The organism is Chryseobacterium cucumeris (assembly GCF_001593385.1).
GTDB lineage: Bacteria > Bacteroidota > Bacteroidia > Flavobacteriales > Weeksellaceae > Chryseobacterium > Chryseobacterium cucumeris.
In genome coordinates this window covers 692,059-807,401 of the sequence record NZ_LUVZ01000001.1, presented here as the reverse complement: position 1 = coordinate 807,401, position 115,343 = coordinate 692,059, and the positions used below count along the sequence as shown (strand labels likewise).

Below are 115,343 nucleotides of genomic sequence, written 5' to 3'. Positions count from 1 at the left end.
AAGAACATCACTCTTAAACTGGTGATTATCGCCTTCTTTTTTTCAGGATGCATTATTGGCGGTTTTGGGTATAGCATGATCGGTCTCAAAACATTGATGGTTACAGCAGGATTTCTGTTTTGTGTGATCCGGTATGATAAGCTTCTGTATAGATATTATGCTTTAAAAAGGAGATTAAGATAGAACAGAGAATAAAAAAGGATATTCCCATCATTGGAATATCCTTTTTTAAATTTATGGAGTGGTCATCTGCTCGATAACAAAAGTTTGTGTATCTGTAGTATGGGCTGAAAAATATCCCAATGCTCCATTACTGATATTACTTGGAGGATTGGTTGGAGTTGCAGTTCCGCCATTGCCGCCTGAAATCTGAAGTAAAGCACTGTAATACGTAAATACGTTGTTATCTATAGATTGCATCTCTACATGAATTTTATCTCCTACTACCACTTCATGATCTCTGCCTTTATTATCGTCATTAGGAAGAATCAGAGGCTGTTGATTGGGTAATCCGTTATTCACATTATCTGAAAAAGTATTCATGTACTTTTTAGTAAGATCATTGATGGTGAAGCTAAAAAGGTAGCGGTTTCCTAATGGTAATGGATCTGTAAATAATGGTAAGAGGGTATACGTGGTTTTATCTCCAAATTTGAAAGAACTCTGCTGTAATCCATCGAAATTGACCACTTCAGGCATTTTGCTCTGAGCGCTATACTGCTTTCCTTCGGACTCTACTTTCAAAGTATAGGTTCTACCAGGTTCTCCGGCAAAAGTAGTCGTTTGATAGACTCCGTTTCCTACATAATGAAGGGTTTCTGTTTGACCTGTATTATCACTTAAAATAACCTGAGCGCCAGTAACAGCCGGATATTGATTAGGTGATGAAAAGCTTACTGACTTGGTGATTTTTACTGTGTAAGGTCCTGATTGATTGGTTACATTTCCTTCAATGACAATGTTTCCGCTTTGATCATTCAGGTCCAGGTCGATCTCTTTTTCACAAGAAGTTAATGCAAGAAGAGATACTATGATATATAATGTGTTTTTCATGATTTAGAATTTGAAATTATAAGTGATGTTGGGTACCCAACGGAATAAAGAAGTCTGCATCGCACGGGTTGTTCCGGGACGGTCAGGATTGTCTTCAAAGTTGATGGTGTAGGCATTTTCTCTACCATATAGGTTGTAAATACCGAATGTCCATGAACCACGGAATCGTTTATTGGAACTTGGTTCATAAGTCGCACTCAGATCCATTCTGTGATAGGCCGGCATTCTGTCTGCATTTCTGTTACTATACTGGAATATGGTTTGTCCGTTGAGTTCATATTTTCCGGTAGGGAAGGTAACCGCATTTCCTGTGCTATATACGAAAAGTCCCGAAAAACTCCACTTTGGATTAAGCTGATAGGTCGCAACGATAGAAAGGTCATGGGTTTTATCCATTCTGGCATTGTACCATTCGTTATTATTGATTCCGTTAATCTTTCTTTCTGTTTTGGAAAGGGTATAGGAAATCCATCCTGTCAGTTTTCCGCTTTTCTTTTTGGCAATAAGTTCGAGACCGTAAGCTCTTCCTTTTCCGAATAGCAGTTCACTTTCTACATCCGCTCCAGTGTCAAAACCAATTTGAGCTCCATTTTTGAAGTCGATTTGGTTTTTCATGTCTTTATAGTAGATTTCAGCGTTCAGTTCATAATTATTGTTGTTGAAATTTCTGCTGTAACCAAGGCTGATCTGATCTGCAATTTCCGGTTTTACCGTGTAACTGCTTCCTATCCACTGGTCGGTAGGGTTTCCACTGTTGCTGTTGCTTAAGAGGTGAAGATTCTGGGTATTTCTGGAATAACCTCCTTTTACACTACTAAATTCATTGATGCGGTAGTTGGCGCTAATACGTGGCTCAATATTCACATAGGTTTTTCCGAATTTTCCTTTTTCTAAGAATTTACTGTCGGTGAGCACACCATTCTCATAAGTATTGAATGTATCACCTCCCAATATGCTGAACATGGAGAGCCTTGCTCCATAATTAATCGTTAGCTTTTCCGTTGCTTTATAATCATCATTAATATAAACGGCATTTTCCCATGAATATCTCGGATTTCTTGCAAAGCTGCTCACTGTAGTGCCGGAAGCACTGCTCGGAGTAAGGGTATGATAAATAGACTGCAGACCAAAACGTACAGAATGTTTGTTTCCTGCAAACCAGGTAAAGTCCTGCTTAAGATTCCAGTCACGGATTTTTGAATTTAAATCAAATACAGTATCATCATTTTTCAGACTGATTTTATAATCATAATTACTGTAGATGAATGACGTATTGGAGAATAGTTTACTGCTGATAATGCTGTTCCATCTCAAAGTTGCCGTAGTATTTCCCCAGTCGGTATTGAAAGTATCTCCCAATCCCAGAACATCTCTTCCAAAATATCCGGACAGGTAAATACGGTTGTTTTCATTGATCTGATAATTCGCTTTAAGATTCAGATCATAAAAATATAATTTGTTGTCTTTATAATCTTTATTGGTTTTAAGAAACAAATCCGCATACGTTCTTCTCCCTGAAACAATGAATGAAGACTTTTCTTTTTGAATGGGACCTTCCACACTCAATCTGCTGCTGATAAGTCCGATTCCTCCATTGATGTTATAATCTTTGTTGTTTCCGTCTTTCATTTTAACATCTAATACAGAAGAAAGGCGGCCTCCGTATTGTGCGGGGCTGTTCCCTTTAATGATGCTGGCATCTTTCAGAGCATCACTGTTGAATGTACTAAAAAATCCAAGAAGGTGAGAGGCATTATAAACCGGAGCTTCATCCAGTAAAATCAGGTTCTGGTCGGTAGCACCACCACGTACACTGAATCCACTGCTTCCTTCACCGTTGCTTTTAATGCCGGGTAAAAGCTGTATGGTTTTCATTACATCCTTTTCTCCAAACAGAACAGGAAGTTTTTCTATATTTTTAATGCTTAATGTTTCTGCTCCCATTTGAGCCGAAGTCAAGTTTTTATCCTTTTTAATGCCGGTTATCACCACCTCATCAATTGCTTTTGCTGCAGTTTCTGCAGGAAGGAGGGGAAGATCAACTTTTATATTCTGATCTACTTTGATCTGCTGTTCAAAATCCTGATATCCAGGGTAGGAAATAATCAGGGTATAATTTCCTTCAGGTAAGGAAAGTGAGTAAAATCCATACTCATTGGCTACAACATTGATGGTAGGATCTTCACTTACTTTTACAGAAACTCCGATGAGCAATTCACCGTTTTTTTTGTCTTTCACGGTTCCACTTACGGAATACGTTTGCTGGGCTATTGCCAGGGTACTGAAACAGAGCGCAGCGGTGGCTGCAGTGATTTTTAAAAAGGATGTTTGCATTAGTTTATTTTAAAGTAGTAGATCTCTTGTCTATGAGTTAATGTTTTGATGATGTTCAATGAGTTGGATAAATAGGGGATTTGTTACAGGTAACAAATTAATTATGAAATAAATCCATGGGAAAAGCAGACTTCCGGAAATGATAATGGCAAGGATAAAAGAGGACTGTCAGATAAAAAGCAGTATTATGCATTGTATATTAATTTATTATTGTTTTTTTTGTAGAATTTATTGAAAAACAAATTATTAACGACCGTTATTTAATTTTTATTATTACCCGGAATTTAAAAAATACAAATAAGCTTTTATAAGACTGCACGATGCTATCTGCTTCTGATCTGGCTTGGTAGGATATTGAATTTTCGTTTAAATGCTGATGAAAAATGTCTCGGATTTTTATAGCCGATACGATCAGAAATTTCACTGATATTCAGATCGCTGTCGAGAAGCATTTTTTTAGCCTGCTCCATTTTGAGATCATTCCAGAATCCGAAAACGGTAGTCCCGAAGAGCTCTTTGAATCCTTTCTTTAAAGTAAATTCGTTGGTTCCTACCAGATGGGCAAGATCATTCAGGGAACTATCTGTATTCAGGTTCTTTACAATATAATCCCTCACAGCGTACATTTTCTCTATATCTTTTTTCTGAAGGGAAGAAGATGAGGATTTACTGTCAACAAACTGTTCAAGCTGCAACAGAAGAAGTTCATTTACTTTAGCTTCAAGATAAATTCGTTTGAAAGTCCCTTTTCTGTTGCAAAGAATAATATCGTTCAGAATCTGATACATTTCATGGGTAATGCGGCTATGCTCAGTCTGAATGAGAGATGAATTCTGCTTGTCAATCGAATTTTTGAATATTTCAAACAGTACTGAATGTTCAGGCAGAAATTTTTTAAAGAATTCAGGAGCAAGGTTGATTTCGAATACATACATTTCCGGACCTTCGAATTCCATCCTGCCTTCCATATGATGGGCATAAATAATATTGTGCTGGTAGTTATCAAACACTATTGTTTTTTGGAAGTTACCCGAAATGGCTTTGCTTTTTCCTTTCAGGGTAAAATGCATTTCTACCGAATCAAAATCACTCTCAAGGTACAATTGAAGCGGTTTATTCAATACAATATTCCCAAAACTGATATGGACATGGGTAAAGCTTATTTCGTGATAAAAACCATTTCCATAAGGAGGAGTAAGCTGGGTAATGCATTCCTGGATGCCTCCATCATCTAAGAAATAAGAGGAAGGATAGTCCCGCTCCATAAGCATGTTTCCAAAGTTTTCATCATATAGCCGTACTGTCATTTCCTTTTGTTGTTTGAATTTCCTTTTTACGGACTTTTTATTCCGTTTTACAGACCCTTTCTGTTGAATGTTTAGAGTAAGTTTGCACAAAGGTAATAATTATTTAGAATCATTCTTAATAATTAAATTACTTTTAAATAAAAGAAAGAAATAATGAAACGATGTACATCTTATATAAAATTAATTATTAAAAATTATGAAATATTCAGGTAAAATAAACTGGTCTTTTGCTGCAGCAATAGCAGTGTCAATATGTTGGATTATTGGTGACATTTACGTTGCCGGATTTGATCCGGATCCATCAGACTATCTTTTGTTTTCAAAGACCTATGCAGATCAGGTAAATGTAGAATTTGCAACTTTAATGCTGGAAGGTTCCACTCCGAGATTGATGTTTGGTGCTTTGATTGGTGCTCTTACGGGGCCTTTACTGCTTCCTGCCACTTGGCTGGTATATCAGTTTTTCAAAGACACTCAAAAATGGTATGCAGTCTTTGTGTATTGGATCCTACTGGCAGGGGCAGTTTTATCACCTTTAGGACATGCCGGATTTTTCTATGTGGGGGAGATTTATAAAGCAGTTTATCAAACAGACTCTGTCTCTCACCCTTATCTTCTGGAGACGGGAAGAGGTTTTATGAAAATGCTGAACATTGCCTGGGGAACAGCCATTGGTGTACTGGCAGTGGGATGGATTTCCTTTGCTGTTTGTATTCTTTTCAATAAAACCCTGTTGCCGGGGTGGATGGCTCTGCTGACACCATTTGCCCTTACTTTGTTTATCATTCCTATAAAAAATCTTTTACCGCTTCCTTTTTCAGGATGGGTAGGAGGTGCCATATTCAATATTGCCTATCTGACATTTTTCAGTTCACTGCTTTTCTTTTTCAGAAAGAAATTGCTGAACAGGATTTAGCTATAAAAAATATGACCATGATCTTAACTTGAAATAAATGGAGAGGAAAGCCTTTAAATCTTAGAATTTAAAGGCTTTTTTACATTAAAAACTATCTTTTTAGGAATGTTGATCAAAATATTAATCCTATATTGGCTGGGAATTAAGCGGGAGAATATGGAAAATCTGAAGATCTGGTTAAGAAAAAATGGCTCTACAGCAGTACTTACAGTATTGTTTATTATCATTTTGGTGAATAAAGATGCAAAGGCATGGCTGATGAGACAGGTGGCTTCCACAGGAATTCTCAATTCCAGGATATCAGAACCAAAAGAAACCCTGAATAATGCAGCCAAAGTTTCCTATGCCGGGCTGATGCTGAAAAATGAAGATGGAAAGGTTATCGATCCTTCTGCGTTACAGAATAAAGTAGTCTTCATTAATTTCTGGGCCTCCTGGTGTCCTCCGTGCCGTGCTGAGTTTCCGTCTGTTCAGAAACTGTATGATCAGTACAAAAACAATCCGGATATGGTATTTCTTACAGTAAATCTGGATGATACTCCTGCTCCTGGAAAATCTTATTTAAAAGAAAAAGGCTTTACGGTTCCTTTTCTTACGCCGGCCGGAAATATCCCTGATGTATTGTATAGCGGATCTTTACCAACCACTGTTATACTGGATAAAAAAGGAGAAATCCGCCTGCATCATAAAGGATTGGCAGACTACAGTAAAGATTCATTTTATAAACAGATTGATGAGCTTTTGAAAGAAAATCCATAATTTTTAATAATGATGATTCCTTTTATCCTGCCAACTCTTACAGCAATAGAAAATGAAATCCTTAAAGAAAAAAGCGCCGTGCAGAACTTTCCAAAGGTTATAGATTTTCCTTTCTCTGAAAACTATAAAACGCTGGTTACTCAAATAAAAACAACAGAAATATCTTCTGAAACCATTCTGTACAATTCAGTGGATGCAGTCAATGAAAATAAAGAATTTAACTTGCCGGAGTACTGGTGTTTTGCTGGCAACGGACAAGGTGACCGATGGTTTCTGGACAGGGATCAGAAGGTTTTTTTCTATGATCATGATGATGAAGGGAAGCTGAAGCCGATGCATATTAATTTTGAAGAATGGCTGCAAATGGCATTCATTATCCGTCAGCTGGATGACTGTTTTGATCAATATGACCATATCACTGAGCCGGTTCGGCAAGAGTTTTATAAAGCCCTGAATACTATTCATCCCACATTAAGTGATATGTATCCGTTTACATTGTAACGCTGATTTTATCAGCAATGAATGTAAATGTCTAAGTGAAAAAAGAATACTTTTACCATAAGAAATAGAATATGCTGCATCAGCTAAGAACCCATATTGAAAAAATAATTCCTCTTAATGATGATGAATTTGAATTCATATCATCCTGCTTTACTTATAAAAAATATAAGAAACATCAGTTTCTGGTACAGGAAGGGGAAACGGTTCCCTATAATTATTTTGTCCTGAAAGGCTTGCTGAAGCTGGTTTATTCTGACGAAACCGGAAAAGAACATATTGTTGGATTTGCCATGGAAGACTGGTGGGAAACAGATTTTCCCGCTTATTATCAGCAAACGGCAGCAACAATGTCTCTGGAATGTATTGAAGATACGGAAGTACTGTGTATTAAGCTGGACGATTACAGAAAACTTTGCGCTCAACTTCCAAAGCTGGAGCATTTCTTCCTTGAAAAAGCATATATGGGATTTATTACGGCCCAACAGCGTACCATTTCCATGATGACAACAGGAATAAAAGAACGCTATGAGCAGCTTTTGAAAAAATATCCTTCTCTTGTTCAGCGTGTTCCCAAATCTCTTTTGGCTGCTTATTTAGGAGTGTCCAGAGAAACTTTAAGCCGTCTGCCTCTGTAACGCTGTGATCAAACTCACACTATAATCGTGATCCGTATCACAGGAATTTGCTGTATTTGTTCTGCAATTTTGTACAGTAACAAATAACAAATTCAAGACAATGGAAAAAAGAACGGTTAATCCTTGGAAATGGCAGCATGAAAGAAGCTATTCACAGGCGGTAGAGGTAAAAAATGTGCAAAGTACTTTATATTGCTCGGGACAGGCAGCTATTGCCCCCGATGGAACATCCAGTAATAAGGATATGAAATCGCAGCTGGAACGGGCTATTGCCAACCTGGAAGAAGTGATTACTACAGCAGGGTATAAATGCAGCGGTATTGTAAGATTAAATATTTATACTACTTCTACGGAAGAACTCTGGCCTCATTTTCCTATTCTTCAGGAATGGATTGGCAGACATAAAATTCAGCAGGCCGTAACAATGCTTGAAGTGAAAGGTTTGTTTGAAACTTTAAAAGTGGAACTGGAAGCAACCGTGGTCAAATAGATTATCGTTTAAAATTAAAAAGAAACCTTCTTATATATTAAGAAGGTTTTTTGTATTGTTTAAAAATATTATCTGAAAGATTGATAAATCTGATTGGAATGCTGATAATTGAAATTGAGTTTATTGAAAAATTAACAATTATTTTTATAAGCCTAGTTCTCTTTTGTGTGAAATTTATTATATTTGTTTTAATATAAGTGATTATTTAGGTTGAATCTTTAATTTTATCACAATAATTTTAGCTTTTTGTTTTTAAAATCATTTTAATGTTGATCAAAAATTATTTATTATGAAACGTAAACTTATCTATTCTTTATTTCTTCTAACAGGAAATTATATTTTTATAAGTGCGCAGGTAGGTATTCAGACTTCCAATCCACAGGGTGTTTTCAATATTGATGCAGCCAAAGATAATCCCGCTACAGGAACACCTTCGGCGGCACAACAGGCCAATGATGTAGCTGTTACTGCCGCTGGAAACATGGGAATCGGGACTACGGTTCCAACGAATAAGCTTCATATCAATGGAACCGATCCGTTGCGAGTACAGGGGCTTTCTGCAGGAAATACCACTACAGATCCTCTGTTGGTAGTGGATGCGACTGGTGTTGTTAAAAGTATCGGTACATTAGGCGCTTTATCTATTCCAAATCCTGCAGTTTTCAGGCTGGAAACTGCACAGACCAATTTCTTGCAGGCACAAGGTGCAGGCGGATCACAGGTGGTCCCTATGTCTGTGGTTAAAAATACCATTCCCGGTATGAGCTATAACGCAGGAACAAGTACTATTACATTTCCTGCAGGAACTTATCAGATGACTTTTGTGTATGAAGCAACTCATAATGCAACAGGATGTACTATCAGCTCATATTTTATAGATTTCCCTCTTAACACAGGTTCTACTCGAATTCACAGTACGGCTTCACACTCAGAAGGAGCCCTTTCTAATCACGGCGGTACCATAACCTATGCTACCACTGTTCCAGCCAACAGAACATGGACGATAACTCTTGGAAGAGGCCAATCCGGTAACTGTGGAGGAGCAGGAATGAGTCTGGCTGCAACCTCTACCCAATTACTTGTTTTCCGTATCGGAGATTAATTTCTTTAAAGTTCCCATATCAGGCATTATTCTTTTAGCAAAAATTCTAATAACACAAATACTGAAACACCAGCTTACCCTGGTGTTTACTGTTGTATAAAATAGCGCCTGCTGTGCATTAAATGATCATTAAAAATAAAGATTGCTTATATTTATACAGATAATCAATACTCATTGCAAAGATGAATATTCAACTTTTTTCAAAAAACGCTTTAGTGGGAGGAGCAACCCAGGGAATAGGAGCAGGAATTGCTGTAGAACTGGCAAAATGTGGAGCCAATGTTACTGTTATGGCCCGCAATGAAACTAAACTTAAAGATTTCGTTGCTGCACTGCCAGTCATCAATCCTGATCAGAAACATGGATACCTGGTAGCAGATTTTTCAGATTTTGAAAGTTATAAGAAAATTATAGAAGGATTTTTTAATGATCATTCGATAGATATTCTGGTGAATAATACCAATGGTCCGGAACCGGGGTTGGCAGTGGATAAAAATACAGAGGATTATCAGAAAGCATTTGATCTTCTTTTTAAAACTGTTTGTGAAACAACATTGCTGGCTTTACCTCATATGATCCAACAGAAGAAAGGGCGTATCATTAATGTTTCATCTCTTTCAGTAAAAGAACCGATTGGAAATCTGGCCTTGTCCAATTCTATCCGTTCTGCAGTGATTGCGTGGGCCAAAACGCTTTCCAACGAAATTGCACAGCATAATATCACGGTAAATAATGTCTTAACAGGATACTTCGATACTGAAAGAATTCAGAAACTCGTTGCTCATGAAGCGCAGCAAAGCGGCAATTCTGAAGAAGAAATAAAAAAGGCGAGGGAAAATAAGATTCCGATGAAAAGATTCGGACAACCTGAGGAATATGGACATCTCGTGGCTTTTCTGGCTTCGGAATATTCAAATTATCTTACCGGAACAAGTATTCCTTTGGATGGAGGATTGAATAATACCTATTAAACTTTTACCATTTAAGAAATTAATAAATTATTCCAAATAAATAAGGTAAATGTAATAAACCTTTTTCTTGAGTTGTCATATCAATATTGGAAAATATGATATGAAAAACTGGTCTTTTAAAAAATGGAACACCGTACTGGGATGGTTTCTTTTCGCTATTGCGCTTATTACTTATCTTTCAACGATAGAACATTCCCTTAGTTTTTGGGATTGCGGAGAATATATCTCTTCAGCTGTGAAACTGGAGGTAACCCATGCGCCGGGAGCGGCTTTATTCCAGATTATGGGAGCGGTAGCCAGTATTTTTGCATTAGGGAATGCAGAACATTATTCTATTGTAATCAATGCTATGTCGGCTTTATTCAGTGCATTTACGATCCTCTTTCTGTTCTGGACAATTACCCATTTTTTAAGACGGCTTTTACATAAAGATGTTGAAGAAATGACAAAACATGAGGAAATATCAATTCTGTTTGCAGGAGTGATTGGTGCTTTATGCTTTACGTTTTCAGATACATTCTGGTTTTCAGCAGTGGAAGGAGAAGTGTATGCAATGGCTTCCATGTTTATTGCTTTGATGGTCTGGCTCATTACCAAATGGGAAAATGAATATAAAGCCGTAGACAGCGAGAGATGGATCATTCTTATTTTCTTCATTATAGGGCTTTCTGTAGGAGTGCATATGATGTGTATGCTGGCCATTCCCGCCATATGCCTGGTGTATTATGCCAGAAATTATACTTTTTCGTGGAAGAGTTTTATAGTGGCCAATTTGGTTACACTTGGAATTCTTGCCTTCGTATTCAAGATGATTTTTCCTTTGATCATGACGATGTTTGGAAATCTTGAAATCTTCTTCGTGAACGGGCTGGGACTTCCTTTCCATTCGGGGACCATGGTGGCGTTTGTTCTCATGATCATCATCAGTTATCTTCTGATTAAATATGTGAAGAAAACAAAAAGAAAGCTCTATCAGACTGTTGTTTTATCTCTGGTCTATATGATCATCGGATTTTCATGCTGGCTGATAATTCCGATAAGAGCCAATGCTAATCCTCCTATGAATCTTAATGATCCGGATACGGCCATCGGAATGCGAGATTATTATAACAGAGTGCAATACGGTGACTGGCCTACCATTTACGGACAGAATTACACCGCCTTTCTTGATAAAAACGGAATGGAAAAAGATGAAGACGGAAGCTACAAAAGAGACATTACCGGAGATATTTACGAAAAAGATGAAAAAACCGGGACCTACAGAAAAACGGGGGAGAGTTTCAACTATGTGTTTAACAAATCCCATATAAGCTTCATGCCAAGAATGTTCAATCAGGATAATGAAGTGATGGCAAACTATATTTCTTTATATGGAGCTCCTGATTTTACTTTTAATTATGAGAATGAAGACGTTGCAGATAATCCGGAAGCGAAAAGGATTTTTGAAGAATTAAGAGCAAAATATGAAGGAGATTCTATTACGGTCGAAGATTATCTGAAAGTGAAGCCTTATGATGTTATCAAGGTGCAACGTCCGTCTTTCACTCAGAATATGGATTATTTTATATCATTTCAGAACGGATATTACTTTGTAAGATATCTGATGTGGAACTTTGCAGGAAGACAAAATGATCTTCAGGGGCACATGGAAAATACCAATGGAAATTGGATATCAGGATTTTCTTTTATTGATAATGCTTTATGGGGAGATCAGGATCGTATGCCTGCCAAATTTAAAAATGAAAGTACTGTAAAGTTTTTCTTTTTGCCGCTAGTTTTAGGATTGATTGGCTTCTTTTTCCAGCTGAACAGAGATTTTGGAAGATTTTATGCGATGCTTTCACTGTTTATTCTGACCAGTGTGGGAATTGTTTTCTATACCGGAGTAAAACCGTTTGAAGTGCGGGAAAGAGACTATGCCATGGTAGGTTCATTCTATGTCTTTGCCGTCTGGATTGGTCTGGGAGCAGGAGCAATACTTTGGCTGATTCAGTCTAAGATTAAATCCAATGCTGCCAATATTATTCTGGGAACTTTTTTATTAGGGGTTCCTTTGATGATGGGATTCCAGAATTATACTTCCCATGACAGAAGCAAAAAAACGGCAGCCCGCGATTATGCCTATTCATTTTTACGGTCATTGCCTAAAGATGATATCATTTTTATTTATGGTGATAATGATACCTTTCCGGTGTGGGCTATTCAGGAAACAGAAAGATTCAGGGATGATGTGAAAACAGTCAACTTTACCCTTTTGGCCACTCCATGGAATATTGATCAGGTGAAGAGAAGAACCTACAATGCCATGGGAATTCCGGGTGAATTAACGCATGAAGAATATAGAGACGGTGTCAATGATCAGGTGTATCTGATGAAAAAAGAAGATTGGGAAGGACTTTTCCAGATGCTGAAAGAACAGGGAGCGCCGGAAACGGCTTTCCAGGAATTCAGAAAATATCTGACTCAGGATTCAATGACCCTTAAGGATGCTATGAAATTCCTGAAATTACAATCGTCTGAAAAAGATGAACTGCTGAAAATGTACTTCGGCGAAAAACAATATGAAAAATACAATATTATTCCTGTCAGTAAATTTATTCTTCCTGTCAACAAAGAAAATGCTGTAAAAGCAGGAATTATTAATCAGTCCGATCTTCCGGATGCTGTAGATCAGATCATGATCAATTATGAAGCGAATACCCTTTATAAAAGCAATCTGATGATGCTGGATATGCTGGCCAATTTCGACTGGAAGCGCCCGATCAGTTTCTCTTCAGGCGGGATGTACGACAGTGAAAATATTTTTTATCTGGACGAATATCTGCAGTTTGACGGTTTCAGCTACAGATTGGTTCCCATTCATACGCCTCAGGGGCCTGATGGAGACAAAGGAAGAGTAGATGCCCAATCTCTTTATCAGGTGGTGAAAAATTTCAGATGGGGAAATTTTAAAGATCTGAGTATTTATTATGATGAAACAGCTACGTCAAATATTTTGGGCTACAGAATGTCGGTGAGCAGAGCTGTATCTGCACTTGTGGCAGGCGGGCAGAAAGCGAAAGCATTCGAGTTACTGGAACTTGCTGCAAAAGAAATTCCTGCTGAAAAATACAACGATCCACGTTCACTGAGCGCCATGGTTACCGGATATATTGTTGCAGGGCAGGAGCAGAAGGGGCTTCAGCTGGTAGAAAATCTCAAAAAAGGAATATTTGAAGAATACGATTATTATCAAAGTCTTACTCCTTCATTTAAAGCAGCAGCCAAAAGACAGATGAGGTCCAAGCCGATGGAATATGCATTGGTGGTTTCTGCTGTTACTGAAGGCTACAAAAAGCTTGGGCAAAATGAAAAAGCACATGCGTATCTTTTAAAAGCAATGGAGCCTATCGACAAAAAATTCAATATCTTCATAAAAGGGCTTCAGCAGATGGACAAAGAAAGAGCAGGGAAAGAAGCTGAAAATATACGCCAGATCGTTCCCTTTTATCAGTATTTATTCAATGTTATGGAGCCCTTTGATTCCACCTATTCCAGGAAAAAAGAAATTGAGGTAACCAATGCGATGATGAAAGTGACACAGTAATAATCAGTGATAAAGCCTTTAAGCATAATGTTTAAAGGCTTTTATTTAATTCAGGGTCCAATTTAATCTGTAAAATTCTGAATAGCTTTATTGCTCTTCCTTAAATCAGAAGGTCTGGATTGGGTAAACTCATGAAAAGTATCACTAAAGGCACTGATAGAGCTGTATCCAACGTCATCCGCTATTTCATTGATGGGTTTGTCTGTATTTAAAAGGAGTTCAATGGCTTTGATGATTCTTAATGTTTTTAAATACTGGAGGAAAGAAATATCCATATCTGCTTTGAAAAGCCGCGACAGAGAACGCTCACTCAAACCAAATCTGCTGCTGACATTGGACAGAGTCAATTTTTCCCCGATATTCCATTCCAGATAAGATACAATCCGCATCATTTGTTTATTATGGGTGGCGGGAAGAATAATAGGCAAGGGTTGTTGATGGGTTTTAGGAAGGATCTTTTTTAATGCTACCAGAAATTCAAAGTTTTCATCTTTTGCAGTTACATGCTTTTCATCCCATATTTCAGAATATTTGATCATCTGAATCAGGAGTTCTGATGCCGGATAAATGCCTAGTCTGCTGTAGAAAGGATCTGAAATATCATCATGGGCATAGAAGTAAAGAGACCGCAAAACCGTTGCCGTATGTCCGATCTCTAAAATATGCTCCATTCCCTGCGGAATCCAGAAGAAATGCCTTGCCGGAACCACATAGGTCCTGTTGTCAATCGTAATATAGGCGATACCCCCTTCCACATAGCTCAGCTGTCCTTTCGTATGTTTGTGAAAAGGAATCAGTTTTTCTGATTTTTCATGCATGACAAATACACTTTTGTCGTCTTTATCTATGTCCGGAAGTGCAGCAATTAATCCCATTAAAAAGTTTAAAATACCAAAGAAAATACAAATATAATCATTTGGCCGGAATCATGTAAAAGTTGACTATTTTAGATAAATAAAATATCCGGATTGCCAATAAATTTGCAGTGCAATAATTCAAAAATTCAAATGAAAATTTATGTCGCCGGATTGCTGATGTTTGGAGTTTTCTCCATCGTATCAGCGCAGACCGGCAGTCCAGCAAAGGATACCATACGACTCTCCCTAAAAGACGCATGGCAGAAAGCGGAGGAAAACAGCCGCCATATCAGAATCAATACCATTAATGTAGACATTGCCGAAGCCGAAGTAAAAGACGCTAAAAGAGAGCGCCTTCCGGAAATAGAAGTCAAAGGCTCTGCTGAAAAAGCGTCCAACATTCCTATCTATGAGAACGGAATCTTTTCAAAACCTACCCAGCATGAAGTTATCCATACGCTTTACAGAGCCGGAGCAGATTTTTATCTGAATATTTATAACGGAAACAAACTGAATCTTAAGATTAAGGAAAATCAAACGCTTCAGAAAATTAAGGATATCCGGAAAGAACAGTCCGTTTCAGATATTCACTACAAAACAGCATCGCTTTATCTGGAATTACAGAAAACCTTAATCTTCAGAGATCTTATCAAGCAGGATATTGATGATCAGAAAACACAACTGAAGGAAATACAGACTCTTTATAAAAACGGAGTGGTTTTAAAAAGTGATGTTTTAAGAATTGAACTTGAACTTTCAAAACGAAAAATGGCACTGGTGACCATAGAAAATGATATCCTCATCGCCATGCAGAAACTGAATATTATTCTTGGAATTCCGGATGAACAGGTTGTTATTCCTGAAGCGCCGTTTAATCAATGGAATGAGAATACAACGTATGATGAATATCTGAAACAGGCATTGGATCATTCTTTTGATTACCATGTTTCTGAACAGCAGACAGCACTGAGTATCATCAAACTGAAACAGGTAAAAGCGAATGTAAGGCCTAAAATAGGGATGTATGGCGAATTTTATTATGCCAATCCACAGATTTTTCTCTATCCGTACAATCCGTATTGGTATTCATTGGGGATTGTGGGAATTAAAGCTTCATTTTCCATCTCTTCCCTTTACCACAATACCCACAAAGTAAAGGCAGCCCAGCTTGAATTTGAAAAAGAAGAGGAAGTGCACAGGGATACGGAGGATAAAGTAAGACAGCAGGTGAAAGAAGCTTATTTAAGGTACCAGGAAGCTTTGGAACAAATAAAAGTGGCAGAAGCCAATGTCGCTCAGGCAAAGGAAAATGCACGTATTATCAAAAATACTTACTTCAGCCAGACTTCTCTTATCACAGAACTGCTGGATGCAGATATACAGCTGCTTCAGACAAAATTTGAACTGGAAGCGGCTAAAATTATGGCACAGAACAATTATTATTTATTACAAAATATTACAGGCGTTTTATAAAACAATGAAAAAAAAATACACTCCCACCGATAGAATGATCACGAAGATCACAGGATGGATTTCAGTTGTTATCGTTGCCGCACTTGCTGTTTGGGGCGGTTTTACCTTAAAAAATTATTATGCCTATGAGCAGACCAATGATGCACAGGTTCAGGAATATGTCAACCCGATTATTTCAAGAGCCGGTGGATTCATTGTTGCCGTAAAATTTGAGGAAAATCAGGAAGTTAAAAAAGGAGATACTCTTTTAATCATTGATAACCGTGAATATATTCTACAGGAAAAACAGACTCAGGCAGCCATTCAGAAAGCGCGTGCCCAACTGAGAGTATTGGAAAGTACAACAGGAACTACAGAAAAGGAAGCTGCAGCAGCGATGGCTCAGGTAGATGCCAGTAAAGCAAAGGTCTGGAAGCAGCAGCTTGATTATAACAGATATAAAAAACTGTATGATGAAGAATCTGCTACCAAACAGCGCCTTGAAGATGTGAAAGCAACCCTGGATGTCAATGAAAGTGATTATAAATCTTCGCAGGATAATTATGCAGCTTCTGTATCCAAGATTAATGATATAAGGGCAGAAAAAGCCGTTGTTCTGGCAGAAATTGCAAGACTGGAAGCATTGCTGGACCGTCACAAACTAGACGTAAGCTATACGGCTGTTACTGCTGCTTATGACGGAAGGATGGGGCGTAGAACCGTTGAGGTGGGGCAGATGATTGATGCCGGAGAAACGCTGGCTTTTATTGTCAATAATGAAACTGATAAATGGGTGGTAGCCAATTATAAAGAAACGCAGATCAAAGACATGCATATCGGCGATCATGTGAAAATTGTGGCGGATTCTTATCCGGACAAAGAATTCCAGGGAACGATTATTTCCCTTTCTCCTGCAACAGGTTCGAGTTTTTCATTGCTTCCACCTGATAATTCCACCGGGAATTATGTAAAAATTGTACAGCGTATTCCCGTAAGAATCAGAGTGGATGGACAAAGAAGCCAGATTGATGTTCTGAAAGTGGGAATGAATGTGAATGTTTATGCCAATAAAAAGCATTCCAATGGCTAAAAGACAAATGCCCTATTTCAAAAAATGGGCACCGGAATGGTTGGTGAAGATTATTCTTTTTTCAATGACACTTCCGGGAATCATTATCTTTTTTCTGCCATTGTCTAATGTGAATGCAGCAGCAGGATATTATGGATGTGAACCGGCAGACATCCAGTTTTCAATAGCCTTATTTTATGCAGGGTATGTAGGTTTTTACAGCCTGGAAAGACGATTTTTCAGTTTTCTGGCCGCAAAAGAATATTTTCTTCTGTTTACCACATTGCAGATTCTGGCTTGTCTGATATGCTATTTCACCCGTGAAGTCTACATTTTGTTTCCGGTTCGTTTTATGCAGGGAATGTTGTTTGCAGGGAATGTAAACCTTTCTCTCACCCTTATTTTCACCCGGCTGAGCAGTGAAAGAGGGCGGGAAATCAGCTTTTCAGTGTTTTTCGGGATCTTAATTTGTGCTTTGCCGTTTAACAACCTGATTACCGCCGACCTCATAGATTCGTATAATTTTAATATCGTCTATAAAACTGCCATCTTCTCCTATCTTCCGGGACTTATTTTCCTCACCCTGGCAATGAGCAACTACAGAACCCATGCAAGATTTCATCTCTATAAACTCGACTGGCAGAGTTTTGGACTGTTCAGTACGATGCTGGTGCTCATAGGATATATAACCATTTTCGGGCAGGAATATTATTGGCTGGAGGATAACAGGATTTTGGGAAGCGTCATTGGAATTATTGTCCTAGGTGGAATATCAGTATTTCGCCAGCAGGCTATTAAAAGGCCTTATATTGATCTGCGTGTTTTCAGATACCGGAATTTTAAAGTAGGTCTGCTGATTCTTTTTGTGATGTATATATGCCGTTTTGCTTCAGGAATTGTCAATACCTATTTTGCATCGGAGCTGCATTTAGATCCATTTCATATATCCTATATTAATATTTTCAATCTTGCAGGGTTGATTATTGGGGTCATTATCGCCTGCTGTATGGTTTTGCAGAAAAAAAATATACGGTATATCTGGGGACCAGGTTTTTTAATGCTATTGATCTTTCATGGATTAATGTATTATTCTTTTGATGTTCAGGCTGATGAGTTCAATTATTATGTTCCCTTATTTCTTCAGGGATTAGGTGTGGGGTTGATTATGGTTCCGACGATTATTTATATTATTTCTTCCGTTCCTGCTGTTATTGGACCTTCCGCTGCTGCCATAGCATTAGCCATACGATATCTGGGTTTTTGTATCAGCATTGCCCTGATCAATTTTTTTGAACTCTTTGAAAAAAGTCGCCATTATAATGCTTTTCAGGATCATTTAAGTGCTGTCGATCCGGAAGTTAAAAGCTTTCTCCATCAGCAGACTGCTAAGCTTATTGCTCGCGGAATGCCGGAAGATAAGGCTGTTAAAGCTGCCAATAAGCTGTTGATTGGCAGAATGAATGTTCAGGATCATGTCCGTTTTGCGATGGATTATTATGAAATGATGGTATGGCTTCTTGCCGCCTCACTGTTATTGATTTTCCTTTTCCCATATCTTAACCGCACTGCTCTTTATTTAAAATCACGCAGATTATCTCCTGCGTAAAGAGAATTTTAATGTTAATCATCGAAAAAGTATAGCTTGTCAGCTAATTTTATAGTAGAGTGCTGAGACTGTCTGATAAGGCAGTCTCTTTTATTTTGATAAAGGATAATGATTACTTCTGGCCGGAATTGTATGTTTTTTGTCATTGCAGACAAAATCCTTTCTCTCTACATTTGTACTCATACAGAACGAGATATGAAGAAAGAAGGGCGAAAAACAGCAATGAAAAATATAGTGCTTTTAGCATTGCCAGAGGTACAGCTGCTTGATATTGCCGGACCATGGGATGTTTTTACATCAGCAAACCGTTTTTTAAATGATAAACAGGATTCCGGTTATCATGTGTATCTGGTATCCGGAACTTCAGAAAAAGTAATATATTCAGGTTCAGGAATGCCTTTATCATGCAGCCATACTATTTATGATATTGATTGTTCCGTAGACACTTTACTGGTGGCAGGTACCACATTGAGCGTGCTGGATGAGGTCAATCCGGACATTTATCATTACCTTCAAAATATAGCTCCTCACGTGAGACGAATGGGATCTGTCTGTGTAGGGGCGTTCATCCTTGCCAAAGCTGGTCTGCTGGATGGCAAACAGGTAACTACTCATTGGAAGTTCGCAGATACTTTACAGAAATCTTATCCAAAATTGGATGTCAATATTAATCCTTTTTTTATCCGTGACAGGCCAATTTATACTTCCGGAGGTGTTTCTTCAGGGATGGATCTTGCATTGGCTCTATTGGAAGAAGACTTTGGAAAACCTTTGGCTGCCGAAGTTGCCCGTCATCTCGTCCTGTATTTAAAAAGATCCGGAGCACAGTCTCAGTTCGGAAATGCATTGCCGGAATATGAAATAATGTCTCCTTTTACAAAACAAATCCATGATTTATTGAAAGATAAGCTTGGAGAAGCTATTACGGTGGAGTATATGGCAGAGTTCCTGAACATGAGTGTCCGTAACTTTTCCAGGGTATTTGTAAAAGAGTCAGGAATGACTCCCGGCAGATTTCTCGAAAAAATGAGGCTGGATCAGGCTAAAAATATGCTGGAATATACTGATATGAGCATCGATATGATAGCTGATAAATGCGGATTGAGTAATGCTGTTTCTCTCAGCCGCTTATTTCTTAAAAACATTTCCCTCTCTCCGGCACAGTACAGGAAGGCATTCAATACTACAGAATAATAGCTTTTTCTTGTTGATTTTACATAAAACTGACAATCATCAATTGTCAGCAGGGAAGACCTGTGCTATGATCTGAAAATAATAATCTTAAATAATAAAATTATGAATCACGTACCAAACGGCAAGACAATGAATGTAGCATTTTTAATCTATGATCAGGTGGAAGCACTTGATTTAAATGGCCCTTTAGATGTTTTTGTTAAAGCGAATGTTCTGGAACCCGGCAGCTACAATTGCTTTACCGTCGGGAAAACAAAAGAGTCGGTGTATATGGAAGCTAATACGATGGCTGTTATTCCTACTTATGATATCCATACCTGTCCTAAACCGGATATGATTGTCGTTCCGGGAGCAAATCCTGAATACATTATGAAATATATTCAGGACAGGGATTTTCGGGAAACTGTCCTGAAATGGATTGAAAATCATTATCATGCAGGAACAGTTATATTTACGGTATGTACCGGAAGTATGCTGCTATCAGGGACGGAAATGCTTGCTGATTATCATGTTACTACCCATCATATGCTGTTGGATGCCCTTGAACAGCATAATCCGGATACTAAGGTAATCCGGAATATACGATATATTGATCAGGGCAATCTGATAACTACTGCGGGAATCACAGCCGGAATAGATGCCGCTCTTTATCTGGTTGGAAAACACCTCGGACAGAAAACAATGAACACAATTATAGAAATTTTTGAATATCAGAATGCAAAATCTGGAAATTTAGCTTAAACGAGAATCTGTTGATTTGCAAATTTCGCCGATCTCTGATCGGCGAAATTTATATTTTAGATTGAGGTCCTGTCATTACAGACGAAAACTGAGTACTTTAATACAAAGAGGAATGAAACCAATTGACACCGCGATATAAACAGCTACCCGAATATAATTAAGGGTTTTCCAAAGTGAAATTCTGGTTATGATTTCCTGTGAAACGGAAGTGGCGGATGCTAAGTTCTGAAACTGTATAATGTTCGGAGCAAAAAAAGCTAATGTCCAGACTCTTACTGCTACGTGGATAATGAGTAAAATCAAAAGCCAGTTCCTTACCGGATCTATTTTCCAGCAAAAAGCAATTGCAAGGATAAAGGTTATTTCATGCAAAGAGTGAAGGATGATCCAGAAAAACTTCAGGCTTACTCCATTTTCATCCTGAAGCAGCTTCAATGTATCGGGTGGGGAAGAAGCCCATTTAGGTACAAATAGGAGAGTTTCGAAAATCTGTGCCCCGTTCATAAGAAAATAAAGTAACGTTGTGATGCAAAGCCAGATTTCTGCGCGGGTTATATAAGTTGCTGTTAAACTTTCCATGATTTTGTATTGATTTATGGGTTATTTAAATGGTCTGTTGTTTCTTTCATAAGAACTGTGGCTTCCCTGAAATAACGTTCAATAGTTTCTATTTCCTTTTTAGAAAAAGTGGAAACGAGTTTCATGGTTTTTTGCTGCAGCTCTTCAAAAATAGGACCGAGTAATTTCATGCTGTTTTCTGTATTTGGTATGATTATTACTTTTCTGCGGTCTTCTTTGGTGAACTCTCTTTTAAGAAGATTCTTTTTCTCCAGACGGTCTATCAATCCGGTAACAGCTCCGGTTGTAAGACCTGTCAGCTTAGATATTTCACCTGCTGTTATGGATTCGTACTGCAGAATAAGTCCCAGATATTTATGATCAGTGCTGGAAAGCCCGGCTTTCCTCGCAATGGCTTCATGCATAAAGATTGAGGCGTCAGAGTATGCTCTGCTGGCTTCACGAAAATTTTGTATATTATTTTTAGTCATTAATTAAATTATTTGCTAATTATCTTAGTTACTAAGATAGTGTTGTTTTTTGATTTACCAAAATAAATTTTTTACTCAAAAAACAATATTATCCGCCAGCTCCTATTTTTGCTGAGAATTTGAATTAAAAAAGTAACAGCGTAATTAATTTATAAACAAGTGTTTGACTTTTTTAATGTGAAATTTATGATAAAAAAAGTTTTAAATAATTTGGATTTAAGCAGTGTTTTTCTATCTTTGCAGTCCCTTAAATAAAGGGATTTACTTGAAAAAGTAAGTGGCCGACTCGGTAGCTCAGCTGGTAGAGCAATACACTTTTAATGTATGGGTCCTGGGTTCGAATCCCAGCCGGGTCACAATCTTAAAGATGCAAAAATCAAAGCATCAGAAAAACACAAAAAAACCTGCAAAAAATAATTTGCAGGTTTTTTATTTATAGTGTTCGCTATAATGTTTTAAAATGGCCGGTTATTTAAATTAATGGACCAGTTGATTGTACTCGCACTTTGCAATCGAAGTTCAGTAATAGCTTTACTCTTCATTTTTGGGCTTAAAGTTTCTCCCGACTCCCTGACGGAGAAATGTAATTTTTCCTTGTACTTTTTTTGCTTTTTCAAGGACTTCCAATGCTTTTGTTCGTTCGTTAATTTTGCCAGCGTGTGTTATATTGTCCTGACGTTCATTTTTTTTCATACATCAATATAGTGAATTTATTTGAAAAAAACAAATTATTGATAGTAAGGTTGTTTCAAATTTTAAGAAAATAAAATTGATTTACTGATCGTCCGCGAGTAGCAAAGTGATTCACTGCAGTTTTCAATTTCATCGGAAGCCTTTTGGGTGCATTTTTGAAAATTATATTAAGAACCTCCTAAGACGTGTGAAATTTTTAAGTCTGATATTGTAAAAGTTAGCGGAATCACAGGCATAAAATGTCCGGGAAGTATTGTAAATAAAGAAAAAGTTTCTATCTTTGCAGTCCCTTAAATAAAGGGATTTACTTAAAAAAGTAAGTGGCCGACTCGGTAGCTCAGCTGGTAGAGCAATACACTTTTAATGTATGGGTCCTGGGTTCGAATCCCAGCCGGGTCACTTGATAAAGCTTCAACATACGTTGAAGCTTTTTTTGTTTAAGAAAATCACAAACTGTAAAAGTCTCCGTTTTAGAGTAATTTGCCTACATAACTGAGCAGTTGCTCATCGTAACTTTATTCTATCAAAATAAACAAATGTTAATTTAAGTCTATTTTTCATGCGTTTTACAAGATTTGGAATTTAAAATGTATATCTGTGTCAGAAGCATTAAAATTTTTGTCTCTGATATTGTAAAAGTTAGCGGAATCAAGGGCATAAAATGTCCGGGAAAGTATTGTAAATAAAGAAAAAGTTTCTATCTTTGCAGTCCCTTAAACATAGGGATTTGCTTGAAAAAGTAAATGGCCGACTCGGTAGCTCAGCTGGTAGAGCAATACACTTTTAATGTATGGGTCCTGGGTTCGAATCCCAGCCGGGTCACAATAAACGGACAAACTATTTTATAATGGTTTGTCCGTTTTTCTTTATACTGAGATTTTAATTTTGTGATATTAATATAAGTTAAGATGAATACATTCGGAATTACATGGTTAAATAAAATGATTTAATTTATCTACGACATGTATCCAAAGCCTGTCTTTCATATTTTTTTTGAAAAAACCAAAGTGGTCAATTTTTTTTAATCCTAATTCAGAAGGAACCAGTTCTGTGAAAGTGATATCTTCTTTACTGTCAATGTGCTGCCAATATGTTTCAGTGTTTTTCTGGCTGGATATCGTATCATCAGTGGTCCAGAATAGATGAATGGGGAATGTATAATTCTTGAAATGTCCTATAGGAACAGTAGTACCATAAAATTGAGCATCGAAAAAGTAATCTTTTTTTTCAAGCCAGTTTCGCCACTCATATACAACATTTTTGGGCAGGTTTTCCATTATTCCAAAGGTTTTGGCTTTTACATATCCTGTCATCAGAACACTTATGGGAGTAAAAATATAAAAATAAAAATAAGCCTTCATTCTGTATGAAAACGGCATATTCATATAATAACCTGCAGATACGGCAAAATTGATCATTCCCTTTACATTATCCAGATTTTTCATAAATCCGATTTGTTGGCCTCCGGCACTGTGCCCTACAATCATAAACGGAAGATCGGGAAACTTTTTATTTAAAAAAACTTTGATGGCGGGCATATCTTTTATTCCATAATCTGAAAAGGTAAATTCACAGGTTTTCAGATTTCCGGAATAAGAATCTCCGCTTCCTCTGTAATCCCAAAGACAGCACAGAAAATCATTTTCAGCAAGATAGGTGAGAAAAGACAAATAGAATTCTTTTTTTGTTCCCGTACCACAGTTAAATTGAATTACTGCTTTAGGATGATCCGGAATAAGAAGTATACCTTTAAGCTTTACACCATCATCACATATTGTTTCAAAGTTTTCCGTTTTCATGCTTTAATTTAACTTAAAAAAATAATGATACATTGTATTGCTTAGAGCTGTATCCCTTTTCTTTGTTAAATTTAGTAAATACCCTAATTCCATTACAATATTTAACTATGCAGAACTTGGTTTCTGGATCAGGATTCTGATGTTATTCAATTTTTTTAGGCATATATTTCATCATGATACAATGGCTGCTATCTTGGGCAGAAGTTTTTTCTACCTCCAAAAATCCTGTCTTTCTGTATAAATTATAAGCCTTATCATTTCCAGGGGCAACTTCTAAAAGAATTTCAATGTCATTAAATTGTCTGCCTGCTTCATGAATAACAGCTTCAATCAATCCCTGACCTATATTCTTTCCTTGAAACTCCTTCTTTACATACATTTGGTAAATTGTACCAGAGTTTTTGTCACTTTTAACAAAAGTACATATGCCTATAAGCAGATCATTTGCGTAGGCACCCAAAACAAATCTTCCAAAAGTTTGTTCTTCAATATCACTTTCTATTTGGAACTTTTCAATTTTCAGGGCTTCATGATAGTTGGCTCCAAATGATTCCGAGAACTTTTCCAGACTTTCCAGACGGATTACGCGGTATGTTTTGCTTTCTTCGGGAAGAAGTTTTCGATAGCTAATAATATTCATGCTGATCAGGTTTTTATTTACATCAGTATACAAAGATGGAGATAATTTTTTAGCAACAGAGTTTTAAATAATTTATTAAAATTTTAAAACGATCTCATCTATCTGTAACAATTTTCATTTCAGATAGTCTTATTATAAACAAAACATATACTTTTTGATCAGAAAAGCATATAAATGCAGTCTGTCAATTTTAAAAAGTGCTTGTTTAAGGGGGAATATTACATTACTTTATTTGAATGTTACATTTTTGCGAAATAACTCGTTTATTTCATAAGGAACATGATAAATTATGTATATTTATAACACTAATTGGGGAATAATATTGAAATAACGGTAGGAAATTATCAACTTATTTGTAAATAAGTGAATAGGTAGATATGTAGATATATACGGAAAAGTGGTGTGATGAGAAAAATTGATTTAATCATTTTTAAAAATATAAAGACAAACTCAGAAGGTATAAAGAAAATAATAGCCTTTCCAATCTGCATGGGAATATTTTGGGTTATATTTTCATGTCATAGTGAACCTCAAAATAAAGTGAGAGAAAACTTTGATATATCTCTGTTGACTGAAAGTTCAGAACTTCAGTTGTCCGGTCAATATGAAGCTTTTGTCAGGCTTAATAAAGAATATCTGAGAAAAGCCGCCAAAATGAGGTACACAGGAGGAAAAGGACTCTGCTATCTGAATATGGCAGGGGTAAACGTTTCTGCAGGGAATTATGAAAAAGCCCGGTACTTTTTCAATAAAGCAGAAAAAGGCCTGTTCAATTCTGAAAATACTTACCATAAAGCAGTCTTCTATGATGATTACAGTCTGTATTATTCTCACCTTAAACTCAACGATAGGGCTATAGAATGTAATAACAAAGCATTTTATTACTTAAAACAGGCAAAAAAAACGAAACTTACCCAGAAACTTCTGCCCAGACTTTATGTAAACAAAGGAATTTACTATGCATGGAAAGGATGGTTTGGAACCTCTTTAAAATGTTTTAGAAAAGCAAATATGTTGGAAAATTCAGCCTATACCAATTGTATGGTGGCACAATATTATTTATTTACCCATAAACCTGATTCTGCGGGTATATACATTGCCAGAGCAGATGAAAAAATGATCAGCCAGAAAACAACGGATGTGGAGTCTCTTTGGGTTTATTATACAATGGGATATTATTATAATGAAATTGATAATAGTGAACAAGCTGAAAAAGCCCTTAAAAAAGCCCTGGAGATCAACATTAAGACAAGACGAACCTATTCTTCCCATATCAAAGAAGTCTACAAAGCACTTGCAGAATTATATAAGAAAAAAAATGATGGCGGTAAGGCCTATTTTTATCTGAAGAAATATATGGAAGAGGAAGGAAGGTTTGATGCAGAACGATTTGTCGTTATGAATAAAGCTACCGAAGATTTTATTTCAGAAATGAAACAGGAATCAGACTGGCATAAAAATGATCTTCCGTTATTTATTGCATTGTCTATCACAGTACTTACCGTTTCAGGGGTATATGTCCGGAAAATAATTAACAGGTTACAAAAGAAGAAAAATACTTTAAAAGAGCAAACTAATACGTTGAAAAACCATGTCCAGACCAAGCAGCGACAGGAAGTGATTGAGCTTGCTAAAAGGAATGATTCTTCTTTCTTGTTGAAATTTAAAGAATTCTATCCTGAATTTATTAAGTCACTTCTGGAGATCAATCCCGATCTTGAAAATTCAGAGCTGGCTTTCTGTGCAATGCTGAAATTACGCTTTTCATCCAAAGAGATTGCAGACTATACTTTTGTACAGCATAAATCTGTTCAACAGAAGAAATACAGGATCAGAAAAAGACTGAATATTCCCGGAGAAACAGATATTTATGACTTTTTTGAAAACTTAGCAGAATAAAGAAATATATCACAATAAAAGCCGCAGGATTCTGTTTTATGAAAAGATTTTATTATTGATCTTATCAGAAATAACCATTGAGAATTTTAAAATTAAACAGGATTGTTATTCTAAAAAGATCATTATTTATACAGGAATTTTAGCTTAATTAGAGAAACCTATGATGCGTATTTTTCTTTCTGTTTTACTGTTTGTTTTAGTTTCGTGCCATTCTCATTCAAAGAAAGAGGCTGAAAAGAAATTTGACGTTGCCTTGCTAAAACAGAATGAAAAGTTCAGAATTGCCGGAGCATATGATTCATTGATTAATCTTAATAAAAGATATTACAAAAAGGCCGATGAAATGAATTATGCAGATGGGAAGGCGCTCTGCTATATCAATCTTGCAGAACTCAATATTTCCCTGGAAAATTTTCAGAAATCACAAATTCTCTTTGATAATGCCAAAGAGATTCTGGATGATTCTGAGGATAACTTACACAAAGCCAGGTTTTATAATGTTTATGGCCGTTTCAATGTAGAGCTTCGAAGGCTTGATAAAGCTTTTCAATATAATAATGAAGCAATGAGTTTTATAAAGAAAAGTGAGAATTATGAACTTAAAAATGATATTCTTTTCAGTATTTATTTGAGGCAGGCTATTTATCTCATGCAAAAAAAAGAATACGAAAAAGCACTGGAATACTTCCATAAAGCAAAAAAAATAGATGATACCGGCCTTGCAGATTGTGCGATAAGTGATTATGTGTATATGCATAAAGACAAAGATTCTGCATATAAATATATAACGATGGCTTACAACAAAGCTAATATCAATGGTAAAGAAGACGGAATAGCCCTCTATGCCAATACCATTATGGGAGAGTATTTTCTTAATTATAAACAGTATGATAAAGCGGAAATAGCTCTTAATAAAGCTTTGAAAATCAATGAAAAAACGAAACATATTTATGCTTATTATGCTAAGTATATTTATAATGATCTCAGAGTTTTATATGAACGTACCGGAGATAAAGAAAAGGCTTATCTTTATTTGAAAGCTTATACAGATGCTTTTTACAGAACAAATACATCTTTACTGGCTACTATCAATCAGGATATGGAATCTTTTATTGCAGTAACTCAGCAGGATGCTAATCATCATAAAAGTAAAATTTATTGGATTGTTTCTCTGTCGTTTATTGGTCTTTGTCTGCTGGGATTATATGCCTGGAGAATTATTATTGCGTTGAGGAAACGGAAAAAAGTTCTTGCCATAGAAGCTGAGAATCTGAAAATAAGAATGAATGACAATAAACAGGAAAAAGTTATAGAACTGGGTAAAAAAAATGACCCTGAATTTCTGGATCGTTTTAAAGAAAGTTACCCCGAATTTATAGTTCAGCTTTTAACAATTAACCCCAATCTTGAAAATTCTGAATTGATTTTTTGTGCAATGCTTAAACTTCATTTTACTTCTAAAGAAATAGCAAACTATACCATGGTTCAGCACAGGAGTATTCAGCAGAAAAAATACAGGATCAGAAAAAAATTAAATATTCCGGGAGAAACAGATATTTATCATTTCTTTGATACCTTAAAATAAACCAAAAAAAACTGTCTGATTTATCAGGTCAGACAGTACTCGAAATATTCTCTTTTCACCACCCGGTTTTTTAAGTGGTCTCAATGGTCAAATATGAAAATTTTTAATGGAAACAAGAAAAAAGACTATACTACATGGGTACTACATGGTGTATTCGATTGTTTAAATTGTTGGTATTTAAACGATTGTGATTTGTAGTCGATTTGCTAACTTATTTTTAAAAAAGAGCCGGTGTTCTTCGAATGTGTTCCTTTTTTGCACCGCGTCTTTTGATTATTCTTGTTTTAATTCATCTTTTTTTCATCTGATATTCAGTATTGTTTTTTCATCCGTCCTTAGATGGAAATTTTTAATAATATGTACGTATAAAAACACAACTATTTAAGACAAAATTAGGTGTTAAATCTAAGTGGTTGATAATTAAACATTTGTAATTGCTGTTGTATATGTGTAGTATCATTTATTTTTGTTTTTTATTTGGAATATGCAAGTTTTGTGGAGTGATTTGTTGTGAATTTTGCATCATGGATTTCATTTTGTTGAACTTATGATAATACTTAAGTGGACTGATCAGAATCCAAAATGATCTTTTGATAAAAATGAGCTACCTATAATCATACAACCAAAGTAATTTTAAATAAATCTATGAAAAAAAGAATTTTATTCGTTTGTGCATTAGCATCTTGTTTTACGGTTTTCAATGCTCAGAGATGGGAATCTGTCTCTCAGAAAACTTCACAGATAAGAGAAGGAGTAGAAGTACAACATTCTTATAGAGTGGATCTGAAATCTCTTCGCGAAATGCTAAGAAATGCTGAAGAAACCGGGAAGGGTGCAACGCCGGTTATTATTTCTCTACCAACTGTGGACGGAAAGATTGAAAAGTTTGCTGTCTATAGCAATCCTGTACTTGATAAATCCCTGGCCGATAAATATCAACTGGGATCTTATACGGGAGTAGGTGTGGATGATCCATCTAAGTATTTAAGATTCAGTACATCTCCTAATGATATGCAGTCTATGATCATTAAAAATGGTATATTCCAGTTTATAGAGCCAATAAGTGCTGATAAACAGACGTATGGAGTATTCTATAAAACAAAGAATGAAGGAGAGCATGGCTTTAAATGTGATACCGGAGAACGTGATTTTAAGGATATTAATAAGTTGGTAGAGAATGGTAAAAAAATGCTTTCCGGAGTTGGAATCGCCAGCAGACCTACCAATACAAAATACAGAGATTTTAGAATGGCATTGTCCGTTACAGGAGAATACAGCCAATATCAATTAACTGCAGCAGGAACTCCGGCCAATGCAACCGACGACGTAAAGAAAGGAGTAGTGCTGGCTGCCATGAATAATACGATGACCCGCATAAACGGAGTTTTTGAACGAGATTTCGGAGCTCATCTGACCGTTCAGAATCTTCCGGATATCATCTATCTTGATCCGGCTACAGATCCTTATTCTAATAATTTAAATTTACAGTTGCAACAGACCCTTACTTCTGTAGTAGGAAATGCCAACTATGATATCGGGCATGTTCTTAATCAAAATGCAGAAAGAAGCGGAAATGCAGGGGGAATCGGAATTGTCTGTGTAGATCCGGCCACTAATACTGAAATAAAAAAAGGTTCAGCTTATACCCAGGGACCTGTTCCTGTAGGTGAAGTTTTTGACTTTACTGCAGCTCATGAAATGGGACATCAATTGGGAGCTAATCACACATTTTCAAATACTTCTGTCACAGATGCCAATCAGGGAGCCAATGTAGAGCCTGGAGGAGGTACTACTATTATGGGCTATGCCGGAATTACCTATGATAATGTGCAGGCTAACGCCGATGGATACTTCCATTATAAATCCATCGATCAGGTATTAACTAATTTAGAAAATAAACTTAATTGTGGAGCCTCTCAAAATATAAACAATAATACAGCGCCAGCTATTAATCCTTTGGTGGCTTATAGTATTCCTAAAGGAACCGCTTATTATCTTGAAGCTTTAGCCATTGATGCAGAAAATGATCCTGTAAACTATACCTGGGAACAGAATGACAGTACAGATGAATTTTCTACAATTTCAGGGGATAGCGGATGGGGATACAATCCAAAAGGAGCTTTATCAAGATCAGTTCCTGGTACGGCAAACGGAAGAAGATATTTTCCAAAGTTGGCGAGCGTTATGAATGGAATTCTAACAGACAAGCAAGCATGGGAAACGGTATCTTATATCCCCCGAACATTGAATTATGCTGTAACAGTAAGAGATCAAAACGCTCAGCGTCCTATGGTTTCAAGTTCAACAACTACAGTGACTGTAGGGAATGACGGACCGTTCAAATTCAATGGGCTTACTGCATCTTCAGTATTGTATAATGATGCAGTAAATACAATTTATTGGGATGTTGCCAATACAAATGCTGCACCTTATAATACAGCGAGTGTAAAAATTGATTACACTACAGATAATGGAACAACCTGGACAAATCTGGTTGCTGCAACACCAAACACCGGGAGTTATAGCGCACAAATGCCAGGAAATATAAATGGAGCTATAAAACTAAGAGTTTCAGCTGTAGGAAATATCTTTTATGCCGTGTCTCCTGCTATTACTGTGGGGGCTGCACCTACATCTTCTACGTCCGCACCTACAGGTATTTCCACTATAGATACGGAGATCTTTAAAACAACGGCAAGGGTATCCTGGAATAGCGTTCCGGGAGCTACTTACTCTGTTAATTACAGAAAAGCAGGAACGGCAAACTGGTCTAATGCTGTAAGCCAGGCAAATTCTGTAGTTCTGAATAATTTAGAAGATGAAACCAATTATGAAGTACAGGTAGCGGCTGTAGTTAATTCTGTTTCCGGGGCTTTCTCTAATAATTATACATTCAAAACAAAAGGATTAAAGACTGGAGTTGATTACTGCCTTTTAAATTCAGGTTCACCTTATGTAGGATCCATCTTAAAAGTTACTGTTGCAAATCTTGATTATAGTGATCTTACAGCAAGATCTTATAAAGATTTAAGCGAAGATCTTACTAAGGTAGTTAATTTGACACAAGGTAGTACCTATACGCTTACGCCTAGAATAGGGAATCTGTTGCAAAACGGAATACCGGTAAATCTATCTGCCTGGATTGATTACAACAGAAACGGAGTATTTGAAGCTACAGAAAGGGTAGGACAGACTTCAGCAACAACAAATGCAGGTAATATTGGGCTGCCAAGTTTTAACTTCACGGTTCCTGCTACCTCTTATTCTGGAGATAAGGTGTTAAGAATGAGAGTGGTTGGTGAATTTTCAACGAGTGCTTTGAATAGCGTATGTGGTGAGCTGGCAAGCCAGGCGGGAGGTATTATGGATCTTCCTGTGAAAATTACTGCGAGTACCCTTGCTGTGAGAGAAACGGTAGATACAAAATCATCAGAGGTATCTATTTATCCTAATCCTGCAGATACATTTGTAGAAGTGAAAAATCTTAAAGGTAAAGGTGACTACAAAATTTACAGTGCGGATGGAAGACTTGTTCAGGAAGGTAAGATTGATGGAAAAATCAATGTAGCTTCTCTTGTAAAAGGAATGTATGTGATCACCATAAAAGATGAGAAAAACACTTACAATAACAAATTAATCAAAAAATAAACAACACGAATGAATCTCCGTATCAGGATCTAAAGGCGGAGAGAAAAAGAATTATTTCAAGAGGGAAAAAAGGCTGTCTTCAACTGAAGGCAGCCTTTTGATGATCATTAATCCAAATGGCTATTAAAAAAATCAAGCATAGTGGCTAATGAGGTTTCAGAGTGCATTCGTTCTCCATTTTCAAGGGATTCCTGCGTAGCTGTAGCAGCTCTCTTACGCATATGATGTTCGTAGACGGAAATGGCTTCCTGTAAGGTTTTACAATTCTCATCTGTTAAATATTCACTCAGTTCAAGGGCGTCCAGCATAGCCATATTAGCACCTTCTCCAGCAAATGGAGGCATTACGTGGGCTGCATCCCCAATCAGTGTGAGGTTGGGAAGAGTTTCCCACGTTTGATCTAAAGGCATAGAGTAGATCAAACGTGGAATAAAAGGAGTTTTTGCATTTTCAAAAAGTTCCTCCCAGATTGGGCTCCATTCCGGGTATTCTGTTTTGAACCATTTTAGCATCTGTGCAGTATCAGAAAAATCAAGACCGCAAGTGGCAGGCCAATGCTCATCTGCTTTAAAGCTTGCATAAAATCCGAGATCTCCATTGCCTTTTTGACCCATTAAGATATTTTGAGAATTTCCAAATGCCATAATTTTTCCCCCTTTGATCAAAGCATCAATCTGAGGAGCATTTTCTTTTGAAATATTTCCTTCCAGCATAATGATTCCGGAATAAATAGGTTTACTATCAGTGAGATAAGGGCGGATTTTAGAATTGGCACCATCTGAAGCAACGACAAGATCAGCATACACAGAATTTCCATTTTTAAAATGCAGCAGCCAGCCTTCACCCTTACGCTCCATAGAGAGAAAATGACTGTCCCAGACAACGGTTTCAGGATCTAGAGATTCCAGCAGCATATTTCTTAATGGACCGCGATCTATTTCAGGGCGAAAATTTTCATGGCCGAAATCTTCTTCAGGCTTTGTTTTATGATCGTTAAAAAATATTTCGGCCTTTTCATTCATGATCAGAGTTCTGTCTGCACCCGGACGGAAAGCCTTTTTAAACTCTTCAAGAAGTTCTGCTTTGCGTATGGCAGCCAGCCCAGAATCTTCATGCATATCAAGAGGAGAACCCTGTACACGGGCATTTTTATTAAAATCTCTTTCGTATACTTTTACATTTGCACCTTTCAGTTGTAAAAGTCTTGCCAGTGTAAGTCCTGCAGGACCGCCACCAACGATTGCTATTGATTTATTGTCTATAAGCATTGTTGATTTAAATTTTACAATGCAAATTTATTTTCCTTTCAATACCGATAATAGTACAAATCGGTCGTTTTTATTTTTGGATAATTCTTTAGGAACAACTCCTGAAAATTTCTTCACTTCTTTGATGAAATGATTCTGATCGGTATAATTGAGTTCCGGGAAAAGTCTTCCCTGGGCAATATGTTCCAATGATGTTCTGAAACGTAAAATAGTAGTGTAGGCTTTTAATGACAAGCCAAGCTGTTTGGTAAAATAACGATTGATCTGTCTGCTGCTCCAGCCTGTTTTTTCGGAAAGTTCCTGTACGCTCATTTCCCCTTTTGAAGTATAAACCAATTCAAAAAGTCGGCGTTTTCTCTCATCTATTTTCTGAGGAAGAAGTTCTTTTATTTTTTGAGTGGCTTTTGTACAGCAATGATTAAAATCCTTTATATCGTCAGCTTTAAAATTCCAGAAATCAGGAGAGAGTTCCTTTCCTAGGTTTAATAAATCGGCAATAGAGGTATGTAAAATATATTCAACTGCTATAGGTTTAAAGCTGATAACAAAAGCAAGGGTATGAGGAGCGATATATCTTTGCTCAGGATAAGTTTCCAGCCCGAGAAGGGTAATATGAAAAGGCTCTGAAACGGACTCTGAAAAAAATAAATCAATTCTTCCATCAGGAATGATCACCACCTCTTTTGCTTCATCCGAAAGGTTCTGAAAAGTACCCAGATTTTCAACGAAATCTGCAATCTCCTTATCAGGTTCGATAAAGTTATAAGTGAAATCAATATCCATAATCTTGGTCCGTTTAATACTTATTTTTAATGAAGAAAATTACAAAATTTGCTATAGATCACCAAGTCATGTGAAATTCATCGTGATAATTATTAATGAATCTTTCTCATTAAAAGTCCTAGGGAATCAAATTCGAACATTTAAAATATAAAACCCTTTAAATTATGGTTTTCCGTAAGTTGTAGCCATTCTTTTTATTTAATATTGCCGGAAAAAAGATGTCGACCATGGAAATTTTATTGATCATTATTTTATTTGTACTGATAATATATGCCTTCAGTACTTCAGGAAAATTAAAAAAAGAACTCCTTCAAAAAAATACTCAAATTACAAATCTGAACCAAGAAAATAGTCTATTGAAAGTAGAAATTTCTAAACTTCACCTTGATAAGGTTACTCTGAGCAAAAAGATAGCAGAATTATTACAACATAATGATGCATTACGAAAATATCAAGATATTATTGATGTAAAGGTTGAATGTGATTATCTTCTTAAAAAAGCTGAAAGAGATAGTCTGAGATTGAAAGAAAAAGCTGGGCAGGAGTTTTCAGAAGCACAGAGCCAGGCACGGGAAATTCGTAGAAATGTAAAGGAAATCACTGAAAAGAAAACCAGAGAAATAGAATTACTGTATGAAAATGCTGTGAATGAAGCTAAGCGTATTGTGGAAAATGCAGAATTAAAGGCAGAATCAATAGGTGGAGATGCCTATCGAAGTTTAAAAGAAGCTGATCAGATTGCTGATAGAATAAAAGCAATGAAAAATGTGATTCAAGGTTATGGTAATGAATATCTGATACCAACATATACTTTATTGGATGAATTGGCAGAAGATTTTGGCCACAAAGAAGCGGGTGATAATCTTAAAAAACTCAGACAAAATAATAAACTTATGATTATAAGCAGACAAGCTGGTATCTGTGATTATATGGATGAATCAAGAAGAAATACAGCTATTGATTTTGTTATTGATGCCTATAACGGGAAAGTAGATTCTATTTTGGCGTCTGTAAAGAAAGATAATTTTGGTATTCTGAAACAAAAGATGGATGATGCATTCCAATTAGTTAATTTTAATGGACAGGCTTTTAGAAATGCGAGAATATCCGAAATATACCATAGTGCGAGAGTTGAAGAATTACGTTGGGCTGTAGTTGTCCAGGAGTTAAAATGGCAGGAACAGGAAGAGCAAAGACAAATTCGTGAGCAGATTCGAGAAGAAGAAAGAGCACGTAAAGATTATGAAAAAGCAATCAAAGAGGCAGAAAAAGAAGAACAGACTTTAAAAAGGCTGATTGAGAAAGCTGAATCTCAGGTAGCTAGAGCTAATGAGGAGCAAAAAATACTTTTTCAGCAGCAGCTTGAAGAATTACAGCAAAAGCTTACCCAGGCTGAAGAGAAAAATCAAAGAGCAATCTCAATGGCACAGCAGACCAGAACCGGAAATGTATATATTATTTCAAATATCGGTTCATTTGGAGAAGATGTTTATAAAATTGGTATGACAAGACGTTTGGATCCTTTAGACCGTGTTCGTGAGCTTGGGGATGCAAGTGTCCCTTTTGAGTTCGATGTTCATGCCATGATATATGCTGAAGATGCTCCCGCATTGGAAAAACAGCTTCACAAGAAATTTTTGAAAAGTCAGCTTAATAAAATTAATCCTAGAAAAGAGTTTTTTAAGTTGAATATTCATGATGTTAGAAACTATATTGATTCTATTGGAATTGCTTGCAAATGGACACTTGCAGCAGAAGCAAAACAGTACCGTGAAACTTTGAAGCTTGAAGAAGATATGAAAACGAATAAACAGCTTGAAGCAGAATGGGAACAATATCAGGAAGTTACAGATCCTGTTACTTATGATGAAGTTCTCTCAGAAGAATAACTTTTCTACAAAAATAAAAACCCTTTAAGCCCAATGTTTAAAGGGTTTTGTATTTTATAGATATCATTTCTTATGATGTGAAAAATTCCCCTTCTCCGGAGGGGAGGCGAAAATTCAGAGAATTTTTGACGAGTGGTTTTACAATTTCTGATTAACCAAACTTCCACAAATTATTGCTATTTTTAGACCTTAAAATAGATTTAGGACAATACCTAATGGACAAATCATCACTTAATATCTACTTTCATTCCTTATTCAGTATCCAAGCTGAGGTGGTGGAAAAAATTACAGAAAAATTCAACCATTTTAATTTAAAAGCGAATACTGTTTTACTGGATAAAAATGCAATCAGTACCAAAACCTATTTTCTGGAAAAAGGATATGTCCGTTCATTTATATTGAATGAAGATAATGAGGAAATCACAACAAATATTTATACGGCTCCCTGTTTTGTAAATGATTTTCTGTCCTTTTTCAGACAGCAGCCTGCCAAAGAAATATACCAGACCGTAACCGATTGCGTTTTCTGGGAAACAGGATTGGAAAATGTACAGCATAATTTCCATAATATTCCCGAGTTCAGAGAGTTCAGCAGGCTTCTTTTTGTTCTTAATTATTATAATATTCATGACAGGCTGATCGAAATGGCGAGTCAGAAGGCTTCCACAAGATATTTTAACCTGATGAAGAAAGATCCTGATATTTTTCAACATGTTCCTTTGAAAGTGATTGCTTCTTACCTTGGAATTAAAGACAGCTCACTGAGCAGGATCAGAAGAGATATTCATAAACTGTAATTTCTTTTCATTTGTCAAGTGATATTTTAAATGTCATCGCTGATCTTTGCTTAAAAATAATTTCATGAACAAAAAACATATTGTAGTAGTAGGATTGGGTGGTGTAGGCGGTTATTTTGGTTTTAAAATCAATCAGATTAATGAAACTACAGGAAAATATACCGTTTCGTTTGTTGCCCGCGGAGAAACTTATGATAAAGTAAAAGAAAACGGATTGACATTGCTGTCTCCGGAGCATTCCAATTCACAGACTTATCCTAATGATATCGTGCAGAACATCAGTGAGATCAAAAATCCTGATCTGGTACTGATTTGTGTAAAAGAGTATGATCTTGAAAATGTCTGTAAACAATTACTGCCAGTCATTCATAAAGATACTGTCCTTCTTCCGATGATGAACGGAGCAGATATCTATGACAGAATACGCACCATTATTCCTGATCATACTGTTCTACCAACTTGTGTATATGTAGCTTCTCATATTAAGGAAAGAGGAACTGTAGAACATAAAGGTAATGCAGGTAAAATCATAGTGGGAAGAGATCCTGAGCATTTTTCTGCACCTATAGAATGGATTACAGAGCTATTGAGTGAAAGTAAAATTGACTTTGATTTTAAAGATAATTCATTAAAAGATATCTGGACAAAATTCATATTTATAGCAAGCTTTGGATTGGTAACAGCTAAACATAACTCGTCCATGGGAGCGGTATGTACCGATGAGCAGCAAAAGAATGAAGCCACCGGAATTATGAAAGAAATACAACAGATTGCTGCTAAGAAAGGAATAAATCTTCAGGAAGATATTGTTGAAGCTACTTTTAAGAAAGCTTCTACATTTCCTTTTGAAACTCCAACTTCCTTACAGCTTGATATCAATTCAGGAAAGAAGGATAACGAACTGGAATTGTTTGCAGGTGCTGTATTGAAATATGGTACTGAAACAGAGGTAGAAACTCCTTTTACTCAAAAAATTTATACCGAGATTAAAGCAAAATAACTTTGTGCTAATACCAGATAAAAAATGATAAAGAAGGCGGGTTAAAAACCCGCCTTTATTGAAATTAAATATAAAAGATAGAAGCTGATTAAGCACTGTGCATGAATTTTTGTCTGTCCAATAGTACTTCTTCCGTTTCCCTGTGATCAGGATCATCCACACAGCAGTCTACAGGGCATACAGCCTTACATTGAGGCTCTTCATGAAAGCCTTTACACTCTGTACATTTTCCGGATACGATATAATACACTTCATCTGAGACAGCAGGATGGTAAGCCTCAGCATCACCTTTTGTGCCGTCGGGGAATGTAATATGCCCTGAAAGCTTGGTTTTGTCTTTCCAGCGCCAGTCGATAGCACCTTCGTAAATGGCTGAGTTGGGGCATTCAGGTTCACAGGCTCCACAGTTGATACAGGCATCTGTTATTTTTATAGCCATATTGTTTGAATTTAAAGGGTTTAAAAAAGGGATTCCGTCAACGTTGAACGATTCTGAAATCCCTGCTAAACTTAAATGACAGCAGTTTAACACTGTTCTTTGAAAATAAGCAGCATAAAGTGTGCTATTTTTTATTTAAATCATTAATATGCAGCAATTTCTGCCGGTACTTAGTCAATAATGGCAATTTTTTTAGAAGCTGCAATGCTGATAAGTTTGTCAAACTTATCGGAATACAGATCCGAAATTTGAGTGGATTGCTCATCCGTAAATAATGATGACCTGACAATGGGAACGCTAAATGGCAATGGCCATGCACGCAATGATTTGGCAATAGAATCCATGGCATTGATTCCCTGCATGGCCTGCAGACCATCTGCCCAGCATACCAGCCCCACAGTTTTATCCGTAAGATAAGGTTCGTATCTGTTGGCAGTTACTTCAAGCCAGTCCAGACAGTTTTTCATCACTCCAGGAATACTTCCGTGGTAAAGAGGAGCCAGCCAGATATGCAAATCAGCATCAGTGAACATCTGAGTCATACGTTCTACAGCCAAAGGAGTTTTGTTGAGAGTAACATCGAATAAAGGGATTCCAGAATCAGCAAGGGTAAAAATATTCGTGTGAATTCCCAGCGTTTTCAGACGTTCTGAAAAATAATCTGAAATCAGTCCGGAAGTAGATAAAGTTCTTCTTTCCAGTGATCCGTTGAATATGATAGCTTTCATTTTTTTATTGTTTAAAAATTACTTTAGGTAACCCTATCTCGCCGTACATCAATGTTTTTACCAGAGGTTTTAATAATCCTGCTGCTAATAAATACAAAGCAGGATCATGACTGGTACTTGCACGGACCACCACTTTCTGATTTTTATACCGTTTAAGATCAGCATAAATGAGACGTCGTTTCCAGAGATCGAGCAGTATTGTTTCTGCGTTATTTAAATCTACATAAGAAGCATAAGGAAATAATTTTTCCATAATCAGCATATAAGCCCAGGGAGGAATAATGGCATCCGTAGAACAGATAATTCCTACTGCTTTTTCATTGTATATAGAAAAATCCACCACAGCAATTGATTCCTTAAATTCTTTCTCCTTGACAATCATTCCCATGAAAAGATGATCTTTGATATCCAGTTCTACAATTTCCGTAGTGGGTTTGTATTCTGAAAGGTCAAGGGCAATAATGCCTGAAGCCTTTGCTTTATTGATAAAATTTTCCTCAGTCATAGTTAGTTTACTTTTAGTGTTACTTATCTCACTTTTGATAAAGCTTCTTCATATTTTCTTTCTACAGCAGACCAATCTAGTACAGACCAGAAAGCATCAAGGTAATCTGCACGTTTATTCTGATAATTCAAGTAATAGGCATGCTCCCAGACATCTATTCCCAGAATCGGAAAACCTCTGTTTGTGGGAAGAATATCCATCATCGGATTATCCTGATTAGGAGTAGAGCTGATGGCCAGTGATCCGTTGAATTTTACAAATAACCATACCCATCCCGAACCGAACTGCGACAAACCTGTTTTTTTCATTTCTGCTTTTAGATTGTCAAGACTTCCGAAAGTGGCTGTAATATCATCATGAAGCATCCCTTGAGGAATAAGCTTAGGTTGAGGGGAAAGAATTTCCCAGAATAAAGAATGGTTATAGTGGCCGCCACCATTATTTCTTACAGCAGGACTGTATTCGCTGATTCTTTGCAATAAGGAATCCAGATCAGGATTCGTTTCGTTGGTTTGTGCCAATGCTGCATTCAGATTATCTACATAAGCCTGATGATGTTTCTGATGGTGAATCGTCATTGTCTCTTTATCTATAAAAGGAGCCAGAGCATCATAAGCATAAGGCAATTGTGGTAATGTAAATGGGTTCATCGTATTTATTTTTTTGATTATTGTGCCACAAAGGTAGAAATATATTTTAATAAAACAACTTTTATGTTGTTTTATTGCTTTTGTGATTTGAATCAATAAGATATTGTAAATCTTTATTTTAGCTTTGTTTTTTTGAAATTATAGAAAATGACTATATTTGTTGTTGAAAAATAAAACAACCTAAATATTGTCAAATGAAGAAGCCGGCAGCAGATCGTATTCTGATGTTTTTAAAGATGAGGGGTGAAGCTACCTCCCTTCTTATTGCTGAAGAATTGTCAATAACTAAAGAAGGCGCAAGAAAACACTTGCTCAACCTTGCTCAGGAAGGATTGATCCGGTCTTCGGTGAAGAGTGAAGGAGTTGGCCGTCCTTCTACTTATTATACGCTTACAGAGAAAGGACTGTCTCAATTCCCGGATACGCACGCAGATGTGACCGTTCAGATTTTGAAATCAGTGAAAAATCTTTTAGGGGAAAATGCTTTGGAATTATTGATCAGTGACCGGGAAAAAAACACCCATGAACGGTATGAAAAAGTACTTTCCAAGACAAAATCTCTGGAGCAGCGTCTTGAATCTCTTGCAAAAGTCCGTAGTGATGAAGGCTATATGGCAGAATGGAAAAAAGAAGGCACAGACTATTTTCTGATTGAAAACCATTGTCCGATATGTGCGGCTGCAACCGAATGTCAGGGCTTCTGTCGGGCAGAATTATCCAATTTCCAATCTTTGATAGGGAAGGAGTATAAAGTGGAAAGAGTAGATCACATTATTTCCGGTGGACAGCGCTGCGTGTATAAAATCAGCCAATAACTTATCATTTATCATTAAAAAATGGTTGTAAAAGCAGTAATATTTGACATGGATGGTGTTCTGGTAGACTCAGAAAAATTCTGGACCCAGGCAGAACTGGATGTATTTTCATCTTATGGAGTGCAGGTTACGGATGATCTTGCGGCACAAACAAAGTATATGACCACTCAGGAAGTTACCGAATTCTGGTATAAAAGATTTCCCTGGGAAAATTTTGATGCCTCTGATCTGGAAAATAAAGTGGTTACAAGAGTAATCGAAATGATACAAACCGAAAACTGTACCATGTCTGGTGTAGAGAAGTTTATTAAAAATCTTAAGAACAAGGACTACAAAATAGGGCTGGCTACCAATGCTCCTTTACGTGTAGCACATGCGGTGCTTGAAAAGCTTCAGATTCATGACCTGTTTGATACCATTCACTCATCAGAGTTTGAAAATCAGGGAAAACCTCATCCTGCCGTGTATCTTACTTCTGCAAAAAATTTGGGAGTTTCTCCGGAACACTGTATTGCCATTGAAGACAGTCAGTCAGGGCTTAAAGCAGCAAAAGAAGCAGGAATGCAGACTATCATTTTCACCAATAATGACGAAAATTTAGATTCAAATCTTGCCGATTTTAAAATCATGGATTTTAATACCATTTTTCTGCCGGTATTTGGTGAATAGTGAATAGTCAATCCGCTTCGCTGTGAATTTTAACAGGTGTTATAAAAATTGACTATTGACTGCGCAGCAAATTGACTATTGACATTAAAGTGAAAGGTGAAAGGTGAATCCGCTCCGCTGTGAATTTAACAGGTGTTATAAAAATTGACTATTGACTGCGAAGCAAATTGACTATTGACTTTAAAAGTGAAAGGTGAAAGGTGAATCCGCTTCGCTGTGAATTTTAACAGGTGTTATAAAAATTGACTATTGACTGCGTAGCAAATTGACTATTGACTTTAAAAGTGAAAGGTGAAAGGTGAATCCGCTTCGCTGTGAATTTTAACAGGTGTTATAAAAATTGACTATTGACTGCGTAGCAAATTGACTATTGACATTAAAGTGAAAGGTGAAAGGTGAATCCGCTCCGCTGTGAATGTTAAATGATGTTACAAAATGGACTATTGACTGCACAGCAAATTGACTATTGACATATCCTCGCATCTCGCATCCCGAACCCCAAAATCAATACTTCGTCAACACCTCCATCAATAACAAAATAGAAACCAGCTTTTTAGAAGACTTATACTCCGGATTCAGTTGTTCACGGATTTCTCCCAAAGCTTTGCTTAGCTTATTGCTCACGGTCTTGTTGCTGATTCCCAGTGCTTCTGCTGTTTCATTGACCGACATATTTTTCCTGATTCTCATATCGTAGACCTGTTGCTCTGTTGAGGGAAGCTGAGAAACCACCTCATCAATCATGGATAACAAAGCAGAAATTTCATTTTCCTCAAGAATTTCAAAATAATCTGAATCTGCCATTTCAATTTCATTCGGAATATCAAACTCGTCAATACTCAGAGTAGGAGGAGCTTTTTTGTAGCTGTTATAAAAATCAATAATCCGGTAATGAAGATGACGGAGAAGGTAGCCTTTGGCACTTTCTGTTTCATCGGTTTGTATCACATCTGTATTTTCAAGAATCTTCATCCATAGATTCTGAAGAATTTCTTCAGAGACTTCTTTATCCCGTGTCCGTACAAAAACAAAGCGATATAGACTATCCCAGTATCGGTCATACAGCAGCATAAATGCAGGACGGTCGCCTGATTTTATTTTCTTTAATAATATATAGTCTGTTGGGCTCATATTGTGATACAAAATTACCTAAAGGAAAATTAACTTTTTGTGAACTTTGGGTGTGATAAGATTAAATATTTCTGAAAAACAGGACTCAAATATGACGTTAATGTTGAGTAAATGTGAAAAAGGATGAAAATTATTAACAATTTGGTTGTAATGTGAATATAACGTTAAGAATACCCTGGGGAAGTTTTTCATTTTCTCTGTCTTATAGATAGAAGTATCTGTGAATACATGAAAGACCTTATGAAAAAACTTTTACCATATAAAAATATTGAAGCCTTTGTTTTCAAACTTTGGGAACGGGAAGTTTCGGAAGACTCAATCTCTGAAAAAGAAAATAAACTTTTAAGACTATGGAGAACTCAGACAGAAAAAAATCTGGATGCTATTCATATGAAAGAATCCAAAGAAAGAGTATTATCCGGACTGGAGTATTATTTTCCTCAAACAGATAGTATTTCTATTTCATCTGTAAAAAGCTTTACAACACATCTCTATAAAATGGCTGCAGTTATTATTCTGCTTTTATCATTGGGCGGAATATTTACCTACACCATGTTCATTAAGCCTGACGTATATATTGCAAAATCCGGAAATCGTATTGTTCGTCTTGAAGACGGATCTGTGGTTACTCTTTTACAAGGCGCTGTACTGACTGTAGAGAAATCTTTTCCTGCGTCCACCAGAGTCGTGGATTTAAAAGGAGATGCAATCTTCTCTGTGGCAAAATCTAAAACACATCCATTCATCGTTCGTGCTGATGGTTTCAGTACCAAAGTATTAGGAACGGTATTTAAAATCTCACAGTCCGGGAAGAGAAAAGCGGTTGATCTTTATGAAGGAAAGGTGGCTGTATCCACTCCCGGGGTTCCTGTTTCTTTCCTTAAGCCTAATCAGAAGTGGACCAACTTCGGAATTGCTCATACTACGGCAGTTATTTCACTGAGACCTGTAAAAAATTCAGCAGACAGAATTGCTGCAATATTGTCTCTGAGTTTTAACGATGTTCCTTTAAAAGAAGTAGTAGTAGTCCTGGAAAGCAATTATCATACAAAGGTTCAATATCCTAAGGAAGCTGAAGATAAAAAAATTACTGCGGATTTTACGGGAGGAACGGTCGGAGAAAATATTGAATCACTGGCTTTCATCCTGGGACTGGAAGTACAGAAAAAAGAAAATACCTATATCCTTAAGAAATAAATCATTATAAAAAATAAATAATCATAATCAAGAGAACACTATTAAGTATGAAAAGTTTGAAATGTGGGATTACCATAGCAGCCTTATTTTTTACTGTAGCCGCAGAAGCTCAGGAGCTGGTGCAGAAAGTAACATTTTCTGTACCTGCCAACAGACCGTTGATTGAAGTTTTGGAAGAATTTGCCGGAAAAACGGGAATGAGACTGGCATATTCCAAGGTAGACATTAAAGAGCTGAAGGTAAAAGGAGTGAAATGTGAAAATACTTCTGTCAACAACTGTCTGAAGGATATTACCAACGGACTTCCTATTATTTACCGACTGCATGGTGATCTTATTTCGATAAAATATGAAAGTTCAAATATTTCCGCATTGGGAAACGGACGAATTTCCGGTAAAATAGTGGATGAAGTAGGAAATCCCATTACCGGAGCAGAAGTCACTGTAGCTCAGAAAACAGTGGTCACTGATAATAACGGTGACTTTACCATAGATCTTCCCTCGGGAACTTATAATCTGACGATAAAAGCACCTAAATATAATACGCTGAGAGTTGAAAAACTGTCTGTTACGAACAAAGAAACGAATGCTGTTTCATTTGCTTTAAACAAGGCCTCAGATAAAATTACAGACATCAAAGAAGTTGTGATTACGGCAGCCCGTAAAGCAGATACTCAGGCGGGACTTCTTGCCCAACAGAAGAAAGCAGCGCAGATGAGTGATGGTATTTCAGCGGAACAGATTTCCAAAACGCCGGATAGCGATGTAGGAGGAACTTTGAAAAGGGTAACAGGAATTACCACCATTGATAATAAATATGTAGTGGTAAGATCCATGGGAGAACGTTGGAACACCGCGGCCATGGACGGAATCAACCTGCCAAGCACGGAAGCGTATAATCAGAACTTTTCATTTGACATTATTCCTACGGCAATGGTAGAAAGTGTGGTGGTAAGCAAATCTGCCACTCCTGATATGAATGCCAGCTTTGCAGGAGGTTACGTAGAAGTGAGAACCAAGGATATTCCCAATGAAAACTTTACAACCGTTACGTTAGGAACTTCGTATAATGACCAGTCGGCTTTCAAAGAATTTCTGACCCGCAAGCGAGGAAAGTACGACTATTTCGGGTATGATGACGGTACAAGAGATTTTCCCAAAGGACTGGAGCCGATGAACTGGACAGATCCAAGGTTTTTTGAACAGTCCAGGCAGTTTACCAATGACAATTTCAGCACCTATAAAACCAGAGGTGATATGGGATCTAATATACAGCTGGCATTGGGAAGAACCTACGCGCTAAAAAACAATAATAAATGGGGATTTGCCGGAGCATTTGTCATCAGAAATGAACAGAATAAACTTGATATTGACCATACGGGAAGAGGAAACTGGCTGGATACTACCGGAATGCCTGATGCAAACGGAGAGATTCCATTCTATAATTTCAAAAACAGTGGGGCCTCCTATAATTACAATTCGACACTGGCAGGAATGCTTAATTTTGGATTGCAACTTGGGAAAAACAGAATCTCATTCCGTAATTCATATACCCATATTTTTGATAATACGCTCACAAGAGTAACAGGCTGGAACGAATACTCAACGGGTAGTGGAATGGCATCCAATGCAGAATTAGCTTATAATTATTTTTATAACGGTGTCATCCCCAATAATGATCCGGCTCAGATCAAAAACTTAGACAGGCCTTATACCGATAATACCAATTACCCGATTTTTCAGACCCTTTTACAAAATAAACTGGAAGGAAGCCATAAAATAGGAAATACAGAGATCAGTTGGTTTGCGGCCCGTACAGGAGTAGCTTCTGATACTAAAGACTACACACAGTATATTACCAGGTACGACTTTATCGGAAATGAAATTCTCACATTTCATAAGATCTATAATTCCGGAGCCGATTTTTACAGAGGATATATAGAAAACAAAGAAACAGATTACAATTACGGTGCGTCTGTTAAGTGGGATATGGATGCAGGAAGCTTTAAAAATACCATTAAAACAGGATATGCCGGTGCTATAAAAAACAATACCAACCAGCAACAGAAGTTTTTTCTTCGTGTTGACGAAAACCGTGACGTTCCGAACAGCGAGAAGAACTATTTGACGATGTATGGTTCACTTGCTGACTGGTTTAATGGCTCCCATTATGTTCCGGGTGGTATTGGCTGGGAAACCAAAGCATTGTATAAAAATGACAAGTATGAAGGAGAGGTTAATCAACATGCGGTTTTTGTCATGTTTGATAACCGTTGGAAGAAATTAAGGTTAGTCTGGGGCCTTCGTGCAGAGTACTTTAAATATGATCTTATCTCACAACAATTAGATCCAAATGATACAAAGAATGTGGAAAGAGCAGCCGTTGAAGATAAACCGTGGCAATGGATGCCCTCAGCGAACTTTACCTACAGTCCTACCAATAAAATTAATCTAAGGCTTGCTTACAACAGATCTGTTATCCGCCCTCAGTTCAATGAAAGAACAGGACTTCCTTATTTCGATCCGATAGCTAATGGTTTAATTTATAATACAGAAATGACGTCCTCTGTCATTAATAATTATGATTTCAAATTTGAATGGTTTCCAGGATTAGGAGAAATATTTTCGGCAGGACTGTATTATAAAAATATAGACAGACCTATCGAACGTGAAGGCCATATTTCCAGCGAGGGAAATCTTTTCCTGTATAATGGAAATTCAAAAAATGCAAAACTGATAGGAGTAGAGGCTGAGGTAAGAAAAAGTTTAGGCTTTATTGCTGACGTAACTTTTCTGGAAAAGCTTTTCATAAGCGGAAATTTTACGTATAACCATACCAAAGTAGTGGCTTTTAAAGATCTGTACAAAACAGGTGATAATGATGAAACCTATGAAGTGAAACGCCCGCTTTACGGACAGACTCCTTATGCTTACAATCTTGGACTGATCTATGATGGAAACCGTTTAGGGATGAGTTTTTTGTATAACGCAAAAGGAGACCAGTACATCACAGTAGGATATGCGTACAAAGGAGAAGAAATCCAGCGGCCTTATGCAGTGGCAGACGCTCAGATCTCTTATAAATTACTTCGTAACAGAAATCTGGAAGTAAAATTAAATGTAAGAAACATTTTTAACAGGGTAAAAGAATATTATAACAATTTCAATTCTTATCTGGCTGCAAAAGATGGAGGAGGAAGTAATGTAGGGACAGAAAGAGAAGCCTGGGATCTGCTTCCGGGAGCAACAGACAGATATGATAAAAATATTGACAAGATCATGTTCAGGGCATACAGTGGAAGAATGTTCAGCCTGAGTGTGAATTATACTTTTTAAAGAAGTATACCAGCGATACAGAAAGATATCTTAAATATAGAAGCGTACAGGTTTCGGGAACCTGATCAAAAACTGAAGAATACTGATGATGCGCACAGCAGTACAGTTCTGAAAAAACCGGACGTTAACAGCTTTTCCCAGGCATTAACGATTCTCATGGGAACGCCCTCAATGCAGTTCCTCCTGCAGCGATGGGATGAACACCAAAAAACAAATCGAAGGAATAGAGAGGAAGATATTCCTGAATAAAAAACTGATCTGGTATAAAAATAATACAGCCGGATTTATTAAAAATTATAACAATGAAAAGACTAACTCTAATTGCAGTGGCAGCATTATCTCTTACAGCTTGTCAAAATGATCAACTGGCAGATTCATCTTCTCCATTCGAAATGAAATCTACTTCTGCTGAGTACCTTACAGCTTCTGCGCTTCCGGTAACCAGTGTAAGTGGTGATATTACTTCAAATACTACATGGAGTGGAGTAGTTGAACTAAATGGAATTGTAACGGTAAAAAATGGAGCTACATTAACAATCCAGCCGGGTACATTCATTAAAGCCAAGCCAAGCGCAAACAATACAGCTACCGGAGTTTTGGTAATTGCTAAAACAGGAAAAATCAATGCAGCGGGTACAGAGGCTCAGCCTATTATTTTCACCAGCTACAAATTGTTAGACGGAAACGAAGATACAACTGCTGCTCCTGGTGACTTCGGAGGTGTTGTTATATTAGGTGATGCGCCTACAAACACTCCATTCACAAAAACAATTGAAGGATTATCCGGTCCTGATTTCTATTACGGAGGTACCAATGCTTCCCATAACGGGGGAACATTGAAGTATGTACGTATCGAATTTGCAGGATATGATCTTTTAGCTCCGAATTCAGGTAACGAAATCAACGGTCTTACGTTAGGAGGAGTAGGAAACGGAACTACTTTGGATCATATTCAGGTTTCTTTCGGGAAAGATGACTCTTTTGAATTCTTCGGAGGTACTGTAAACGCTTCAAACCTTGTTTCTTTTGCAGCTGATGATGATAACTTCGACTTCGATAACGGATATACAGGAACAATCACTTGTGCATTAGCTTTGGCAGATTACAACTCTACACACAGTCTTAGCGGATCAAGCCCGGATTCTAACGGTATCGAGCTTGATAACAACGCAGAAGGTTCTTCTACAACATTGTTGACTCATCCGGTGATCAACAACCTTACTATCGTTGGTTCTAAGAACTCTACTAAAGGTGCTTTATATGAAAACGGTATCCACATCAGAAGACACGGAAGATTAACATTAAATAACGCTGTCGTTACAGGTTATCCTGTGGGTATCAAAGTAGAAGGTACAGGTTCTGAACTTTCTTCAGCTTCAGCTTACAGCACCATCCAGGTTCACGGATTTACTACTTCAGTTACAGGTACAGGTACAGCAGGAATCCCTGCAGCTAATCTGTTAACTGGAACTCCTGCATCTCTATGGGGTATGAGCCAGCCTTTCTTCAACGAAGGTGGTTGGAATGTATCTCCAAGAAACTGTGGAAACTTCCAGGGACTTTGGACAAAATACAATTTCTCCATTGTAGAATAATAAAAACTTTAAAAAGCAGGGAACAGCACATGCTGATTCCTTGCTTTTACTTCAAAAATTTTAATCATCAGCATTATGAAAAAAATAATTTTATCATCTGTTCTGTTTTTATCCCACCTGGCTGCAGCACAGTCTCTGGTATGGGGAAATTCGTTTGATACTCCTGCCGATCTTCAGGGCTGGACTTTTCATGACCTTAATAGCAATGGAAACGGATGGGTACAGGGAGAAAACATCTATCACAACGGAACTACCTTGACCTATGGAACTGCAGGTGTTCTACGCCATTCTATCAATTTGGTTCCAACTGGAAATGCTAACGGATTCACCACAGAAAATGACTGGATTATTTCTCCTCAGATTGACCTTACCAATACTGCAGGAACCATTACACTGGCCGCCTATATCGGGAGACAGAGATCTACTCACACGATTGTTGCCAGAGAACTTTTTATCTATGTAAGCACACCGCAGAAAGAAGTTCCAACGTTATCGGACTTTCAGGCAATGACCGTAGATGCAGACGGAAATGATGTTCAGAGTATGTATAAAATACAGGTAGGTGACTCAGCCAATCCTTTTCCGGCAGATCTTACCCAGTTTGTAGAATCTCTTGTAGATCTTTCTGCTTTTGCGGGAAAAAAGATCTATATCGGAATGTGGTCAAACAGAAAAACAAGCGGAAACAATGTCCAGAACATCAATATTGATGAAATAGGAATTTATGCTACTTCATTTTTGGGAACTAAGGATGTAAAAGGAAACAAAATTGTAACACAAATAGCAGAAAATCCGGTAAGAGAATCTTTACAGCTGCATCTTAACCCAGCATTGAAAGAAAATACAACTGTAGTCAATATTTACAATGCAGCAGGACAAAAAGTCTTAACCACTCCATATGCTAAAGCGATCAACACAGCAGGGCTTACATCCGGAGCGTATATCGCAGAAATTACGGATGGAAAGATTACGGAAAGGCTGAAGTTTATTAAAAAATAATCATTCCGCCCCCTTAGAATCTGATTTTTAGAAACACCATGAAATTTTAATATAAAAGAATGGGTAGCCTTCGCAAAAAGGTTATCCAGAACATATCCAACTAGTTTTTTTATAATTATATATTGCCCGGCTCATGGGCCGGGCAATATTTTTAAACTTTTACAAGAAATAATTGAAAAAGATGAATAAAATCTTTGCATTACTACTGTTTTTTGCTGCACTTTTTTCATGTACAGACAGCAATACGATGGAGCTGTATGATAAAGTACAGAAACCCGGAGAGGTTAATATCAAAGGATTTTCCAAACCTGATGTCCTTCAGCTGAGGTTGAACGGACAGCCTGTATCCATTGAAGGAAAAACGTCCTATACCAATAAAATTGAAACCCAGCTTCAGTTTGTTCTGGATCAGGGAGAAACTAATAAATTGTCTGTCTACAATAATGAAACAGGCGCTGAAATTGCAAAATACAATATTACATATGACAATATAAATGATTATAAAAACCTCTACTTTTTTAATCTTCCCGGAATTTATCTGCAGACCTATGCGGTAAAACCTCAGGTGAACCTCGGGAAAGTAGGTTTTGAATTTATTTTTCCTAATCTGGGAGAATTTTCCGGAAGCTCTCTCAAAGAAGTGAAAGGCATTTTGAAAAGAGAAAACGGAGTAGTACTTGCCGAGTTTGATAATATAGGAAAAGACAACTTTACTGCAGTGAAAATCTATAGCTTCTTCAGCTCAACAGCTCCCTTATATCTTGAATTATACAAACCGGGAACTACAGAGCCTTACGCAGGATCTAAAATGATTCAGGTGAAATTAAAACAACACACGGGCGCCAATATGATTGTACTTCAGGAAAAAATGGAAAATGGAGAATGGGTGGTAAAAGGAGATATTGACGTAGCAGAATATCTGTAATTATATATGAAAAACTTTTTAAAACTTCAATATATTGCCATCGCAGTTTTTCTCATTTCGTGTACCAATAATAATGACGAAAGCGCACCCGTTTTTCCGGAGGGAAGTACAGAATTTGTGAATCTATGGGTTCAGGACAGTATGAAACGGTATTATTACTGGGCAGATGAGATGCCTGCAAAACCGGATTATCAGCTTCCTGTAAAAGATTTTTTCAAAAGTCTGCTGTCTCCCAAAGATCGGTTTTCTTTTATGGTGAATACGGAAGATTCCTCTTCGTATCCACGTTCTATAAGGAATATGTACGGTTTTGACTATACCATTGTTCAGCTTGCTAATAATGAAGTGGTTACTGTAGTGAAGCTGGTGCTGCAAAACTCCCCGGCTTTCAATGCAGGACTGGAGAGAGGAATGATCATTACCAAAGTCAATGGAAAAGTAATGACAGCCGCGAATGCCGAAGCAATGGCTTCATCCATTAAAGACCAGACGGTTGTAGAGCTTACCGTTGGAAAGTGGCAAAACGGAAGCGTTACGGATGAAAAAAACATCACCGTTTACTATGGTTTCTCTTTTGAACAGCCTGTTTTATCCAAAGTTTTTGAAAAAAATGGTAAAAAAATAGGTTATATGTACATCTATGATTTCCCTGACGGAATGACTCAAACGCTATATCAAAAGTTTGGGGAATTGAAGGCCGCCGGAGTAAAGGAATTAATTCTGGATCTTCGATACAATTATGGAGGTTCGGTGTCATCTGCTGCAGCTCTTTGCTCCCTGATTCCTTCAGGATTATCATCCGGTTCACCGTTCATCATTTTTAAAGGAAATAAAAACGGAGGGGAAGTAAAAAGAACATTTGCCCAACAGATTGCTTACGATCCCAAAGCTTTGGACTTTACAACTTTGCGTGCGAATGCTTTGGGATTGCAGAAAGTTTTTATCCTCACATCCAACAGTACAGCATCTGCGGCCGAAATTGTGGTGAATAACCTGAAACCTTATATGCAGGTGATTCAAATAGGAGATAATACGCTGGGGAAAGATATGGCAGGATTTGTTGTGGAAGACAAACGTAAACCCAGAAAAATTTCCTGGCAGATTCATCCGGTGATTTATAAAGTCTTTAATGCCAGCGGAGCCGGAGAATACAGTAGTGGAATTTCCCCGCAGAGCAATGTCAATGAATTTACCGGACTGCCATTATTACCTTTGGGAGATCCCAATGAAACCCTTATTTCTTTTGCACTTAACGGAGGTTATTTCAAATCAGCAGACCACGAAAAGAATGGAAATATCAAAATTTTATTTCAGAGTGACGTGCCTCCGGTTATGATGGAGAAATAAGCTGGATTCAAAAAACAAAAAATAATATAAAAAATATCTTTATCCTTTACCCATTCACAAAATAACTAAAATGATAAAATCATGCAGGGAATAGAACCAAAACTTCACATGAACCTGACCAGCCGTATTGAATATTACCGTCTGCTGATAGAAGCGGCAGAAGATCCTGAAAGCCAGCCTTCAGAGGTTATTACTCAGATTTCAGAACTGGGACATCTGTACGAAGAGTATCTGCTTAACAAGAAAAATCTGGAAAACAGCATCAAAAACTACCGTGCCTATCATAACGATTTGAGAAAAAAGCTCACGTCAAGACTTAGGGAGCTCAGAAGAAAGGCTAGACAGAAATAAAGCCCGGAATGTACTTTATCGGTTGATTTTATGGTGAAATTCATACCTTTATGACATCAAGCAGAAGGATGAAAGACTTATGAATTTTACTCAAGCAGAACTTTCCGGTTATTTACAGGTATTCTGGCAGTTTTCCTGGCCGCAATGGTTGATATTCAGTCTGATCGTTAATATTTTCCTATATCTGTTTTCGATAGGGTTGTATATTTTTATCGAGAAGACTTGTCGTAAAAGTCAGCTGCAGGAGAAGAATCATCCTGTTACCCGATCTGACTTTTATCTTAGTCTGCTTACCATAGGATGTAACAGTTTTGTTATGCTTTTGGGGGCTTTTTTATGGAAAAAAGGATGGATTGTGCCGGGGCAGACAGAATCAGTAATTGGAATAATAGCGGAAGTAGCTGTTTTACTCCTCTTAATGGATTTTCTGATGTATTTATTTCATTTTGCAGCACATTTACCTTTGGTCTATAAAGTTCTACACGGAAAACACCATGAACATATCAGTACCAACTTTTTAAGTCTTTTTGTTCTGCATCCTTTGGAAACCATAGGGTTCGGACTGATGATGCTGGTTTTACTTGTAGGCCATGATTTTTCTGTGATTTCGATTTCAATATATCTTTTGCTTAATCTCATCTGGGGAACGATAGGACACTTGAACAGAGAGTTTTTTCCATCCTCTTTTGACCGCTTTTTTGTGGGAACAACCAGGTTTCATAACCAGCACCATTTGGATGAAAGTAAAAACTTTGGATTTTATACTTCAATCTGGGACAGGTTATTCAGGACGTATAAGTAACTATGGGTACTACAGTTTTATATTATTCAAAACTTTACCCAGCAGATAATTAAAATTTTTTAATTCTTCAGAGGTAAGTATGGAAGCCGTCTGATGAGTGATAGCCTTACGGAAAGTTTCAGAATTATCTACAATAAACCTTCCTTTATCCGTTACTGAAAGATTGAATTTCCTGTGGTCTGCTTTCTCTTGTTCCCGGACAATCAAATCTTGACCGATCAGAAATTTCAGCTGTTTTGAAATGGCTGCCTGGCTAATGTTGAAAGCCAGTGATATTTCCCTTCCTGTTGCTGTTCCTTTCCTCATAATAAATTCAATAATATTATAATGAGCAGCAGTTACTCCGTTAATGTCACCCCGGTTCATGTGAGCCAGAATAAGACATTGGAAATCAGTAAATGTGTTAAAAAATTCTTTTTCAATGAGTTTCATTACAAATATGCTTAACTTAGTTAAATATTAACAAAGTTAAACATTTTTATCATGGAAAATATAGAAATTACGAACGCTCGTCAGAATAATCTCAAAAATATTTCCATAAAAATTCCAAAGTACAGGATCGTGGTTTTTACAGGAGTATCGGGATCCGGAAAATCATCTTTGGTTTTTGAAACCATTGGAGCAGAAGCACAAAGACAGATTAATGAAACCCAGAACAGTTTTATTAGAAACCGCCTGCAGCATTATGGCCTTCCGGATGTAGATAAAATTGAAAACCTTAATGTTCCAATCATTATCAATCAAAAACGGTTGGGTGGAAATGCCAGATCTACAGTGGGAACGGCAGCGGACGTGTCTGCTTCTCTGAGACTGTTGTTTTCGAGAATGGGAGAGCCGTTTGTAGGATATTCCAATGTATTTTCATTTAATCACCCTCAGGGAATGTGTCCTGAATGTGAGGGATTAGGATTTGTACAAACTTTGAATGTGAATACCTTGATTGATCGTGAAAAATCCTTACATGAAGGAGCCATTCGTTTCCCTACATTTCAGCCTGGAGGATGGCGTTTAACAAGATATACTTTGTCCGGTTATTTCGATAATGATAAAAAGTTGAAGGATTTCACCGATAAAGAATGGGAAACCCTGTTGTATGCACAGGAACACAAACCGAAACATCCTGATAAAGAATGGGGAAAAACGGTAAAATATGAAGGAATTGTTCCAAGGATTGAAAAAGCATTTCTGAAAAAAGATTCAAAAGAAAACATCACAAGAAAAGACGCTCTGAAGAATATTGTGATTACCAAAACCTGCCCGTCTTGCCAGGGAAAACGTCTGAATGAAAAAATCCTGTCCTGTAAAATTCAGGGAATGAATATCGCAGACTGTATGACTCTTTCTGTAGATGAATTACTGGAATTTATCAGTTCTCTGGACTCCGGTGCCTATGAAGTGATTATCAAAGAGCTTTCTGCAAAACTGCAGAATATCATCACAATCGGATTACAATATCTGACTCTTGACAGAAGTACCAACACGCTTTCCGGAGGAGAATCTCAGCGTATAAAAATGGTTCGGAGTCTGGGAAACAGCCTGGTAGATCTGTTGTATATTTTTGATGAACCCAGTATTGGACTTCATCCGAAAGATCTGCAGAATATCATCACTATCATTCAGCAGATCAGAGACAAAGGAAACTCTGTTTTAATCGTTGAGCATGATCCGGATCTCATCAAAATGGCGGACAGGGTGATTGATATTGGCCCCGGTTCAGGAAGAAACGGAGGAGAAGTGATCTATGACGGGGCGTTTAAAGATTTAAAAAAATCGGTAGGTAAAACAGGTTCTTATTTCGCAACAAAACCTTCCATCAAACAAGAATTCAGAAAACCTGATGGCTATTTGGAAATTAAAAATGCCAACAGATATAATCTTAAAAATGTGACGGTAAATATTCCGACAGGAGTAATTACAGTCGTAACCGGTGTTGCAGGATCCGGCAAAAGTACCCTGATAAATCGTATTCTCCCGGAACTCTATCCGGATGTAACTATTATTGATCAATCTTTGTTTGCTGCAAGTGCCCGCTCCAATTTGCTTACTTATCTCGGAATATCAGATATTGTACGTAAGCTTTTTGCACAATCTAACCATGTTTCAGATAAACTCTTCAGCAGAAACAGTGACGGAGCCTGCAAAAACTGTAAAGGTTTGGGAATAGAAAAGATTGACCTGGCTTTTATGGATGATATTGAGCAGCCATGCGAGGTTTGCGGAGGTTCAGGATTTGATCCTGATATACTGCAATATACCTACAGCGGAAAAACAATTGCTGAAGTGATGAGCATGACGGTTTCTGAGGCCGCTGATTTTTTTAAGGAAGAATTGGTGCTCAGAAATTTTGATCTGCTGATACAATTAGGACTAGATTATCTGACATTGGGACAAAGACTGGACAGCTTTTCCGGAGGCGAGAGACAGCGCCTGAAGCTGACAAGAGAACTGAAAAATACCAATCAGATCATTATTCTTGATGAACCGAGCACAGGGCTGCATCCAAGCGATACCCAAAAACTGCTTACGTTTTTTAATGGACTTGCAGATCAGAATAATACGCTGATTGTTATCGAACACAATCTTGATATTATTTCCCAGGCAGACTGGATTATTGATATGGGACCGGGCGCAGGGAAATTTGGAGGTGAAGTATTGTTTGAAGGAACTCCGGTGGATCTTTTGAAAAATAAAAAATCATTCACTGCAGAGTTTTTGAGAAAACATATCCAATAAAAACAAAAGAAAAGCATTAAGTTGAACTTAACCATGAGATTGCTTCACCTATGGTTCGCAATGACAGTATAGTTCAACTTAATGCTCCTAAAACCTTATCAGCCTTAATGGTTCAAGATTCTTTTATTTTCCAGCCTTTACCGCAGATTTAATGGCTTTTTCAATCACTCTCCAGTCATAATAATGAAATACTCTGCCATTGCTCATCGCAACAAAAACGCCTTTCGGGAATTTTGGACCCAAGTTAACATGGGTCACTTCAGAACCATCACTTTCTAATGTAGAAACCGGAATTTCTGCAATTCTCCCCTTTGATTGGTCTTCTCTTAAGTAGACATTGAAGGTATCATTCTGCTGATTCGAAACCAGAATATAACCTTTCCCTTTATCAGTAGGATAGATGGAAATTCCTTCCACATCAGATTTAAAATCACCTTTTCCGAAAACAGCTAATTCCTCATTACCTTTTTCCGGATCAGCATAGTATTTATGAACTCCAAACTGCTCATCAGAATAGTAGATATAGCCCATTTCGTCATCTACAGCAATGCTTTCAATCTCTTTCAGGCCGCTGTATTTTCCGAATTTACGGACAACTTCTCCGGTGATAGAGCCATTTTTCTCCGTAAGCTTATATTGCCATAGGTAGCCGTCAGCAGGACCAGATTTTCTTCCTACAATGACAAATATTTCTTCTGTCTGCGGATTTTTATACATGGAAACTCCCATCGGACCACGTTCTGTTTCTCCTTCAAATACTGAGATTTCTCCCACTTCTTTCAGTTCAGGAAGCGAATATAATTTTACTTTGTTCGTTTCCCTTTCCGTTACGGCAGCGATGTCTGTTTTCTTTCCATTTAAAATAAAACCATATTCAAGATCAACATTGTTGGGGCGCTTCAATCCTAATACTTTATGGATGATTTTTCCGTTAAGATCAAAGGCGTACAAACCTCCATCCGTATCTTTATCTGTTCCGATGATAATACTTTTTGAAGCATCCTGAGGATTAATCCATATGGCAGGATCATCTGTATCATGAACCACTGTTTCTGTGATAACAGCAGGTTTTAATTTTTCTATGGCTTCTTTCTGCCCTTTGCAGCTGATCACAAAAGGAAGAACTGCAAGAGCCAGTATATAATGTATGTTTTTCATGTTTATTTTAAAAATCAAATTTCACTCCCATCGTAAACCTTGGTCTGTAATATTCAGCCTGTGCGGTTCTGCTTGGGATTCCCTGGTAGTATCTTAACGGCTGGTTCGTCAGATTATTGGCTTCAGCAAAAACTCTTAGCTGGCTCGTAATCTTGTAGGAAGCATTAGCATCAAGGAAAAACTGTTTGTCGTAATAACGGTCATCAAATGCCTTGCCACCGAGCTCATCAATATAATGAGAAGCATAATTCATAGAGATTCTTGCTGAAAAACGTTTGTTTTCCCATGATAAAGATCCGTTGAACATATGAGGGGCAGCTCCCGGAAACCCTACATCTGTTCTTTCAATGCCTTCTTCATTGGTAATTCCTTTTGCTTTGGATTTGGTGTAAGTATAGTTGACATACACTCCAAGTCCTTTCCAGAAAGCTCCGGAAATGAAATCAAGCTGTCTTTGTAGAGCAACTTCAAACCCATAAATATCTACATTGTCACCATTACGCTGCTGGGTAAATTTCCAGTTGCTTTCTCCGGCCGGAATAGGGTTGGTTTGTCCCGCAAAATCATTCGCAAAGTCATTCGCAGTATAATTTCTTTTGGAATATGTATAAATAAAATCATTAAGATTTTTATAGAAAACACCTCCGGAAAGAATCCCTACAGATTTGAAATATTTCTCTGCCATGAAATCAAAATTGTAGGCATAGGTTGCCTTCAGATTCGGATTTCCTGCTGCAACAATTTCATCTTCTGAAATAACATTCAGATAAGGAACTAAAGAATAATAGTTCGGGCGGGCAAGAGCGGTAGTAAATGCTGCACGAAGTACAAGATCCTGCACCGGGACATATTTGAAGGAAATATTCGGAAGGACATTGGTATACGTATTGGTATTATTGATTTGTCCTACCAGATCCTTCTCATTCATCACATAGTTTCCGGTGTAATCAATCTGGGTTGTTTCAATACGGGCTCCAACGATCATCGATAGTTTATCATTAAAATCCTGATCCCAGCGGATATAACCTGCATAAATCTGCTCCTTTGCATTGTAGTTGCTGGAAAGATACTTTTCAGGTTTCAGCTTACCATTAAACAGAGCAGGATTGAATAAATCCAATCCGCCAAGGAAGGAAGGATCAACAAATGTTCCCGGAACATAATTTCCCGGCTGGAAGTTTTCACCATTAAGATGTATGGTTGGTACCGATAAAAGGCTTCCCATATTGTTTACAGGTGTAAAAGCATAGAAATCATTCTCTCTTTCCTTTTTCTTCAAACGCATGCGGAAACCGGTACGGAGACGTCCTTTTTGCCCATCAATTACAGAAAACGGAAAACGTACATTCACTTTTGTTCCCAGCTCTTTTTCCTGGGTAAAGTTATTGGCATCTGAGAGATCACTCAGTTTATAGCTTCCCAGATTGTCTGCTGCGAGAAGGTTGATCACAGGTTTCTCAGGGTTGCTGAGGTCCGGAGAAAAGTTCATCTTGCTGTTTTCAAATTCTATATAACGCTGATGAGGCTTATCTTCACTTGCGATGGCGTAATTGACAGCCCAGTCGAGGTCAACTTTAGATCCTAATAAATGTTCTCCTCGTAAAGCATAGTTCTGAACTTTTTGTTTTTCCAGACGGGTATTGTCATTATCGGCATCACCTCCTTTATTTTGTCTTGTGATACTTCCTTTCCAGTCTGTAATCTCAGTTTCATCAGCATTATAAACAGGTTTTATTTTATATCCTAAAGCAAATCTGGTTTCCTTATCATTCCTGAAGTTGTACATCGCAGAAGCATAGATCTTATTTTTGGAATTGAACTCATAATCCATGTTGAGATCAAAACTATGTCTGATACGGTGTTCATTATAATAGCGAACTCCCATTTTGCTTACATAAACCGTTTGGGCAAGATCATTGGCCTGGCTCCATACGGGTTCTATATTGTCCGAACCAAAATTGTTGTTGTTATAGGAAAAACTGAATACCGCGCCTAATTTTTTATCCAGAAAACGGTTTCCGTACACAAATCCGGCAGTGTAATTTCCTTTTTCACGGATGGGATTGTATCCTCCGGCAACGGTTGCGGAAATCCTCTGTCCGTTCGGGGAAGCCCTGGTAATAAGGTTTACGGAACCTCCGATGGCATCGGCGTCCATATCCGGAGTGAGGGTTTTATTAACTTCTATAGTAGAAATCATATCGGAAGGGATCAGGTCCATCTGTACATTACGGTTATCTCCTTCAGCAGACGGAATCCGGTCGCCATTCAGCGTAACGGAGTTCAGATTGGGAGCAAGCCCTCTGATGATAAGGTTTCTGGCTTCACCTTGGTCATTTTGTATCGTAATTCCCGGAACACGTTTCAAAGCATCTCCGATATTGGCATCCGGAAAACGTCCGATCTGATCAGAAGAAATCACATTGGTAATATTGGCGTTATTTCTTTGTTTATTCAAGGCTCTTGCCTGATTTTTCAGAGTCGCTCCCGAAACTACAATGGCTGCAATGGATGTCTCTTTCTTGTCGAAAATAATATTCTGACGGGTATTTTTTTCAGGTTCTACCGTTACAGTATACTCATGCACACCATAACCGAGGTAGTCAATTTTCATGGTATAGCTTCCCGGAGGAACATTCAGAAATACAAAGTTTCCGTGCTCATCCGAAGTGGTATATATATTTCCCGGGCTTAAAGAGATCTTGGCTCCAGGCAGGGCTATTTTTGAATCATCATTGATATTTCCGGACAAAGAACCGGTTTGTGCATAGAAAAAAATAGAGGCACAAAATAAAACAGACGTAAAAATTTTCTTCACTTTTAATATTTTAGATAAAAATAACAGCAAAATTAAACGTCTGTTTGGCAAATGCGTTGAAGAGAAAATTAAGAATATCTTAAGAATTGTTAATATACAGATCCTGAAATCCGAAATTTTATCTATTAAATTAAAAAAATGCTATCTGAATTGGGTTTGAAATTCTCTAAAAGTTTTGCCAAACTCTTCTGTTAGTTCATAATTGCTTAATTCGTATTCTTCAAGTACACCCGTTTGAGTGGAAAATCGAATGTTTCCATAGCGTACGACAGGAATTTGATAATTACTTTTAAATCTTTTATCACGGCTGCCATTTTTATTAACTTTTGCCCAGGTTTGGCCTATGATTTTAGAGTCTCTGGGAACAGTTGATGTTTCAGTAAATCTCGTATAGGTTTGATGAAAATTAAGCTCGTCAATCCCTATAATTGCAAAATTGTTTTCATTGTTATACATAACAATAAATGTTGGATAGATATAAAAGTCTGATCCATTTGCATTTTTCAGATATAATGCCTGGTAATCTGACTTGATATAAGGAATTGATTTCAATGCAAAGTGTACTTCGCGTCTCTTTACTATTGTACTTGCTGAGGAGCGCATTGCCACCCTGTCTTGGTAATGAGAACTTGTAATATCCCATATCTTGTGAGAGGTTGTAAGTTTCTTGAAAGCTTCATGCACCAGTTCAAATTTTTTTTTAATTTCATTATCAAAATCAATTTCAAGGTTAACATAACATTTTTCAATCATCATTTTTATCTGTTCAATAGCTTGCTTTTGAGCTTTTATATCTCTATCAGAATTTTGCGGAATATTCTTATTAATAAAACCATAAAGAAATACAAAGCTCAAAATTTTTTTTGTCTTTGTTAAAAAGAGCGTTCTTGAAGTTTTTTTAAGATCAGTAATTAATTCCTTTTTTTGTTGATGAGCTAAAATGATAGATTCTTTAATTCCCTGCATATTCTGACTTGTGATTTCATGAATATCAGCACTGAAAATATTTTCGTCATAATAAAAATTGTTGATAGGATTTTCCGGATACTGTGAAATTGGTTGATATTGGGATTTTGAACTGCTTTTGGATGCTGACTTAGGAGTAGATAATTTTTGTCGACTAGAAAAGCCAAGGATAGAAGTACTTAATGTTGTACCGGATTTGTTGTATACCTCTTTTACTAAAATTAAGATGTACTCCGGGAATTACCTTGATCCTTTTTCTATAGCTCCAAGCCATGATTATTGTTTTATTGGTTACATGTCAAAATTAAATAGTAAAACGATAGTCTTTTTACGGTTTTCCATAATGGCATATAATCAATTAAAAACTCTACCTTTCAGATCCTAAATTCTTTTCAACAGCATTTCCCTCTACGAGCAAAGTCAATTCATTACATCGTATAATCTGATGATTCTGGATGGTAAATTCTGCCAATACTTTATGTACCACCTTACTTCCATCTTTTAGGGTGGATTTTACTATGTGGTGGGTAAATATGATATTACCATTTTCAGCGTAACTGATGATGTCAAGCTTTTGTTCAGCCACTTTTTCTTTCAGTTTTCTGATGTGAAGAACAAATTCATCATAAGTAAGCTGAGAATGATCTACAATCTGAATGTATTCTTTTGAAAAATATTTCTCAATTAATAATTCGTCAAATGCCGTATTTTCTAGTATATCGTTGAATACCTGCCGGATAAAATGCTTCATAACTTTATTATTTTGAAGCAAAATTACTCGCCAGCTTATTGACCGGACGATAACAATTGTAAAGAAATTACCTTCGGCTGCGTATTCTGCTTAACGAAACACTGGTAATCCCAAGATAAGAGGCAATATAATGCTGCGGAAAGCGCAGAAGAAGCTCCGGTCTGTTTTTGAGAAGCTGCTGATACCTTTCCTGAGGTGAATCTCTGATAAAAGAAATCAGCCGTTTATTAATTTCACTGAAACGTTTGTAAAAAAGTGGCAGGAAAATATGCTGGAACTCCTCATTTTCCATGAGCCTGTGAAAAGTTTCAGCCTGTAATTCATAAACGGTAGTTGATTCCAGAGTTTCAATAACAAAATCGCTGGGATTGCCATTCAGGAAGCTGTCAAAAGATGAAACTGCCTGATTTTCTGTTATAAACTCCAGGGTAAGTTCTTTTCCGTCCTGATAGAAGAATACTCTTAAGGCTCCGTTTTTTACCAGGAACATCTTATCAGAAATTTTTCCCTCTTCAAGCAGGATCGTTTTAGCAGGATAAGTAACTTCAGTGGATAAATGAAGGTCAGCTTTCAAAAAAGAATGAAGATCAGGAATGTGCATATCTGAAGGATTAATGGGAGGCGTTCAGTATATCCTGTACGATCACTTTAGATTTTTCAATCAGTTCATTGGATCTGTAAAGCTGGCTGGTCAGTATTGAACTTTCAAAAAGAAGATAGATATGGGCTGAAATCATATCGTTTTGAATATCTTCATTGAAGGATTCTCTCAACTTTATTTTATGATCACGGATTACTTTATGAATTTCTTCCTTATCTGCAGGAATTTCCGACAGAATATTCAGAAAACTGCATCCTCTGAAATCTTCTCTTTCATTCATGTCGATCAGGAAATCGAAGGATTTCCGGAACTTTTCTTGTAGTGTTTCTGCTTCTGCTGTGAATTTTTCAAGTTCAGACACCCAGTAATCATATCTTTTATTAAGAAATTCTATGCAAAGATCATCTTTAGACTTAAAATGCTGGTAAAAGCTTGCTTTAGATACATTAGCTTCATCAATGATTTGATTGATGCCCGTATTGTTGTAACCTTGCCGATGGAAGAGAACCATTGCAGTGCTTATTATTCTTTCGCGAGGTTTGGGCATAATGTAAAATTTTTACAAATGTAAATAAAATATGAACAGACTGGTAGGTGTTGGTTTTTAAATAAATCCTTTTGTATAATATAGCTGAATAACAAAGAAAAGTAAGGTAAAAAACCATACGATATAAGGATGATAAGTGAAGTTATTCTTCAGAATATAATGCAACGCTTTGAAAAGCTTGAAAATTCCGATAATTCCAATGATAATAAAAACCAGAAAGACCAGAAAGAACAGGTATTCTCTTGTACCATAGTTGCTTATCTTTCCCAGGCTTTCTATATAAGCATCTACATTCAAAGTTTCTCCAAGAAACATAGCCGAGCTGATTAATATAAAAAAAGGCGTAGAGGTGTATACGGTTGTATAAATAAAAGAAAATAATAAGGTCCGGAAGGTGACGGTATTCACTTTTTCTTTTTTGTACCATAATATCGCAACGGTGAATACTACCGCAGTAATATTATTCATCAAAAATATAAAGAGCGCTTTTTCTACCATACTGAGCCCTTTGATCTTTGAAATAATATTATGCTCACCACCATAATCCATTAAAAGAACAGAGACAATCACAGAGGTATACACAGACAATTTGATAGGGGAGAGGTAGTCGTGAAAACGTTCAGCCTCTTCTTTCTCCATTTCATGAACAGACAGATCATAACAGCGTCGCGGATCCTGAAACAATTTGAAGATCGTTACAGGAACCAGTAAAATTTCAATAATAATCTGCAGGCACAGCTTTTCAAAGCTATCGATTAATTTTTCAAACATGTATGTGTATTTTTGTATTTAGGGAACGTTTGCAATTTAATTATTTTTTGCAATACATCTCAAAAGTGAATAAAAAAAGTGGATGATTCTGAGCGAATCATCCACTTTTTTATCTAAAAGGTTTTTATTTTGGCAGCCCTTTTTTCAAAGCGATATGGGCTTTTTCTACTGCTTTTCTTTCTTTCCAGTCCATATACCTTTTTTTGTATCGGCCTTTCATGAAATTATCAAAATTACGCTGCACAGCAAGATTCCATAGGGAATGTGCTTTTACAGCCCAGCTTTTATCCCATGCACGCAGTGAAATAGAGAAAGATCCGTCCAGATATTTCATCCAGTGCCACCAACCTGTAGGCATAAATAATGTATCTCCATGTTCCAGGAAACACTCAATTCCTTCAATACCATCCAAAGCCGGAAATTTTTCAAAATCAGGATTGGCAATATCATAATCTTCCAGTGCATAGGTAGCATAAGGAAGCTTATACAGACGTGTTTTCCATTTGTATTCAAACAGAAGGACATGTTTTCTTCCATTGAAGTGAGTATGGAAAATATGCGGCATGTCGATATCATAATGAAGGAAAGTCACAGAACCTTTACCTCCGAAAAACATACTTGGATATTTATCTAAAAATCCACCCATAAGATTCTTTGGCGGAACATAGTCGTCCAACAGTTTGGGCGCAAATTTTATAGGGTCAAAGAAGAAAATTCTCAGATCTGTAGGCTCTCTCTGAATAAGATCCACATAATCACGAAAAGGCATTTTCGTAGTCGGTGTATTGATAGGAGCGGCAGGATCTGCTTTGGAACTGTCATAAAGGGGAACTTCAACGTCGCCTACTACTTCCTTCATGTAATCCATCGTCCATTTTTGATAGGCGGGCCACTTTCTTGCCATATTTCTGATTACCACTGGCTTACATGGCTTTAGATATTTTTCACGGAAATCTTCCTGTGAAATGTCATCTACAATATCAATTGGTTTAAGGATTATTCCCATTTGTTCAAATTATTAAGCTAAAGTATTAAATATTTGTGACAATAAAATGGAAAGAATTAAAATTATTTGGAATTAATATAAATAAATAATAAAGCACCTGTTTTTGCTTTGCTTTTTTTGGAGTTATTATAATATGATGTTACCTGCTGTTCTTTTAAAATTTATAGTGTTTATACGGTAAAAGATAGTTGTGAAATACAATAATTGTATGTATAATTGCCGTATTAAAAATGACCATGAAACGTTTTACTACTCTTATTTTTTCACTTGTATTTGCCACTGCTTTTTCACAGAAATCAACCAGAATTTCCACTTCAGATATTGATAACTTTTGGGTGGCATATGACAGCATTCAAAAAACAAATGATTATTCCGGAAAGCTGGATCTCATCAAAAGACTATATACTGATAAAGCAACAAAAGGCTTAAAAGCTTTTATGAATGCCAGAGATTATAACGATAGTGTATATGTGAAAGTCATAGAAAAATACCCTAAATTCTGGAATTCAGTAAGGCCAAATACCTTAACGATAAAAACCAAGACCAAAGAGCTGGAAGCTGGTGTTGTCAGGCTGAAGCAATTGTATCCTGAACTTAAAGACGCTGAAATGTATTTTACCATCGGTGGGCTTAACGCCGGAGGAACTGTGAGCGGAAATATGGTATTGGTAGGAGCAGAACTTGCCACCGGAATTGGGTCTACAGATGTTTCAGAATTTAAAGATGAATGGTTGAAGGGTATGTTTGCCAATCAGTCTCTGGATAATATCGTTTCCCTGAATATTCACGAGTATATCCATACCCAGCAGACGGGGTATCAAAACAGGGTTTTAAATCAGGCCATAAAGGAAGGATCATGCGATCTGATTGCCGGACTTGTGATGAATGAATCTCCGCAAAGAAAATATATTTCTTACGGAATGGTTCATGAAGCTGAAATTAAAGCCAGGTTTAAAAAAGAAATGTTTACCGGTAATCTTGCTGAATGGTTTTATAATGGAAGACAAAAAGGACAGGGTGCGGATTTAGGATATTATGTAGGCTATGTGATCAGTAAAATGTATTACCAGAATGCCAAAGATAAAAAACAGGCTATAAAAGATATTATTGAACTGAACTATAGTGATAATAAAGCAGTGGAAGACTTTCTGGACAAATCAAAGTTTTTCAAAGAAAAAGCCAGTATGCTTGTTAAAGAATATCAAAATCAATTACCGTATGTAGTGAAAATAGAACCAGTCAATGGTTCTGTAGATGTAAATGCCGATACCAAAGAGCTCAGAATTACTTTTTCACAGGAAATGGTTCCTGGCTACTATTCTTTCAATCTTTCTGATAAAGGAAAAGAATATATGCCGATGACCAAAGTGAAAGGAATGGAAAATAATGATAAAACGTTGGTCTTGGGAGTAGATGTAAAGCCCGGCAAAGAGTATGAATTTATACTTACCAATAAAAGTTTCAGGTCTAAAGAAGGGTACCCTCTGAAAGATGAAAACTTGGTTATAAAATTTAAAACGAGGGAAAAATAGTTTGATTACAAACGATTGATAACCAGCTTTTATATACAGTTTCAATAGTTTGCTTTTTGATTGTTATTGGATCTTTCAGTATTACAGAAAGTTTGGGGTAAATATATTCCTGTTCTGTTTATGGGGCTCGGTTTTATATTATCACTTGTTGTTTGGCAGAGTTCGAAAAAAGCTGCAATAGTAAAAGCTTAGTTTGCTTTGCGTAATTCCATTCATTAGAAAATCATTATATTCGGCTTCGTAAAAATAATGATATGCAAGTATATGAAGGGATTTCTGTGGGGTTGTACCTTTTATTAATGATAGGTATAGGCATATATTCTTATAGAAAATCAACAAGTAATTCAGAAGAATTTTTAATTGGCGGCCGGAAAATGGGAGCTGCCGTAACAGCATTGTCTGCAGGAGCAGCCGATATGAGCGGATGGCTTTTGATGGGGGTTCCGGGAGCAATGTATCTTTCCGGAATTTCAAGCTCCTGGATTGCCATAGGATTAACCATTGGTGCTTATCTCAATTATATTATTGTAGCCCCAAGGCTCAGAATTTATACAGAAGTGGCACAGAATGCCATTACGTTACCTGTATTTTTTGAAAACAGGTTCAAAAATAAAAATCAGCTTCTGAAGATCACGTCGTCTATTTTCATTCTGGTATTTTTTACCCTGTACACTTCTGCAGGAATGGTATCGGGAGGAAAATTATTCGAATCAGCTTTCGGAATGGATTATACTGCTGGCTTACTCCTGACAAGTCTGGTGGTAGTGCTGTATACATTTTTAGGTGGTTTTCTGGCTGTAAGTCTTACTGATTTTGTACAGGGCACCATCATGGTATTAGCATTGGTGATTGTTCCGATTGTAGCGATTTCCCAAATCGGAAGTGTGGGAGAGACGTTTTCTCTGATTGAAGCAAAAAATCCAAAATATCTGGATCTGTTCAGAGGAACCACAACCGTAAGTATTGTGTCTTTATTGGCATGGGGATTAGGATATTGCGGTCAGCCTCATATTCTGGTACGTTTTATGGCCATTGACAAACCTAAAGATCTGATCAAAGCGAGACGCATCGGGATTACATGGATGATCTTTACTGTTGCCGGAGCTCTGGCCATAGGATTGGTAGGAATCGCTTATCTGCAAAAGTTCGATATGAATACCATGATGAAGTTTGACGGATCAAAGACGGAAGCAGAAACTATTTTCATTTATTTCTCCCGTATATTATTCCATCCGTTCATTGCAGGATTTTTACTTACAGCTATTCTGGCAGCGGTAATGAGTACGATTTCCTCTCAGTTATTGGTGACTTCTAGTTCATTAACAGAAGATATTTACAAAGCTTTTCTGAATAAAAAAGCAACTTCTAAGCAATTATTAATAGCAAGCAGACTTTCTGTTTTACTGGTAGCTGTCATTGCGGTACTTTTATCCCTGGATCCAAAGGATAGTATTCTCAATCTGGTAGGAAATGCATGGGCAGGTTTTGGTTCTGCATTCGGGCCCCTGATCCTGCTGTCGCTTTTATGGAAAAAAGCAACATGGCAGGGAGGCTTTGCCGGGATGATGGTAGGGGGAATCACAGTTTTAGCCTGGGTTTATCTACAACATCCGCTGAAAGACTGGTACGAAATCATTCCTGGGTTTACGCTTTCCCTGTTGACTAACGTGATTGTTTCATTATCAACATATAAGCCTGATCCTGTCATTGAAAGCGAATTCAATGAAGTTCAGAAGATCATGCACGAATAGCATCCGGCACTAAAATATTACAGTTATAAAGAATCTCCTCTTGCACAAGTAAGGGGAGATTCTTTATTTTACATTTAAAATAAAATCGAAAATTTATTATTATTTAACAGTCTGTGCTATAGGTGTTTTACTGTTTTTTGCCATTAATGGTTAGCATAATAAGTGCAAGGATAAAGCCTATAATGCTCGACCATATTATATTTTCAATACCATAATGGGCAATCCAGCTCCCTCCAAGCAGAGTTCCGGCTGTAACGGCAAAGTTTCCACAGGAAGTAAAAATACTGTTGATGAACTCTGAAGAATCGGAAACAGATGAGGTCACATTCACATTACTGATTAGAAATCCTCCGGAATGAACTAATCCCCAGCATCCTATTATCCAGATCATGGGTTTAAAATAACTTCCATAATATCCAATCAGGAGATGAATGCCTGATAATAAGATTAAAAACACCAGAGTCGTTTGAAACGGAAATTGGCTCATATATCGTCCCGCAATTTTATTTCCTGCAATTCCTACTGTTCCAAACAGGAGGAGCATGATGCTGATTTGTAGGCCGTTCATTCGGGTAACACTCCTTAAAAATTCGGCCATATAACCATAAGTTGAATACATGGCTGTAATGATAAAAAATGCAAGGAAAATTCCGATCCACAAATGTTTATTCCGAAATATTTCCATGGAGAATTTATTTGATGATATTCCTGTATTTTGAATCGATGGTAAATAGATCCATACAGCTAACAGAGCGACTCCGTTAATAAAAGCGGTAAGTAAAAAAGAGGATTGCCAGGAAAGCAGGTCAGACATAAAAGTTGCCAACGGAACTCCTAAAACAGTTGCCAATGTAAGCCCTGAAAAAATAATGCTCACAGCCTTTGACTTTTCTTTAGGATCTGAGGTTTGACCGGCAACAGATAAGGCAATAGACCAGTATACCGGATGGAAAAACGCAGGAAGCATTCTGATAATAAGAAGCAAATGGAAATTTGAGATATAGGCTGACAGAATATTCGTGGCAACAAAAATAAGCAAGGAAAATACCAATAGATTTTTTCTTTTGAATGAAGATAATAAGAGAAGCATGAAAGGGCCAAAGACAGCCACAATCATTGCAAATATACTGAGTAACCATCCTGCTTTTTCAATGGAGATCCGGAATGTAGAAGCAATTTCCGGCAATACGCCAATCACTCCGAATTCTGTGGTTGTAATTCCGAAAACACCTAGTGCCAGTACATAAAGATTTCTGTTCATATTCATTTTTTTTTTGCAAATTTGCAGAATAGACTATCAGAAAACTATATACTTACCTTTTAGTTCTATACTTACCTTTTTGAAAGTACTAATCTAAAAAACGTTGTTATGCCTGAATTTTTCCATGATAAAAGACTGTATTATACTCCTATTGAATTTGCGTTAAGTCATATTGGAGGAACCTGGAAAATGCCTATTTTGTGGAGGTTACAGGAGAAACCTCTTCGCTTTAGTGAGCTTAAAAAGGATATTCCTCATATTACAGATAAGATGTTGACGAGCCAGTTGCGTGAACTGGAAGCCAAAGAGATGATTCACAGAGAAGTTTTCCCTGTAGTTCCACCGAAAGTGGAGTATAGTCTTACAGAAAAAGGAAAGAAATCGATCCCGGTTATTGAAATCATTATGACATTGGGCTATGACTTCATGAAAGGTGAAGGAATTGTTTTCCCTCCCAAAGAATAATAAGGTTATATTTCCCATTACATAACGCTTTTTTCATACCTTCACCATAAAATTGATTCTATAGCATGAAGCTGAAATTAGGGATATTAGATCAGTCACCCGCCACCATGGGCGGCAGTGCGGCATCTGCATTGAAAAACAGTCTTAATCTTGCTGTAATGGCTGAAGAAACAGGGTATCACAGTATCATGTATTCCGAACATCATGGTGTAGAAGCGTATGCCAGTTCCAGCCCTGAACTTTTAGCTGCTATTGTTCTCAGTAAAACAAACCGGATCAAAATAGGAACTGCCGGAATCATGATGAGAAACTATTCTGCCTATAAGATTGCAGAATGGACCAAAATGTTGTCAACCTTATATCCTGAGCGTTTTATTCTCGGTCTGGGAAAAGCTCCCGGAGGATTAAAAGATGCTGTCATGGCACTGAACAATCATAAACCAGTTATTTTATCCAATATGGAAACCAAACTGGAAGAGATTATTCAATTCATAAAAGATAAAGAAGGGATATATGATGGACTTATAGCACAGCCGACTCATGTACAGCATATTCCGGAAATTATGTGGCTGGGCTCAGGAATGACTTCTGCCAGAGAAGCAGCCAGACACGGAGTCGGATATTCGTTCGCCGCTTTTATGAATAGTGAAAATGGAAAGGAAAATACAGATACTTACCTCAAAGAATTTGATAGCACACAATATTTTCCCCGGCCTTCATTACAGGTTGCTGTGGCAGTATCAGTAGCGGACAAAATTGAAGATGCCAGACGCAATGCTTATGGAATGGCCTATCAGTTTTTGCAATCCAGACAATTGGCAAGTCCCAATGCGGTTTTTTCTCCGGAAGCAGTAGAACAGAAAATTTTGGGAACAAAGGAGGAAGAAGAATTCTTTACTACATTAAACAGAATTATTATAGAAACCCCGCAATCTGTAGATCAGAGATTAGATGAGATTTCCCAAAAGTACCATACAGATGATCTTCTGATCCTGTGTAATATGTACCGGGAAGAAGATCGTATAAACACTTATAAAAGTATCATTAAAAATAATAGATAAACTCCACAGTATCAAATTTCTGTTGTGCTATGGAGCTTTATTTATATTATAATTCAAATCCATGAAACAGAATATATCAACATTATATATCATTACAGGAGGCCCGGGAGCAGGAAAAACAACGTTGCTGGATGAATTAAGCCGCCATGAACTGATAACTGTACCTGAAGAAGGAAGAAGAATCATTAAAGAACAGATGGATTCCGGTGGTGAAGGGCTTCCATGGCTTAACAAAGAACTTTTTGCAGAGATGATGTTCGAAGAATCTGTAAAAACCTACCTGAGAATAAGTCAGACAACTTCTGCAGAACCTGTTTTCTTTGACCGTGGAATACTGGATACACTTGGTTATATGAAACTTGAAAATATTCCTGTTCCGGAATCTATGGAGGTTAAAACAAGAGAAATGATTTATCATAACAATGTTTTCATTCTGCCGCCATGGAAAGATATTTACGAAAATGACCCTGAAAGAAAACAAACCTTCGAGAAATCTATGCTTACCTTTGGATGTATGAACGAAATTTATCAGGAATATGGTTACAATATTATAGAAGTCCCGAAAATTTCAGTAAAAAACAGAGCCCGTTTTATCCTTGACAGGCTCATATAAAGAATTTTATCATTTATCAATTATCACTCATCAATTATCAATTATGAACCATCTTCCTTTTGAAAAAGAACTGATCGAAATGGCTGACCAGGATCTGTCCGTCAGAGAAAAACTATTGCTGGCTGGAGAATTATCCGGAGGTTATCATCCTGAAATGGAAAATATTCATAGAGCCAATGCCAAACGGCTGCGGGAAATTATAGCAGAAATAGGTTATCCCACTATCTCAAAAGTCGGCGGGAAAGCTAATGATGCAAGCTGGCTGATTATCCAGCATGCCATCGGGGAACCTGAATTTATGAAAACATGTTATGCTATGATGGAAGAACATTCCAATGATATTAACCCTTTGCATAAAGCCTATTTATACGACCGGATTCAGGTTTTTCAGAGTAAACCTCAAAAGTATGGGACACAGTTGACCCCTGAAGGAGTAATTTATCCCGTAGAAAATAAAGAAAACCTAAATACAGAACGCGAAAAGGTAAATCTGCGGGCTCTTTCCGAATCAGATATCAATAAAATTCCGGATGCTGAAGACATTCCGGAAATTGATAGCAAAGACGCTGAATATACCATCTGGAGGAAAAAAGCAGGATGGATTTAAGACTCTTTTAATAAAGGTCTCGGATCAAACAGAACCTTTAAAGTACGGATCTTTCCATCCTTTATGTGATACCATCCCGAAGATTCTATTGTTTTTTCTCCCATATCAATATTGTACCAGAAACAAACATCTTCACCGGAAGTAAAAGTCTTAAGAATTTCATACTTAAACTTCATCTGCTTCATATCCTTGATGTACACAGATGCGCCTTCTCTCTTTCCCATTACCCCTATAAATTTAAAATCAGGATCGAGACAGCTTTCCGCCTTGTCAAAATTTTCTTCATTTAAATAGTGGATAAACTGTTCTGCAACGTTTTGAATGGTATTACTCATAAAGATTGTTTTTATTGGTGAATACAAAATTAAAGGTTCACTGACCATTCCCTTGTGACTATAATCACAAAATGCTTTTATCTCTTTTTGAACTTATTTTAAAACAGGAATTCTTCCTTTTGCATAAGCAATCTGTTCTTTTTCTTTGTTCTGATCAGGATTGTTTTTAAGATACAGCTGATAGTAGGTTACTGCATTCTTAGGCTGCTTCAGATTGAGATCATAAAGAAGTCCCAAACGGTAATAAATAATATTGCTGGTCCCAAAAGTCAATCCTCTTTTGTAAGCGGTCACCGCCTCGTTATACTGATTTTGAGCTTCATAAATGCCTGCCAGTGCAGCATAATAAAGGTTGGTGTGGTCTGAAATAGCTTCATCAATAGTCTTTTGAGCATAGAGGGCAGCATTGTTATAATCTTTCAGTTCACGATAGCTCAGTGCCATAAAATATAATGTGCCTTCATTTTGTACTCCCATGTCTTCCAGCATTTTGTAAAGCATAATGCATTTTTGATAATCCTTTACATAAAAATAAGCCTGCCCCACATCGTTCATTACATTGACATCAGCATGGTTTTTCAGAAGTTTTTCACCAGTTTCAATCACTTCCGGATATTTGGTGAGCTGATTGGCAACCGGCAATAGAGCTTGTTGTAAAGTAAAGTTTTCAGTATCAGCCGCGATCGCTGTTTTCAATACATCATAAGCGGGTTGATATTGTTTGAGACCGTTATAAGTTATCGAAAGATCATAAGCCACATCAGGATCGGTAGCATTCAGTGTATTGGCTTTTTTAAGATAATTAAGTCTGGATTCCGGTGTTTCTGCATAAGCAGCAAGTTGTTTATAAGCACTGAAATTAAGACTGTCAAGCTGAATGATCTGTTGAAGAAAGGTTTTGGCATTAGAAACATTTCCACGTCTGGAGTTAATACTTGCTAAACTGAATAGAGTAGGCAGGTTGTTGGGTTGAATAGTGTTGATTTTCAGATAACTTTTCTCTGCATCAGGCAGTTTTCCAGCCATCATATTACAGTAAGCAATTTGTGAAAGGGCTTTTATATCCTGTGTATCTCCGGGATATATGCTCTGAAGATAAGTAGCTGCATCAGCATAACGTTGTGTTTCATAATACTCAAGAAGTTTTTCAGTATCAATTTTTGCAGACTGGGCAGTAAGATTTTTAAAGCTTAATAGAATAATACACAGGCAAATTCCTCTTTTCATCATGGTTATTTTTTAACTAAAATATTGGTTATTTATTGAGCTTCCAAATTTTGGACTCACTTATTGGGGATTTTTTTAATCTTATGAATGATTTAAACAAAACCTTAACCTCAATATCATTAGATTTCTTATATTCACTGTACGGAAAAAGCAAAAGATATGGAAATAAAAACTGTGCAGTCATTCCTTGAGTATTACAGGAAAATAAGAGAAAGAACAAACCGTATTATTGAAGTTGTTCCTCCTGAGCATATTGATTTTTCCTACAAACCAGGGAAATTTACTATTGGTGATCAGATAAGGCACATTGCTGCCATTGAACGGTATATGTATGGAGAGACCATTGCAGGAAGGAGAAGTGCTTATCCTGGATGTGGTAAAGACCTTGCTGACGGCCATGAAAATACAGTTCAGTTTTTCAATGAAATGCACAGGCAGACTCTTGAAATCATTGAAGGATTATCAGACGAAGATCTTACCAGGAAATGTCTTACTCCTGCCAATAGTGAAATTTCCGTATGGAAATGGCTTCGCGCCATGATAGAACATGAAATCCACCACAGGGCAGAACTATACATCTACCTGAACCTTCTGGATGTAAAAACACCTCAAATTTATGGGCTTTCTGCAGAGGAAGTGCAGGAGATCAGTGTGAAATTATAAGGGATCGTCACACTATTAACAACAAAAACCAGCTGCCAATGTACCGCTGGTTTTTTTGTTAAAAGATCTTATATTTTGATTTATTTCTATCTTAAGTGAAAAATTGTTTGTTTTCGTTTATTAAAAATTGTTAAATATTTATTTGATATATAGGTGTTTATTCCTTTTTTTTAATCATTTACTTTAGAATTATTTATAAAAAGTCGTAGAACTACGACAAAATTTCAGATTACATGATGAAAATTTTCTGAATAGCGATTACCGTTTTATCTTTGTAATACCACCAATCCAATTACAAAAAAATTAATAATGATTAAAACCCACATATTATAAGAATAACATCAAGAGAAATCTTGAAATTCAACAGGGTTATAAAGCAAACTTACACTTATAATTTTCCTTTTTAAGACCCTGTTCTGATCTCAATATCTGGATTTCACCATTACCATGGAGTACGGATAACGAAAAATGTATCTGAACTTTGTTGTTCAGATCAATTTCAGGCTTAAAAAAACTGACACCCAATCAATCAAAATATTACAATTATGTTTCAGGACGATCATTCACCCAAAATGCCTGTTTCCAAAGATAAAATTTCAGCTGTAAAGAATATTAAAGAGACATTGACAGATCAGGCAGTCAACAAAGCTGCTCAGGAAATACAGGAAAAATCGAGCGGAACTATTAAGAAAGCTACAGAAAAAATGGCTCAGGTTCAGGCGTATACAGGTGTGGTTCAAAACGGTTCTCAAATGTTTATGAATCAGGTTAAACAACCGAACCCTCCCACACTGATAGAAGATAAAGTATGGGCTAAACAGCCTACTTCAGGGATTTATAATGCCAGTACAATACCCAGAAATCAAGTTGCTGGGATCAATCGTGTAGTAAAACTTGAAATTGTAATTGACGGAAAAGTGATAAAACATTTCAAGCATTTTCAGTTAAAACAAAGTGCTGTAAAACATCATGAATTCGATCTGATGCTGGCCCACGATACGTTAGGGAGTTTAGAAAACCACAATCTTGAAGAAGCTCAAAACTTTCTTGGAAAAAGAATTACCGTAATTTTCAGATATAAAGATGTTGAAGACGGCCCCGAAAGAAACTTTGTAGGAGTGATCACAGAAGTAGGTTTCAGCCAGGAAAAAGGAAGCCTGGGAAATATTGTTCTTACAGGATCAAGCCCTACGGTTCTTTTGGATGCAGCTCCTCATATTCAAAGTTTTGGCGGAGCACAGGAAATTAGTCTGAACAGTATTGCAGATCAGGTAATCAAAGAAGGGCTCGGGCAAAGCAGTTTTGATTTCAGGGTGGATGCTGCCCATGGAAATGTTTCTTATAGCTCACAATATGAGGAGACCCATTATAACTATCTGGCCAGAATTGCAGAAGCCTACGGTGAACAGTTCTATTACGATGGTGAAGTATTGCATTTCGGAAAACTTCCGCCTCAGGAAAAACCTGTGAAGCTTACGTATGGAAGCAGTGTGAGTGATATCAAGATAAAAATGAAAGCTCAGCATGTGAATCCTTCATTTTATGGCTATAACAGTAGTAAAAATGAAAAATTAACAGCAGGAAGTTCAAAAATTAATCATACTTCAGATATTGCCAAAAGAGCGTATGAAATTTCAGAAAAAACTTTTACGACTCCTTCATTAAGAGTGGCTCCCATAAAAGCGGTGTCTTTCATGGATGTGGAAACTTCCCAGAAAGGGACTGCTGGTAGTAAGGCTGTTGAAGTCTTTGTTATTTCAGGAATTACCACAGTGCCATTTCTTTATCCCGGCTGTATCGCGGATATAGAAATGAGAAAAGCTGAAAGCAGTGAAACGACCTATTTTACCAAACTGATGATTACTGATATGTACCATGAGGTAGATGCCAGAGGATATTATACCGGAACTTTTGAAGCAATAGCTTCTGATACGGGATTTATTCCACGTCCGGAGTTTCATACCCCAAAAGCAGATGCACAATTTGCCAAAGTAATTTCCAATGTAGATCCTTTGAATCAGGGTAGAGTTAAAGTACAGTTCGACTGGCAAAATGGTTCTACCACAACAGAATATATCAGGGTAATGACTCCAGATGGTGGAGGAAGCGAAAAAGTGAGTAAAAATCGTGGTTTCATGGCGATTCCGGAAGAAGGTGACCAGGTAGTGGTTAATTTCGCGCACCAGCATCCTGACCGTCCGTTCGTGATGGGAGGAATGTTCCATGGAGGCGTTGGCGGCGGCGGTGGTGCCGGAAATAATATTAAAAGCTTAAGCAGTAAAAGCGGGCATACAATGAGCCTGGATGATGCTGGTGGGATTACCGTAAAAGATAAAGATCAAAATTCTGTTTTTCTGGACGGAGCAGGAAATATAAGCATAGACAGCAAAATTTCCATTACGCTGAATTGCGGAAGCAGCTCAATCTATATGGATAAAGATGGCAATATTCAGATTAAAGGAAAAGAAATATTTGTACAGGGAGTCAATATTGGAGTTGGTGGAACAACGAGTATCGGAGTTGGTGTAGGACCTGAAAATGGTGAACCTACTTCCGGTGTTGGAATCAAATCTGATACCCTTGATATCGGAACTAATACGCTTTCCATGAGAGGTGATACTGAAGCCAATCTTAGCAGTGGAGGAAAAATTAATGTTGGCGGCGGAAGTGAAACAAATATTGTAAGTGGAACTGTAAAACTGAATTAATGAATCCTGTAGATTTGGAGTTGGTGAAGTTAAAAAGACAATGGCAGAAAGTTGTTTCAAAAAACGAAGAAAAACCTATGCTGATCTGTATAGGCGAAAAACATGAAACGGATCTTTTTGACGGATTTATCAAATCGAAACTTTCTGAAGATGAAGAAAGTGATGATGTTTTTTTACTCCATTATCAGGAATTTAACGGAATGAACTCTTTCGGGCAAACCTTATTGGATGAATGGACTGAGTTCTATGAGATGTTGAAAAAAAGCGAAGAGAATATTCCTCAATGGGATTTGAAAAACCCGGAAGAAAACTTTAAAACAGATGCATATAAGGCATTTTATCCTTTGATGGAATTAAAGAAGAACTTCCCTAATATTCAGGATTCTAAAATTTACATCTACATTGCTCCACTCAGGATCAGTGATACCGGGGAACTTTCTTTATGGGTGAAAGAGTGGTGCAGGATCTGTGAAATGTCAGAGAATAAAGATATTAAACTGGTATGGGCAGAACATCATACCTACAGAACTTTGCCCAATATCTCTTCTGCGCATAGCTTCAGAGTGGAAGTAGACATTCATCAGTTAATGCAGAATACTGCGGCTCACACTAACCGCAAGAAGAACAGTCCGGATACGGATTTTCAACAACAGATTCTTATCGCAAGCAATCACTTAAGCAAAGAAAGATTCAAAGAAGCAGAGCAAGCATTGAAAACAGCTGTGAAACTTGCCAAAGAACAAAAGAATAAACAGGGAGAGATTTCTGCTTATTTTATGCTTACCCAGGCTTATACTGCAGACAGGAAGAAAGAAAAGGCAGAAGATACCTACCGCACAATATTAGAAGAAGTAGAACCGGATAGCCCTTTAGCAGTTCAGATGTATATGAATTATGGTAGTTTTCTGCTGGGAAACTCTAAAAAATCCAAAGCAGAAATAATATTTGAAAAAGCTGCAGAAACTGCTCAGAAAATAGGAGAATATGCAATGGCGATTGAGTGTTACAGAATCATCGCTACATTGAATGATACGGTTCTGACAAAAGATAAAATGATCAGATATTTTGAAAAATGTCTGGATATAGCAAAATTGATGGATTCTTCAGCCAGAGAACAGAGCAGTCTTAGGTTTGTAGCCTCAATGCTTATTCTCAAATATGAAGGTGATACCGATAAAAAAACAATACTGAACAATGAAATGAAGACTTATTTTGGTGATGACTGGAAGGTGAGTGTAGAAAAACCAAAAGCAGGGTAATCTCAAATTAAAAGAAATCATGGCAGATCTGAATAAAAAAACAGTAAAACCCATCAAGGTAGCAAAGCCGGATATGAACCCGGACCGCTCCTGGAAGGTCAAAGCAGACGTTACTTCGGTAAGTTGGGATAAAACCACACAGGGCTGGAAAAACGGAATGAAAAATAATTTTGATTCCCTGAATCCTGTTTCTATGGCTAAATCCATATTGGGAGGAGATGCCGGCCAGCCGGAGAAAAGCAGTGGAGGCGGAGGTGGCGACAGTGCTGTGACAACAGAAAGAGCAGCACCGGAAAGCAAAGTGAAACTGATTAAGGTCAATAATCCTGTAATGCCTTCCACAGCTATTCAGCATACAAGTAAGCATTTTGATATAGTACTGGCCATTGATATTCACTGGACGCTCATTCCGCCGCCACCTTCATTTATGTTTATTCCTTTGCCATTGCCTCATCCGTTTATCGGGATTGTTTTTGATATTATGGATTATATTACCATCAAGATTCCGGTTCCGCAATTTGCAAGAAATCTGATGCCTTCTCTTCCGGAAAGTATTCCGATGGGAGGCTCAATATATGTTCACGGAAGGCATAAAGCTACCACTACAACCAGTGTGATGGGAGTGGTGATTCCATTCAGACATGTTACATCGCTTATTCCGGTGTATCTCATTCCTTTTCCTCAGGAAGCTCCCCATGAAGGAGAAGTGTATTACGGCTCACAGACCGTTCTGGCACAGGGAAGTAAAATGAGCGGAAATCAGCCTCAACAGGTATTAACGTGTATGGGATTTCCTTTCGGAATGACCATGCTGCCTGCAATGCCGGATAAACCCAAGAAAAATCCATTGGCTTATTTTGCTTTCTACAATAACTTTTCAAGCATGTATATCCAGATCAATACGGGAGGCCCTGTATTGGTGGGAGGAGCCTTTGTTCCTCATACTTATACACCCGGAGAAATGCTGATGCGTCTTGCCGGGATGTTCTTAATGAGAAGTTTAACAAAGAAAATAGGAAAACTGGGAGCAAATGGTTTAAAAAAGCTTAATAACAGTGTTCTTAAAAAAGCTCCTTTCAATAAGTTTAAATTTTCAAATGCTCTTTCTAAGAAATTATGTCATTGGGGGCTGGAACCTGTTAATTTTGCAACGGGTGCTATGTTTTTTGAATGGGAGGATTTCGAAATTCTAGGGAATACTCCTTTAACCTGGAAAAATAAATGGCACAGCGATAGACCTTATGATTTTGGGCCTTTAGGAAATGGCGTTTTTAATAATCACGATCTGTTTATCCTTCCTGAAGAGAATAACAAATTTGCCGGATGGATGCATCCTGAAGAAAATATAGCCATGCTTGTTCCCGTACCTGAAATTGGAAAAGAAATGACCTATTTCAGAGATCAGAAAATCTGGCAATACAGACCAAATAACAGTATTTGGGTTGTTCGCAAAGGTACAGACATCTACACTTATACCCGCTTTCATCATGTTACAGAAGGAGTGATATATAAAATTGCAAGGATCGAATATGGTGACGGAACTGTTCGTGAATATGAGTATGAAGGCCGCAATATTGTTCTAAAAAGGATAAAAGATGTTAATACAGAAACAAGTATAGAAACCACTATTCACCCTGAATATAAAAAGATAACAGAAGTCTGTTATTGCTATAAAAACCAAAAAGATCTGTTGGTCCGTTATAGTTATGATGAGCGTGGAAATCTTACCCATGTCTGGGATATTCACAAAAAAGCGATCGTCTTTGAATATGATGGGAAAAATCAAATTGTAAGAAGAGTCAACCGAAATGGGATGAGCTATATCTGGAAATATGATAAAAAAGGTAGGGTAGTATATACTAAAGGTTTGGATGGATATATGGAAGGAAGTTTTCATTATGATGAAGAAGAAGGCTTCACAGAAGTAATATACCCTAAACAAGATAATAAAACAGAACGTTATTATTATGATGATCATTTTCTTGTATATAAAAAAGTAGATGGAGAAGGTGGGGAAACCTGGTATGACTTTACAGCATACAATGAACTGAAAATGATAGGAAGCCCGGAAGGACGTGTTCAGGGGTATACGTATGATGAAATGGGAAATATCAAGACTTTTCACAGTCCTGATGGAGAAGAATATCATTATCAGTATAATGAGTTTGGACAGGTTATTGCCCGTTTTTCACCTTCGGGAGCTTCTGAAACATGGAATTATGATGAGCATGGAAGATTAATCAGTCATACAGATGCGGCAGAAGAAAATGTTTATTATGAATATGCTGATGGAAAAAGGCTTCCGGAAAGATGCATAAGAGAAAAAGTTACGGCATCTTACGAATATAATGAGAGAGGGCAGCTTATTCAGCTTACCAATACTATCGGAACTGAGCAATTTTGGAAATTTGATGACTATGGAAGGCTGTTGATTTTTAGTCCGAAACCTTTAAGCAGAACTGTTTGGAACAGAGATAAAATGGGAAGGGTGGTTGAAGTGAATGAACAGGGGCAATTACCATTGAAACTTCGCTACGATGCGTATGATCTTCCGGTGTATGCTACAGATGGCCGTGCAGAATGGTTGATGAGTTATACTCCAATGGGAAGCTTAAAGCGGCAGGTTCGAAGGAATGCACTCACCAGTAAGAAAGAAGAAACACTAGCCTTTGGCTATGATGCTTACGAAAATTTAGTAAGTATGACCAATGAAAAAGGAGAGGTCTATATTTTTGAAAGAGATAATAATAACAAAATTATTGGTGAAACCGGCTTTGAGGGACGCAAAACAATCTTTATCCGTGATAAGGATGGCTTGATAACCCAAAGAAGAAACCCTCATGGAAATACAATCTTTTATGAATATGATCTGGCAGGAAGAATAACGCAGGTGGATTATCCGGACGGAACCTGGGAGGCATATCAATATGATACTTCAGGTTTGCTTATCAAAGCAGATAACGAAGATAGCAGTGTTAGCTTTCAGAGAAACCAGTTGGGGCAGATTATCAATGAAAAACAAGGGGAACATTTAGTTCAATATAAATATGATCAGCAAGCTAATCTTATCGGTCTGGAAAGCAGCTTAGGAGCGAAAATTGATTATTCCTATACTGATCTGGGACAGCTTAGAAACATTTCCGCCAACACTACAGAGGTAATTTTACCCTGGCAGATGAATGTTGAAACCCGTAGAAATGAGCAAATCCTTTCCCGTGAAATGACCGGGAATGTGGAAAGTACTTTTGAATTCGATCATACCGGAATGCCTATAAGCCAGAAAGTAATTACTCATAAAGCAAATACTACTTTTCATAAAGACTATATATGGGGAGAAGGAAGCCGGTTGTTGACTATACTTGACAAAGTAAAAGGTGGTAGAACAAGATTTGATTATGATGCATTTGGAAGTCTTGCTGCTGCAGAATATTCCAACGGAAAAGTTCAGCATAAAAACCCTGATGAAACGGGCTGCTTATATGAAAGTATAAAACGTACCGATCGTATTTATGATAAAGGTGGAAAGCTGATGCGCGACAAAAACTGGTTTTATCATTATGATGAAGAAGGAAATTTGTTATTAAAGAGTAAAAGGGTGATCAATAATGCGAGGCCAGAACATCAGGAAAAATCAAACAGCGCTCATCCTTATTACAAAGCCATTGCCTCGGATTGGCTTAGCCGCCCGAAAATGCCGGAAGGTGTTATTTTACCTGATGTGAACGATAATTTCTCAGCAGAAATTCAAAAAACTGAATGGGAATCCGGTGACTGGGCTTATTCCTGGAGGGCTAATGGAATGCTGGCTAAAGTAAAGCGTCCTGATGGTAAAGAAGTGAGTTTTGAGTATGATGCACTGGGAAGAAGAATTTCTAAAATTGGCTGGCAGAAAATAACTCGTTATATTTGGGATGGTAATGTTCTTTTACATGAATGGAATTATAATATTGAGGCAAGACCTGCCAATGAAATTGATGATGAAGGAAATATTATAAATAAGCAAGAGCCTGTAGAGAATTTAATAACATGGGTTTATGAAACAGGGAGCCATGTGCCGTCTGCAAAGATTGAAGGAAACAGAAAGACTTCAATTATTTCAGATTATATAGGGAGACCTGCGCAGGCTTATAATGAGGATGGAAATCTGGTCTGGAGTGCCGACTATGATATTTTCGGAAGAATTGAAAATGTAAATGGTGATGAATCATTTATTCCTTTCCGACAGCAAGGGCAGTATGAAGATGAGGAGACGGGACTTTGTTATAATAGATTCCGTTATTATGATGGGAAAAGCGGGACTTATCTTTCTCAGGATCCAATGGGTCCGCTTGGAGATAATCCCAATCTGTATGCATATACCCATGATAGTAATTCGGAAATTGATCCGCTGGGATTAATAGAGGTTGACGGGGGATGGTCACGAAGAAAAGCAGAACGAGGTTCAATTATAAAAGCAAAAAGACCTACACCTCCTTCTATACATGCTACCAAACATATTCAGGCCACTTCGATGGAAGATGCTAAAGCCAGAAGTATTAAAGGAGTAGGCGGTAAACCAGAAGGATCATATTTCCCGGATGTAGTAAAAGATAATTTCAAAAATTTTGAGAAAAAAGCCGCATTTGATGCCATGAGAAAGGGTAATGTAGTACCTAATGGTGGAGTTACTTACTATATTTATGAACATCCTACCGATATTGGATATAATATGGGAGAAAAAACAAGATTTATGAGAGTGGAAGTGGCTTCCGGTACCATACACAGTCATCCGATATCAGAGGCAGATGCCAATAATTATATAAAAAAAGCAAATTATCCATAACGATGAAAGATAAAGGAATACTAAACACTGGAATTCAGGTTGAAGGCGGATGGAGTATTGATGCAAACGTTTTTATAGACAAAAATTATAATATAGAGGATATCCCTTTTGATGATACCTTATTGTTTAGTGCTGTAAATCACATTACAGGAAAAACTATTTCGGTTTCCTATGAAAACAGCAATGTAGGATATTCTTTTGATTTCTGCATGCTATCCAGAAGGTTAGGGGAATGGCATCATGATGGTGCAGCTATTTATAAAACAATAGAGACAGGTCATCAAATTGATAAATTCTACAATACATTATCAGAATACCTGAATCCTTCAAAAAAAGAGCTTATTCCCTTAAAAATTTCAAGCTGGACCATTGTTTATAATAATCTGATAAGAAATGAAGTTTTGTATGATGATATAGAATTGATTTTTTCAGCAGTAAGAGGAAAACTTTTTATAGACATTACCTACAATCGGAATTCTGAAAAACCTTACTATATCTATATCGGATTATCAAAATATGAATATTCCCAAATTATTTACAGTTTGAATAAACCGGCAAGAGAATACCAGGAATTATTTTTAAAAAATATAGATGAAGTTGTTGTCATAATTAATGATTTTCTCATAGAACAAGACAATTATTTATCTGAAATTTCAAGAAAAACCTGAGTGCTGTACTGATGTGAAATGGACAGTAAGTCAAAAGCACAGCAATAGAGTTTAAATATTTAATCCAAATCCAATTCAAATATATTATGAAAAAAATATTCTCAGAACTTAAAGGTTTTGTGGTGTTTAGTCCAGAACTTTTAGCAAAATATCTGGAGGAAAATCACCTTTCCGGTAATAATATTTTAAAATATTTTGTAGAAAACGAACATGGGGATGAAATAACAAAATCAGGAATCGCTATTCCAATTATAGGGGTAGAGGAAGACTATTATGCATTCCGGGTTTCTGTAAATGAGGAAAAAGTCCTGAATGATAGTGAAGTAGAGGTAGAGTCAAGAGGCTGGGTTTTTCAGACGGCTAATAATGAAGTAAAAATTGTAGGAATTGGCTATTTAAAAGATATTACTACCATTAATGAGGAAAACAGTATTACGTTATCCTTGGAAAACGGATGGCATACTTTGAAAATACGGGGAGGAAGTCAAAATGGCGAAAGACTATTTGAGTTGCACATGGAAAAACAGGATGCATACCCGGCTTTCAGCGGAGACGTGACTACCGAGTATTACTATGGTTAAAAAAATAAATATTTCATCCCTGAGTTTAAATATCTGATGTTGAGATCTTAATATTCAAATTTTATTTGGCTAAGGACATTGCTGTCTCTTTAAAACACCAGAAATACGAATTTTATTGTAAAAATATTTTGTCAGTAATAAAAAACTTTCTATATTTGCACCACTGAAAACAACGGTACTACCGGAGTTAAAGGAGAGTTGGCAGAGTGGTCGATTGCGGCAGTCTTGAAAACTGTTGACTGTAACAGGTCCGGGGGTTCGAATCCCTCACTCTCCGCAAAGAAAACCTTAAATCAATTGATTTAAGGTTTTTTATTTTTAGAGTATATCTTAGATTGAAATCAGTATAAATAAGAATACGTTATATAGTTTAAATAAAAAGCCCTGCAATTCAAAATCACAGGGTTTATTGTTGAGAATAGGGTCTTCTTTAACTTAAAATCTCACATGGTGCTATACAGATCACCCACGGACATCTTTTGATTCCCGGAGGTGGACAGCATGCTTCAGAACAGCTTACCGCTCCGCCATTAATACTCTTTAATTGGTCTCTTGAAATTTTTTTAGAATTTTTCATAGTCAAGTAATTGTGTTAAACGTAAATTAAGGCTGGTTTCCTCCACCACATCCGTCGTAAGGCATACATTGCCACTTACCACCGATCAAACATAACTGACCACCTCTGCAATCAATTCCGCCCTTAATTGTTTTCAATTCCTGTCTTTCGATTTTCTTTAAATTTTTCATAATAATTTTTAAGTTTAGTTCTATTCGAAATTAATCAAATTTTATCAACTATTGTAGAATTATTGTAAAAATATTTATTTTTTAATTGTTTACTTGTAGGATGTTTTGTAATTATTTTATGGAATTAAGTAAAATTGGTTTATGGGATAAGCCTTGAAATCTGTACTTAAAGAGTTGATTTCATTTCAGTAAAATCTTGCCCTGTGGCAAGTCCGTTTTCAGATTGACTTGGTAATTTTGATTAAAAGTTTAATCCACCAAATCTGATACTATTATGAAAAATTTATTCAAATTCTCTGCATTATTAATCCTAACTGTTTTTCTGACAGCATCCAAGGTATACGGACAAAAAGTAAAACCTTCTGAAAGCGGCTATGCGCCTGCCAACGGAATCAAAGTGTATTATGAAGTTTATGGTAAAGGAAAGCCTGTTGTGCTGTTACATGGAGCCTTTATGACGATTGACCTGAATTGGGGCGAGCTGATCCCGGAACTGTCTAAAAACAGAAAAGTAATAGCACTTGAATTACAGGGCCATGGGCATACTCCGTTTTCAGAAAGGAAATTATCACACACTACTTTAGCCAGTGATGTTACAAAGGTGATGGACTATCTGAAAATTGATAAAGCAGATGTTGTAGGCTACAGTTTTGGAGGTGAAGTGGCTTATCAATTAGCGATACAGAGTCCGCAAAGACTGAACAAATTGGTTATTATTTCGTCAACATATAAAACTAATGGCTGGCTGCCCGAAGTAAATAAAGCGCTTGAAGGAATGAAACCCGACCTCTTTACAAACAGTCCTATGCATACTGCCTATAATGCTGTAGCACCAGATAAAACAAAATGGACTCCATTTCTGGAGCAGATGATGGCTTCTGCCGGACAACCTTTTGATCTTGGCGATAGTAATATTTCTAAAATTCGGGTACCGGTTTTAATCATAGCTGGTGATAATGATGGATTGGACAAAACAGAACTTTCAAAAACCTATAAATTATTGGGAGGTGATGTCTTTGCGGACATGGGAGAAATGCCCAAATCGCAATTGGCTATTGCTCCGGGACAAACCCATGTGAGTCTGATGATGCAGACAGCAATGATTCTGAACTATCTGAATAATTTTTTAAAATAGTTGAGTATGAATCCAAAATTTGAAGCAGGAATTAATATCGCTATAAAAATTCCCAAAAATAAATATGAAAAAACAGTTGCCTTCTACAGAGTAATTCTAAAATTAGAAGTGGAGTAAAAACCCATTAATAATCCTACTGTTTCCAGAACTCACGAAGTAAAATTCGGGAATAATATTATTTGGCTGGATTGTGTCGACAATTATACCCATTCCGAAACCTGGTTACAACTCACGGTCCCTGATGTAGAAACAGCAACAGAATACTTGCTGTCAAATGGTGTGGAAACCTGTGACGAGATTGAAGAACTTCCTGACAACATGCACTGGATTACTGATCCTGCTGGGACGGTGTTCAATTTGCAGCAAAAGAAGTAAAATCGGGAATTTTATAGATAAGGTTTCACCATAGAATTATATCACACAAATTGTGTAATTTTAATACCTTTAATCATCAAATTATTAAAATTTTAAAATATTCTCATGCAGACGAAACCATTCAATTTCATTGTAACCCTCTTTTTTCTGGCATTAAGTGTGACTGCATTTTCACAAAAAACAGCCGCTTTGAATTCTTTATTGGACAAAAATTCAGAATTTATCTTCCCACAGACACCCGATAAAATATCAAAAGCACTGAATGTAAAAACTGTTTTTTATGAAGATGCCAACGAAGAAAAATATGCAAAATGGCCAATGAAAACAGGGCTGGAACTTTATTGTGGTCTTGGAAAAGATAATGCTGTCAATGAGATGTTTTTCGCAGCTTCAGACAATAAATCTTTAGTGGTGGAAGGGCTTCCTTTTGACCTTGTGCTGAATAAAAGTACCTTACAGGATAGTAAAACCAGGTTCACTAAATACAATGCTAAAACGCAAAAATTAGGAGCTGACAGTGAATTTCCAGGTGGATCAAAACTTGTTTTTAAAAAAGGAAAACATTATGCAACATTGTTTTTTGACAGTAAAAACCGGTTGAAATCATTAGGTTTAACACCAACGCTTGTTGATCCGGCAGCCAATTAAGTACTGGAAAATTAGAATAATAACAACATCCGTCATTATCGACGGATTTTTTTATATCTGAAGCAGATTAACGTAAAGCGAAAGCTATATCGTCAGCCCATGGTTATTTTTTACCTCAGCCATCACAAACGTACTGTGGGTACTCCCTATGGAATCCACAGATCCAAGCTTATTGAATACAAAATCCTGATAATGCTTCATATCCCGTACCTGAACTTTCAGAAGGAAATCAAAATCCCCGGAAATATTGTAACATTCGGCAACTTCTTCGATTTCTAAAATCTCCTTTACAAAATCATAACCTACTGATCTGTCGTGGATTTTGAGCTTGATCTGGCAGAAAACCGTAAATCCGCGATTCAGTTTTTCGGCATCAAGAACGGCCGCATATCTTTTAACAAAACCTTCCTGTTCAAGCCTTTTTACCCTTTCAAAAACAGGTGAGGTAGAAAGATTTACCTCTTTCGCAAGTTCCTTAACGGTGAGTTTAGCATTTTTCTGGAGCAGCCTTAGCAGCTGTAAGTCCTTATCATCAAGTTGTTCCACAGAATATTATTCTTTTAAATGATTAAAACATTCAAATGTACAGAATTTTATGCTTTTATTTTTGTTTTTAAAAGTTTAATTTGCTTAATTATTTGATTGTAATTGTGTTTTTATTCTGTATTGCTAATTTTACACAAGATTAAAAACTTTTACTGATGACCATAGTTAAAGGTAAAAGTACAGTTCTTTACAGATACTTCATCAAACAGAAAAGGTTTTACTTAACGTAGATTAATAGGGAATCGTGTGCAAATCACGAGCTGTCGCGCAACTGTAAGTAACACACCAAAGGTTTCTGTCCTTGCAGATCCACTGCCAAAAGCGGGAAGGATGACGGAAACTGTTACAAGTCAGGAGACCTGCCTTTACTGAATTGACAATGCTTTCGCGGTCTGAAGCTTTGGGGTCATACAGATGATATATCGGATTCGGGTATTTTCTTTTGTAAAGGAAATTACGCTGTCTGCTATGTCATGACTTTCCTGAAACTTCTTCCGATAAAACATTACGAAGCCTTTTAAAGAACTTTCCCAATAAGTTTAATTAAAAAGTTTAAAAAAATGCAAACTCACATCCTTGGCTATCCGCGTATTGGTAGCAAAAGAGAACTCAAAAAAGCCTGCGAACAGTATTGGTCAGGTAAAATCCTTTTGGAAGAACTTCTGAATACCGGAAGAACTATCTGTAACCAAAACTGGAATATCCAGAAAGAAGCAGGGATAGACCTTATCCCGTGTAATGATTTTTCATACTATGATCAGGTATTGGATATGAGCTTTGTAGTAGGAGCCATTCCAACACGTTACCATGAAGTGGTGCTTAAAAAGAACAATACTGAATTGGATCTTTATTTTGCAATGGCAAGAGGATATCAGAAAGACGGATTGGATATCACTGCCATGGAAATGACCAAGTGGTTCGATACCAACTATCACTATATCGTTCCGGAATTTTATAAAAATCAACAGTTTAAACTGAGCTCAGATAAGATTTTCAATGAATTTGCCGGAGCAAAACAAGCGGGAATCAATGCAAAACCGGTGATTATCGGACTGGTTTCTTATCTGTTATTAGGAAAAGAAAAAGAAGAAGGCTTCGATAAATTGGATCTGGCTGGAAATCTTCTTCCAGTCTATACAGAGATTTTAACCAAACTTCAAGACCAGGGTGCGGAATGGATTCAGTTTGATGAACCTTTTCTGGCGTTGGATTTAACAGAAAAAGCCAAAGAAACGTATCTTTCTGTGTATGCCGAAATCAGAAAACGTTTTCCGAAACTGAAATTTATCGTTGCCACTTATTTTGACGGATTAAAAGATAATGCATCAATTGCTGTTTCCCTTCCGGTGAATACATTGCATATTGATCTGGTGAGAAATCCTGAACAGTTAGATGATATTCTGAATGTTATTCCGGAAAGCTTAAGCCTTTCATTAGGAGTAACCGACGGTAGAAATATCTGGAAAAATGATTACGAAAAATCATTGTCTTTCATCAGAAAAGCTGTTGAGAAATTAGGATCTGAAAGAATTCTGATTGCACCATCATGTTCATTGCTTCATTCACCTTGTGACCTTGATTTTGAAACTAATCTTAATCCTGAAATTAAAAACTGGCTGGCTTTTGCTAAACAAAAAGTAAAGGAAGTCGTAACGCTTAAACAACTGGCATCCGGAACGGAAAATGAACAGGTTCTTGAAGCATTTGAAGAAAATAAAAGAGCCATTGAAAGCAGAAGAACTTCTTCTCTTATCCATAATGATCAGGTAAAACAGAGAGTGAATTCAGTTACTGAAAAAGATGCTCAGAGAATAAATACTTTCAAAATCCGTAAAGAAGAACAGCAGGAAGTATTGCAGCTACCATTATTTCCAACCACTACAATCGGATCATTCCCTCAAACCACAGAAGTAAGAAGCTGGAGAGCAAAATTTAAAAAAGGAGAGCTTACTGCAGAACAATATGATACCTTATTGAAACAGGAAACGCAGAGAACAATCCGCTGGCAGGAAGACATCGGAATTGATGTATTGGTTCATGGAGAATTTGAACGAAACGACATGGTGGAATATTTCGGGGAACAGTTGGAAGGATTTGTATTCACTAAAAACGGTTGGGTACAAAGCTACGGAAGCCGTTGTGTGAAACCTCCTGTGATTTTCGGTGATGTTTCCCGCCCGACTCCGATGACGGTGTACTGGTCTCAATATGCCCAATCTCAGACTGAAAAATGGGTAAAAGGTATGTTGACAGGTCCGGTTACGATTTTACAGTGGTCTTTTGTACGTGATGATCAGCCTCGTTCAGAAACTTGTAAGCAGATTGCTTTGGCAATTCGTGATGAGGTAGTGGACCTGGAAAAAGCAGGAATCAGAATTATTCAGATTGATGAACCTGCCATCAGAGAAGGACTACCATTAAGAAAAACAGACTGGCAGAATTATCTGAAATGGGCAGTGGAAGCTTTCAGAATTTCAGCAAGCGGAGTGGAAGATGCTACCCAAATTCACACTCACATGTGTTATTCTGAGTTCAATGATATTATTGAAAACATTGCCGATATGGATGCAGATGTCATTACCATAGAATGTTCACGTTCTCAGATGGAGCTGCTGAATGCTTTCGCCGATTTCAAATATCCGAATGAAATTGGTCCTGGAGTATACGATATTCACTCACCAAGAGTTCCGTCAAAAGAAGAAATGATTGAATTGCTGAGAAAGGCTCAGAATGTCATTCCTGCCAACCAACTTTGGGTAAACCCTGATTGCGGACTGAAGACAAGACATTGGGAAGAAACTGAAAAAGCTTTAATTGCAATGGTTGCCGCTGCTAAAGAAGCTTCAATAGAATATGCACTTTAAAAAACTTTAGAAATAATTAGATTCAATTATTCAGATCGTGCCATGATATTCATGGCACGATTTATTATGGTAATCCGGTGAAATGTTGATGAAGTAAAGTTTTACTATTGTGTTTTATAATAAACATGTGTTTCTGAACTATTTTGCCTGTAAAGCACTTGGCGGATAACCAAACTGTTTTTTAAACGCAAACGAGAAATGGGATAGATTTTCAAACCCAAGATCCAGATAAATATCAGAAACTGATTTTCCTTTTTGGGTAAGCAGAAAATGGGCTTCCTTTAATCTACGAAGCTGCAGCCACTGTCTTGGCGGAATTCCGAATATCTTTTGAAAATCCCTTTTAAATGCAGACAGACTTCTCCCTGTTAAATAAGCAAAACGCTCTACATTGACATTGAAATGAAAGTTTTTATTCATAAAAGATTCAATATCTATTTTATAGGGTTCGGAAAAATCAAACAAAATATCCTTAAGGCCGGGATCGTAATTCAACAGTAAGAGGAGAGCTTCTTTTTGTTTAAGCTTCAGTATTTCTTCAGAAGCAGGAAGATCTTCATACGGTAATAATGAGTACATAAAAGAATGTAATGCCTTTTGCTCCGGTTTTATATAGGCCTGGACATTGTCCTTTTTTTCTGCCCGATATCCATACTCACGGCTGAAGTCATGAAGCATGGCATCGTCAAAATAGATGGATATGGTTCTGATTTCCCCGTTTTTGGGTGGATATTTTGCGAATTTCAATAAACTGTTTTTCCTTGCAGAATAGAGTTCTCCTTCTTTAAATGTCGTTTTTGTGATGCCATCATTAAGTTCCATTTCCCCGGAGAGCACCAGGCCGAGGCTGTGAATCCGTGCAAACTGTTCTCCTTCCCTGAATTCTGAAAAATGACAGGAGTAATTGATGGGAAAAGGAATATTATTTTCGCTCATAGCTCAAAAAGTTATTTCTTGATCAATTCTTATTCAAACTTACAAAACTTTTCAGGATCATAGAATCTCCACAGCAAAGTAATCCTGAGAATATTTGCTGTGAAGAAGATCATATTAAGCCAGAATCGTTTTGGGTTCCAGGTAAGCTTCCAGTCCGAATACACCAAACTCACGTCCGATACCGCTTTGTTTGAAACCTCCGAAAGGCGCATAAGGATCGTGGGCAAACCCATTAATGCAGATTCTTCCAGCATCAATCTGTGCGGCTACACGTTCTGCATGTTCTTGGCTGGCAGAACTGATATAAGCTGCAAGACCATATGTAGTATCATTGGCAATAGCAATGGCTTCCTCTTCATTGGCATAAGGAATAATAGACAGTACAGGTCCGAAAATTTCCTCTTGCGCAATACGCATATCATTACGAACGTTGGTAAAGATGGTTGCTTTTACAAAATTACCGTTTTCAAGACCTTCCGGTTTTCCTTCACCACCTGCAAGCAGAACGGCTCCTTCTTCCTGTCCCAGACGGATATAACTTTGTACTCTTTCAAATTGTTTTACACTCACCATAGGTCCTACAAGAGTGTCTTCTTCGTCAGGATTTCCTACTTTTACTTGTCCTGCGGCTTTTTTAGCAAGTTCATTTACCTCCTCCAGCCTGTTTTGAGGAACCAACAATCGGGTAGGGGCGATGCAAGCCTGGCCATTGTTCATATAAGCCCCGAAAACGGCCATAGGAATTGCTTTTTCAAAATCGGCATCTTCCAGGATAATATTAGGAGACTTCCCTCCAAGTTCTAAGGTTATTCTTTTCATCGTATCTACAGCTCCTTTGGCAATCGCTTTTCCCGTTAATGTAGATCCTGTGAAAGATATTTTAGCGATATCAGGATGCTGGGTAATTTCATTTCCCACTACATTTCCTAATCCGTTGACGATATTTAAAACTCCTTCCGGTAAACCTGCTTCATGAAAACATTCGGTAAGCAGTTGGGTTTGTACTGCACTCATTTCACTGGGTTTGATCACAGCTGTACATCCGGCAGCAATGGCAGTGGCAAGTTTATTACAGATAAAGCTGTTGCTGGCATTCCATGGGGTGATGATTCCAACTACACCTAAAGATTCAAAACGTACTTTGGAATGTCCCACCGTTCTTTCGAAATCATAAGATTCTAAAGTATTGATCGTAGCTGTAAAGGCAGAGATTGCATTTTGGACACTCATTCTGCTGAACTGTAAAGTTCCTCCATATTCATTCACCATAACAGCAACCAACTCATCTTCTCTTTTGCTTACAGCTTCATGCAGTTTTCTGAGAAAATGAATCCTTTCTTCCTTTGTTGTTTTTGAAAAAGTTGAAAAAGCTTTCTTTGCTGCTGCAATGGCCATTCTGGTATCTTCTTCATTTCCAAGAACCACTTCTCCGGTTTTTTGGTTGGTAACGGGATTGATAAGATCAAAAGTTTCTGTTCCTCGTGGCGTAACAAATTCGCCATTGATGTAAATTTTATTAATCTGATTCATTTTTGATGATTTTAATACCACAAAGTTCGGCAGAAACGGAAAAGACGGGTTTGTTGTAAAGTTCAATTTTTCTTTGTTGTATGGTCCATTTTAGAGATTGTCCATTTGGTTTTTTGAATTTACCTGTGAAAAATGCTCTGTTCTTCGATAAAATTGACTACTTTTATCATAACCAAGTAAATAAAACGTTTTGAGAACCACTCTTAAACTTATTTTCGCTTAGTATCAGTCTCAGTAACCACAGGCTGATCGTTCTTTCGTTTGGGTAATTCTGCCCGAACAGGTTTTTATTTCATCATATTATTTATCGTATTCACTGTTAAAGGTGACTTTATCTCTGCTATTCCGGCTTTGACCAATGCTATTGATCAAAACTTTACTACATAGAGAAACTATAGCTTACCTCATCTTTGAATTATACTACAGAGGTATACCTTTCTGTAATGCGTGAATAATATGGAAAAAATCCAAAAAGAATATTAAGCACGATTATAAGTAATGAATACCCAATATATCTGGGAGGTAAAAGCGAAAAATACTCCCTTACTCAAAAAGAAATGCAATCAATGTAACAGCGACAGATTTCAATGCAGCGATAAATTCAGACTGAATGCCCAGAAAAAGAATATTGATATATGGCTGATTTACCGGTGTGTAAAATGCAGCAATACCTATAATATGACCGTATTTTCAAGAATCAGAACAGAATCAATCAGTAAAGAAATATTCCGTAAATTCTCAGAAAACAATGTGGAAACTGCCTGGCAATACGCTTTCTCACAGGAAATGAGAAGAAAAAATAATCTGGAAGCCGACTGGGAAAGTGTGGAATATGAAATTCTGTACCCAAATCTTCCCGTAGAAGATCTTATGAATAGGGAAGATGAGTTCATTTCTTTTCAAATACAGTCTTCTTTTGATTTTAATATGAGAGTCTCAACAGTAATCCGGACATGTTTAGGGCTTTCATCATCTAAGCTGAACCTCTTGCTTGCTTCAGGTAAGGTTTACTTTAATAAGAAGCCTCTTCAAAAGAAATATAAGTTCAAGAATGGAGATATTGTTGATATCAACAGGCAGGAGCTGATCAATATTTATCTTATCGGAAAAGAGGATTTTTTCTCAACACAGTAAATGATCAATCATTATAAAAGCCTTCCGGTTGTTGATCGGGAGGCTTTTTATTGAGTTCACTTTATGTATTTCATTTGGATTAATCCCACGTATTTTGGGTTGAAACTGCGTATTTTCCGGCACCGGTAAAGAAAAAACTTAGACTTACGAGCATATAAATCACAAGCAGTTCCAACGCCCAGCCTCCAAAGTCATTAAGCTTGAAAATATTGGCTGTTTGCGCCAGTAGGGTAGCCGTGAAGCAATTGGCAGCAAAGATTAATCCTGCCAGACGGGCCCGGAATCCTAAGATCAACAGTACAGGAGCTATAATTTCTCCCACAAATACACCATAGGCAAAGAATGATGGTAAGCCGTACATGATCATCATGTCCTCAATAAACCCAATTCCGTGAATCAACTTACTGATTCCATAAACAGACATGGGAAATCCGATTGCTATTCTTATAATCAGCATTCCTAAATCAATGTTCTTTTTCATTTCTTATCATTATTTAAAAGTTATATTTTACAAATGCCCCGATATTTTCCAGGGTCTTTTTTCCGTTATTAAACTGATCAAAATTGGAAGCCAGTCCGTACATCATTTTATTCTGTTTTACTCCTAATCTGACAAACTGTAACCCTCTGGGGTATCCGCTGTCATCAAGATTCCCAATAGCGAGTACACTGAAGTATCCTTTGAAATTTTCTGTCAGATAAGGGGTGTATTCAAATGATACAGACTGTTCCAGAGAAAATCCTTTCTGATACGTAGTTCCTATAGAGTAGGAAAGTGAATAGGAGGACTGGATGATTTTATATTGCAGGTAAATACTGAAAAATGCGCCGGGATTTTTCATTCCCAATGCCGCATTGGCACTCAGTCTTTTGGTAAGATTATACGAGAGGGTATTTCTGATGAAGAATATGTTTTCTTTATCTTTGTTATATTCTGTATCAAATAGGGTAAGATTGTTCAGTTTCAACCGTTCATTCAGCTGATAATTGATATTGTGCATATAAGTATAGGAGCGATGTCCTAAAACAAGATCCGGGGTATAGGAAAGCTGCTGTGCATTCAGGCTCAGGGAAGCTGATGCAAGAGCTGTTATAGCGATAATTTTTGCCTTCATATTTCACTCATTAAATTTCTGTGAGCAAAATTATTCAGGCCGGAACGGAATAAACTTAAGAAATCTTAAGAAACGTCAGACAGGTGTTTTTTTCTCAGATAGCTGAGGTATTCAACGGTGATTCCGAGGTAGGAAGCGATCATGTATTGAGGAAAACGCTGTTCGATATTACGGTAAGTAGTGACAAATGTTCTGTATTTGGTGTAGGCATCAACACGGGAATGTTCAAAGGTTCTTTCCTGTAAAGTAACATAGGCAGATTGCATTTTCAGGCGCCAGAATTCTGAGACAGCCGGAACTTCTTTGTACAATAATTCCAGATTATTTTTACTGATCTGTATGATGGTGGTATCTTCATTAGCCTGAATAAACATTCTTGAAGGCAGTTCGCTAAGATAGCTGTAAAGATCATTTACCCACCAGTTTTCAATACCCAGCTGAGTGGTATTTTCTTTTCCTTTTTCATCAATGTGGTACGCATAGAGACTTCCTTGTGCAATGAAACGCATATGTCTGGAAACCTGTCCTTCGCGAAGCAGATAATCTTTCTTTTTAAGTTGTATAATTTCTAATTTGGAACTAATACAGTCAATATCTTTATCTTCTAAAAAAACGATTTCTCGAAAGTGTTCTATGAGTTGTAAAACTATTGTATCTGTATCCATCATTAGATTTTGTACGTATAGGCACAAATTTACGCAAATATTAAATTACGGAAGTAAGATGAAACAATTATACATAAGAAGACCACAATTTATCATGTAAATTGTGGTCTTCCTCAACTAAGAACTATTTAACTACGATTCTGTTTTCAAATAACCATAATGTAAAACAGTTTCCTTTCCGAATAAGCTTGAGAAAATATTCTGAAACTCATGGATATATTTACACTTTATGGCGTTTCCGTATATTTTCAGCCCTTCCAGTATTTTTCTGGAACTCAGGTCTATATCATATTTTATAAAAGCTTCCGGTCTTTCATACCGTATACTCTGATCTGAACTGTCTGTTCGTGAAAAGCCGAGCTTTTCAAGCCATTCTTCCGTTATTTTAATCGGTTTAATGGATGCTGCCGGGACCGAAATACTTTGAATATCATTTTCAATTTTAACAAAATAAGCCTGTTCGACATTTTGAAAGATCTCAGCAATGGTATAAATCTGATTTTTATACTCAACCAAGTTCTTGATTTTTAGATCTGCTACGTTCATAATATTTTGATTTTAAATGGTGATATGGTCTTTAGTAAAATAGCAAATAGTATGCCCGACATTGCATTGTTAAATCTTGTTTTGAAGGATATTAGGTTAAATTTTTGATATAAAAAATTAATAATACGTTAAAATAGTACATTATACGTGAATTGTCCCATAATCATGAAATATTGGATGTGGTATCTATGTGGTATTAGTTTTTTATTCCCGCTTTTGGATTGGTATTAATAGTGGTAAGAAGAAGAGCGGTTATAACACTTATCATAAGAACTCCTATAAAAACATTCCAGGAATAAGCATGAAGCAGGTAGCCGGTACCACTTCCCAGAATACTTGAACCAAAATAATAAAAAAGCCAGTAAATAGAAGTAGCAGAAGATTTTCCTCGTTTGGCATACAGTGCGGTCATCTGGCTGGCCATAGTATGAGCAGCGAAGAATGATAGGGTGAAAAGCCCGAGTCCGAAAATAAGGATATAAATGTTTTCAGACAGCAATAAAGCAGCTCCGATAATCATAGTCAGAATGGATGCTTTAAGGATATTATTCATGGGAAACCTCCTTGAAAGACGGCCTACGATCATCGTTCCAAAGACGCCAAAAATATACATCAGAAAGATAAAAGCAATGATAAAGTGGCTTAATGAAAATGGTTTAGCCTCTAGTCTGAATGTCAGGTAATTATAAACACTCACGAAAACACCCATTAATAATGCTGCAGTACAATATAAACGGAGCATGTAAGGATTCGTAAGGAAAAATTTCATCTGTTTTACCTTAAGATGATAATCTGTTTTCTGAGAATTGAAAAATTTTGATTCCGGAAACAGTTTCCAGAATACGGCACCAAGAATAAAACTTTCTATACCGATCAGAAGAACAGCATTACGCCATCCGAATTCCCCTGCAAAAAGAGTCGCCATTATCCTTCCGCTCATTCCACCGATTGTATTTCCGCTAAGATACATACTGATGGCTGCAGGTACTGCCAGAGCATCCACTTCTTCTGTAAGGTAGGCAAGAGCAACTGCTGAGACGCCTGAAACAACAAATCCTTTCAATACTCCGATAGCAATGAGCAGACTTAAACTTGGAATCCAGGTAGAAATAATAGTCAGAATGGCAGATGAAATCAGCGAAAAAACCATAAGACTTTTTCTGGAATAGCTGTCTGCTTTAAAAGCAAAAAACAGTAATCCCAATGCCATACCTATTGTGGATGATGAAACCAGCAGGGAAGTATCACCTACAGACACTCCGAACTGCTCTGCAACCATAGGCAGCATCGGCTGGAAAAGATAAAGCTGGGCAAAAACCGAGAGTCCTGAAAAGAAAATACAAAGTTTTATATATCGGAAACGTGAGCTTCCCTGAAGTGCTTTTTCAGATGAATTCATGATTTTTTTGCATTAAAATGCAGTGGTTTGATGGAAAAATTAAGTGATGTAAATTTCCTGATTATTTTCCGAATTTAAAAATCATTATCTCAATGATATTGATTGGCGAAACAAATCAATGAAGCTGCAGACTGTTGATGTACTCTGAAGGAGTAATATTTTCCATCTGTTTGAAAACTCTGTTGAAGGTAGACTGATTAGAAAATCCTGCTTCTGTGTAAATATACATAAGGGTTACTTTTTCAATGTCATTTTCATGAAGTAATCTTTTTACACACTCAATTCTGTGCATATTCAGGTAATTATTGAAGTTGGGATATCCTTTTGTACGAATTGATTTTGAGATATAACTGCTGTTAATATCCATTTCTGTAGAAAGCTTTGAAATATTAAAATTAACATCTTTATACAGCTGTTTCTCTCTCATCACTGATTCAATTTTTTCAAACAGTTCATCCGCAAAAGGAGCTTTGTCTGCTGTAGGAACCGGCTGTATTGCTGTACTCTGGGCTTTCTCCTCAATTTCAGGGTAAATTTCAACCCGTTTTATTTTATCCTTAAAATAGAGCAGGAGTGCAATGACTGCTACATTGGAAATCATAAGGATGGTATCGGTAATTCTCACATCTTCTGGTTGGTGTATCGGGAATTTAAAGCTGAAAGATTTAGAAATAAGGTATCCCGCTATAATATTCAGCAAAACATACATGCTGTAAATAAAAACATACTTTCTTTGAAAGAAAACATAGGCTGCCAGCGGAATCGGAATAAGCCAGACAAAACTCGCTATAGAATTGTTCCAGAAAGCCAGCATAATGTAAAAATTATAAAGTGTCGCAATAATAATGTAGGAATGCACCATGACATTCACCGAGTAGGATTTGCGTACAATCAGATATGTATAGACCATTAAAAAAAGTCCTCCGAAAAGATACCAGGCCATTATTTTATCGGGAATAATAAAAGTAAATATTAAACCAAATAGGGCAAGAATAACAGACATCAGAATATTATAATAATACACCAGCTGTCTTTTGTACTGTTCAATTTTTATGTCTTTTTCGGTGGTCATTTGTGGCAGAAGGTAATTTTAAATCATTCCAATATTTTCTCTTAACAGTCAGATTTCAGAAAATGACTGGTTTAACTTTCTGGTTATTAGAAATTTGTGTTTTATGAGCTGTTTCCTGTTTTTCATTGATTATTCATGGATTTGATTTGTCAGTCCGGATAACTTTGCACCAGCTAGCTCAACAAAGGCTGATTGATGATCTTTCAATTAACCCTAAACGATTTATTCAATTTTTAAACAAATATACTAAAATGAAAAAAATAAAATTACCTCTTGCCAGCATTATGATGTGTTTTTCAATAGCGGCATTTTCCCAGGTTGGGATCAATACAGATTCCCCTAAAGTAACTTTGCATGTAGAAGGAAAGCCCGATGTGGCTACTGCGGCTGACGGAGTGATGGCTCCCCGAATGACAGGAGATCAGTTAAGAGCTAAAGATAATGTTTATCTGGCAGCTCAGACTGGAGCTTTGGTGTATGTAACACAGGCTGTAACTGTTCCTTCTGTAAAAACAGCAAAAGTAGATAAAGCCGGCTATTATATGTTCAACGGAACTACCTGGAAATTTGCTTTTGGGGGACAAGATAATGATATTCCCATTGGAGATTTAATCTATTATCACGGAAGCATTCCTGCAGGTACTTCGGGAGCCAATACATTGGCCAGTACCTATCTTACTGATCTTCCGGTTTTGGGAGGTTTTCTAAGACTTGATGCCCAGTTTAACAGCAGTTCAGCAGGTACGGGAGCGGCTACCACTTTTAATCCGAGACTTTACAATGTAGGAACTTCAGATGTGAAAATCTGGGTTTCGGAAATGTCTACCCATACCGGTGATTCTGATAATGGAAATATTAAATTATCACCGGGAGCTTACAGACAATTTGATGATGGTGTTTATCTTACTCAAACCCATAATGAGACGGTAACATTTGATATTACAGTACAGGAACCGGAGCCAAGATGGTACAGAGTGTATTATGCATTCCGTGTAGATAATAAATCTACAACAGGAAGCAGCGATGCTACAACCACAGATTCCAATACTTCTGATAATACAAGGGAGTTATTTCTCTCTGTACAGAGACTGTACTAGTACACCGACAGATGATTCTAAAAATACAATGATAAAAAATAACGCATAAAAAATCAATGGGTTAGCTGTTAAAATCTCATGAGATTTGTGTTTTTTCTGGGGTTGGAATACTATGGATTTCCGGCCCCGTTTTAATGCATCATTTCATAGACTTTGATCAGTTCAGCAATATTTCCAACATTAAGCTTTTGAAAAATTCTTTTTTTATAAGTGCTTACTGTAGACATTTGAATATTGAGCCTGTTGGCGATTTCCAGATTGCCATTACCGTCCGCCAGAAGTTTGAAGATTTCGTATTCCCTGGATGATAACTTCTCTACGGGATTATTTCTTTTGTTTTGAATAATAAGACCAATCAGCTCTGCAGGGTAGAAATATCCCTTTTCAATGACCGTTTTCACCGCATTTTTAATTTCCTCTTCACTGCTTTGTTTATTCAGATAGCCTTCAGCCCCTTCCCTGATATATTGGATGGCTACATCTTTATCATATCCTGAGAATATGAGAATTTTAAGGTCATTCTGTATATCTTTAAGCTCCGGAACCATTTTTTTATATTGGGTTCCTGGCATATCAATGTCTAAAATAATTAGGTCATACCGCTGATCTTCAAGTTTCTTTTTCACCTGGTCATAATTTTCAGCAAAATCTATATTCAGACCCGGATAAGCAGTTTCAAGAACCAAACAGGTTCCTGCTCTTACTACATAATGATCATCAGCAATTAAAATTTTTTCATTCATAAAGATTAGTTTTTTTTGAGCGTTACTTCCACAACAGTTCCCTTAGGATGGTTTTGCCTGAAATTCATTTCAGCATTGATCTTTTTTACCAGATGGATAACCATATGCAGACCCAATCCTTTTCCTTTAAAACTGGGGGTTTCCAGTTTTGGATTTCTGAACAGATTCATATAGATAGCAATCTGTTCCTCAGACATTCCTGTTCCTGTGTCACTAATTATTATTGTGGATTTTTGTAGATTTTCGGTAATCCTAAGGGTAATGTTTCCCTGAGAGGTATTCTTAACAGCATTATCAAGGAGGTTATGAATAATGGCTGTTAAAATACTTTCATTTACCCTGGAATAGATGACGCCCTCAGTAAGATTGGTGATCGTAGTTCCTTTTTCTTTGGCAATTTCACAGAACAGTTTATTCTTGGTCTCCAGGATTCTGTTGATGGGATATTCCTTTTCTTCGAAAATATTTTCAGCCTTATAGAGCTCAGTGTATTCTTTCAAATTCAGGGTAAACTGATACAGCTGTTCGGAAGATTTATAAATACTGTCAAAGTATTTTTTCTGAAGTTCTACATCATCAGATTCATGTAATTTCTGAGAAAGCATAGCAATAAATCTGATGGGAGTGGTAATGTCATGACTGATAGTTTCCACCAGTTTCTTCTGATATTCTGTTTCTTTCTGCAGGTTGTTTTTTACGAGCTCCAGGTGAAGAGAGGTTTCCTTCAGTTCAGAGTTTTTATTATGAACAATCTGTTTTAAAGCTTTATTTTTTATCCTGAGAAAATTCGTGGTTAACTGAACGATAATGATGATGATAATAAGGATAATAATGGACGCAGACACTCTGAAAAGCAAGGTCTGATAAAAAAGAGGCTGAATTTTAAAATGTATTACCTTTTCTTCATATTTCCCGTCAGCAGAAATCAATACTCTTACCCTCAGGGTGTAATCTCCGGGAGAAAGGTTGCTGATGGTGTATTTTAATTCTTTTCCTGTGGCAATCTTTTCCCATTCGGTATTTTCTTTTCCTGATATTTTTGCTTCAATGTAAAGGTTTTCAGGATTGGAAAAATAAGGAATATCAATAAAGACATCCGCTGTTTTGTAATCATTTTTCAAATCAAGGATCTGATGAAAATACTGAGGCTCAGAATTTCCGATTTTTACCCGTTCAATATAAATGTTATTTCTTCCCGGATAATAAGTCTGAATACTTTCCGGATTGAAAAATACAAAGCCGTCCATTGAAGGAAATACAAAATCTCCGTTCGGAAGGGCGTAGGCGTTAGGCTCCGAGCTTCCATTAAATTCATTGGTCAGGAAACCGTCTTTTTTGGTGAAACGATAATAAAAAACAGAAGTTTTTTTGCCTTCCGCATACTGCAGTAATTGTTTTTTAGCGACCTTAAACATCCCGTTATTCGACGAAATCCAATAATATCCCTTCTGGTCTTCAAGAATATAATGAGCCGACTGGAGATAATTGTTCACATCGTTTGGCATCTTGATCAGCTTATGATTTCTGAATAGATAGAAGCCGTTTTTCTCTGTTGTAATCCATATCAGATTATCTTTTGTCCTGATAATACTTTTGACATGAATATTTTTGATCAAAGGAGTTATGGTATTGCTTCGTAGTGCTATGGAATAAAGGCCGTCGCTGTTTCCGGTCAGAATTTCATTCTCATTATATTGATGAAAAATATTGACAAAACTTTTAAAAGTATAGGTGTAATCCGGCTGGCTGAATATATCCTTTTTGTACAGATGGAGTTGAGTGCCTGAAAGATCTGTGAAGGTAGTGCCGTAAAGGCTTCCGCTTTTCATAAATGTTTCAAGTCCCTTTTTAACAAAAGTGGAATCCTTTTTTTTATATCCCGAATTTTTATAAAACCTGACGATATGGTTTCTCTTTTTGATCAGAATATTTCCGGAATCGTCATACATCATCAGATAATTGTCATTGTTTCCGAAAAGATGGCTGTTTACAATTCCGTTTCTTCCGAATTCTGTTCCGTCCTCAGCAATAATTGTACTTTGGCTGAAAGGAAGAGATGCGAAATATACATTGCTGGAAAAATCAGCTTCTTTTCTCGATACATAGAAATTGGAAAGCTGAAGAACATTCAGACCATTATTAAGCGTTCCCAGGTACAATTTGTTGAACGCTTTATCATAGAACATCGAGCAGTAGGAATGATTTCCGATTTCTTCAAAATTGACAAGAAATTTTAAACGGAGATCCTTTTCGTTACCTTCTAAAAGATAAATGTTGTCGTGGTTGATAATAAAAGTCTGATTGGTAATCTGCTGCCAGTATATTTTCGTATCAGGGTGGTTAAAAAGTGTAGGTTGATCAGAAACAGAAAGCTGCCCCTTGTAGATGGAGTAGGTCTTTCTTTTTTTCAGATCATTGACGAAAAGGTGATTATTCAGTACAAAGATGTAATTCAGGTCTTTATTGGTAAAAGGGAAAGCAATTTTTATTTCCTTTTTTCCTTCCTTATAGATGATGGCATTCTTTTCTGTAAAATGATAAACAGAATTTCTAAGCTGAATAAAATACTGGACGTCATTATAGAAATCCGATGTAATGATATTATTGGCAATACGGTGCAGGATATCGGTACCATTGCAATAGGTCATTTTATCACCCTTAGTAAGGCTTGCCAGTTTAGGAAATCTGTTTCTGATAATAATTTTATTTTCCTGGAAATTATTAAGAACGGTGATGCTGTCAAGGCACGGATCTCCTATAAATTCGCCAAAATGAAGATTATTTACCCTGAAATTATTAAAGGTAATAAAAGAACTCCCGTCATACCTTACCAGTCCGTTTTCAGTAGAAATCCAGATGAAGCCATATTTGTCTTTGACAATGGCCTTTGCACTGCTTTGGGGAAGCCCGTTATCTATGTTATACCACGTAGATGTATAGTGCTGCCCGAAAATGTTTAGATAGATACAAGCAAAAATTAATGCCCAAACTCTCATATATGTGCAAAACTGATCTATATCTGCTGCTAATGCAATAGATGGTTAATAATAGTATTTGTACAAGTCAAAGTTTTTTTAAAAGGCAGGAACGATTGAGAATAAATTTTTATCATTGAAGTTTTCTGGTCTTTTGTGTTTTATATTTTTTGATCGTGTAAAAATAGTGAAATTATGGCGATAAATTAGTATTGCATATTTTGTTTTCTATAAGTTTTATCATGTATTGCAGACAATAAGCCATTCAATTTTTTTTGACACATTGTTTTATTTCAATAATAAGTGATAAATTTATATCACATTCATTTTAAATTATCTTTTATAGACCTCTGTATTGTGCTGGATTTCTGAATTGTTTTAGAATTTTATAAATGAGAAATATTATCATGTCTGAATAATTTTATTAATTTTTATATGAATGGTTAAAGTTTAATTTAATTTGTTTTGTAGTAAAACTTCGACAAAAAAAAGATGGTTTATTCTACATGATAACTTTGTCAGGGCTTATGGATATTCATATTTTTGCAAAAATATTCTCACAACAATTAAGAAGCTTTATTGTCTAAATAATGATTCTAAGAACACAAACGGTTTTTATCTCAACAACAAAAGAGACTGTTTACTTTTAGTACGGTCTCTTTTTTATTTTTTAATATTCAGAATCCCTTTTTAAATCAAAAAACCTCCCGGAAATGGTGGGAGGTAAATAAAATTGACTGTATATTGAAGTGTAATTCAATCGTTATTGATGGGTTTCAAGCCACTTGAGTCTGCGCTGATCCGGCAGGTGTTTTACTCTGAAGTTTTCAAAAACAGCATTGAATCCTTCTCCGTCAGGACAGGCTGCCATTAATCCAACCATTACAGGAATGTTATCCTGAAAAGGCGCATTCCGCATCATGATATAATTTTTATCATCAAAAGAATACAATATCTCAACAGCATCCAGTCTTCTCACCGCTTTTATCCATATGGCAGGAGGTGTTTTTTCTAATGTAATGACACTCCAGTCACTTTTATTGTGGGTGACCACAGTGCTGAGATTGTACTTGCCATCTACAAATTCTACTCCGGCTTTGATATAATGTTCATGATCTGTTCGCAGCATAAGCCCCATCTGGTCAAATCTTGCTTTATAACTGCCGGTTATTTTTACTTTTGCCTCAAATTCACCGCCATATGTGGTGTAGTAGAAAGGAGCGTCATCTACAGTAAATCCATAATGTGAAACCCTCCAGTAATCGCTCTGTGGTGTTACAAACATAGAAAGGCTGTTGTTTTTGATTTCCCATTTTTCAGGTTCATTAAACCAGGTCATTTTCTCAAGACTCTGGGCGGACAACTTTTGAATCAGGGATAAGGCGCAAAAGCAGAAAATCAGTTTCTTCATTCTCTTTGGGATAAGTTCTAAGGGTAAATTATTATTTTAGCAAAAGTATTATTAAACTTCATTTGCGTCAATACTGATAAATAACCATTATGGAAATCCGTGAACAGCTTAGTGATCAATTACTGGATAGCGCCTTGAAAAAATGCCAGCTTGATCTAGAGATCTATAAACAGAGAGCGTTAGCATACTCTCAGATGGAAGGTGCAATATGTGTACTGAGCGATATGCAGGAGAATAAAAGCTTTATTTATAAATCTGCGGCAGCAGATGAACTTGGGCTAAAGATGGAGGAAAACCCTGCGGAAATAGACTCCATCTGGGAAGAAGATATGCTGAAAAAGATACACCCTGATGACCGCCTGAAAAAATACATCCATGAACTCCGTTTTTTCAAATTGCTGGAGACCATGGAAATAGAAGAACGTACGGCATATAGTGTGGTTTCAAAAATAAGGATGAAGGATAAAAATGAAGACTACAGATGGGTGAAACACCGTATGTTTTATATTTATTCGCCCGATAACGGCAGACTTAGGCTCGCTCTTTGTCTTTATAATATTGCATTGACTTCATCCGGTGCTCCTGATTTTATGATTGTCAATATAATCAAAGGGGAAGTGGTTGTAAAAGATAAGCTCGATTATAAAAATATTTTAAGCCCCAGAGAATTAGAAGTTTTAAAATGTGTAGGAGAGGGATATGCAAGCAAAGAAATTGCAGGCCTGCTTTCTATAAGCGTCAATACGGTAAACAGACACCGTCAGAATATCCTGGAAAAGCTGAAAGTAAAAAATTCTATACAAGCTTTTAAAGACAGTTTTTCTTAAATATCCAGCTTGAAATATCCGAAAAGCTTACCTTTTTACTTTGTATCTTAATGATTAAATTTATATCTTGAATACACATTAGCAAGAAACATATACGATGAAAAGAAGCGAAGAAATTACCAGGCAGTATTTTACTTTTTTAGACAAGCATATTCAGGACGTTATTTCCGGTGCTGCTTCTGAATTTATGGAGCTGAATGAGATCGCCAGAGAGCTTGCGGTTTCCCATAAGCATCTTACCGATACCGTTAAAAAAGAAACCGGACAGCACCCTTGTTTCTTTTATGATGAAAAAATTATTCTTCAGATCAAGCAAATGCTCGTGGGATCCGATCGATCTGTGGCAGAAATTGCCCGTATCTTTACTTATGATCCTTCCAATTTTTCAAAATTTTTCAAAAAAATGACTGGCTTTACTCCCGGAAATTTCAGAAATTCCCAAAAAGTTTAAATTGACTACTTTTTTTGTTTAATATTGCTATTGCAAGAGATTTGCGCTGTTTTTTGTCTCAGGATAGGGATTTGAACGCTCGAATTGTTGTATTTTTAATGCTGTTTAGTGAATTAAAATGTTAAAATAATAGAAAAATAATCTTTTATAAATGAGCTGTTTGTAAAAAATAATTGCATTTTTTTATTATTTATATATTAATATTTCTTTATTGTTTGATTTTTTTATTAAATTTAGGTAAGAAAAAACTAATTAATTCAAAAGCGAAAAACGTTAAAAAAGATAGATGTCTATTTAAATACTTTGGTTTCCAGATAATAAGATAAAAATATTGTGTCTTTAATAATATTTAATCTTAACAGAGGCGCTTAAGCCTTTTAAATAGTTATATATTTGTTTCTTTTAAACCACAACAAACAAGATTAAGGATGAGCATCAATTTCACAACAGCAACTATTAAAGACTTTGAGAATATACCAGATAATGATATGGCTCAAAGGGCTGAGATTTTTTATGAATATTTAGACTTTGTAAAGTCTAACGGACACATGAACTACAGACTGAAGAACACTTCAGGAACCAATGCAATACTAAATGTAAATATTGCAGACCAAAACAGAGAATTTGTTAGTTTTGTATCAAGTGATTATTTAGGATTTACACAACACCCGAAAGTAAAGCAGGCCGCTATCGAAGGAATAGAGAAATATGGAACGGGAACAGGAGCTACACCTCTTATCGGTGGCTACTTTGATTATCACAATGCTTTAGAAAAAAGAATTTCAAGTTTTTTTAAAAGAACAGAAGATGAAGCCGTAGTGTTTACTACCGGATATACTGCTAACAGCGCTAGTTTACAGTGCTTAATGCAGAAAGAAGATCTTGCTATTTTAGACATGGCAGTGCATGCCAGTGTACATGAAGGATGTGCTTTTACCAATAAAAAAACATTTCCGCACAATAATTTGGAATCTTTGGAACACATTTTGAAGGTATCTGAAAATCTGTACCGTACGAAACTCGTTATTGTGGACGGAGTATATTCCCAAGATGGTGATACCTCCCGTATTAATGAGATCTATGACCTTGTGAAAAAGTACAATGCCTTTCTAATGGTAGACGACGTGCATGGTGTCGGCATCCTTGGGGAAACCGGAAGAGGTACTTTGGAACAGGCTGGGTTATTGGATAAAGTAGACATCATTACAGGTACATTCAGCAAAACATTTGGAAATCTGGGAGGTTATGTCATTGCAGATAAAAAAATAGCTGCATTCATCAGATTCCATTCACGCCAGCAGATCTTCTCAGCTACAGCTCCACCATCATCCGCAGGAATTGTTAAAGCCATTGATTTAATTGACGAAGAACCTATCTGGAGAGAAAAACTCTGGGATAACATCAATTATTTCAAAAAAGGACTTGACGATTTAGGATTAGATACAGGAGTAACCTGCTCTGCGATCGTTCCCGTAAAAATTGGAGATCCTTATGTAACAGGAGATGTTGGAAAACTACTAATAGAAATGGGAATCTATACCAACCCGATTCTTTATCCGGCTGTACCAAGAAAGGACGCACGTATCAGGATGAGTGTTACGGCAAGACACGAAAAAGAACATCTCGACAAAACGCTTAATGCGTTTGATGATATTAATAAAAAATTGCATATTGCGAAAAAATAATAATTATGCCTAGAAAAGTAGTGCAGGGCCCCATTAGGGACAAAGAAAAAACAAAGCAGAAACTGCTTGCTGCAGTTGGTAAAATTTTAAGAGTAAAAGGATATTCCGGATTAAAAGTAAGCAAGATAGCTGCTGTTGCCGGATTTGATAAAAAATTGATCTATGAGTATTTTGGAAGTACTGATAAGCTGATCGATGAATATATCAAATCTCAGGATTACTGGAGCCAGGTCAACCAGGATGTTGATATGGATTTCTCAGACGGTGGTCACGAACTTACTAAAATGGTTGTATTGAACCAGTTCGAAAACCTGAAGAAAAATAAAGAACTTCAGAAGATCATCCTTTGGGAACTTTCAGAAAGTAAACCTATCCTTAAGAAATTGGTTGAACAACGTGAAGAAGTTGGAGAAGTTTTATTTGGAAACATCTCAGATCCTTACTTTGGTGAAGGAGTAGCAACAAGACACAGAGCAATTATGGCTTTGATTGTTTCCGGAGCTTACTATCTCAACCTCTATACAGGGTACAACGCCAATAAGTTTTGTGGTATCGATCTGAAAACTGAAGAAGGAAGAAAAGAGGTTGAAGCCGCTATTGTTGAGTTGATCGACTTTGCATACAGCAAAAAGAAGTAGAAATTGAAAGTTTTCCGATTTGAGCAGAAATACGTTTTTGTTAATAATTTGAAAACTTTTAATTTTCAAATTAAAACTATATTTCTTACTTTTGGCCAATGGAAAATTTTATAGTATCTGCAAGAAAATATCGTCCTCAGGAGTTTGATACGGTTGTAGGGCAATCCCATATTACGGATACTTTAGAACATGCAATTGAAGAAAGTCAATTAGCTCAGGCATTACTTTTTTGCGGTCCTCGTGGTGTGGGTAAAACTACCTGTGCCAGAATTCTTGCAAGAAAAATCAATGAGAAAGATGGCTCGGTTTCAGAAGATGGCTTTGCTTACAATATCTATGAATTGGATGCTGCATCCAATAACTCTGTAGATGATATCAGAGAACTTATAGATCAGGTACGTTTTGCACCTCAGGTTGGTAAATACAAAGTATATATCATTGATGAGGTTCATATGCTGTCTTCTGCCGCTTTCAATGCTTTCCTTAAAACGCTGGAAGAGCCGCCTGCTCATGCTATTTTTATTTTGGCTACAACGGAGAAACATAAAATTATTCCAACAATTTTATCCCGTTGTCAGATTTATGACTTCAAGAGAATTACCATTGAAGACATTCAGAATCATCTGAAAAATATTGCCCAAAAAGAAAATATCCAGTATGAAGATGACGCGCTGTACCTGATTGCTCAGAAAGCGGATGGTGCATTAAGAGATGCACTTTCTATCTTCGACAGACTTTCTACCTTCTCCCAGAAAAATATTACCCTGGCAAAAGCCGCCGAAGTACTCAACATTCTGGATTATGATCAATATCTGAATATTGTGGATCTCGCCAAGGAAAACAAAATTCCTGAAGTGCTTTTTGCATTCAATGAGATTGTAAAGAAAGGTTTTGATCCCCATATTTTCATTGCCGGATTAGGAAATCATTTCAGAGATCTGATGATGGCACAGAATGCTTCCACCATGGAACTCATTGAAGTAGGAGAGAAAACCAAGGCTAAATTTGTAGAACAAGGACAGAAATGGGCCGCCCAGCAGCTTATTGATGGTATTGAGATCTGTAACCATGCAGATATTAATTATAAGAATTCCAAAAACCCAAGACTTACGGTTGAAATTGCTTTAATGCAGCTGGCTTCACTGACAGCTAATTTGGGTGATACTAAAAAAAAAAGTTCCTGATACTGGCTCCGTTTCTCAGTGAGAAGCAGGAAGTGAAGATGCCGGAAAATGCCCAGGAGAAAAAAGAAGTTAAAGCAGAACAGCTACCAGCAGCTTCTCAGGCAGTTCAGGAAGTTTCAGTAACAAAAACCACCAGACCATTATCAAGACCTGGAATCTCTTCCGGTTTCAGCATCAATTCCTTTTTGAATAAAGAAGATAAAGTCGAAACAACAGAAGATGTTGTGATAAAATCTGATAATCTTCCTCAGAACCATTTTACAGATACAGATCTGCAGATGGAATGGAAAATTATGCTTAAACAGCTTCAGGTAAAAAATAATTTTGTATTTAATGCTGTCAAGACCTTCAAACTGGTAAAAGCAGATGAGCATAAAATCAAAGTTTTATTCCCTTCAGATTCTGCAAAAGTAGAATTTGATAAAATAAGTGGAGAATTTTTTAACCATTTTAAAAGAAAAATTCAGAATCATATTATTGAGGTAGAATACGTCAGAGACGTTGAAAACCTGAAGATTGAAGTGGTAACGAAAAGAAAAATGTTTGAAAAATTTATAGAAAAAAATCCACTTTTGAAAGATCTTGATGATTTAATGAAGTTTGATTTGACATAATTTTTATATATTTGTCAAATATTTCTGTCGAAAATAATTTTTTGACAAAAACAAATTACAACCAGAAACGCTAAATAAAGACATTTCCAGAATAAAATGGAAAATTTGACTAACACATATCAGTCTTTTTTTGCTCCCGCTAATTACTTTTTTAGCGGTTATTTTAGTTTTTCTGCTTCTTATTATAGAAATTTCAGAACGTATTACCGATTTTATTGGTACTGTTAACTGAATTTCTTTCCAAAAAATACAGGAGAAGTAGAGCCCTATTATTTTCCTGATTCCTTTAAACAATTTTGAACGGCATTTTTTGAAAAGAATTATAAATTAATTTTATAATCCAAAGGGCTATTGCTGTTAACGAAAAAATTATATAAAAAAACAATAAAATTTAGAAGAATGAATTTAAATGATTTAAAAAATGAATGGATCGATGGGCTTACACAGCCTCTAATGATTGCAGGACCATGTAGCGCAGAAAGTGAAGCTCAAATGCTTGAAACGGCAAGGAGAATTAAAGAATCTAATGCCAATGTGTCAGTTTTCCGTGCAGGAATCTGGAAACCCCGTACCAAACCAAACGGTTTTGAAGGAGTAGGAGTGATCGGTTTGAACTGGCTGAAAAAAGTAAAAGAAGAGTACGGTTTTAAAACGGCCACTGAAGTAGCCAACGCACACCACGTTTTCGCAGCCCTTGAAGCAGATGTAGATGTTCTTTGGATTGGAGCACGTTCTACAGTGAATCCGTTTACAGTACAGGAAATTGCGATGGCTCTACGAGGAACAGATAAGCCGGTATTTGTGAAAAACCCTGTTAATCCGGATCTTGCATTATGGATTGGAGCTTTGGAAAGACTTTTAGGACAGGACATTAAAAACCTTGGAGTTATTCACAGAGGGTTTTCAACATACCAGAAAACTAAATACAGAAACAACCCGAACTGGCAGATTGCCCTTGATTTCAAGAGCCAGTTTCCAAATATTCCAATGTTAATTGACCCTTCTCACATCTGCGGAAACAGAACTGGTCTTGCTGATATTACTCAGGAAGCACTTAACGTAGGATACCAAGGAGCGATCATTGAATCACACTGCAATCCTGATGAGGCGTGGAGTGATGCTTCTCAGCAGATTACTCCGGAAGTTCTTGCAGACCTTATCGGAAATCTGAAAGTGAGAAGTTCTAATCTTGCTGGTTTTGAAGGAGAGATGGGAAGACACAGAACTTTGATCTCTGATCTTGACTTCCAGTTAATTGAACTTCTTTCTCAAAGAATGAAAATTTCTGAAAAGATCGGTAAACTTAAAAAGGAAAATGACATTGCAATCTTCCAGCCTGAACGTTGGAAAGTCATTACAGAATACGCTACTCAAAAAGCAAAAGAAACTGGAATGTCTCAGGAGTTTATTGAAAAAGTATTCAAAGCGATTCACGAAGAGTCTATTGAAGTTCAGAATAATATTATGATTGAAAGATAAATTAAGGATAATAGGAAGAGAAGTATAATTTTTACTATATATTCAGTAAAAAAATAAATCAGGGCTTAGTTATCAGTATTTAGGGCAATTGAAACATGTGTTTTTAAACCTATTTCCTGAATACTAAGCCCTAATTGCGTATATTTGTACCAGTATTATCTATGAAAGGAAAAATCATTAAATCTACAGGCAGTTGGTACCAGGTTTTGGAATTGGAAACAAATAAAATTTTCGAGGCCAGAATCCGGGGAAAATTCAAATTAATAAAAACCAGACTTACCAATCCACTTGCTGTAGGAGATTTTGTTGAGTTCCAACTGGAACAGGATGATATAGCCTGGATCACGAAAATTGAACCTCGCTCCAATTATCTGATCAGAAAATCGGTAAATCTTTCAAAAGAAGCCCATATTATAGCTTCCAATATTGATTTGGCATGCTTTATCTTTACGCTGAAACATCCTGAAACGTCATTAGGATTTCTTGACAGGTTCCTGGCATGCTGTGAAGCTTATAATATTACACCACTGATTCTTTTTAATAAGATTGATGTATTGCACGAAGAAGAAATTGAAATTGTAAAAGATATTGAATTCCTATATCAGGAGATTGGATATGATACCCTGGAAATTTCTTCCTACTCTAAATTGAATCTGGATCAGCTTCAGGAGATTCTTAAAGATAAAACATCTGTATTCTTTGGCCACTCAGGCTGTGGAAAATCTACCTTAGTGAATGCTTTGCAGCCGGGATTGAATTTAAAAACTTCTGAAATTTCAGATACCCACCTGAAAGGTAAGCACACCACAACTTTCGCCCAGATGCATTTCTGGGATTTTGGAGGAAACGTTATCGATACTCCCGGAGTTCGTGAATTTGCAATGATTGATATTGAAAAAGAAGAAGTACAGCATTACTTTCCTGAAATTTTCAAAAAGAGAGAAGAATGTAAATTTCACAACTGCCTTCACATTAATGAACCTAAATGTGCTGTTATCGATGCTCTTGAAACAGGAGAAATTCAGCATTCGCGCTATGCTACTTACATTAAATTGATGGACGAGGCAGAAGAAGCTTCTCAGAAATAATCAATACAATCTTTATTTAACAGAACAAATTTTGTTACAAATTAATATAGAGGCTATCATTAGAGGGGCTCTTTTTCTGCTTTAAACTATTTTGTCGAAATGACACCCTTGTTAAGGTTTGAAACCTTGACAAGGGGAACACTTGCTTATGCTGTTAAAGAAGAATATTTACTGATATTATTTTTTTTAAGATTAGTTTAATGTATTTGATGGATTTTATTTTTTGTAATTTATTTTTTTGATTTTTAAATGAAAAAAATATTCGTTTTTAAATAACTCTACTTTTCAATTTTACAATTTTGGCAGATAACTCCACTTTTGTCATATTTCTGACCACCATGAGATTGGATTTTCAAAAAATAAAATTATTTCACCAATTGCACTTAAAAGAAGAAAATCGTTAAATATGATTAAATATTAATTAAAAAATTACATAATTAATAAAAAATACCTTCATTTTTTGCAAATAAAAAACCCAGCCGAAGCTGGGTAAAAACTAATAACCATGAAAACTCAAATTAAACATGAGAATCGCAATAGAATAAACAATTACTGTGCCAAAGTTTGTGTTACAATTTCTTAATAAAAGTTATTTTTATGTTAAAAAAAAATTAAAATAAAAATCAAAGATATTTTTTGTAATTTTGCGCCATTAAAAAAATATACATTTATGTCTAACATTACATTCACTATGATTAAGCCTGATGCAGTTGCTGACGGACATATCGGTGCTATATTGGGTAAGATTGCTGAAGGAGGTTTTAAGATCAAAGCTTTAAAATTAACTCAGCTTACAGTTGCTGATGCAAAAAAATTCTATGAAGTACATGCTGAGAGACCATTTTATGGAGAATTAGTAGAATTCATGAGCTCTGGTCCTATCGTTGCAGCAGTTTTAGAAAAAGACAATGCAGTTGAAGACTTCAGAACATTAATCGGTGCTACTAACCCTGCAGAAGCTGCAGAAGGTACAATCAGAAAAATGTTTGCAAGAAGCATCGGAGAAAATGCTGTTCACGGTTCAGATTCTGACGAGAATGCATTAATCGAAGCTCAGTTCCATTTTTCAGGAAGAGAGATTTTCTAAGAAAATCATCTTACAAAATAAAAAATCCGGAGAATTTCTCCGGATTTTGTTTTTATATAAATCGATCTTTCAGGTACTAAAGATTGTTTTCAATTGCTCCCACATTTTCTCTATAGAGTTCCAGAGGTTTATTCAGCAAAACAGCAATGACGGTCATTTGCTTGTCAAGTTTTTCCTTTGGAACGTCAATATAAATAATTCCCGGTCTGTCACTCCAGTACAGTTTATTATAGATCGTATGAGGAAGAATAGTGCCTTCACCCACAACTCTTATTCTGGCAATCTCGTTTTTTATCCCTTTCAGAGCAATAGATCCCGTAGGAACTCCTTCCACAAAAAGATATAGTGTCTGCTTGTCTTTTGATAAAGCGCTCATTCCTGGGTAGTGACCAGCAGGAAGGCCTTTTCCTGTTTCAAACAAAGCTTCAGCATGCTTGCTTATCCATTCTATGGTTTCCGGATTTGTTTTAGACGTTTTTTTTATCTTCATGTCAAGGCCATCTTGAGTAAGGCCTTCATGGGTAACTAAATTCTGATCATAGTTTAAAGCATTGGCGATATCATAGACGGCTTCCTGGGTATTTTTGTTTTCCAGTATTTCGGGAAGAGAATGTTTTTCCTTCTTAAAATCGTTCAAAAATGCTGGAGGAGTTTCAAAAGTAAGTTCTGCCACAGTGACATCCTTGTCAAATTTTACTTTGGAGAAATTCAGTGTCAGTGTTTTTTCAGCGTTATAATCCATTGTAACAACAGCGGATGGATCTCCGATGATCTTTACTGAAAGAGGTTTTGTTGGCACTCCATAAATTTTTGTCAGGTTTTTGGCCTCTTCAAGATAGAGGAATAAAGACTTCTTTGATGTAGACAGTGAAGATTTTCCTTTATAGTTTTCAAACGGAATTCCGCGGGTTGTTTCATAAATGGCATGTTGATTTTTGGAAGTCCATCGACCAAGATTTTTAAGAATCTCACTTTGTTCCTCAGGAATTGTACCATCTGATCTCGGACCAATGTCAAGCAGAAGATTTCCGCCCATGCTGATCACATCTGCCAGGGTTCTGACAATCATATTGGAGGTTTTATAATTTTTATCAAAAGGCTGATATCCCCATGAATCATTCATGGTGTAACAAAGCTCCCAGTATGGATTTTGGGGTGGAATAACAGGAATGCCTTGCTCAGGAGTATCATAGTCTCCGTGATGATTAAGCCTTGAATTAATGATAATATTAGAATTGTGTTTTTTAAGTAAATCCAGGGTCTGAGCGGCTTCCCATTCTTCGGAAGTATGTTCCCAGTCTCCATCGAACCAAAGAAGATCCGGTGAATATAGGGTA

The 115,343-nt window shown here is 36.8% G+C and carries 101 protein-coding genes, 4 tRNA genes and 1 riboswitch (2 of these 106 only partly in view); of the genes, 61 read left to right on the top strand and 44 right to left on the bottom strand.

All coding sequences use genetic code 11. From position 1 onward, the window contains the following. A protein-coding gene (locus tag A1704_RS03610; protein WP_062670514.1) for a YoaK family protein crosses the window boundary here: on the top strand, window positions 1-183 show its end. 543 nt of this gene lie to the left of the window's left edge; 183 of the gene's 726 nt are visible here — the last part of the coding sequence; its start codon lies beyond the left edge, outside the window; it ends in the stop codon at window positions 181-183. A gap of 51 nt (window positions 184-234) precedes the next feature. Here the strand turns inward: A1704_RS03610 and A1704_RS03605 are convergent, their stop codons facing one another. The 3 genes from A1704_RS03605 to A1704_RS03595 form a co-directional block, all read right to left on the bottom strand. Next, window positions 235-1,053: a DUF4249 domain-containing protein gene (locus tag A1704_RS03605; protein WP_062670511.1), complete on the bottom strand. Its 819-nt coding sequence runs from the start codon at window positions 1,051-1,053 to the stop codon at window positions 235-237. 3 nt (window positions 1,054-1,056) lie between these two features. Then, window positions 1,057-3,387 carry a TonB-dependent receptor gene (locus tag A1704_RS03600; RefSeq protein ID WP_062670509.1) on the bottom strand — a complete coding sequence of 777 codons (2,331 nt, stop codon included), beginning with the start codon at window positions 3,385-3,387 and terminating at the stop codon, window positions 1,057-1,059. Window positions 3,388-3,710: 323 nt separating this feature from the next. After that, window positions 3,711-4,694, bottom strand: a complete 984-nt coding sequence (locus A1704_RS03595) for a helix-turn-helix transcriptional regulator (protein ID WP_062670507.1) — start codon at window positions 4,692-4,694, stop codon at window positions 3,711-3,713. A gap of 196 nt (window positions 4,695-4,890) precedes the next feature. On the opposite strand from A1704_RS03595, the gene A1704_RS03590 reads away from it, so the two are divergent. From A1704_RS03590 to A1704_RS03555, 8 genes are all read left to right on the top strand, one after another. Continuing rightward, a complete protein-coding gene (locus tag A1704_RS03590; RefSeq protein ID WP_062670506.1) occupies window positions 4,891-5,610 on the top strand; it encodes a DUF6796 family protein in 720 nt (239 codons plus the stop codon). A gap of 156 nt (window positions 5,611-5,766) precedes the next feature. After that, a complete protein-coding gene (locus A1704_RS03585) occupies window positions 5,767-6,369 on the top strand; it encodes a TlpA family protein disulfide reductase (RefSeq protein WP_062671576.1) in 603 nt (200 codons plus the stop codon). Between the two features lie 9 nt (window positions 6,370-6,378). After that, window positions 6,379-6,870, top strand: a complete 492-nt coding sequence (locus A1704_RS03580; RefSeq protein ID WP_062670504.1) for an SMI1/KNR4 family protein — start codon at window positions 6,379-6,381, stop codon at window positions 6,868-6,870. 71 nt (window positions 6,871-6,941) lie between these two features. Then, window positions 6,942-7,505 carry a Crp/Fnr family transcriptional regulator gene (locus A1704_RS03575; RefSeq protein WP_062670502.1) on the top strand — a complete coding sequence of 188 codons (564 nt, stop codon included), beginning with the start codon at window positions 6,942-6,944 and terminating at the stop codon, window positions 7,503-7,505. A gap of 100 nt (window positions 7,506-7,605) precedes the next feature. After that, window positions 7,606-7,995, top strand: a complete 390-nt coding sequence (locus A1704_RS03570) for a RidA family protein (protein ID WP_062670500.1) — start codon at window positions 7,606-7,608, stop codon at window positions 7,993-7,995. Between the two features lie 289 nt (window positions 7,996-8,284). After that, a complete protein-coding gene (locus A1704_RS03565; protein WP_062670498.1) occupies window positions 8,285-9,097 on the top strand; it encodes a hypothetical protein in 813 nt (270 codons plus the stop codon). Window positions 9,098-9,279: 182 nt separating this feature from the next. Then, a complete protein-coding gene (locus A1704_RS03560) occupies window positions 9,280-10,068 on the top strand; it encodes an SDR family oxidoreductase (protein ID WP_062670496.1) in 789 nt (262 codons plus the stop codon). Window positions 10,069-10,168: 100 nt separating this feature from the next. Next, the gene (locus A1704_RS03555) at window positions 10,169-13,654 is read left to right on the top strand and encodes a glycosyltransferase family 117 protein (RefSeq protein WP_062670494.1); all 3,486 of its coding nucleotides are present in this window, start codon (window positions 10,169-10,171) and stop codon (window positions 13,652-13,654) included. Window positions 13,655-13,716: 62 nt separating this feature from the next. On the opposite strand, the gene A1704_RS03550 is transcribed toward A1704_RS03555, so the two are convergent. Further along, window positions 13,717-14,529: an AraC family transcriptional regulator gene (locus tag A1704_RS03550; protein WP_062670492.1), complete on the bottom strand. Its 813-nt coding sequence runs from the start codon at window positions 14,527-14,529 to the stop codon at window positions 13,717-13,719. Between the two features lie 132 nt (window positions 14,530-14,661). On the opposite strand from A1704_RS03550, the gene A1704_RS03545 reads away from it, so the two are divergent. The 5 genes from A1704_RS03545 (at window position 14,662) to A1704_RS03525 (ending at window position 20,573) form a co-directional block, all read left to right on the top strand. Continuing rightward, window positions 14,662-15,984 carry a TolC family protein gene (locus tag A1704_RS03545; protein ID WP_062670490.1) on the top strand — a complete coding sequence of 441 codons (1,323 nt, stop codon included), beginning with the start codon at window positions 14,662-14,664 and terminating at the stop codon, window positions 15,982-15,984. A gap of 4 nt (window positions 15,985-15,988) precedes the next feature. Beyond that, window positions 15,989-17,053 (top strand): HlyD family secretion protein, encoded by a 1,065-nt coding sequence (locus A1704_RS03540; protein WP_062670488.1) that lies wholly within the window; start codon window positions 15,989-15,991, stop codon window positions 17,051-17,053. After that, on the top strand, window positions 17,046-18,638 hold the full coding sequence (locus A1704_RS03535) for an efflux MFS transporter permease (RefSeq protein ID WP_062670485.1): 1,593 nt from the start codon (window positions 17,046-17,048) through the stop codon (window positions 18,636-18,638). Before A1704_RS03540 ends, A1704_RS03535 begins: the two co-directional genes overlap by 8 nt. A gap of 222 nt (window positions 18,639-18,860) precedes the next feature. After that, window positions 18,861-19,832 carry a GlxA family transcriptional regulator gene (locus A1704_RS03530; protein WP_162268221.1) on the top strand — a complete coding sequence of 324 codons (972 nt, stop codon included), beginning with the start codon at window positions 18,861-18,863 and terminating at the stop codon, window positions 19,830-19,832. 102 nt (window positions 19,833-19,934) lie between these two features. Further along, window positions 19,935-20,573 (top strand): DJ-1/PfpI family protein, encoded by a 639-nt coding sequence (locus A1704_RS03525; RefSeq protein ID WP_062670481.1) that lies wholly within the window; start codon window positions 19,935-19,937, stop codon window positions 20,571-20,573. 75 nt (window positions 20,574-20,648) lie between these two features. Here the strand turns inward: A1704_RS03525 and A1704_RS03520 are convergent, their stop codons facing one another. Further along, window positions 20,649-21,152: a hypothetical protein gene (locus tag A1704_RS03520; RefSeq protein WP_062670479.1), complete on the bottom strand. Its 504-nt coding sequence runs from the start codon at window positions 21,150-21,152 to the stop codon at window positions 20,649-20,651. A gap of 14 nt (window positions 21,153-21,166) precedes the next feature. Further along, a complete protein-coding gene (locus tag A1704_RS03515) occupies window positions 21,167-21,622 on the bottom strand; it encodes a MarR family winged helix-turn-helix transcriptional regulator (protein WP_062670477.1) in 456 nt (151 codons plus the stop codon). 283 nt (window positions 21,623-21,905) lie between these two features. Here A1704_RS03515 and A1704_RS03510 point away from each other — a divergent pair. Further along, window positions 21,906-21,978: transfer RNA gene (locus A1704_RS03510), tRNA-Lys, on the top strand. Window positions 21,979-22,153: 175 nt separating this feature from the next. Here A1704_RS03510 and A1704_RS24345 read toward each other — a convergent pair. Next, a complete protein-coding gene (locus A1704_RS24345) occupies window positions 22,154-22,315 on the bottom strand; it encodes a hypothetical protein (RefSeq protein ID WP_156106559.1) in 162 nt (53 codons plus the stop codon). Window positions 22,316-22,641: 326 nt separating this feature from the next. Here A1704_RS24345 and A1704_RS03505 point away from each other — a divergent pair. Then, window positions 22,642-22,714: transfer RNA gene (locus A1704_RS03505), tRNA-Lys, on the top strand. Between the two features lie 350 nt (window positions 22,715-23,064). Further along, a tRNA-Lys gene (locus A1704_RS03500) sits at window positions 23,065-23,137 on the top strand. A gap of 110 nt (window positions 23,138-23,247) precedes the next feature. Here the strand turns inward: A1704_RS03500 and A1704_RS03495 are convergent. Together A1704_RS03495 and A1704_RS03490 are read right to left on the bottom strand one after the other, a co-directional pair. Then, window positions 23,248-24,114: an alpha/beta hydrolase family protein gene (locus tag A1704_RS03495; RefSeq protein WP_062670475.1), complete on the bottom strand. Its 867-nt coding sequence runs from the start codon at window positions 24,112-24,114 to the stop codon at window positions 23,248-23,250. Between the two features lie 142 nt (window positions 24,115-24,256). After that, window positions 24,257-24,754: a GNAT family N-acetyltransferase gene (locus A1704_RS03490; RefSeq protein ID WP_065119510.1), complete on the bottom strand. Its 498-nt coding sequence runs from the start codon at window positions 24,752-24,754 to the stop codon at window positions 24,257-24,259. Between the two features lie 405 nt (window positions 24,755-25,159). On the opposite strand from A1704_RS03490, the gene A1704_RS03485 reads away from it, so the two are divergent. The 3 genes from A1704_RS03485 (at window position 25,160) to A1704_RS03475 (ending at window position 31,886) form a co-directional block, all read left to right on the top strand. Next, complete coding sequence (locus tag A1704_RS03485; protein ID WP_162268220.1) at window positions 25,160-26,653, top strand: tetratricopeptide repeat protein; 1,494 nt, start codon at window positions 25,160-25,162, stop codon at window positions 26,651-26,653. A gap of 160 nt (window positions 26,654-26,813) precedes the next feature. Continuing rightward, a complete protein-coding gene (locus A1704_RS03480; RefSeq protein ID WP_131797466.1) occupies window positions 26,814-28,238 on the top strand; it encodes a tetratricopeptide repeat protein in 1,425 nt (474 codons plus the stop codon). A 645-nt stretch (window positions 28,239-28,883) separates the two neighbouring features. After that, entirely contained in the window at window positions 28,884-31,886 is a 3,003-nt protein-coding gene (locus A1704_RS03475; protein WP_062670469.1) for a reprolysin-like metallopeptidase, read from the top strand. Between the two features lie 107 nt (window positions 31,887-31,993). Here A1704_RS03475 and A1704_RS03470 read toward each other — a convergent pair whose 3' ends face one another. Both A1704_RS03470 and A1704_RS03465 read right to left on the bottom strand, forming a co-directional pair. Next, a complete protein-coding gene (locus A1704_RS03470; RefSeq protein WP_062670468.1) occupies window positions 31,994-33,154 on the bottom strand; it encodes an FAD-dependent oxidoreductase in 1,161 nt (386 codons plus the stop codon). A 27-nt stretch (window positions 33,155-33,181) separates the two neighbouring features. Then, window positions 33,182-33,937, bottom strand: a complete 756-nt coding sequence (locus tag A1704_RS03465) for a helix-turn-helix domain-containing protein (protein ID WP_062670466.1) — start codon at window positions 33,935-33,937, stop codon at window positions 33,182-33,184. A gap of 227 nt (window positions 33,938-34,164) precedes the next feature. Here A1704_RS03465 and A1704_RS03460 point away from each other — a divergent pair, with 227 nt between their 5' ends. From A1704_RS03460 to A1704_RS03450, 3 genes are all read left to right on the top strand, one after another. Continuing rightward, complete coding sequence (locus A1704_RS03460; protein ID WP_162268219.1) at window positions 34,165-35,826, top strand: GIY-YIG nuclease family protein; 1,662 nt, start codon at window positions 34,165-34,167, stop codon at window positions 35,824-35,826. A 215-nt stretch (window positions 35,827-36,041) separates the two neighbouring features. After that, entirely contained in the window at window positions 36,042-36,623 is a 582-nt protein-coding gene (locus A1704_RS03455) for a Crp/Fnr family transcriptional regulator (RefSeq protein ID WP_062670464.1), read from the top strand. A gap of 64 nt (window positions 36,624-36,687) precedes the next feature. Further along, window positions 36,688-37,623, top strand: coding sequence for a ketopantoate reductase family protein (locus A1704_RS03450; RefSeq protein WP_062670463.1), 936 nt, complete (start codon window positions 36,688-36,690; stop codon window positions 37,621-37,623). Window positions 37,624-37,711: 88 nt separating this feature from the next. Here A1704_RS03450 and A1704_RS03445 read toward each other — a convergent pair whose 3' ends face one another. The 4 genes from A1704_RS03445 to A1704_RS03430 form a co-directional block, all read right to left on the bottom strand. Next, window positions 37,712-38,062, bottom strand: coding sequence for a 4Fe-4S dicluster domain-containing protein (locus tag A1704_RS03445; protein WP_062670462.1), 351 nt, complete (start codon window positions 38,060-38,062; stop codon window positions 37,712-37,714). Window positions 38,063-38,232: 170 nt separating this feature from the next. After that, complete coding sequence (locus A1704_RS03440; protein ID WP_062670459.1) at window positions 38,233-38,790, bottom strand: NADPH-dependent FMN reductase; 558 nt, start codon at window positions 38,788-38,790, stop codon at window positions 38,233-38,235. A gap of 4 nt (window positions 38,791-38,794) precedes the next feature. Then, complete coding sequence (locus A1704_RS03435) at window positions 38,795-39,295, bottom strand: DUF2480 family protein (protein ID WP_062670458.1); 501 nt, start codon at window positions 39,293-39,295, stop codon at window positions 38,795-38,797. A gap of 23 nt (window positions 39,296-39,318) precedes the next feature. Further along, window positions 39,319-39,945, bottom strand: coding sequence for a superoxide dismutase (locus A1704_RS03430; protein WP_062670457.1), 627 nt, complete (start codon window positions 39,943-39,945; stop codon window positions 39,319-39,321). 194 nt (window positions 39,946-40,139) lie between these two features. On the opposite strand from A1704_RS03430, the gene A1704_RS03425 reads away from it, so the two are divergent. Continuing rightward, window positions 40,140-40,760 (top strand): helix-turn-helix transcriptional regulator, encoded by a 621-nt coding sequence (locus A1704_RS03425; protein WP_062670455.1) that lies wholly within the window; start codon window positions 40,140-40,142, stop codon window positions 40,758-40,760. A 21-nt stretch (window positions 40,761-40,781) separates the two neighbouring features. Next, window positions 40,782-41,429, top strand: a complete 648-nt coding sequence (gene hxpB, locus A1704_RS03420; protein WP_062670453.1) for a hexitol phosphatase HxpB — start codon at window positions 40,782-40,784, stop codon at window positions 41,427-41,429. Between the two features lie 504 nt (window positions 41,430-41,933). On the opposite strand, the gene A1704_RS03415 is transcribed toward hxpB, so the two are convergent. After that, a complete protein-coding gene (locus A1704_RS03415; protein ID WP_062670452.1) occupies window positions 41,934-42,560 on the bottom strand; it encodes an RNA polymerase sigma factor in 627 nt (208 codons plus the stop codon). Between the two features lie 240 nt (window positions 42,561-42,800). Between A1704_RS03415 and A1704_RS03410 the strand changes: the two genes are divergently transcribed. The 8 genes from A1704_RS03410 to A1704_RS03375 all read left to right on the top strand — a co-directional run bounded on the left by A1704_RS03410 (window position 42,801) and on the right by A1704_RS03375 (window position 53,111). Beyond that, a complete protein-coding gene (locus tag A1704_RS03410; protein ID WP_238590572.1) occupies window positions 42,801-43,757 on the top strand; it encodes a FecR family protein in 957 nt (318 codons plus the stop codon). Between the two features lie 47 nt (window positions 43,758-43,804). After that, window positions 43,805-47,092 (top strand): TonB-dependent receptor, encoded by a 3,288-nt coding sequence (locus A1704_RS03405; protein WP_062670448.1) that lies wholly within the window; start codon window positions 43,805-43,807, stop codon window positions 47,090-47,092. A 302-nt stretch (window positions 47,093-47,394) separates the two neighbouring features. Continuing rightward, window positions 47,395-48,687 (top strand): hypothetical protein, encoded by a 1,293-nt coding sequence (locus tag A1704_RS03400; protein WP_062670446.1) that lies wholly within the window; start codon window positions 47,395-47,397, stop codon window positions 48,685-48,687. 75 nt (window positions 48,688-48,762) lie between these two features. Then, window positions 48,763-49,686 (top strand): T9SS-dependent choice-of-anchor J family protein, encoded by a 924-nt coding sequence (locus A1704_RS03395; protein ID WP_062670444.1) that lies wholly within the window; start codon window positions 48,763-48,765, stop codon window positions 49,684-49,686. Window positions 49,687-49,867: 181 nt separating this feature from the next. Beyond that, window positions 49,868-50,611: a hypothetical protein gene (locus tag A1704_RS03390; RefSeq protein WP_238590571.1), complete on the top strand. Its 744-nt coding sequence runs from the start codon at window positions 49,868-49,870 to the stop codon at window positions 50,609-50,611. A gap of 6 nt (window positions 50,612-50,617) precedes the next feature. After that, window positions 50,618-51,958: a S41 family peptidase gene (locus tag A1704_RS03385; RefSeq protein ID WP_062670441.1), complete on the top strand. Its 1,341-nt coding sequence runs from the start codon at window positions 50,618-50,620 to the stop codon at window positions 51,956-51,958. 81 nt (window positions 51,959-52,039) lie between these two features. Next, the gene (locus tag A1704_RS03380; RefSeq protein ID WP_062670440.1) at window positions 52,040-52,309 is read left to right on the top strand and encodes a hypothetical protein; all 270 of its coding nucleotides are present in this window, start codon (window positions 52,040-52,042) and stop codon (window positions 52,307-52,309) included. Window positions 52,310-52,388: 79 nt separating this feature from the next. Further along, window positions 52,389-53,111: a sterol desaturase family protein gene (locus A1704_RS03375; RefSeq protein ID WP_082798693.1), complete on the top strand. Its 723-nt coding sequence runs from the start codon at window positions 52,389-52,391 to the stop codon at window positions 53,109-53,111. A gap of 9 nt (window positions 53,112-53,120) precedes the next feature. Here the strand turns inward: A1704_RS03375 and A1704_RS03370 are convergent, their stop codons facing one another. After that, window positions 53,121-53,543, bottom strand: coding sequence for a MarR family winged helix-turn-helix transcriptional regulator (locus tag A1704_RS03370; protein WP_062670438.1), 423 nt, complete (start codon window positions 53,541-53,543; stop codon window positions 53,121-53,123). A 51-nt stretch (window positions 53,544-53,594) separates the two neighbouring features. On the opposite strand from A1704_RS03370, the gene A1704_RS03365 reads away from it, so the two are divergent. After that, window positions 53,595-55,844, top strand: a complete 2,250-nt coding sequence (locus A1704_RS03365) for an ATP-binding cassette domain-containing protein (protein WP_082798692.1) — start codon at window positions 53,595-53,597, stop codon at window positions 55,842-55,844. Window positions 55,845-55,967: 123 nt separating this feature from the next. Here the strand turns inward: A1704_RS03365 and A1704_RS03360 are convergent, their stop codons facing one another. The 9 genes from A1704_RS03360 to A1704_RS03325 form a co-directional block, all read right to left on the bottom strand. Further along, the gene (locus A1704_RS03360; RefSeq protein WP_117753083.1) at window positions 55,968-57,002 is read right to left on the bottom strand and encodes a phytase; all 1,035 of its coding nucleotides are present in this window, start codon (window positions 57,000-57,002) and stop codon (window positions 55,968-55,970) included. Between the two features lie 7 nt (window positions 57,003-57,009). Beyond that, window positions 57,010-59,820 carry a TonB-dependent receptor gene (locus A1704_RS03355; RefSeq protein WP_082798691.1) on the bottom strand — a complete coding sequence of 937 codons (2,811 nt, stop codon included), beginning with the start codon at window positions 59,818-59,820 and terminating at the stop codon, window positions 57,010-57,012. 141 nt (window positions 59,821-59,961) lie between these two features. After that, on the bottom strand, window positions 59,962-60,786 hold the full coding sequence (locus A1704_RS03350) for a DUF4236 domain-containing protein (RefSeq protein ID WP_238590570.1): 825 nt from the start codon (window positions 60,784-60,786) through the stop codon (window positions 59,962-59,964). Window positions 60,787-60,940: 154 nt separating this feature from the next. Then, window positions 60,941-61,060, bottom strand: coding sequence for a DUF4236 domain-containing protein (locus A1704_RS24870; protein ID WP_238590569.1), 120 nt, complete (start codon window positions 61,058-61,060; stop codon window positions 60,941-60,943). A 93-nt stretch (window positions 61,061-61,153) separates the two neighbouring features. Then, window positions 61,154-61,537 (bottom strand): hypothetical protein, encoded by a 384-nt coding sequence (locus A1704_RS03345; RefSeq protein ID WP_062670433.1) that lies wholly within the window; start codon window positions 61,535-61,537, stop codon window positions 61,154-61,156. A 67-nt stretch (window positions 61,538-61,604) separates the two neighbouring features. Then, window positions 61,605-62,138: a Crp/Fnr family transcriptional regulator gene (locus A1704_RS03340; protein WP_062670431.1), complete on the bottom strand. Its 534-nt coding sequence runs from the start codon at window positions 62,136-62,138 to the stop codon at window positions 61,605-61,607. A 10-nt stretch (window positions 62,139-62,148) separates the two neighbouring features. Beyond that, complete coding sequence (locus A1704_RS03335; protein ID WP_062670429.1) at window positions 62,149-62,685, bottom strand: TetR/AcrR family transcriptional regulator; 537 nt, start codon at window positions 62,683-62,685, stop codon at window positions 62,149-62,151. A 57-nt stretch (window positions 62,686-62,742) separates the two neighbouring features. Next, window positions 62,743-63,456, bottom strand: a complete 714-nt coding sequence (locus A1704_RS03330) for a hypothetical protein (protein ID WP_062670427.1) — start codon at window positions 63,454-63,456, stop codon at window positions 62,743-62,745. Between the two features lie 124 nt (window positions 63,457-63,580). Then, window positions 63,581-64,462: a cupin-like domain-containing protein gene (locus A1704_RS03325; protein WP_062670425.1), complete on the bottom strand. Its 882-nt coding sequence runs from the start codon at window positions 64,460-64,462 to the stop codon at window positions 63,581-63,583. A gap of 236 nt (window positions 64,463-64,698) precedes the next feature. Between A1704_RS03325 and A1704_RS03320 the strand changes: the two genes are divergently transcribed. Next, on the top strand, window positions 64,699-65,994 hold the full coding sequence (locus A1704_RS03320; protein ID WP_131797465.1) for an Ig-like domain-containing protein: 1,296 nt from the start codon (window positions 64,699-64,701) through the stop codon (window positions 65,992-65,994). A 254-nt stretch (window positions 65,995-66,248) separates the two neighbouring features. After that, on the top strand, window positions 66,249-67,745 hold the full coding sequence (gene putP, locus A1704_RS03315) for a sodium/proline symporter PutP (protein ID WP_062670421.1): 1,497 nt from the start codon (window positions 66,249-66,251) through the stop codon (window positions 67,743-67,745). 127 nt (window positions 67,746-67,872) lie between these two features. Here putP and A1704_RS03310 read toward each other — a convergent pair whose 3' ends face one another. After that, on the bottom strand, window positions 67,873-69,006 hold the full coding sequence (locus A1704_RS03310) for an MFS transporter (RefSeq protein WP_238590568.1): 1,134 nt from the start codon (window positions 69,004-69,006) through the stop codon (window positions 67,873-67,875). 108 nt (window positions 69,007-69,114) lie between these two features. Here A1704_RS03310 and A1704_RS03305 point away from each other — a divergent pair, with 108 nt between their 5' ends. The 4 genes from A1704_RS03305 (at window position 69,115) to A1704_RS03290 (ending at window position 71,752) form a co-directional block, all read left to right on the top strand. Then, the gene (locus A1704_RS03305; RefSeq protein ID WP_062670417.1) at window positions 69,115-69,471 is read left to right on the top strand and encodes a winged helix-turn-helix transcriptional regulator; all 357 of its coding nucleotides are present in this window, start codon (window positions 69,115-69,117) and stop codon (window positions 69,469-69,471) included. A 65-nt stretch (window positions 69,472-69,536) separates the two neighbouring features. Then, complete coding sequence (locus A1704_RS03300) at window positions 69,537-70,532, top strand: MsnO8 family LLM class oxidoreductase (protein ID WP_062670415.1); 996 nt, start codon at window positions 69,537-69,539, stop codon at window positions 70,530-70,532. 61 nt (window positions 70,533-70,593) lie between these two features. Further along, entirely contained in the window at window positions 70,594-71,145 is a 552-nt protein-coding gene (locus A1704_RS03295) for an AAA family ATPase (protein ID WP_082798690.1), read from the top strand. Between the two features lie 43 nt (window positions 71,146-71,188). Next, window positions 71,189-71,752: a DUF6624 domain-containing protein gene (locus A1704_RS03290; protein WP_062670413.1), complete on the top strand. Its 564-nt coding sequence runs from the start codon at window positions 71,189-71,191 to the stop codon at window positions 71,750-71,752. On the opposite strand, the gene A1704_RS03285 is transcribed toward A1704_RS03290, so the two are convergent. Both A1704_RS03285 and A1704_RS03280 read right to left on the bottom strand, forming a co-directional pair. After that, window positions 71,749-72,087, bottom strand: coding sequence for a nuclear transport factor 2 family protein (locus tag A1704_RS03285; protein WP_062670411.1), 339 nt, complete (start codon window positions 72,085-72,087; stop codon window positions 71,749-71,751). The two genes, A1704_RS03290 and A1704_RS03285, sit on opposite strands and share 4 nt — an antisense overlap. Window positions 72,088-72,180: 93 nt before the next feature. Then, on the bottom strand, window positions 72,181-73,317 hold the full coding sequence (locus A1704_RS03280) for a tetratricopeptide repeat protein (protein WP_082798689.1): 1,137 nt from the start codon (window positions 73,315-73,317) through the stop codon (window positions 72,181-72,183). 156 nt (window positions 73,318-73,473) lie between these two features. On the opposite strand from A1704_RS03280, the gene A1704_RS03275 reads away from it, so the two are divergent. From A1704_RS03275 to A1704_RS03245, 7 genes are all read left to right on the top strand, one after another. Then, window positions 73,474-73,977 (top strand): DinB family protein, encoded by a 504-nt coding sequence (locus A1704_RS03275; RefSeq protein WP_062670408.1) that lies wholly within the window; start codon window positions 73,474-73,476, stop codon window positions 73,975-73,977. Window positions 73,978-74,522: 545 nt separating this feature from the next. Continuing rightward, a complete protein-coding gene (locus A1704_RS03270; RefSeq protein WP_062670407.1) occupies window positions 74,523-76,685 on the top strand; it encodes a type VI secretion system Vgr family protein in 2,163 nt (720 codons plus the stop codon). Beyond that, window positions 76,685-77,944 carry a tetratricopeptide repeat protein gene (locus tag A1704_RS03265; RefSeq protein WP_062670406.1) on the top strand — a complete coding sequence of 420 codons (1,260 nt, stop codon included), beginning with the start codon at window positions 76,685-76,687 and terminating at the stop codon, window positions 77,942-77,944. The genes A1704_RS03270 and A1704_RS03265 overlap by 1 nt, the downstream gene beginning before the upstream one ends. 19 nt (window positions 77,945-77,963) lie before the next feature. Next, window positions 77,964-82,766, top strand: coding sequence for an RHS repeat-associated core domain-containing protein (locus A1704_RS03260; protein WP_082798688.1), 4,803 nt, complete (start codon window positions 77,964-77,966; stop codon window positions 82,764-82,766). A gap of 2 nt (window positions 82,767-82,768) precedes the next feature. Continuing rightward, on the top strand, window positions 82,769-83,434 hold the full coding sequence (locus A1704_RS03255; RefSeq protein ID WP_062670405.1) for a hypothetical protein: 666 nt from the start codon (window positions 82,769-82,771) through the stop codon (window positions 83,432-83,434). Window positions 83,435-83,520: 86 nt separating this feature from the next. Further along, window positions 83,521-84,015: a hypothetical protein gene (locus A1704_RS03250; RefSeq protein ID WP_062670404.1), complete on the top strand. Its 495-nt coding sequence runs from the start codon at window positions 83,521-83,523 to the stop codon at window positions 84,013-84,015. 192 nt (window positions 84,016-84,207) lie between these two features. Then, window positions 84,208-84,292: transfer RNA gene (locus A1704_RS03245), tRNA-Ser, on the top strand. 153 nt (window positions 84,293-84,445) lie between these two features. Here A1704_RS03245 and A1704_RS24685 read toward each other — a convergent pair. Further along, a complete protein-coding gene (locus A1704_RS24685; RefSeq protein WP_165835290.1) occupies window positions 84,446-84,592 on the bottom strand; it encodes a bacteriocin-like protein in 147 nt (48 codons plus the stop codon). A gap of 26 nt (window positions 84,593-84,618) precedes the next feature. After that, a complete protein-coding gene (locus tag A1704_RS25115; RefSeq protein WP_002980068.1) occupies window positions 84,619-84,762 on the bottom strand; it encodes a bacteriocin-like protein in 144 nt (47 codons plus the stop codon). Window positions 84,763-85,036: 274 nt separating this feature from the next. Here A1704_RS25115 and A1704_RS03240 point away from each other — a divergent pair, with 274 nt between their 5' ends. After that, complete coding sequence (locus A1704_RS03240) at window positions 85,037-85,897, top strand: alpha/beta fold hydrolase (RefSeq protein WP_062670403.1); 861 nt, start codon at window positions 85,037-85,039, stop codon at window positions 85,895-85,897. 480 nt (window positions 85,898-86,377) lie between these two features. Then, the gene (locus tag A1704_RS03230; protein WP_062670401.1) at window positions 86,378-86,920 is read left to right on the top strand and encodes a hypothetical protein; all 543 of its coding nucleotides are present in this window, start codon (window positions 86,378-86,380) and stop codon (window positions 86,918-86,920) included. A gap of 84 nt (window positions 86,921-87,004) precedes the next feature. On the opposite strand, the gene A1704_RS03225 is transcribed toward A1704_RS03230, so the two are convergent. Continuing rightward, window positions 87,005-87,466, bottom strand: coding sequence for an Lrp/AsnC family transcriptional regulator (locus tag A1704_RS03225; RefSeq protein ID WP_062670399.1), 462 nt, complete (start codon window positions 87,464-87,466; stop codon window positions 87,005-87,007). A gap of 195 nt (window positions 87,467-87,661) precedes the next feature. Continuing rightward, window positions 87,662-87,847, top strand: a riboswitch (cobalamin riboswitch). Between the two features lie 179 nt (window positions 87,848-88,026). Here A1704_RS03225 and metE point away from each other — a divergent pair. Further along, a complete protein-coding gene (gene metE, locus A1704_RS03220; RefSeq protein WP_062670398.1) occupies window positions 88,027-90,330 on the top strand; it encodes a 5-methyltetrahydropteroyltriglutamate--homocysteine S-methyltransferase in 2,304 nt (767 codons plus the stop codon). 138 nt (window positions 90,331-90,468) lie between these two features. Here metE and A1704_RS03215 read toward each other — a convergent pair whose 3' ends face one another. Further along, window positions 90,469-91,266 (bottom strand): helix-turn-helix domain-containing protein, encoded by a 798-nt coding sequence (locus tag A1704_RS03215; RefSeq protein ID WP_062670397.1) that lies wholly within the window; start codon window positions 91,264-91,266, stop codon window positions 90,469-90,471. Window positions 91,267-91,380: 114 nt separating this feature from the next. Then, window positions 91,381-92,796: an aldehyde dehydrogenase family protein gene (locus A1704_RS03210; protein WP_062670396.1), complete on the bottom strand. Its 1,416-nt coding sequence runs from the start codon at window positions 92,794-92,796 to the stop codon at window positions 91,381-91,383. Window positions 92,797-93,294: 498 nt separating this feature from the next. Between A1704_RS03210 and A1704_RS03205 the strand changes: the two genes are divergently transcribed. Then, complete coding sequence (locus tag A1704_RS03205) at window positions 93,295-93,930, top strand: DUF1062 domain-containing protein (protein ID WP_062670395.1); 636 nt, start codon at window positions 93,295-93,297, stop codon at window positions 93,928-93,930. A 79-nt stretch (window positions 93,931-94,009) separates the two neighbouring features. Here A1704_RS03205 and A1704_RS03200 read toward each other — a convergent pair whose 3' ends face one another. The 6 genes from A1704_RS03200 to A1704_RS03175 all read right to left on the bottom strand — a co-directional run bounded on the left by A1704_RS03200 (window position 94,010) and on the right by A1704_RS03175 (window position 98,727). Further along, window positions 94,010-94,411: a DoxX family protein gene (locus A1704_RS03200; RefSeq protein WP_062670394.1), complete on the bottom strand. Its 402-nt coding sequence runs from the start codon at window positions 94,409-94,411 to the stop codon at window positions 94,010-94,012. A gap of 13 nt (window positions 94,412-94,424) precedes the next feature. Further along, window positions 94,425-95,045, bottom strand: coding sequence for a hypothetical protein (locus tag A1704_RS03195; RefSeq protein WP_062670392.1), 621 nt, complete (start codon window positions 95,043-95,045; stop codon window positions 94,425-94,427). Window positions 95,046-95,110: 65 nt separating this feature from the next. Continuing rightward, window positions 95,111-95,710 (bottom strand): Crp/Fnr family transcriptional regulator, encoded by a 600-nt coding sequence (locus A1704_RS03190; RefSeq protein ID WP_062670390.1) that lies wholly within the window; start codon window positions 95,708-95,710, stop codon window positions 95,111-95,113. 132 nt (window positions 95,711-95,842) lie between these two features. Then, window positions 95,843-96,256, bottom strand: coding sequence for a hypothetical protein (locus A1704_RS03185; RefSeq protein ID WP_062670388.1), 414 nt, complete (start codon window positions 96,254-96,256; stop codon window positions 95,843-95,845). Window positions 96,257-96,452: 196 nt separating this feature from the next. Next, the gene (locus tag A1704_RS03180) at window positions 96,453-97,655 is read right to left on the bottom strand and encodes an MFS transporter (RefSeq protein WP_062670386.1); all 1,203 of its coding nucleotides are present in this window, start codon (window positions 97,653-97,655) and stop codon (window positions 96,453-96,455) included. Window positions 97,656-97,770: 115 nt separating this feature from the next. After that, the gene (locus A1704_RS03175) at window positions 97,771-98,727 is read right to left on the bottom strand and encodes a helix-turn-helix domain-containing protein (RefSeq protein WP_062670383.1); all 957 of its coding nucleotides are present in this window, start codon (window positions 98,725-98,727) and stop codon (window positions 97,771-97,773) included. Between the two features lie 251 nt (window positions 98,728-98,978). Here A1704_RS03175 and A1704_RS03170 point away from each other — a divergent pair, with 251 nt between their 5' ends. Beyond that, complete coding sequence (locus tag A1704_RS03170; RefSeq protein WP_062670381.1) at window positions 98,979-99,824, top strand: hypothetical protein; 846 nt, start codon at window positions 98,979-98,981, stop codon at window positions 99,822-99,824. 131 nt (window positions 99,825-99,955) lie between these two features. Here the strand turns inward: A1704_RS03170 and A1704_RS03165 are convergent, their stop codons facing one another. The 3 genes from A1704_RS03165 to A1704_RS03155 form a co-directional block, all read right to left on the bottom strand. Beyond that, entirely contained in the window at window positions 99,956-100,567 is a 612-nt protein-coding gene (locus A1704_RS03165) for a response regulator (RefSeq protein ID WP_062670379.1), read from the bottom strand. Window positions 100,568-100,572: 5 nt separating this feature from the next. After that, on the bottom strand, window positions 100,573-103,563 hold the full coding sequence (locus tag A1704_RS03160) for a sensor histidine kinase (protein ID WP_062670377.1): 2,991 nt from the start codon (window positions 103,561-103,563) through the stop codon (window positions 100,573-100,575). A 742-nt stretch (window positions 103,564-104,305) separates the two neighbouring features. Then, window positions 104,306-104,953: a DUF1349 domain-containing protein gene (locus A1704_RS03155; RefSeq protein ID WP_062670375.1), complete on the bottom strand. Its 648-nt coding sequence runs from the start codon at window positions 104,951-104,953 to the stop codon at window positions 104,306-104,308. A gap of 89 nt (window positions 104,954-105,042) precedes the next feature. Between A1704_RS03155 and A1704_RS03150 the strand changes: the two genes are divergently transcribed. From A1704_RS03150 to A1704_RS03110, 9 genes are all read left to right on the top strand, one after another. Further along, on the top strand, window positions 105,043-105,780 hold the full coding sequence (locus tag A1704_RS03150; RefSeq protein WP_062670372.1) for a LuxR C-terminal-related transcriptional regulator: 738 nt from the start codon (window positions 105,043-105,045) through the stop codon (window positions 105,778-105,780). 97 nt (window positions 105,781-105,877) lie between these two features. Then, on the top strand, window positions 105,878-106,231 hold the full coding sequence (locus A1704_RS03145; RefSeq protein WP_062670370.1) for a helix-turn-helix domain-containing protein: 354 nt from the start codon (window positions 105,878-105,880) through the stop codon (window positions 106,229-106,231). 428 nt (window positions 106,232-106,659) lie between these two features. Beyond that, window positions 106,660-107,916 carry an aminotransferase class I/II-fold pyridoxal phosphate-dependent enzyme gene (locus A1704_RS03140; protein ID WP_062670368.1) on the top strand — a complete coding sequence of 419 codons (1,257 nt, stop codon included), beginning with the start codon at window positions 106,660-106,662 and terminating at the stop codon, window positions 107,914-107,916. Window positions 107,917-107,921: 5 nt separating this feature from the next. Further along, complete coding sequence (locus tag A1704_RS03135) at window positions 107,922-108,554, top strand: TetR/AcrR family transcriptional regulator (protein ID WP_034698548.1); 633 nt, start codon at window positions 107,922-107,924, stop codon at window positions 108,552-108,554. A 98-nt stretch (window positions 108,555-108,652) separates the two neighbouring features. Next, complete coding sequence (dnaX, locus tag A1704_RS03130) at window positions 108,653-109,738, top strand: DNA polymerase III subunit gamma/tau (protein WP_034698546.1); 1,086 nt, start codon at window positions 108,653-108,655, stop codon at window positions 109,736-109,738. Between the two features lie 32 nt (window positions 109,739-109,770). Continuing rightward, the gene (locus A1704_RS24865; protein WP_238590567.1) at window positions 109,771-110,352 is read left to right on the top strand and encodes a hypothetical protein; all 582 of its coding nucleotides are present in this window, start codon (window positions 109,771-109,773) and stop codon (window positions 110,350-110,352) included. A 399-nt stretch (window positions 110,353-110,751) separates the two neighbouring features. After that, window positions 110,752-111,831, top strand: coding sequence for a chorismate mutase (locus tag A1704_RS03120; protein WP_047431451.1), 1,080 nt, complete (start codon window positions 110,752-110,754; stop codon window positions 111,829-111,831). Between the two features lie 161 nt (window positions 111,832-111,992). Beyond that, complete coding sequence (rsgA, locus tag A1704_RS03115) at window positions 111,993-112,919, top strand: ribosome small subunit-dependent GTPase A (protein ID WP_062670366.1); 927 nt, start codon at window positions 111,993-111,995, stop codon at window positions 112,917-112,919. Between the two features lie 670 nt (window positions 112,920-113,589). Next, entirely contained in the window at window positions 113,590-114,006 is a 417-nt protein-coding gene (locus A1704_RS03110) for a nucleoside-diphosphate kinase (RefSeq protein ID WP_034687444.1), read from the top strand. 76 nt (window positions 114,007-114,082) lie between these two features. Here the strand turns inward: A1704_RS03110 and A1704_RS03105 are convergent, their stop codons facing one another. Continuing rightward, window positions 114,083-115,343 carry the 3' portion of an alpha-L-fucosidase gene (locus A1704_RS03105; protein ID WP_062670364.1) on the bottom strand. The gene runs 587 nt beyond the window's last position, so the window shows 1,261 of its 1,848 coding nt (coding positions 588-1,848); the start codon falls outside the window, past its right edge; the stop codon is at window positions 114,083-114,085.

What these genes read in the sequence shown, in the direction of transcription:
- A1704_RS24345 (WP_156106559.1), bottom strand. Translation starts at nt 22,315, where the DNA reads ATGAAAAAAAATGAACGTCAGGACAATATAACACACGCTGGCAAAATT.
- A1704_RS03480 (WP_131797466.1), top strand. Translation starts at nt 26,814, where the DNA reads ATGATGCGTATTTTTCTTTCTGTTTTACTGTTTGTTTTAGTTTCGTGC.
- A1704_RS03430 (WP_062670457.1), bottom strand. Translation starts at nt 39,945, where the DNA reads ATGAACCCATTTACATTACCACAATTGCCTTATGCTTATGATGCTCTG.
- A1704_RS03570 (WP_062670500.1), top strand. Translation starts at nt 7,606, where the DNA reads ATGGAAAAAAGAACGGTTAATCCTTGGAAATGGCAGCATGAAAGAAGC.
- A1704_RS03275 (WP_062670408.1), top strand. Translation starts at nt 73,474, where the DNA reads ATGGAAATAAAAACTGTGCAGTCATTCCTTGAGTATTACAGGAAAATA.
- A1704_RS03360 (WP_117753083.1), bottom strand. Translation starts at nt 57,002, where the DNA reads ATGAAAAACATACATTATATACTGGCTCTTGCAGTTCTTCCTTTTGTG.
- A1704_RS03515 (WP_062670477.1), bottom strand. Translation starts at nt 21,622, where the DNA reads ATGACTAAAAATAATATACAAAATTTTCGTGAAGCCAGCAGAGCATAC.
- A1704_RS03340 (WP_062670431.1), bottom strand. Translation starts at nt 62,138, where the DNA reads ATGCACATTCCTGATCTTCATTCTTTTTTGAAAGCTGACCTTCATTTA.
- A1704_RS03525 (WP_062670481.1), top strand. Translation starts at nt 19,935, where the DNA reads ATGAATCACGTACCAAACGGCAAGACAATGAATGTAGCATTTTTAATC.
- A1704_RS03120 (WP_047431451.1), top strand. Translation starts at nt 110,752, where the DNA reads ATGAATTTAAATGATTTAAAAAATGAATGGATCGATGGGCTTACACAG.
- A1704_RS03585 (WP_062671576.1), top strand. Translation starts at nt 5,767, where the DNA reads ATGGAAAATCTGAAGATCTGGTTAAGAAAAAATGGCTCTACAGCAGTA.
- A1704_RS03470 (WP_062670468.1), bottom strand. Translation starts at nt 33,154, where the DNA reads ATGCTTATAGACAATAAATCAATAGCAATCGTTGGTGGCGGTCCTGCA.
- A1704_RS03270 (WP_062670407.1), top strand. Translation starts at nt 74,523, where the DNA reads ATGTTTCAGGACGATCATTCACCCAAAATGCCTGTTTCCAAAGATAAA.
- A1704_RS03290 (WP_062670413.1), top strand. Translation starts at nt 71,189, where the DNA reads ATGAACCATCTTCCTTTTGAAAAAGAACTGATCGAAATGGCTGACCAG.
- A1704_RS03545 (WP_062670490.1), top strand. Translation starts at nt 14,662, where the DNA reads ATGAAAATTTATGTCGCCGGATTGCTGATGTTTGGAGTTTTCTCCATC.
- A1704_RS03170 (WP_062670381.1), top strand. Translation starts at nt 98,979, where the DNA reads ATGAAAAAAATAAAATTACCTCTTGCCAGCATTATGATGTGTTTTTCA.
- A1704_RS03230 (WP_062670401.1), top strand. Translation starts at nt 86,378, where the DNA reads ATGCAGACGAAACCATTCAATTTCATTGTAACCCTCTTTTTTCTGGCA.
- A1704_RS03260 (WP_082798688.1), top strand. Translation starts at nt 77,964, where the DNA reads ATGGCAGATCTGAATAAAAAAACAGTAAAACCCATCAAGGTAGCAAAG.
- A1704_RS03605 (WP_062670511.1), bottom strand. Translation starts at nt 1,053, where the DNA reads ATGAAAAACACATTATATATCATAGTATCTCTTCTTGCATTAACTTCT.
- A1704_RS03450 (WP_062670463.1), top strand. Translation starts at nt 36,688, where the DNA reads ATGAACAAAAAACATATTGTAGTAGTAGGATTGGGTGGTGTAGGCGGT.
- A1704_RS03465 (WP_062670466.1), bottom strand. Translation starts at nt 33,937, where the DNA reads ATGGATATTGATTTCACTTATAACTTTATCGAACCTGATAAGGAGATT.
- A1704_RS03350 (WP_238590570.1), bottom strand. Translation starts at nt 60,786, where the DNA reads ATGCAGGGAATTAAAGAATCTATCATTTTAGCTCATCAACAAAAAAAG.
- A1704_RS03485 (WP_162268220.1), top strand. Translation starts at nt 25,160, where the DNA reads ATGAGAAAAATTGATTTAATCATTTTTAAAAATATAAAGACAAACTCA.
- A1704_RS03305 (WP_062670417.1), top strand. Translation starts at nt 69,115, where the DNA reads ATGCCTGAATTTTTCCATGATAAAAGACTGTATTATACTCCTATTGAA.
- A1704_RS03330 (WP_062670427.1), bottom strand. Translation starts at nt 63,456, where the DNA reads ATGTTTGAAAAATTAATCGATAGCTTTGAAAAGCTGTGCCTGCAGATT.
- A1704_RS03240 (WP_062670403.1), top strand. Translation starts at nt 85,037, where the DNA reads ATGAAAAATTTATTCAAATTCTCTGCATTATTAATCCTAACTGTTTTT.
- A1704_RS03175 (WP_062670383.1), bottom strand. Translation starts at nt 98,727, where the DNA reads ATGACCACCGAAAAAGACATAAAAATTGAACAGTACAAAAGACAGCTG.
- A1704_RS03395 (WP_062670444.1), top strand. Translation starts at nt 48,763, where the DNA reads ATGAAAAAAATAATTTTATCATCTGTTCTGTTTTTATCCCACCTGGCT.
- A1704_RS03215 (WP_062670397.1), bottom strand. Translation starts at nt 91,266, where the DNA reads ATGAGCGAAAATAATATTCCTTTTCCCATCAATTACTCCTGTCATTTT.
- putP (WP_062670421.1), top strand. Translation starts at nt 66,249, where the DNA reads ATGCAAGTATATGAAGGGATTTCTGTGGGGTTGTACCTTTTATTAATG.
- A1704_RS03385 (WP_062670441.1), top strand. Translation starts at nt 50,618, where the DNA reads ATGAAAAACTTTTTAAAACTTCAATATATTGCCATCGCAGTTTTTCTC.
- A1704_RS03150 (WP_062670372.1), top strand. Translation starts at nt 105,043, where the DNA reads ATGGAAATCCGTGAACAGCTTAGTGATCAATTACTGGATAGCGCCTTG.
- A1704_RS03165 (WP_062670379.1), bottom strand. Translation starts at nt 100,567, where the DNA reads ATGAATGAAAAAATTTTAATTGCTGATGATCATTATGTAGTAAGAGCA.
- A1704_RS03375 (WP_082798693.1), top strand. Translation starts at nt 52,389, where the DNA reads ATGAATTTTACTCAAGCAGAACTTTCCGGTTATTTACAGGTATTCTGG.
- A1704_RS03160 (WP_062670377.1), bottom strand. Translation starts at nt 103,563, where the DNA reads ATGAGAGTTTGGGCATTAATTTTTGCTTGTATCTATCTAAACATTTTC.
- A1704_RS03145 (WP_062670370.1), top strand. Translation starts at nt 105,878, where the DNA reads ATGAAAAGAAGCGAAGAAATTACCAGGCAGTATTTTACTTTTTTAGAC.
- A1704_RS03140 (WP_062670368.1), top strand. Translation starts at nt 106,660, where the DNA reads ATGAGCATCAATTTCACAACAGCAACTATTAAAGACTTTGAGAATATA.
- A1704_RS03445 (WP_062670462.1), bottom strand. Translation starts at nt 38,062, where the DNA reads ATGGCTATAAAAATAACAGATGCCTGTATCAACTGTGGAGCCTGTGAA.
- A1704_RS03520 (WP_062670479.1), bottom strand. Translation starts at nt 21,152, where the DNA reads ATGGAAAGTTTAACAGCAACTTATATAACCCGCGCAGAAATCTGGCTT.
- A1704_RS03535 (WP_062670485.1), top strand. Translation starts at nt 17,046, where the DNA reads ATGGCTAAAAGACAAATGCCCTATTTCAAAAAATGGGCACCGGAATGG.
- A1704_RS03300 (WP_062670415.1), top strand. Translation starts at nt 69,537, where the DNA reads ATGAAGCTGAAATTAGGGATATTAGATCAGTCACCCGCCACCATGGGC.
- A1704_RS03560 (WP_062670496.1), top strand. Translation starts at nt 9,280, where the DNA reads ATGAATATTCAACTTTTTTCAAAAAACGCTTTAGTGGGAGGAGCAACC.
- A1704_RS03155 (WP_062670375.1), bottom strand. Translation starts at nt 104,953, where the DNA reads ATGAAGAAACTGATTTTCTGCTTTTGCGCCTTATCCCTGATTCAAAAG.
- A1704_RS03345 (WP_062670433.1), bottom strand. Translation starts at nt 61,537, where the DNA reads ATGAAGCATTTTATCCGGCAGGTATTCAACGATATACTAGAAAATACG.
- A1704_RS03335 (WP_062670429.1), bottom strand. Translation starts at nt 62,685, where the DNA reads ATGCCCAAACCTCGCGAAAGAATAATAAGCACTGCAATGGTTCTCTTC.
- A1704_RS03210 (WP_062670396.1), bottom strand. Translation starts at nt 92,796, where the DNA reads ATGAATCAGATTAATAAAATTTACATCAATGGCGAATTTGTTACGCCA.
- A1704_RS03460 (WP_162268219.1), top strand. Translation starts at nt 34,165, where the DNA reads ATGGAAATTTTATTGATCATTATTTTATTTGTACTGATAATATATGCC.
- A1704_RS03540 (WP_062670488.1), top strand. Translation starts at nt 15,989, where the DNA reads ATGAAAAAAAAATACACTCCCACCGATAGAATGATCACGAAGATCACA.
- A1704_RS03390 (WP_238590571.1), top strand. Translation starts at nt 49,868, where the DNA reads ATGAATAAAATCTTTGCATTACTACTGTTTTTTGCTGCACTTTTTTCA.
- A1704_RS03135 (WP_034698548.1), top strand. Translation starts at nt 107,922, where the DNA reads ATGCCTAGAAAAGTAGTGCAGGGCCCCATTAGGGACAAAGAAAAAACA.
- A1704_RS03490 (WP_065119510.1), bottom strand. Translation starts at nt 24,754, where the DNA reads ATGAATATTATTAGCTATCGAAAACTTCTTCCCGAAGAAAGCAAAACA.
- A1704_RS03295 (WP_082798690.1), top strand. Translation starts at nt 70,594, where the DNA reads ATGAAACAGAATATATCAACATTATATATCATTACAGGAGGCCCGGGA.
- A1704_RS03110 (WP_034687444.1), top strand. Translation starts at nt 113,590, where the DNA reads ATGTCTAACATTACATTCACTATGATTAAGCCTGATGCAGTTGCTGAC.
- A1704_RS03185 (WP_062670388.1), bottom strand. Translation starts at nt 96,256, where the DNA reads ATGAACGTAGCAGATCTAAAAATCAAGAACTTGGTTGAGTATAAAAAT.
- A1704_RS03595 (WP_062670507.1), bottom strand. Translation starts at nt 4,694, where the DNA reads ATGACAGTACGGCTATATGATGAAAACTTTGGAAACATGCTTATGGAG.
- A1704_RS03575 (WP_062670502.1), top strand. Translation starts at nt 6,942, where the DNA reads ATGCTGCATCAGCTAAGAACCCATATTGAAAAAATAATTCCTCTTAAT.
- A1704_RS03580 (WP_062670504.1), top strand. Translation starts at nt 6,379, where the DNA reads ATGATGATTCCTTTTATCCTGCCAACTCTTACAGCAATAGAAAATGAA.
- A1704_RS03250 (WP_062670404.1), top strand. Translation starts at nt 83,521, where the DNA reads ATGAAAAAAATATTCTCAGAACTTAAAGGTTTTGTGGTGTTTAGTCCA.
- A1704_RS03320 (WP_131797465.1), top strand. Translation starts at nt 64,699, where the DNA reads ATGAAACGTTTTACTACTCTTATTTTTTCACTTGTATTTGCCACTGCT.
- A1704_RS03405 (WP_062670448.1), top strand. Translation starts at nt 43,805, where the DNA reads ATGAAAAGTTTGAAATGTGGGATTACCATAGCAGCCTTATTTTTTACT.
- A1704_RS03365 (WP_082798692.1), top strand. Translation starts at nt 53,595, where the DNA reads ATGGAAAATATAGAAATTACGAACGCTCGTCAGAATAATCTCAAAAAT.
- A1704_RS03325 (WP_062670425.1), bottom strand. Translation starts at nt 64,462, where the DNA reads ATGGGAATAATCCTTAAACCAATTGATATTGTAGATGACATTTCACAG.
- A1704_RS03530 (WP_162268221.1), top strand. Translation starts at nt 18,861, where the DNA reads ATGAAAAATATAGTGCTTTTAGCATTGCCAGAGGTACAGCTGCTTGAT.
- A1704_RS03440 (WP_062670459.1), bottom strand. Translation starts at nt 38,790, where the DNA reads ATGAAAGCTATCATATTCAACGGATCACTGGAAAGAAGAACTTTATCT.
- A1704_RS03280 (WP_082798689.1), bottom strand. Translation starts at nt 73,317, where the DNA reads ATGATGAAAAGAGGAATTTGCCTGTGTATTATTCTATTAAGCTTTAAA.
- A1704_RS03455 (WP_062670464.1), top strand. Translation starts at nt 36,042, where the DNA reads ATGGACAAATCATCACTTAATATCTACTTTCATTCCTTATTCAGTATC.
- A1704_RS03475 (WP_062670469.1), top strand. Translation starts at nt 28,884, where the DNA reads ATGAAAAAAAGAATTTTATTCGTTTGTGCATTAGCATCTTGTTTTACG.
- rsgA (WP_062670366.1), top strand. Translation starts at nt 111,993, where the DNA reads ATGAAAGGAAAAATCATTAAATCTACAGGCAGTTGGTACCAGGTTTTG.
- A1704_RS03550 (WP_062670492.1), bottom strand. Translation starts at nt 14,529, where the DNA reads ATGGGATTAATTGCTGCACTTCCGGACATAGATAAAGACGACAAAAGT.
- dnaX (WP_034698546.1), top strand. Translation starts at nt 108,653, where the DNA reads ATGGAAAATTTTATAGTATCTGCAAGAAAATATCGTCCTCAGGAGTTT.
- A1704_RS03555 (WP_062670494.1), top strand. Translation starts at nt 10,169, where the DNA reads ATGAAAAACTGGTCTTTTAAAAAATGGAACACCGTACTGGGATGGTTT.
- A1704_RS03435 (WP_062670458.1), bottom strand. Translation starts at nt 39,295, where the DNA reads ATGACTGAGGAAAATTTTATCAATAAAGCAAAGGCTTCAGGCATTATT.
- A1704_RS24870 (WP_238590569.1), bottom strand. Translation starts at nt 61,060, where the DNA reads ATGGCTTGGAGCTATAGAAAAAGGATCAAGGTAATTCCCGGAGTACAT.
- A1704_RS03200 (WP_062670394.1), bottom strand. Translation starts at nt 94,411, where the DNA reads ATGAAAAAGAACATTGATTTAGGAATGCTGATTATAAGAATAGCAATC.
- A1704_RS03285 (WP_062670411.1), bottom strand. Translation starts at nt 72,087, where the DNA reads ATGAGTAATACCATTCAAAACGTTGCAGAACAGTTTATCCACTATTTA.
- A1704_RS03190 (WP_062670390.1), bottom strand. Translation starts at nt 95,710, where the DNA reads ATGGATACAGATACAATAGTTTTACAACTCATAGAACACTTTCGAGAA.
- A1704_RS03180 (WP_062670386.1), bottom strand. Translation starts at nt 97,655, where the DNA reads ATGAATTCATCTGAAAAAGCACTTCAGGGAAGCTCACGTTTCCGATAT.
- A1704_RS03410 (WP_238590572.1), top strand. Translation starts at nt 42,801, where the DNA reads ATGAAAAAACTTTTACCATATAAAAATATTGAAGCCTTTGTTTTCAAA.
- A1704_RS03255 (WP_062670405.1), top strand. Translation starts at nt 82,769, where the DNA reads ATGAAAGATAAAGGAATACTAAACACTGGAATTCAGGTTGAAGGCGGA.
- A1704_RS03400 (WP_062670446.1), top strand. Translation starts at nt 47,395, where the DNA reads ATGAAAAGACTAACTCTAATTGCAGTGGCAGCATTATCTCTTACAGCT.
- A1704_RS03425 (WP_062670455.1), top strand. Translation starts at nt 40,140, where the DNA reads ATGAAGAAGCCGGCAGCAGATCGTATTCTGATGTTTTTAAAGATGAGG.
- A1704_RS03495 (WP_062670475.1), bottom strand. Translation starts at nt 24,114, where the DNA reads ATGAAAACGGAAAACTTTGAAACAATATGTGATGATGGTGTAAAGCTT.
- A1704_RS03205 (WP_062670395.1), top strand. Translation starts at nt 93,295, where the DNA reads ATGAATACCCAATATATCTGGGAGGTAAAAGCGAAAAATACTCCCTTA.
- A1704_RS03370 (WP_062670438.1), bottom strand. Translation starts at nt 53,543, where the DNA reads ATGAAACTCATTGAAAAAGAATTTTTTAACACATTTACTGATTTCCAA.
- metE (WP_062670398.1), top strand. Translation starts at nt 88,027, where the DNA reads ATGCAAACTCACATCCTTGGCTATCCGCGTATTGGTAGCAAAAGAGAA.
- A1704_RS03590 (WP_062670506.1), top strand. Translation starts at nt 4,891, where the DNA reads ATGAAATATTCAGGTAAAATAAACTGGTCTTTTGCTGCAGCAATAGCA.
- A1704_RS03310 (WP_238590568.1), bottom strand. Translation starts at nt 69,006, where the DNA reads ATGAACAGAAATCTTTATGTACTGGCACTAGGTGTTTTCGGAATTACA.
- hxpB (WP_062670453.1), top strand. Translation starts at nt 40,782, where the DNA reads ATGGTTGTAAAAGCAGTAATATTTGACATGGATGGTGTTCTGGTAGAC.
- A1704_RS03265 (WP_062670406.1), top strand. Translation starts at nt 76,685, where the DNA reads ATGAATCCTGTAGATTTGGAGTTGGTGAAGTTAAAAAGACAATGGCAG.
- A1704_RS03415 (WP_062670452.1), bottom strand. Translation starts at nt 42,560, where the DNA reads ATGAGCCCAACAGACTATATATTATTAAAGAAAATAAAATCAGGCGAC.
- A1704_RS03565 (WP_062670498.1), top strand. Translation starts at nt 8,285, where the DNA reads ATGAAACGTAAACTTATCTATTCTTTATTTCTTCTAACAGGAAATTAT.
- A1704_RS24685 (WP_165835290.1), bottom strand. Translation starts at nt 84,592, where the DNA reads ATGAAAAATTCTAAAAAAATTTCAAGAGACCAATTAAAGAGTATTAAT.
- A1704_RS25115 (WP_002980068.1), bottom strand. Translation starts at nt 84,762, where the DNA reads ATGAAAAATTTAAAGAAAATCGAAAGACAGGAATTGAAAACAATTAAG.
- A1704_RS03600 (WP_062670509.1), bottom strand. Translation starts at nt 3,387, where the DNA reads ATGCAAACATCCTTTTTAAAAATCACTGCAGCCACCGCTGCGCTCTGT.
- A1704_RS03195 (WP_062670392.1), bottom strand. Translation starts at nt 95,045, where the DNA reads ATGAAGGCAAAAATTATCGCTATAACAGCTCTTGCATCAGCTTCCCTG.
- A1704_RS03380 (WP_062670440.1), top strand. Translation starts at nt 52,040, where the DNA reads ATGCAGGGAATAGAACCAAAACTTCACATGAACCTGACCAGCCGTATT.